General features: G+C 60.1%; 103 protein-coding genes, 3 tRNA genes and 2 pseudogenes (2 of these 108 only partly in view). 54 read left to right on the forward strand and 54 right to left on the reverse strand.

Annotated elements, in window-relative coordinates; genetic code table 11:
* On the reverse strand, positions 1-530 hold the 5' portion of the coding sequence (gene arcD / locus BMZ57_RS22620; protein ID WP_010208134.1) for an arginine-ornithine antiporter. Its footprint begins 898 nt before the window's first position; 530 of the gene's 1,428 nt are visible here — the first part of the coding sequence; its start codon is at positions 528-530; its stop codon lies beyond the left edge, outside the window.
* 449 nt (positions 531-979) lie between these two features.
* Here arcD (BMZ57_RS22620) and arcD (BMZ57_RS22625) point away from each other — a divergent pair, with 449 nt between their 5' ends.
* From arcD (BMZ57_RS22625) to BMZ57_RS22685, 12 genes are all read left to right on the forward strand, one after another.
* On the forward strand, positions 980-2,407 hold the full coding sequence (arcD, locus tag BMZ57_RS22625) for an arginine-ornithine antiporter (RefSeq protein ID WP_010208133.1): 1,428 nt from the start codon (positions 980-982) through the stop codon (positions 2,405-2,407).
* 25 nt (positions 2,408-2,432) lie between these two features.
* Complete coding sequence (gene arcA / locus BMZ57_RS22630; RefSeq protein ID WP_010208132.1) at positions 2,433-3,689, forward strand: arginine deiminase; 1,257 nt, start codon at positions 2,433-2,435, stop codon at positions 3,687-3,689.
* A gap of 69 nt (positions 3,690-3,758) precedes the next feature.
* Positions 3,759-4,769, forward strand: a complete 1,011-nt coding sequence (locus tag BMZ57_RS22635; protein ID WP_010208131.1) for an ornithine carbamoyltransferase — start codon at positions 3,759-3,761, stop codon at positions 4,767-4,769.
* 174 nt (positions 4,770-4,943) lie between these two features.
* Positions 4,944-5,873 (forward strand): carbamate kinase, encoded by a 930-nt coding sequence (gene arcC, locus BMZ57_RS22645; RefSeq protein WP_010208130.1) that lies wholly within the window; start codon positions 4,944-4,946, stop codon positions 5,871-5,873.
* A gap of 18 nt (positions 5,874-5,891) precedes the next feature.
* Positions 5,892-6,254, forward strand: a complete 363-nt coding sequence (locus tag BMZ57_RS22650) for a DUF5064 family protein (RefSeq protein WP_010208129.1) — start codon at positions 5,892-5,894, stop codon at positions 6,252-6,254.
* Between the two features lie 173 nt (positions 6,255-6,427).
* Positions 6,428-7,936, forward strand: coding sequence for a transcriptional regulator GcsR (gene gcsR / locus BMZ57_RS22655; RefSeq protein WP_042571241.1), 1,509 nt, complete (start codon positions 6,428-6,430; stop codon positions 7,934-7,936).
* 405 nt (positions 7,937-8,341) lie between these two features.
* Positions 8,342-8,725 (forward strand): glycine cleavage system protein GcvH, encoded by a 384-nt coding sequence (gene gcvH / locus BMZ57_RS22660; RefSeq protein ID WP_010208126.1) that lies wholly within the window; start codon positions 8,342-8,344, stop codon positions 8,723-8,725.
* 10 nt (positions 8,726-8,735) lie between these two features.
* Positions 8,736-11,576, forward strand: coding sequence for an aminomethyl-transferring glycine dehydrogenase (gene gcvP, locus BMZ57_RS22665; RefSeq protein WP_069672750.1), 2,841 nt, complete (start codon positions 8,736-8,738; stop codon positions 11,574-11,576).
* A gap of 160 nt (positions 11,577-11,736) precedes the next feature.
* Positions 11,737-13,113, forward strand: coding sequence for an L-serine ammonia-lyase (locus tag BMZ57_RS22670; protein WP_021491241.1), 1,377 nt, complete (start codon positions 11,737-11,739; stop codon positions 13,111-13,113).
* Between the two features lie 39 nt (positions 13,114-13,152).
* On the forward strand, positions 13,153-14,277 hold the full coding sequence (gene gcvT / locus BMZ57_RS22675; protein WP_021491240.1) for a glycine cleavage system aminomethyltransferase GcvT: 1,125 nt from the start codon (positions 13,153-13,155) through the stop codon (positions 14,275-14,277).
* A 393-nt stretch (positions 14,278-14,670) separates the two neighbouring features.
* Positions 14,671-14,883, forward strand: a complete 213-nt coding sequence (locus tag BMZ57_RS22680; RefSeq protein ID WP_003365337.1) for a cold-shock protein — start codon at positions 14,671-14,673, stop codon at positions 14,881-14,883.
* 95 nt (positions 14,884-14,978) lie between these two features.
* Positions 14,979-15,467, forward strand: a complete 489-nt coding sequence (locus BMZ57_RS22685; protein WP_010208122.1) for an RDD family protein — start codon at positions 14,979-14,981, stop codon at positions 15,465-15,467.
* A gap of 72 nt (positions 15,468-15,539) precedes the next feature.
* On the opposite strand, the gene nadA is transcribed toward BMZ57_RS22685, so the two are convergent.
* The 20 genes from nadA to BMZ57_RS22785 all read right to left on the reverse strand — a co-directional run bounded on the left by nadA (position 15,540) and on the right by BMZ57_RS22785 (position 32,483).
* Positions 15,540-16,598 (reverse strand): quinolinate synthase NadA, encoded by a 1,059-nt coding sequence (gene nadA, locus BMZ57_RS22690; protein ID WP_010208121.1) that lies wholly within the window; start codon positions 16,596-16,598, stop codon positions 15,540-15,542.
* Between the two features lie 236 nt (positions 16,599-16,834).
* Entirely contained in the window at positions 16,835-18,409 is a 1,575-nt protein-coding gene (locus tag BMZ57_RS22695; RefSeq protein WP_226994528.1) for a lactate dehydrogenase, read from the reverse strand.
* 350 nt (positions 18,410-18,759) lie between these two features.
* A tRNA-Lys gene (locus BMZ57_RS22700) sits at positions 18,760-18,835 on the reverse strand.
* Between the two features lie 63 nt (positions 18,836-18,898).
* Entirely contained in the window at positions 18,899-19,573 is a 675-nt protein-coding gene (gene queC, locus BMZ57_RS22705) for a 7-cyano-7-deazaguanine synthase QueC (RefSeq protein ID WP_029529046.1), read from the reverse strand.
* A 16-nt stretch (positions 19,574-19,589) separates the two neighbouring features.
* Entirely contained in the window at positions 19,590-20,237 is a 648-nt protein-coding gene (gene queE, locus BMZ57_RS22710) for a 7-carboxy-7-deazaguanine synthase QueE (RefSeq protein WP_010208116.1), read from the reverse strand.
* A gap of 164 nt (positions 20,238-20,401) precedes the next feature.
* Positions 20,402-21,235 carry a tol-pal system protein YbgF gene (gene ybgF / locus BMZ57_RS22715; protein ID WP_021491236.1) on the reverse strand — a complete coding sequence of 278 codons (834 nt, stop codon included), beginning with the start codon at positions 21,233-21,235 and terminating at the stop codon, positions 20,402-20,404.
* Between the two features lie 6 nt (positions 21,236-21,241).
* Positions 21,242-21,742, reverse strand: coding sequence for a peptidoglycan-associated lipoprotein Pal (gene pal / locus BMZ57_RS22720; RefSeq protein WP_003209827.1), 501 nt, complete (start codon positions 21,740-21,742; stop codon positions 21,242-21,244).
* Between the two features lie 55 nt (positions 21,743-21,797).
* Positions 21,798-23,078, reverse strand: a complete 1,281-nt coding sequence (gene tolB, locus BMZ57_RS22725) for a Tol-Pal system beta propeller repeat protein TolB (RefSeq protein WP_032864323.1) — start codon at positions 23,076-23,078, stop codon at positions 21,798-21,800.
* 17 nt (positions 23,079-23,095) lie between these two features.
* The gene (tolA, locus tag BMZ57_RS22730; RefSeq protein ID WP_010208113.1) at positions 23,096-24,169 is read right to left on the reverse strand and encodes a cell envelope integrity protein TolA; all 1,074 of its coding nucleotides are present in this window, start codon (positions 24,167-24,169) and stop codon (positions 23,096-23,098) included.
* The gene (gene tolR, locus BMZ57_RS22735; protein WP_161634127.1) at positions 24,169-24,621 is read right to left on the reverse strand and encodes a protein TolR; all 453 of its coding nucleotides are present in this window, start codon (positions 24,619-24,621) and stop codon (positions 24,169-24,171) included. Before tolR ends, tolA begins: the two co-directional genes overlap by 1 nt.
* Positions 24,622-24,644: 23 nt before the next feature.
* Positions 24,645-25,340 carry a protein TolQ gene (tolQ, locus tag BMZ57_RS22740; RefSeq protein ID WP_010208111.1) on the reverse strand — a complete coding sequence of 232 codons (696 nt, stop codon included), beginning with the start codon at positions 25,338-25,340 and terminating at the stop codon, positions 24,645-24,647.
* A 1-nt stretch (position 25,341) separates the two neighbouring features.
* Entirely contained in the window at positions 25,342-25,797 is a 456-nt protein-coding gene (gene ybgC / locus BMZ57_RS22745; protein ID WP_010208110.1) for a tol-pal system-associated acyl-CoA thioesterase, read from the reverse strand.
* Between the two features lie 139 nt (positions 25,798-25,936).
* Positions 25,937-26,995: a Holliday junction branch migration DNA helicase RuvB gene (gene ruvB, locus BMZ57_RS22750; RefSeq protein ID WP_003193867.1), complete on the reverse strand. Its 1,059-nt coding sequence runs from the start codon at positions 26,993-26,995 to the stop codon at positions 25,937-25,939.
* Positions 26,996-27,607 carry a Holliday junction branch migration protein RuvA gene (gene ruvA / locus BMZ57_RS22755; RefSeq protein WP_003193868.1) on the reverse strand — a complete coding sequence of 204 codons (612 nt, stop codon included), beginning with the start codon at positions 27,605-27,607 and terminating at the stop codon, positions 26,996-26,998.
* Between the two features lie 67 nt (positions 27,608-27,674).
* Positions 27,675-28,199 carry a crossover junction endodeoxyribonuclease RuvC gene (gene ruvC, locus BMZ57_RS22760; protein ID WP_010208108.1) on the reverse strand — a complete coding sequence of 175 codons (525 nt, stop codon included), beginning with the start codon at positions 28,197-28,199 and terminating at the stop codon, positions 27,675-27,677.
* Positions 28,200-28,341: 142 nt separating this feature from the next.
* A complete protein-coding gene (locus tag BMZ57_RS22765; RefSeq protein WP_010208107.1) occupies positions 28,342-29,088 on the reverse strand; it encodes a YebC/PmpR family DNA-binding transcriptional regulator in 747 nt (248 codons plus the stop codon).
* A gap of 135 nt (positions 29,089-29,223) precedes the next feature.
* Positions 29,224-30,999, reverse strand: a complete 1,776-nt coding sequence (aspS, locus tag BMZ57_RS22770; RefSeq protein ID WP_021491234.1) for an aspartate--tRNA ligase — start codon at positions 30,997-30,999, stop codon at positions 29,224-29,226.
* Positions 31,000-31,106: 107 nt separating this feature from the next.
* A complete protein-coding gene (locus tag BMZ57_RS22775) occupies positions 31,107-31,328 on the reverse strand; it encodes an FmdB family zinc ribbon protein (protein ID WP_010208103.1) in 222 nt (73 codons plus the stop codon).
* A 168-nt stretch (positions 31,329-31,496) separates the two neighbouring features.
* On the reverse strand, positions 31,497-31,829 hold the full coding sequence (locus tag BMZ57_RS22780; RefSeq protein ID WP_010208100.1) for a ribbon-helix-helix domain-containing protein: 333 nt from the start codon (positions 31,827-31,829) through the stop codon (positions 31,497-31,499).
* Positions 31,830-32,009: 180 nt separating this feature from the next.
* Positions 32,010-32,483, reverse strand: coding sequence for a Dps family protein (locus BMZ57_RS22785; protein ID WP_010208097.1), 474 nt, complete (start codon positions 32,481-32,483; stop codon positions 32,010-32,012).
* Between the two features lie 415 nt (positions 32,484-32,898).
* On the opposite strand from BMZ57_RS22785, the gene BMZ57_RS30020 reads away from it, so the two are divergent.
* Positions 32,899-33,501, forward strand: a complete 603-nt coding sequence (locus BMZ57_RS30020; protein ID WP_010208095.1) for a cold-shock protein — start codon at positions 32,899-32,901, stop codon at positions 33,499-33,501.
* A gap of 69 nt (positions 33,502-33,570) precedes the next feature.
* Here the strand turns inward: BMZ57_RS30020 and BMZ57_RS22795 are convergent, their stop codons facing one another.
* Positions 33,571-33,777, reverse strand: coding sequence for a SlyX family protein (locus tag BMZ57_RS22795; RefSeq protein ID WP_010208093.1), 207 nt, complete (start codon positions 33,775-33,777; stop codon positions 33,571-33,573).
* Between the two features lie 3 nt (positions 33,778-33,780).
* Positions 33,781-34,206, reverse strand: coding sequence for an HIT domain-containing protein (locus BMZ57_RS22800; protein WP_010208092.1), 426 nt, complete (start codon positions 34,204-34,206; stop codon positions 33,781-33,783).
* Positions 34,207-35,093: 887 nt separating this feature from the next.
* Here BMZ57_RS22800 and BMZ57_RS22805 point away from each other — a divergent pair.
* On the forward strand, positions 35,094-36,392 hold the full coding sequence (locus tag BMZ57_RS22805; RefSeq protein ID WP_021491232.1) for an OprD family porin: 1,299 nt from the start codon (positions 35,094-35,096) through the stop codon (positions 36,390-36,392).
* A gap of 191 nt (positions 36,393-36,583) precedes the next feature.
* Here BMZ57_RS22805 and BMZ57_RS22810 read toward each other — a convergent pair whose 3' ends face one another.
* Entirely contained in the window at positions 36,584-37,426 is an 843-nt protein-coding gene (locus tag BMZ57_RS22810) for a mechanosensitive ion channel family protein (protein ID WP_010208089.1), read from the reverse strand.
* Between the two features lie 135 nt (positions 37,427-37,561).
* On the reverse strand, positions 37,562-38,047 hold the full coding sequence (locus BMZ57_RS22815; RefSeq protein ID WP_010208088.1) for a YajQ family cyclic di-GMP-binding protein: 486 nt from the start codon (positions 38,045-38,047) through the stop codon (positions 37,562-37,564).
* Between the two features lie 123 nt (positions 38,048-38,170).
* Between BMZ57_RS22815 and BMZ57_RS22820 the strand changes: the two genes are divergently transcribed.
* Genes BMZ57_RS22820 through BMZ57_RS22830 form a run of 3 tightly spaced genes read left to right on the forward strand, consistent with a single transcriptional unit; the run spans position 38,171 to position 41,752 of the window.
* On the forward strand, positions 38,171-39,088 hold the full coding sequence (locus BMZ57_RS22820; RefSeq protein ID WP_042571237.1) for a putative 2-dehydropantoate 2-reductase: 918 nt from the start codon (positions 38,171-38,173) through the stop codon (positions 39,086-39,088).
* 46 nt (positions 39,089-39,134) lie between these two features.
* Entirely contained in the window at positions 39,135-41,171 is a 2,037-nt protein-coding gene (locus BMZ57_RS22825; protein ID WP_038453742.1) for a sensor histidine kinase, read from the forward strand.
* A 2-nt stretch (positions 41,172-41,173) separates the two neighbouring features.
* Positions 41,174-41,752, forward strand: coding sequence for a cob(I)yrinic acid a,c-diamide adenosyltransferase (locus BMZ57_RS22830; protein WP_010208082.1), 579 nt, complete (start codon positions 41,174-41,176; stop codon positions 41,750-41,752).
* A gap of 125 nt (positions 41,753-41,877) precedes the next feature.
* Here the strand turns inward: BMZ57_RS22830 and BMZ57_RS22835 are convergent, their stop codons facing one another.
* The 3 genes from BMZ57_RS22835 to secA form a co-directional block, all read right to left on the reverse strand.
* On the reverse strand, positions 41,878-42,822 hold the full coding sequence (locus BMZ57_RS22835; protein WP_069672751.1) for a Nudix family hydrolase: 945 nt from the start codon (positions 42,820-42,822) through the stop codon (positions 41,878-41,880).
* Positions 42,823-42,835: 13 nt separating this feature from the next.
* Positions 42,836-44,053, reverse strand: a complete 1,218-nt coding sequence (argJ, locus tag BMZ57_RS22840) for a bifunctional glutamate N-acetyltransferase/amino-acid acetyltransferase ArgJ (RefSeq protein WP_021491227.1) — start codon at positions 44,051-44,053, stop codon at positions 42,836-42,838.
* Between the two features lie 124 nt (positions 44,054-44,177).
* Positions 44,178-46,913 carry a preprotein translocase subunit SecA gene (secA, locus tag BMZ57_RS22845; protein WP_069672752.1) on the reverse strand — a complete coding sequence of 912 codons (2,736 nt, stop codon included), beginning with the start codon at positions 46,911-46,913 and terminating at the stop codon, positions 44,178-44,180.
* A gap of 305 nt (positions 46,914-47,218) precedes the next feature.
* On the opposite strand from secA, the gene BMZ57_RS22850 reads away from it, so the two are divergent.
* Entirely contained in the window at positions 47,219-47,674 is a 456-nt protein-coding gene (locus tag BMZ57_RS22850; RefSeq protein WP_010208073.1) for a DUF721 domain-containing protein, read from the forward strand.
* A gap of 4 nt (positions 47,675-47,678) precedes the next feature.
* Here BMZ57_RS22850 and BMZ57_RS22855 read toward each other — a convergent pair whose 3' ends face one another.
* Positions 47,679-49,157 carry a helicase HerA-like domain-containing protein gene (locus tag BMZ57_RS22855; RefSeq protein ID WP_031290541.1) on the reverse strand — a complete coding sequence of 493 codons (1,479 nt, stop codon included), beginning with the start codon at positions 49,155-49,157 and terminating at the stop codon, positions 47,679-47,681.
* Between the two features lie 204 nt (positions 49,158-49,361).
* Between BMZ57_RS22855 and BMZ57_RS30260 the strand changes: the two are divergent.
* Together BMZ57_RS30260 and BMZ57_RS30265 are read left to right on the forward strand one after the other, a co-directional pair.
* Positions 49,362-50,393, forward strand: a pseudogene (locus tag BMZ57_RS30260) (HAMP domain-containing protein); the annotation flags it as partial.
* 93 nt (positions 50,394-50,486) lie between these two features.
* Complete coding sequence (locus tag BMZ57_RS30265) at positions 50,487-51,251, forward strand: methyl-accepting chemotaxis protein (protein ID WP_370737428.1); 765 nt, start codon at positions 50,487-50,489, stop codon at positions 51,249-51,251.
* On the opposite strand, the gene BMZ57_RS29595 is transcribed toward BMZ57_RS30265, so the two are convergent.
* Both BMZ57_RS29595 and purU read right to left on the reverse strand, forming a co-directional pair.
* Complete coding sequence (locus tag BMZ57_RS29595; protein WP_010208068.1) at positions 51,252-51,422, reverse strand: hypothetical protein; 171 nt, start codon at positions 51,420-51,422, stop codon at positions 51,252-51,254.
* A gap of 85 nt (positions 51,423-51,507) precedes the next feature.
* Positions 51,508-52,356 (reverse strand): formyltetrahydrofolate deformylase, encoded by an 849-nt coding sequence (gene purU / locus BMZ57_RS22865; protein ID WP_010208067.1) that lies wholly within the window; start codon positions 52,354-52,356, stop codon positions 51,508-51,510.
* A gap of 350 nt (positions 52,357-52,706) precedes the next feature.
* Between purU and mvaT the strand changes: the two genes are divergently transcribed.
* Positions 52,707-53,081 (forward strand): histone-like nucleoid-structuring protein MvaT, encoded by a 375-nt coding sequence (mvaT, locus tag BMZ57_RS22870; protein WP_010208066.1) that lies wholly within the window; start codon positions 52,707-52,709, stop codon positions 53,079-53,081.
* A gap of 89 nt (positions 53,082-53,170) precedes the next feature.
* On the opposite strand, the gene sbcB is transcribed toward mvaT, so the two are convergent.
* The gene (sbcB, locus tag BMZ57_RS22875; protein ID WP_069672754.1) at positions 53,171-54,598 is read right to left on the reverse strand and encodes an exodeoxyribonuclease I; all 1,428 of its coding nucleotides are present in this window, start codon (positions 54,596-54,598) and stop codon (positions 53,171-53,173) included.
* 167 nt (positions 54,599-54,765) lie between these two features.
* Between sbcB and BMZ57_RS22880 the strand changes: the two genes are divergently transcribed.
* Genes BMZ57_RS22880 through BMZ57_RS22905 form a run of 6 tightly spaced genes read left to right on the forward strand, consistent with a single transcriptional unit; the run spans position 54,766 to position 61,448 of the window.
* Positions 54,766-55,458 carry an RDD family protein gene (locus BMZ57_RS22880; RefSeq protein ID WP_069672755.1) on the forward strand — a complete coding sequence of 231 codons (693 nt, stop codon included), beginning with the start codon at positions 54,766-54,768 and terminating at the stop codon, positions 55,456-55,458.
* On the forward strand, positions 55,455-56,435 hold the full coding sequence (locus BMZ57_RS22885; RefSeq protein ID WP_010208061.1) for a stage II sporulation protein M: 981 nt from the start codon (positions 55,455-55,457) through the stop codon (positions 56,433-56,435). Before BMZ57_RS22880 ends, BMZ57_RS22885 begins: the two co-directional genes overlap by 4 nt.
* Positions 56,422-57,951, forward strand: a complete 1,530-nt coding sequence (locus tag BMZ57_RS22890) for a DUF4129 domain-containing protein (protein WP_042571231.1) — start codon at positions 56,422-56,424, stop codon at positions 57,949-57,951. Before BMZ57_RS22885 ends, BMZ57_RS22890 begins: the two co-directional genes overlap by 14 nt.
* The gene (locus BMZ57_RS22895) at positions 57,948-59,117 is read left to right on the forward strand and encodes a DUF4350 domain-containing protein (protein ID WP_069672756.1); all 1,170 of its coding nucleotides are present in this window, start codon (positions 57,948-57,950) and stop codon (positions 59,115-59,117) included. Before BMZ57_RS22890 ends, BMZ57_RS22895 begins: the two co-directional genes overlap by 4 nt.
* Positions 59,114-60,109: an AAA family ATPase gene (locus BMZ57_RS22900; RefSeq protein WP_010208059.1), complete on the forward strand. Its 996-nt coding sequence runs from the start codon at positions 59,114-59,116 to the stop codon at positions 60,107-60,109. The genes BMZ57_RS22895 and BMZ57_RS22900 overlap by 4 nt, the downstream gene beginning before the upstream one ends.
* A gap of 7 nt (positions 60,110-60,116) precedes the next feature.
* Positions 60,117-61,448 (forward strand): DUF58 domain-containing protein, encoded by a 1,332-nt coding sequence (locus BMZ57_RS22905; protein ID WP_021491220.1) that lies wholly within the window; start codon positions 60,117-60,119, stop codon positions 61,446-61,448.
* 23 nt (positions 61,449-61,471) lie between these two features.
* On the opposite strand, the gene BMZ57_RS22910 is transcribed toward BMZ57_RS22905, so the two are convergent.
* Together BMZ57_RS22910 and BMZ57_RS22915 are read right to left on the reverse strand one after the other, a co-directional pair.
* Positions 61,472-61,831, reverse strand: a complete 360-nt coding sequence (locus BMZ57_RS22910; protein ID WP_010208057.1) for a PilZ domain-containing protein — start codon at positions 61,829-61,831, stop codon at positions 61,472-61,474.
* Positions 61,832-62,056: 225 nt separating this feature from the next.
* Positions 62,057-62,431 (reverse strand): tol-pal system YbgF family protein, encoded by a 375-nt coding sequence (locus tag BMZ57_RS22915; protein ID WP_010208056.1) that lies wholly within the window; start codon positions 62,429-62,431, stop codon positions 62,057-62,059.
* Between the two features lie 173 nt (positions 62,432-62,604).
* On the opposite strand from BMZ57_RS22915, the gene pyk reads away from it, so the two are divergent.
* Positions 62,605-64,056 (forward strand): pyruvate kinase, encoded by a 1,452-nt coding sequence (pyk, locus tag BMZ57_RS22920; protein ID WP_010208055.1) that lies wholly within the window; start codon positions 62,605-62,607, stop codon positions 64,054-64,056.
* 56 nt (positions 64,057-64,112) lie between these two features.
* Here pyk and BMZ57_RS22925 read toward each other — a convergent pair whose 3' ends face one another.
* Both BMZ57_RS22925 and BMZ57_RS22930 read right to left on the reverse strand, forming a co-directional pair.
* Complete coding sequence (locus BMZ57_RS22925) at positions 64,113-64,862, reverse strand: enoyl-CoA hydratase-related protein (RefSeq protein WP_010208054.1); 750 nt, start codon at positions 64,860-64,862, stop codon at positions 64,113-64,115.
* Between the two features lie 30 nt (positions 64,863-64,892).
* Positions 64,893-65,825, reverse strand: a complete 933-nt coding sequence (locus tag BMZ57_RS22930; RefSeq protein WP_021491219.1) for an iron-sulfur-binding ferredoxin reductase — start codon at positions 65,823-65,825, stop codon at positions 64,893-64,895.
* Between the two features lie 216 nt (positions 65,826-66,041).
* Between BMZ57_RS22930 and BMZ57_RS22935 the strand changes: the two genes are divergently transcribed.
* The 5 genes from BMZ57_RS22935 to BMZ57_RS22955 all read left to right on the forward strand — a co-directional run bounded on the left by BMZ57_RS22935 (position 66,042) and on the right by BMZ57_RS22955 (position 73,016).
* Positions 66,042-67,565: a fumarate hydratase gene (locus BMZ57_RS22935; protein ID WP_010208051.1), complete on the forward strand. Its 1,524-nt coding sequence runs from the start codon at positions 66,042-66,044 to the stop codon at positions 67,563-67,565.
* 91 nt (positions 67,566-67,656) lie between these two features.
* Complete coding sequence (locus tag BMZ57_RS22940; RefSeq protein WP_010208050.1) at positions 67,657-69,423, forward strand: sensor histidine kinase; 1,767 nt, start codon at positions 67,657-67,659, stop codon at positions 69,421-69,423.
* The gene (locus BMZ57_RS22945) at positions 69,417-70,742 is read left to right on the forward strand and encodes a sigma-54-dependent transcriptional regulator (RefSeq protein WP_069672757.1); all 1,326 of its coding nucleotides are present in this window, start codon (positions 69,417-69,419) and stop codon (positions 70,740-70,742) included. The genes BMZ57_RS22940 and BMZ57_RS22945 overlap by 7 nt, the downstream gene beginning before the upstream one ends.
* Before the next feature lie 220 nt (positions 70,743-70,962).
* The gene (locus BMZ57_RS22950) at positions 70,963-72,282 is read left to right on the forward strand and encodes an MFS transporter (protein ID WP_021491217.1); all 1,320 of its coding nucleotides are present in this window, start codon (positions 70,963-70,965) and stop codon (positions 72,280-72,282) included.
* 101 nt (positions 72,283-72,383) lie between these two features.
* Positions 72,384-73,016: a flavin reductase family protein gene (locus BMZ57_RS22955; RefSeq protein WP_021491216.1), complete on the forward strand. Its 633-nt coding sequence runs from the start codon at positions 72,384-72,386 to the stop codon at positions 73,014-73,016.
* A 124-nt stretch (positions 73,017-73,140) separates the two neighbouring features.
* On the opposite strand, the gene BMZ57_RS22960 is transcribed toward BMZ57_RS22955, so the two are convergent.
* Complete coding sequence (locus BMZ57_RS22960) at positions 73,141-73,386, reverse strand: hypothetical protein (RefSeq protein ID WP_010208043.1); 246 nt, start codon at positions 73,384-73,386, stop codon at positions 73,141-73,143.
* A gap of 45 nt (positions 73,387-73,431) precedes the next feature.
* Positions 73,432-73,773, reverse strand: a complete 342-nt coding sequence (locus BMZ57_RS22965) for an antibiotic biosynthesis monooxygenase family protein (RefSeq protein WP_010208042.1) — start codon at positions 73,771-73,773, stop codon at positions 73,432-73,434.
* Positions 73,774-74,100: 327 nt separating this feature from the next.
* Between BMZ57_RS22965 and BMZ57_RS22970 the strand changes: the two genes are divergently transcribed.
* Positions 74,101-75,030: an AraC family transcriptional regulator gene (locus tag BMZ57_RS22970; protein ID WP_010208041.1), complete on the forward strand. Its 930-nt coding sequence runs from the start codon at positions 74,101-74,103 to the stop codon at positions 75,028-75,030.
* Between the two features lie 122 nt (positions 75,031-75,152).
* Here BMZ57_RS22970 and BMZ57_RS22975 read toward each other — a convergent pair whose 3' ends face one another.
* The 4 genes from BMZ57_RS22975 to edd all read right to left on the reverse strand — a co-directional run bounded on the left by BMZ57_RS22975 (position 75,153) and on the right by edd (position 80,262).
* Positions 75,153-76,580 carry an ATP-binding protein gene (locus BMZ57_RS22975; RefSeq protein ID WP_010208040.1) on the reverse strand — a complete coding sequence of 476 codons (1,428 nt, stop codon included), beginning with the start codon at positions 76,578-76,580 and terminating at the stop codon, positions 75,153-75,155.
* Positions 76,581-76,611: 31 nt separating this feature from the next.
* Positions 76,612-77,346 carry a response regulator gene (locus BMZ57_RS22980; protein WP_010208039.1) on the reverse strand — a complete coding sequence of 245 codons (735 nt, stop codon included), beginning with the start codon at positions 77,344-77,346 and terminating at the stop codon, positions 76,612-76,614.
* A gap of 136 nt (positions 77,347-77,482) precedes the next feature.
* Complete coding sequence (locus BMZ57_RS22985; protein ID WP_010208037.1) at positions 77,483-78,439, reverse strand: glucokinase; 957 nt, start codon at positions 78,437-78,439, stop codon at positions 77,483-77,485.
* Positions 78,436-80,262, reverse strand: a complete 1,827-nt coding sequence (gene edd, locus BMZ57_RS22990; RefSeq protein WP_010208036.1) for a phosphogluconate dehydratase — start codon at positions 80,260-80,262, stop codon at positions 78,436-78,438. The genes BMZ57_RS22985 and edd overlap by 4 nt, the downstream gene beginning before the upstream one ends.
* Before the next feature lie 221 nt (positions 80,263-80,483).
* Between edd and gap the strand changes: the two genes are divergently transcribed.
* The 8 genes and pseudogenes from gap to BMZ57_RS30275 all read left to right on the forward strand — a co-directional run bounded on the left by gap (position 80,484) and on the right by BMZ57_RS30275 (position 89,522).
* Entirely contained in the window at positions 80,484-81,485 is a 1,002-nt protein-coding gene (gene gap, locus BMZ57_RS22995; RefSeq protein ID WP_010208035.1) for a type I glyceraldehyde-3-phosphate dehydrogenase, read from the forward strand.
* Between the two features lie 196 nt (positions 81,486-81,681).
* Entirely contained in the window at positions 81,682-82,200 is a 519-nt protein-coding gene (locus BMZ57_RS23000) for an RNA polymerase sigma factor (protein WP_021491213.1), read from the forward strand.
* A 74-nt stretch (positions 82,201-82,274) separates the two neighbouring features.
* A complete protein-coding gene (locus BMZ57_RS23005) occupies positions 82,275-83,243 on the forward strand; it encodes a FecR family protein (RefSeq protein WP_010208031.1) in 969 nt (322 codons plus the stop codon).
* A gap of 115 nt (positions 83,244-83,358) precedes the next feature.
* Positions 83,359-85,923, forward strand: a complete 2,565-nt coding sequence (locus tag BMZ57_RS23010; protein WP_069672758.1) for a TonB-dependent receptor — start codon at positions 83,359-83,361, stop codon at positions 85,921-85,923.
* 148 nt (positions 85,924-86,071) lie between these two features.
* On the forward strand, positions 86,072-86,680 hold the full coding sequence (locus BMZ57_RS23015) for a biliverdin-producing heme oxygenase (protein WP_042571223.1): 609 nt from the start codon (positions 86,072-86,074) through the stop codon (positions 86,678-86,680).
* A 162-nt stretch (positions 86,681-86,842) separates the two neighbouring features.
* Complete coding sequence (locus BMZ57_RS23020) at positions 86,843-87,244, forward strand: YbaN family protein (protein WP_044287804.1); 402 nt, start codon at positions 86,843-86,845, stop codon at positions 87,242-87,244.
* 280 nt (positions 87,245-87,524) lie between these two features.
* Positions 87,525-88,664: pseudogene (locus BMZ57_RS30270) on the forward strand (methyl-accepting chemotaxis protein); the annotation flags it as partial.
* A 102-nt stretch (positions 88,665-88,766) separates the two neighbouring features.
* Positions 88,767-89,522: a methyl-accepting chemotaxis protein gene (locus BMZ57_RS30275; RefSeq protein ID WP_370737427.1), complete on the forward strand. Its 756-nt coding sequence runs from the start codon at positions 88,767-88,769 to the stop codon at positions 89,520-89,522.
* 133 nt (positions 89,523-89,655) lie between these two features.
* Here the strand turns inward: BMZ57_RS30275 and BMZ57_RS23030 are convergent, their stop codons facing one another.
* Positions 89,656-90,219, reverse strand: coding sequence for an NAD(P)H nitroreductase (locus BMZ57_RS23030; RefSeq protein WP_010208025.1), 564 nt, complete (start codon positions 90,217-90,219; stop codon positions 89,656-89,658).
* Positions 90,220-90,358: 139 nt separating this feature from the next.
* Here BMZ57_RS23030 and BMZ57_RS23035 point away from each other — a divergent pair, with 139 nt between their 5' ends.
* The 5 genes from BMZ57_RS23035 to BMZ57_RS23055 all read left to right on the forward strand — a co-directional run bounded on the left by BMZ57_RS23035 (position 90,359) and on the right by BMZ57_RS23055 (position 98,359).
* Positions 90,359-91,786: a di-heme oxidoreductase family protein gene (locus BMZ57_RS23035; protein WP_021491210.1), complete on the forward strand. Its 1,428-nt coding sequence runs from the start codon at positions 90,359-90,361 to the stop codon at positions 91,784-91,786.
* A 31-nt stretch (positions 91,787-91,817) separates the two neighbouring features.
* Entirely contained in the window at positions 91,818-92,882 is a 1,065-nt protein-coding gene (locus tag BMZ57_RS23040; protein ID WP_069672759.1) for an imelysin family protein, read from the forward strand.
* Between the two features lie 2 nt (positions 92,883-92,884).
* On the forward strand, positions 92,885-93,982 hold the full coding sequence (locus BMZ57_RS23045) for a DUF1513 domain-containing protein (RefSeq protein ID WP_010208022.1): 1,098 nt from the start codon (positions 92,885-92,887) through the stop codon (positions 93,980-93,982).
* A gap of 216 nt (positions 93,983-94,198) precedes the next feature.
* Positions 94,199-95,329, forward strand: coding sequence for an efflux RND transporter periplasmic adaptor subunit (locus tag BMZ57_RS23050; RefSeq protein WP_010208021.1), 1,131 nt, complete (start codon positions 94,199-94,201; stop codon positions 95,327-95,329).
* A gap of 3 nt (positions 95,330-95,332) precedes the next feature.
* Entirely contained in the window at positions 95,333-98,359 is a 3,027-nt protein-coding gene (locus BMZ57_RS23055; protein ID WP_010208020.1) for a multidrug efflux RND transporter permease subunit, read from the forward strand.
* Between the two features lie 61 nt (positions 98,360-98,420).
* Here the strand turns inward: BMZ57_RS23055 and BMZ57_RS23060 are convergent, their stop codons facing one another.
* The 10 genes from BMZ57_RS23060 to BMZ57_RS23105 form a co-directional block, all read right to left on the reverse strand.
* Positions 98,421-98,648, reverse strand: coding sequence for a hypothetical protein (locus BMZ57_RS23060; RefSeq protein ID WP_010208018.1), 228 nt, complete (start codon positions 98,646-98,648; stop codon positions 98,421-98,423).
* Complete coding sequence (locus tag BMZ57_RS23065) at positions 98,645-99,364, reverse strand: lipopolysaccharide kinase InaA family protein (RefSeq protein ID WP_010208016.1); 720 nt, start codon at positions 99,362-99,364, stop codon at positions 98,645-98,647. The genes BMZ57_RS23060 and BMZ57_RS23065 overlap by 4 nt, the downstream gene beginning before the upstream one ends.
* Positions 99,365-99,368: 4 nt before the next feature.
* Complete coding sequence (locus tag BMZ57_RS23070; protein WP_010208014.1) at positions 99,369-100,049, reverse strand: class I SAM-dependent methyltransferase; 681 nt, start codon at positions 100,047-100,049, stop codon at positions 99,369-99,371.
* Between the two features lie 190 nt (positions 100,050-100,239).
* A complete protein-coding gene (locus BMZ57_RS23075) occupies positions 100,240-101,520 on the reverse strand; it encodes a sensor histidine kinase (RefSeq protein WP_010208012.1) in 1,281 nt (426 codons plus the stop codon).
* On the reverse strand, positions 101,510-102,193 hold the full coding sequence (gene colR, locus BMZ57_RS23080) for a two-component system response regulator ColR (RefSeq protein WP_003175870.1): 684 nt from the start codon (positions 102,191-102,193) through the stop codon (positions 101,510-101,512). Before colR ends, BMZ57_RS23075 begins: the two co-directional genes overlap by 11 nt.
* A gap of 361 nt (positions 102,194-102,554) precedes the next feature.
* Complete coding sequence (gene groL, locus BMZ57_RS23085) at positions 102,555-104,201, reverse strand: chaperonin GroEL (protein ID WP_010208010.1); 1,647 nt, start codon at positions 104,199-104,201, stop codon at positions 102,555-102,557.
* A 50-nt stretch (positions 104,202-104,251) separates the two neighbouring features.
* On the reverse strand, positions 104,252-104,548 hold the full coding sequence (locus BMZ57_RS23090; protein WP_003175874.1) for a co-chaperone GroES: 297 nt from the start codon (positions 104,546-104,548) through the stop codon (positions 104,252-104,254).
* 246 nt (positions 104,549-104,794) lie between these two features.
* Positions 104,795-105,271, reverse strand: a complete 477-nt coding sequence (locus BMZ57_RS23095) for an FxsA family protein (protein WP_016975517.1) — start codon at positions 105,269-105,271, stop codon at positions 104,795-104,797.
* Positions 105,272-105,337: 66 nt separating this feature from the next.
* Positions 105,338-106,069 (reverse strand): HugZ family pyridoxamine 5'-phosphate oxidase, encoded by a 732-nt coding sequence (locus tag BMZ57_RS23100; RefSeq protein ID WP_021491206.1) that lies wholly within the window; start codon positions 106,067-106,069, stop codon positions 105,338-105,340.
* Positions 106,070-106,175: 106 nt separating this feature from the next.
* Positions 106,176-107,183 carry a DUF481 domain-containing protein gene (locus tag BMZ57_RS23105; protein WP_010208003.1) on the reverse strand — a complete coding sequence of 336 codons (1,008 nt, stop codon included), beginning with the start codon at positions 107,181-107,183 and terminating at the stop codon, positions 106,176-106,178.
* A 201-nt stretch (positions 107,184-107,384) separates the two neighbouring features.
* Between BMZ57_RS23105 and BMZ57_RS23110 the strand changes: the two genes are divergently transcribed.
* The 4 genes from BMZ57_RS23110 (at position 107,385) to BMZ57_RS23125 (ending at position 112,149) form a co-directional block, all read left to right on the forward strand.
* Complete coding sequence (locus BMZ57_RS23110; protein WP_042571218.1) at positions 107,385-107,699, forward strand: MGMT family protein; 315 nt, start codon at positions 107,385-107,387, stop codon at positions 107,697-107,699.
* Between the two features lie 43 nt (positions 107,700-107,742).
* A complete protein-coding gene (locus BMZ57_RS23115; protein WP_010208001.1) occupies positions 107,743-109,275 on the forward strand; it encodes an AmpG family muropeptide MFS transporter in 1,533 nt (510 codons plus the stop codon).
* Between the two features lie 184 nt (positions 109,276-109,459).
* Complete coding sequence (locus BMZ57_RS23120) at positions 109,460-111,175, forward strand: proline--tRNA ligase (RefSeq protein ID WP_010208000.1); 1,716 nt, start codon at positions 109,460-109,462, stop codon at positions 111,173-111,175.
* A 20-nt stretch (positions 111,176-111,195) separates the two neighbouring features.
* Entirely contained in the window at positions 111,196-112,149 is a 954-nt protein-coding gene (locus BMZ57_RS23125; RefSeq protein WP_010207999.1) for a hypothetical protein, read from the forward strand.
* A 130-nt stretch (positions 112,150-112,279) separates the two neighbouring features.
* Here the strand turns inward: BMZ57_RS23125 and dinB are convergent, their stop codons facing one another.
* Positions 112,280-113,338 (reverse strand): DNA polymerase IV, encoded by a 1,059-nt coding sequence (gene dinB / locus BMZ57_RS23130; protein WP_010207998.1) that lies wholly within the window; start codon positions 113,336-113,338, stop codon positions 112,280-112,282.
* 279 nt (positions 113,339-113,617) lie between these two features.
* Between dinB and BMZ57_RS23135 the strand changes: the two genes are divergently transcribed.
* From BMZ57_RS23135 to mprF, 3 genes are all read left to right on the forward strand, one after another.
* Positions 113,618-113,694, forward strand: a tRNA-Met gene (locus tag BMZ57_RS23135).
* Between the two features lie 206 nt (positions 113,695-113,900).
* A tRNA-Met gene (locus tag BMZ57_RS23140) sits at positions 113,901-113,977 on the forward strand.
* A gap of 278 nt (positions 113,978-114,255) precedes the next feature.
* Positions 114,256-115,343, forward strand: partial view of a bifunctional lysylphosphatidylglycerol flippase/synthetase MprF gene (gene mprF, locus BMZ57_RS23145; protein WP_021492257.1) — the beginning only. Its footprint extends 1,555 nt past the window's final position; 1,088 of the gene's 2,643 nt are visible here — the first part of the coding sequence; it begins with the start codon at positions 114,256-114,258; the stop codon falls past the right edge of the window.

Below are 115,343 nucleotides of genomic sequence, written 5' to 3' on the forward strand. Positions count from 1 at the left end.
TTGAAGGCCACGCCGGCAATCACGATAAACATCAGCAGCGGCACGATCTTGGCCACGGTGGTGATCTGATTGATAAACGCGGCCTCCTTGATCCCACGCAGCACCAGGAAATGCACGGCCCACAGCAGCAAGGACGCGCAGCCGATGGCCACCGGCGTGTTGCCTTGACCGAATATCGGAAAAAAATAACCGAGGGTGCTGAACAGCAACACGAAGTAACCCACGTTGCCCATCCAGGCGCTGATCCAGTAACCCCAGGCCGAGGAGAAACCCATGTAATCGCCGAAGCCCGCCTTGGCATAGGCATACACGCCCGAGTCCAATTCGGGCTTGCGGTTGGCCAGGGTCTGGAACACAAAGGCCAGGGTCAACATGCCCACGGCGGTGATCGCCCAACCGATCAGCACCGCGCCCACCTCGGCTCGCGCGGCCATATTCTGCGGCAACGAGAAAATCCCCCCACCGATCATCGACCCCACTACCAGGGCGATCAGGGCACTGAGCCGAAGTTTCTGGGCGGGTTGGGACATGAACACTCCTGAATGAATAAAAAGTTTTAGCCGACAACTGTGCACTCAACTAATTAACCCAGCGAGTGTAGCGTTTATTAGAGACCGCGATAAAAACACTGCGCTAATACCCCAAGGGCATGACAGTTTATCGGATTTAGGCTTATTTAGAATTTAAATACGACGACCACTCTGTCGCTTCTTAGTTCCTTATCGTCGCCTTTATGAAAAGTTTGCACATTCGGGAAAACGGGCTAGTTTAAAACGTCCACACGTAGCACTAAATGATTAACCAATACCGTAGAGATGGCTCTGGAAAGCACCTTTGCGCGGAAAACTATTGCCCACGGCTTTGCACCCTAAGTCATTAATTCACAATGGAATGTGCCAATGAAGTGATCTGAGTCAGCTGTTTGATTAGCGCACGGATTTATTCTGTGGTCTCTCTTCTCCTGCATTGGAGTTATGCGATGTCTGAATCTCCCGGAAAACTTCGATTAGGCGCACTGGTTGCACTGGTCGTCGGCTCAATGATTGGCGGCGGGATTTTCTCTCTGCCGCAAAATATGGCCGCCAGCGCTGACGTCGGCGCCGTATTGATCGGTTGGGTCATTACGGCCGTGGGCATGTTGACCCTCGCGTTCGTGTTCCAGACCCTCGCCAACCGCAAGCCCGACCTCGACGGTGGGGTGTACGCCTACGCCAAGGCCGGTTTTGGCGACTACATGGGTTTCTCGTCCGCCTGGGGTTACTGGATCAGTGCCTGGCTGGGCAACGTGGGTTACTTCGTGTTGCTGTTCAGCACCCTCGGTTACTTCTTCCCGATCTTTGGCGAAGGCAACACGCCGGCCGCCGTGATAGGCGCTTCAGTGCTGCTGTGGGCCGTGCATTTCCTGGTACTGCGCGGCATCAAGGAAGCGGCGTTCATCAACCTGGTAACCACCGTCGCCAAAGTGGTGCCATTGGTGCTGTTCGTTTTGATCGCGCTGTTCGCGTTCAAGCTGGACATCTTCACCGCTGACATCTGGGGCCTGAAAAACCCGGACCTGGGCAGCGTGATGAACCAGGTGCGCAACATGATGCTGGTCACCGTGTGGGTGTTTATCGGTATCGAAGGCGCGAGCATCTTCTCGGCCCGTGCCGAGAAACGCTCCGATGTGGGCAAGGCCACCGTGATCGGTTTTATCACCGTGCTGTTGTTCCTGATGCTGGTGAACGTGCTGTCCCTGGGGATCATGACCCAACCGGAGCTGGCCAAACTGCAAAACCCATCAATGGCTGCCGTGCTGGAGCATGTGGTGGGCCACTGGGGCGCGGTGCTGATCAGCGTCGGCTTGGTCATTTCGTTGCTCGGGGCGCTGCTGTCATGGGTGTTGCTGTGCGCGGAGATCATGTTCGCCGCTGCCAAGGACCACACCATGCCGGAATTCCTGCGCAAGGAGAACGCCAACCACGTGCCGGCCAACGCCCTGTGGCTGACCAACGCGATGGTGCAGATATTCCTGGTAATCACGCTGTTTTCAGCCAGCACCTACCTGTCGCTGATCTACCTCGCCACCTCAATGATCCTGGTGCCCTACCTGTGGTCGGCGGCGTATGCGCTGTTGCTGGCGGTGCGCGGGGAGACTTACGAAAACGCCCTCAAAGAGCGCCAGAAAGACCTGTTCATCGGCGCCATCGCCCTGATCTACGCGGTCTGGTTGCTCTACGCCGGCGGCACCAAATACCTGCTGCTCTCTGCCCTGCTCTACGCCCCCGGCGCGATCCTGTTCGCCAAGGCCAAGCGTGAACTGGGCAAACCGATATTCACCAACGTCGAGAAGTTGATTTTCGCCGCAGTGATCATTGGCGCCCTGGTGGCTGCCTATGGCCTCTACGACGGCTTCCTGACGCTTTAATTGTGTGTTCACTGGAGGATCTGAAATGACCACGGAAAAAGTGAAGTACGGCGTACATTCCGAAGCCGGCAAACTGCGCAAAGTCATGGTGTGCTCCCCAGGTTTGGCCCATCAGCGGCTGACCCCCAACAACTGCGATGAACTGCTGTTCGATGACGTGTTGTGGGTCGCCCAGGCCAAGCGCGACCATTTCGACTTCGTCACCAAGATGCGCGAGCGGGATATTGATGTGCTGGAAATGCACAACCTGCTGACCGACATCGTCGCCATCCCCGAAGCGCTCGACTGGATCCTGGAGCGCAAGATCACCGCCAACACAGTCGGCCTGGGCCTGGTCGATGAGGTCAGCTCCTGGCTGCGCAGCCTGGAGCCGCGCAAAATCAGTGAGTTCCTGATCGGTGGTGTGTCGGCCGATGACCTGCCGAGCAGCTTCGGGGGCAAGACCATCGAAATGTTCCGCGATTTCCTCGGGCATTCCAGCTTCATCCTGCCGCCGCTGCCCAACACTCAGTTCACCCGTGACACCACTTGCTGGATCTACGGCGGTGTGACACTGAACCCGATGTACTGGCCGGCGCGACGCCAGGAAACCCTGCTGGCCTCGGCCATCTACAAATTCCATCCCGAGTTCACCAACGCGGACTTCCAGATCTGGTACGGCGACCCGGATCAGGAACACGGCGCCTCCACCCTGGAAGGCGGTGACGTGATGCCGATCGGCAACGGCGTGGTACTGATCGGCATGGGCGAGCGTTCGTCCCACCAGGCGATCGGCCAATTGGCGCGCAACCTGTTCAAGAACAAGGCAGTGGAAAAAGTGATCGTTGCCGGCCTGCCAAAATCCCGCGCGGCGATGCACCTGGATACCGTGTTCAGCTTCTGCGACCGCGACCTGGTCACCGTCTTCCCCGAAGTGGTCAACCAGATCGTGCCGTTCACCCTGCGTCCGGATGAAAGCAAGCCGCACGGCATCGACATCCAGCGGGAAAAAACCAACTTCCTCGAAACCGTCGCCGCGGCCCTCAACCTCAAGGCGCTGCGTGTGGTCGAGACCGGCGGCAACAGCTTCGCCGCCGAACGCGAGCAGTGGGACGACGGCAACAACGTGGTCGCGGTGGAGCCTGGCGTAGTGATCGGTTACGACCGCAACACCTACACCAACACCTTGCTGCGCAAGGCCGGCGTGGAAGTCATCACCATCAGTGCCGGCGAACTCGGCCGCGGCCGTGGCGGTGGCCACTGCATGACCTGCCCGATCATCCGCGACCCTATCGACTATTAATTTCCAGGCCTTGGCCGTCGCCCATAAGGCGCCGGCCAAGGGGATAACCTAAACAGAAGGAGATCCATCATGGCTTTCAACATGCGCAACCGCAGCCTGCTGTCGCTGATGCACCACACCACCCGCGAACTGAACTACCTGCTGGACCTGTCCCGCGACCTCAAGCGCGCCAAATACACTGGCACCGAGCGTCCGCACCTGAAGGGCAAGAACATCGCGCTGATCTTCGAAAAAACCTCGACCCGCACCCGTTGCGCCTTCGAAGTCGCGGCCCATGACCAGGGCGCGCACGTCACCTACATCGATCCGGTGTCGTCACAGATCGGCCATAAAGAAAGCATGAAAGACACCGCCCGCGTACTGGGCCGGATGTTCGACGCCATCGAATACCGTGGCTTCGAACAGGAAATCGTCGAAGAACTGGCCAAGTTCGCCGGCGTGCCAGTGTTCAACGGCCTTACCGCCGAATTCCACCCGACGCAAATGATCGCCGACACCCTGACCATGCGCGAACACAGCGACAAACCGCTGCATGACATCAGCTACGCCTACCTCGGCGACGCCCGCTACAACATGGGTAACTCGCTGCTGATGATTGGCGCCAAGCTGGGCATGGACGTGCGCATCGGCGCGCCGAAAGCGCTGTGGCCGCACGAAGATTTCATCAAGCAGTGCCAGGCGTTTGCCGAAGAAAGCGGCGCACGCATCACCATCACCGAAGACCCTAAGGAAGCGGTGAAAGGCGTGGACTTCATCCACACCGATATCTGGGTGTCCATGGGCGAGCCGGTGGAAGCGTGGGACGAGCGCATCGAGCAACTGCTGCCGTACCAGGTCAACGCCAAGATGATGAAAGCTTCGGGCAACCCGCGCGTGAAATTCATGCACTGCCTGCCCGCGTTCCACAACAGCGAAACCAAGGTGGGCAAGGACATCGCTGCGCGTTATCCGAACCTGGCCAATGGCGTGGAAGTGACCGAGGACGTGTTCGAATCGCCGGCCAACATCGCGTTTGAGCAGGCGGAGAACCGCATGCATACCATCAAGGCGATTCTGGTGTCGGCGCTCGCGGATATCTAACCCTCAACACCGCTCCCACCGTCGAAACGCGGTCAACACGGTGGGAGCGGGCTTGCTCGCGAAAGCGGTGGATCAGTTGATACATACGTTGACTGACACTCCGCTTTCGCGAGCAAGCCCGCTCCCACAGTTGGCCCTGTGTTCGCAACATGGAACTCTAGAAGGACACTCTGTATGCGCATCGTCGTAGCCTTGGGCGGTAACGCCCTGCTCCGCCGTGGTGAACCCATGACGGCGGACAACCAACGCGCCAATATTCGCATCGCCACCGAACAGATCGCCAAGATTCACGCCGGCAACGAGTTGGTGATCGCCCACGGCAATGGCCCGCAGGTCGGCCTGTTGTCGTTGCAGGCAGCGGCCTACACCCAGGTCTCACCGTACCCGCTGGACGTGCTTGGCGCCGAAACCGAGGGCATGATCGGTTACATCATCGAACAGGAACTGGGCAACCTGCTGGACTTTGAAGTGCCCTTCGCCACCCTGCTCACCCAGGTCGAAGTGGACGCCAAGGACCCCGCCTTCCAGAACCCGACCAAACCCATCGGTCCGGTGTATTCCAAGGCCGAAGCGGAGAAACTCGCCGCTGAAAAGGGCTGGGCCATTGCGCCGGATGGCGACAAGTACCGCCGCGTGGTCGCCAGCCCACGGCCAAAACGCATCTTTGAAATCCGCCCGATCACCTGGCTGCTGGACAAAGGCAGTATCGTGATTTGTGCCGGCGGCGGCGGCATTCCGACAATGTACGGCGAGGACGGCAAGCTGCGCGGCATTGAAGCCGTGATCGACAAAGACCTGTGCTCGTCGCTGCTGGCATCGCAATTGAAAGCCGATTTGCTGGTGATCGCCACCGACGTCAACGCCGCTTTTATCGACTTCGGCAAACCCACCCAGAAGGCCATCGGCCAGGCCCACCCCGACGAAATGGAAAAACTCGGCTTCGCGGCCGGTTCCATGGGGCCCAAGGTCCAAGCCGCCTGCGAGTTCGCCCGTCAGACTGGCAAAACCGCCGTCATCGGTTCACTCTCGGACATCGAAGCCATCGTCCAGGGCAGCGCCGGTACACGCATCAGCACGGCAAAACCTGGCATCACCTATCTGTGAAGTAGAGGAGAGACGCCTATGGCCACCTTTGAACCGGGTCACCTGCACGTTGAACGTCACGCGTTGAACAAGGATGACTACAGCTACAACCTGTGTATCGACTACGAAGTCAGCCAGGATCCCAAGGAAGGCAAGGGGATGCTGTTCAAGCTGCATGGCTCGGTGCAGGGCAAGGACCTGAAGGAGGAGTTTTTCCTGCCCAAGGACCAGGCGTTCGACTTTGCCCGGCATGCCATGAACATCGCGCAGAAGTATGGAATGCCCAAGGTGGCGGTGTTGAATGGCTCGATGCACAAGCAGTACGACATGATGTTTGAGGATGTACGGAATCAGTTGGATGTAAAGTCAGGCGATCCGGTCAAGCCGGAGCACCTGGCGTAATCACAGCGCAAATCCCCTGTGGGAGCGGGCTTGCTCGCGAATGTGGTGCATCAGTCACTGAATATAGGGACTGACACAGCGCATTCGCGAGCAAGCCCGCTCCCACATTTTGATCTCCATCATCTCCAAGGCATACTGGCCACCCTCCGCACTCCAGAATCAAGATCCGCCCCATGCGTATCCACGTCAGCTTCATCGACCGCGTCGGCATTACCCAGGAAGTCCTGGCCCTGCTCGGTGGGCGCAATCTCAATCTGGATGCGGTGGAAATGGTGCCGCCCAACGTCTACATCGACGCGCCGACCCTGAGCGCCGACGTGCTCGAAGAACTGCGCGACGCACTGTTCAGCGTGCAGGGCGTGCAAGCGGTGAAGGTGGTGGACATCCTTCCCGGCCAACGTCGTCACCTGCAACTCGACGCCCTATTGGCGGCCATGACCGACCCGGTACTGGCGCTGGACAGCGCGGGCAAGATCCTGCTGGCCAATCCGGCGCTGATCGCCCTGTACGGCCGCGAACCGGCTGGGGAAAGCATCAGCGAGCTGTTCAATGACCCGGCGCTGCTCGACACCTTGCTGGAGCAAGGCTTCCGCTTGCCGCTGCGTGAAATCAGCGTCAACGGCCAGACCCTGCTGCTGGACGCCACACCGATCACCGACGCCGGCGGCCTGCTGACCCTCTACCAACCCAACCGCATCGGCGAACAACTGTCGGCACTGCACCATGACCATGCCGAAGGCTTTGATGCGCTGCTCGGCGAATCCCCGGTCATCCGCACGCTCAAGGCCCGCGCCCAACGGGTGGCGGCGCTGGACGCACCGCTGTTGATCCAGGGCGAAACCGGCACCGGCAAGGAACTGGTGGCGCGCGCCTGCCATGCGATCAGTGCGCGCCACAGCGCGCCATTCCTCGCGTTGAACTGTGCGGCGCTGCCGGAAAACCTCGCGGAAAGCGAGTTGTTTGGTTATGCACCGGGCGCCTTTACCGGCGCGCAACGCGGTGGCAAACCGGGGCTGATGGAGTTGGCCAACCAGGGCACGGTGTTTCTGGATGAAATCGGTGAGATGTCGCCGTACTTGCAGGCCAAGCTGCTGCGTTTTCTCAATGATGGCAGCTTCCGTCGCGTGGGCGGCGACCGCGAAGTGAAGGTCAATGTGCGCATCCTCAGCGCCACCCACCGCGACCTGGAAAAAATGGTCAGCGAAGGCACTTTTCGCGAAGATCTTTTCTATCGCCTCAACGTACTCAACGTCGAAGTGCCGCCGTTGCGCGAACGTGGCCAGGACATCCTGTTGCTGGCCCGCTACTTCATGCAGCAGGCCTGCGCGCAGATCCAGCGCCCAGTCTGCCGCTTGGCGCCCGGGACTTACCCGGCACTGCTGGGCAACCGCTGGCCGGGCAACGTGCGCCAACTGCAGAACGTGATCTTCCGCGCCGCTGCCATCTGCGAAAGCAGCCTGGTGGACATTGGCGACCTGGACATCGCCGGCACTTCGGTGGCACGCCAGAGCGACGGCGAAATCGACAGCCTGGAACAGGCGGTGGAAGACTTTGAGCGCAACCTGCTGGAAACGCTCTACACCAGCTACCCTTCGACCCGACAACTGGCCAGTCGCCTGCAGACCTCCCACACTGCGATCGCTCATCGCCTGCGCAAGTACGGCATTCCCAACAAACCCTGAACCCGAACGCGGATCAAAATGTGGGAGCGGGCTTGCTCGCGAATGCGCAGTGTCAACTCGCCCCCCATCACTGACCCACCGCATTCGCGAGCAAGCACGCTCCCACCTTGATCGTATTCCAGATTTTGGTCTGAGAACGACATCCGCTGTACTGAAAGCGCTACAGTGGAACGATATCGCTACAACCCTGTTTTTTGCGCGCCATGCAAGGCTTTGATCCACATAGGCTTTTTTTCGCAGGCCCGGTTGTAGCGAAATCGCTACAGCTGACGGGCATAGGGTTATAGCCAATTTTATTAACCTATTGATTTATAACGAATTAATAAGGTTGGCCGCGATATTGCTAAACAACTCCCCATTATTCCAATCCCGTCCACCAGACGAATCTGGCCTTGAGGAGTTTCCATGAGCGAGTTGCGTTTCACTGAAGATCACGAATGGCTGCGCGCCGAAGCTGACGGCAGCGTCACCGTGGGTATCACCGCTTTCGCGCAAAACGCGCTGGGTGACGTGGTTTTCGTGCAACTGCCGGAGTTGCAGGCCTATGACAAGGGCGCTGAAGCGTCCACCGTTGAGTCCGTAAAAGCAGCCAGCGGCGTGTACATGCCGCTGGACGGTGAAGTCCTCGAAGTGAACGACAAATTGGATGGCAGCCCGGAGCTGGTCAACGAAGACCCGATGGGCGAAGGTTGGTTCTTCCGCTTTAAACCGGCCGATGCCGGTGCGGTCGCTAAACTGTTGGATCAGGATGCGTATGACCGCCTGATCAAAGCCAACGCTGAAGCTTGAGGAGCGCGCAATGACCGTTCAATTGACCACCGCCAACGAATTCATCGCCCGCCATATCGGCCCACGCCAGGAAGACGAGCAGCAGATGCTCGCCAGCCTGGGCTTTGATTCCCTGGAAGCCCTGAGCGCCAGCGTGATCCCGGAAAGCATCAAGGGCACCAGCGTGCTCGGCCTGGAAGACGGCCTGAGCGAAGCCGAGGCCCTGGCCAAGATCAAGGCCATCGCCGGCAAGAACCAACTGTTCAAGACCTACATCGGCCAGGGCTACTACAACTGCCACACGCCGTCGCCGATCCTGCGCAACTTGCTGGAAAACCCGGCCTGGTACACCGCCTACACCCCCTACCAGCCAGAGATTTCCCAGGGCCGCCTGGAAGCGCTGCTGAACTTCCAGACCCTGATCAGCGACCTCACCGGCCTGCCGATCGCCAACGCCTCGCTGCTTGACGAAGCCACCGCCGCCGCCGAAGCCATGACCTTCTGCAAGCGCCTGAGCAAGAACAAGGGCAGCAACGCCTTCTTCGCCTCGATCCACAGCCACCCGCAAACCCTCGACGTGCTGCGCACCCGTGCCGAGCCACTGGGTATTGATGTGGTGGTGGGCGATGAGCGCGAACTGACCGACGTCAGCCCGTTCTTCGGCGCCCTGCTGCAGTACCCTGCCAGCAACGGCGACGTGTTCGACTACCGCGAGCTGACCGAGCGTTTCCACGCTGCCCATGCATTGGTAGCCGTGGCCGCCGACCTGCTGGCCCTGACGCTGCTGACCCCACCGGGTGAGTTCGGCGCCGACGTGGCCATCGGCAGTGCGCAACGCTTCGGCGTGCCGCTGGGCTTTGGTGGCCCGCACGCGGCGTACTTCTCCACCAAGGATGCGTTCAAGCGCGACATGCCGGGCCGTCTGGTCGGTGTGTCCGTCGACCGTTTCGGCAAACCGGCCCTGCGCCTGGCCATGCAGACCCGCGAGCAACATATCCGCCGCGAAAAGGCCACGTCGAACATCTGCACCGCCCAGGTGCTGCTGGCCAACATCGCCAGCATGTACGCCGTGTACCACGGCCCCAAAGGCCTGACCCAGATTGCCCGGCGAGTGCACCAGCTGACCGCGATCCTGGCCAAGGGCCTGACCGCCCTGGGCCAGAACGTCGAGCAAGCCCACTTCTTCGACACCCTCACGCTCAACACTGGCGCCAACACTGCCGCCGTGCACGATAAGGCCCGCGCTCAGCGCATCAATCTGCGAGGGGTGGACGCTGAGCGTGTGGGTGTATCGGTGGACGAAACCACCACCCAGGCCGACATTGAAACCCTGTGGGCGATCTTCGCCGACGGTAAGGCCCTGCCGGACTTCGCCGCCCAGGTTGAAAGCACCCTGCCGGCCGCGCTGCTGCGCCAGTCGCCGGTCCTCAGCCACCCGGTATTCAACCGTTATCACTCGGAAACCGAGCTGATGCGCTACCTGCGCAAGCTGGCCGACAAGGACCTCGCGCTGGACCGCACCATGATCCCGCTGGGCTCGTGCACCATGAAGCTCAACGCCGCCAGCGAAATGATCCCAGTGACCTGGGCCGAGTTCGGCGCCTTGCACCCGTTCGCCCCGGCCGAGCAGAGCGCCGGCTACCTGGAGCTGACGTCCGACCTCGAAGCCATGCTCTGCGCCGCCACCGGTTACGACGCGATTTCCCTGCAGCCGAACGCCGGTTCCCAGGGCGAGTACGCCGGCCTGCTGGCCATCCGTGCCTATCACCAGAGCCGTGGCGATGAGCGCCGCGACATCTGCCTGATCCCATCGTCGGCCCACGGTACCAACCCGGCCACCGCCAACATGGCGGGCATGCGTGTGGTCGTCACCGCTTGCGACGCCCGTGGCAACGTGGATATCGAAGACCTGCGGGCCAAGGCCATCGAGCACCGCGACCACCTCGCCGCGCTGATGATCACCTACCCTTCCACCCACGGCGTGTTCGAAGAAGGTATCCGCGAAATCTGCGGCATCATTCACGACAACGGCGGCCAGGTGTACATCGACGGCGCCAACATGAACGCCATGGTCGGCCTGTGCGCCCCCGGCAAGTTCGGCGGCGACGTGTCCCACCTGAACCTGCACAAGACCTTCTGCATCCCGCACGGCGGTGGCGGCCCAGGCGTTGGCCCGATTGGCGTCAAGTCGCACCTTACGCCGTTCCTGCCAGGCCACGCGGCCATGGAGCGCAAGGAAGGCGCGGTGTGCGCGGCGCCATTCGGCAGCGCAAGCATCCTGCCGATCACCTGGATGTACATCAGCATGATGGGTGGCGCAGGCCTCAAGCGCGCATCGCAGTTGGCGATCCTGAATGCCAACTACATTTCCCGTCGCCTTGAAGAGCACTACCCCGTCCTCTACACCGGCAGCAACGGCCTGGTCGCGCATGAGTGCATCCTCGACCTGCGCCCCTTGAAAGACAGCAGCGGCATCAGCGTGGACGACGTGGCCAAGCGCCTGATCGACTTCGGTTTCCATGCGCCGACCATGTCGTTCCCGGTGGCAGGCACCTTGATGATCGAGCCGACCGAAAGCGAATCCAAGGAAGAACTGGACCGCTTCTGCAATGCGATGATCGCCATCCGCGAAGAAATCCGCGCGGTGGAAAACGGCACACTGGACAAGGACGACAACCCACTGAAGAACGCGCCGCACACCGCTGCCGAACTGGTGAGCGAGTGGACGCACCCCTACACCCGCGAACAAGCGGTGTACCCGGTGCCTTCATTGATCGAAGGCAAGTACTGGCCGCCGGTGGGGCGTGTCGACAACGTGTTTGGCGATCGCAATCTGGTGTGTGCGTGCCCGTCGATCGAGAGCTACGCGTAACCTGAGGATGTACTCGGTGTAAATGTGGGAGCGGGCTTGCCCGCGAATGCGGTGGATCAGTCAGCAGGTGTATCAACTGAGAGACCGCTTTCGCGAGCAAGCCCGCTCCCACATTTGGCCGAGTACACCTGATAAATAATAAGAAACCGGAGAACAACTCATGTCTTTAAGCGTGTTCGACCTGTTCAAGATTGGCATCGGCCCCTCCAGCTCCCATACCGTCGGCCCGATGCGCGCCGCCGCTCGATTCGTCGAGGGCCTCAAGCGTGACAACCTGTTGGGCACCACCCTCAGCCTCAAGGTGGAGCTCTACGGATCGCTGGGCGCCACCGGCAAAGGCCACGGCAGCGACAAAGCCGTGTTGCTGGGCCTGGAAGGTGAACACCCGGACACCGTAAATACCGAAACCGTGGCTACCCGCCTGGCGCAGATGCGCAAGGATGGCCGCTTGAACCTGCTCGGCGAACACAGCATTGCGTTCAACGAGAAAGAACACTTGGCGATGATTCGCAAACCCCTCGCCTACCACCCCAATGGCATGATTTTCCGTGCCTTCGACGCCGCCAATATCCAGATCCGCAGCCGCGAGTACTACTCGGTGGGGGGTGGATTTGTGGTGGATGAAGACGCCGCCGGCGCCGACCGGATTGTCGAGGACGCCACACCGCTGACCTTCCCCTTCAAACATGCCAAAGACCTTCTCGGCCATTGCAGCACCTACGGGCTGTCCATCAGCCAGGTGATGATGACCAATGAGAGTGCCTGGCGCCCTGAAGCGGAAACCCGCGCCGGGCTGCTGAGAATCTGGCAGGTGATGCAGGACTGTGTGGACGCGGGCTGCCGCAACGAAGGGATTCTGCCTGGAGGTTTGAAGGTCAAGCGTCGCGCCGCCGCCCTGCATCGCCAGCTGTGCAAACACCCGGAGTCGGCGTTGCGCGACCCGCTGTCGGTACTCGATTGGGTCAACCTTTACGCCTTGGCGGTCAATGAAGAAAACGCCAACGGCGGCCGCGTGGTCACGGCGCCTACCAACGGAGCGGCGGGAATCGTGCCGGCGGTACTGCATTACTACATGCGCTTTATCCCCGGCGCTAACGAAGACGGTGTGGTGCGCTTTCTGCTCACCGCCGCCGCCATCGGCATTCTGTACAAGGAGAACGCATCGATCTCCGGCGCCGAAGTCGGCTGCCAAGGCGAAGTCGGCGTGGCCTGCTCCATGGCCGCCGGCGCACTGTGCGAAGTCTTGGGCGGCAGTGTTTCCCAGGTGGAAAACGCTGCCGAGATCGGTATGGAACACAACCTCGGCCTGACCTGCGACCCGATTGGCGGATTGGTCCAGGTGCCCTGCATCGAGCGCAACGCGATGGGCTCGGTCAAGGCGATCAACGCGGTGCGCATGGCCTTGCGCGGCGATGGGCAGCACTTCGTCTCGCTGGATAAAGTCATCCGCACCATGCGCCAGACCGGCGCCGACATGAAAAGCAAATACAAGGAAACCGCCCGTGGCGGTTTGGCGGTCAACATTATCGAGTGCTGACGCCTAACGGCGCGCCAGCACGTTTTTCAGGAGCTGAATATGTCCACCGAAACCCTGTTGAAAACCCCTCTGCATGCCCTGCACATCGAGCTGGGCGCGCGCATGGTGCCCTTCGCCGGCTACGACATGCCGGTGCAATACCCACTGGGCGTGATGAAGGAACACCTGCACACCCGTGATCAAGCCGGGCTGTTCGACGTGTCCCACATGGGCCAGATCCGCCTCACCGGCGCCAATGCCGCCAAGGCCCTGGAAACCCTGGTACCGGTCGACATCCTCGACCTGCCAGTCGGCATGCAGCGCTACGCGATGTTCACCAACGACCAGGGCGGCATCCTCGATGACCTGATGGTGGCCAACCTGGGTAACGAAGAACTGTTCCTGGTGGTCAACGCCGCCTGCAAGGACCAGGACCTGGCGCACCTGCGCCAGCATATCGGCGACCAGTGCACCATCGAGCCGTTGTTCGAGGAGCGTGCATTGCTGGCCCTGCAGGGCCCGGCGGCGGTGAAAGTACTGGCGCGCCTGGCTCCTGAAGTCACCAAGATGACCTTCATGCAGTTCGCCACGCTGCGCCTGCTGGGCGTGGACTGCTATGTCAGCCGTTCGGGCTACACCGGTGAAGACGGCTTTGAAATTTCCGTACCCGCCGCCAATGCCGAAAGCCTCGCGCGAAGCCTGCTGGCCGAGACCGAAGTGCAGGCCATCGGCCTGGGCGCCCGCGATTCGTTGCGCCTGGAAGCCGGCCTGTGCCTGTACGGCCACGACATGAACACCGATACCACCCCGATCGAAGCCAGCCTGCTGTGGGCGATCTCCAAGGCGCGCCGTGCCGACGGTGCTCGTGCCGGTGGTTTCCCGGGTGCCGACACGATCTTCACCCAACAGCAAGCCGGTGTGAGCCGCAAACGTGTAGGCCTGTTGCCACAAGAGCGCACGCCGGTGCGCGAAGGTGCACAAATCGTCGACGCAGACGGCACCGTGATCGGCAGCGTGTGCAGCGGCGGCTTCGGCCCGACCCTGGGCGGCCCGCTGGCCATGGGTTACCTGGACAGCGCCTTTATCGCACTGGATACCGAAGTCTCTGCGCTGGTGCGTGGGAAAAAGGTGCCACTTCGTGTAAGTAAAATGCCATTTGTGCCGCAGCGTTACTACCGGGGCTGACTGACTGTTTCCATAAGTAACGCGATTGCGTTAACACGCACTAATTTGTAACGCAATCGCCATAAAACAGTGCACTCCCGATAGTCTTTTTTATAGGGGTCAACCTATAACAAGTGATCAACTCTATCGAATAAGTGGAATTCACAATATTCAACCAAGTGTCATAAGCCCAAGCAAAACCTGGGCTTTTGGCAGGGCTTGTTTTTTCTCCATTAGTTGGCGTAGAGTTTGCCCACTGTGTTTGCATGGGTCGCTTGGAACCTGGACCTGGGCAGTAGCTGAAGTAGTTGTGCTACAACCCGTTCGACGTCTCTTACTTTCCTGCAACCCAGCCCAGTACTCTTTCATGCGAAAGGGGCTGTCATTAATTTTTAGCGTCAAGGAAATAAGAAAATGGCTGAACGTCAGAGCGGTACCGTCAAGTGGTTTAACGACGAGAAAGGGTTTGGTTTTATCACTCCAGAAAGCGGTCCGGATCTGTTCGTGCATTTCCGCGCTATTCAGGGCAACGGCTTCAAGAGCCTGAAAGAAGGCCAGAAAGTGACATTCGTTGCTGTGCAAGGCCAAAAAGGCATGCAGGCTGACGAAGTACAAGCAGAAGGCTGATCCCTGCTGCGACAAAAAGCCCCTGATGGTGACATCAGGGGCTTTTTTATGTGCGTTTGCTCGTAAAATGGCTTTTTTCAGAAGAGAGCCCTGCCATGTCGAAACCCCTGCTGAGCCCCCAAGGCGAGTTCCCCGCCGTTGGCCTGGGCCGTCGTCTGGCAGCGATGTTCTATGACTTCCTGTTGTGCACCGCCCTGCTGATCGTCACGGCGTTCATCTACAAGCTGATCTGGATCGCGTTTGTTGGCGAGGCGAAGATGCGCACGCTCACAGAATCCGGCGCGCTGGACGGCGACCCGCTGCTGTCGACGATTCTGTTGTTTGTGCTGTTTGGCTTCTTCGCCAAGTTCTGGACCCATTCCGGGCAGACCCTGGGCATGCAGGTGTGGGGCGTGCGCGTACAGAATGCCGATGGCTCAAGGATCAGCCTGTGGCAGGCGCTGTTGCGCTTTGTGGTGTCGATTGCGTCGTGGTTGTGCGTGGGGCTGGGGTTTATCTGGTCGCTGGTTGATAAGCGCAAACGCAGCTGGCATGACATCTATTCGGATACGCAACTGGTGCGGATCCCCAAGCAGAAAAAGTAATTGCCGACGACACAGATCAACTGTGGGCGCTGGCTTGCCAACTCCCACAGTTTGACCGTGTTCACAACGGGGTCAGGCGTTGCCGCCGAGCTTGAGACGTGCGGCCTGGGTGAAATCGAGCATTCGTTTGAGCGGGCGCACTGCATGCGGGATTACCGACGGCTCGACGAAGATCTCATTACTACCCTCGCGCAGGCACTGCAGCGTGCGTTCCAGCGTGTTCATCGCCATCCATGGGCAATGCGCGCAACTGCGGCACGCCGCGCCATTGCCAGCGGTAGGCGCTTCGATAAAGACCTTGTCCGGGCACAGCTGCTGCATCTTGTAGAAAATGCCGCGGTCGGTGGCGACGATGAAAGTCTTGTTCGGCAGGCGCTGAGCGGCGGCAATCAATTGGCTGGTCGAACCTACAGCGTCTGCCAATTCGATCACCGATGTCGGCGACTCGGGGTGCACCAGGATCGCGGCATCCGGGTACAGCGCCTTCATGTCTTCAAGCTGCTTGGACTTGAACTCTTCGTGGACGATGCAGGCACCGTCCCACAGCAGCATATCGGCACCGGTCTGACGCTGGATGTAGGTCCCCAGGTGCTTGTCAGGGCCCCAGATAATCGTCTCGCCGTTGTCCATCAGGCTTTCGACGATTTCCAGCGCGCAACTCGACGTCACCACCCAATCCGCCCGGGCTTTGACCGCCGCCGAGGTGTTGGCATACACCACCACGGTGCGCTCGGGATGCTGGTCGCAGAACGCCGAAAACTCCTCCACCGGGCAACCCAGGTCCAGGGAACACGTGGCTTCCAGGGTGGGCATGAGGATGCGTTTTTCGGGGGTGAGGATCTTGGCGGTCTCGCCCATGAAACGCACGCCAGCGACCAGGACGGTCTTGGCCGGGTGAGCGGCGCCGAAACGGGCCATTTCCAGGGAGTCGGAAACGCAGCCGCCGGTTTCTTCGGCCAGGGCCTGAATCACCGGATCACAGTAGAAGTGGGCAACCAGCACCGCGTCTTGAGCCTTGAGCTCGGCGGCGATGGCGGTACGCAGGCTCGCCTCTTCCTCGGCGCTGAGGGCCTTGGGCTGCTTGGCGTCGAGATGGGCTTGAACCAGAAGGCGTTCGGAAATTTGCGTCATGTTCGCAAGACCTGCAGGCGCAGTTGCGCGAAAGTCGAGTGTACCACCGGCTCTGGAGCCCTTCGGGCGCCGCCGGACGAAGTGATGGTGTTCATCAAGCACGGGTTAAGGTGAAGCTGCGCAAGGCTACAGAATATCCAAGGGTTTCAAAAGCCTAATCTGGTATTCGCCCGCCTGTTTGCCGGGCAAAAAAAGGGAGACCCCGGGGCTGGGGTCTCCCTTTTTCGCTCCCGGTATCAGCGCACCAATGCGGACGGCTCTTGCTGAAGCATCACCGAATCATGCATGTTCGCCAACGCATCCTTCAACGTGGACTCTTCCAACGCGTCCTTGGACTTCTTGCTGGCGTTGGCCGCGTATTCAAGCAGCACCAGGTAGTCGCGCTTGACCGCAGCCTGCGTCGGCACGTAGGTCTCGTCCACCAGCTTGCCCATCACATACTTTTGCGTACGGGTGTTCTGGCTGGCCTCTTGCGATACCGAGGCATGGGTCAGCAGGCCATCCTTGTACGACAGATTGGCAGAACTGCTGGCCTTGTCCTGCACCTGCACGTAGAGATAGTTCTGTGACTCGGCGGTGCCGTCCAAAGCAGGCGCCTTACCGCCCTTGAGGCTCTTGTGGAAGCTCGCGGAGAGGCTCGACTGCTGGTCCTGGCTGACACTGCGGTCCAGCGCGGTACTTCCACCAACACGGGTCTTTTGCGACACCTCATAGGCAAAGCTGTCGACCTCGGAGGGGCGCATCGGGTTGGGCGAATCAGACGCCTGCTTGATCGACGCCTTGAAGTCAGCCAGGCCAGTGAGCAACCCCTGGTCGGTCGGGTTGCGCGTCAGCGCCTCTGGCAAAGAAACGCCCTGTGGATAATGACTGTTCATGGCGCTGAAGGCGTCCTTGAACATCGCCATCAACTCCGGCTTGGCGCTGCCGCGCGTCTGTGCCCGATCGAACTGGGTGAGGTAGCTTTGCAGGGCCTTGGCCTGCTGCTTGGCGTTGCCGAGGATAGCGGTGTTTTTCAGATCGACCGCCAGGTTCAACTCACCGAGCGGACCACTCATGCGGGTGGTGCGGCTTTGACTGTCGGCGTGAAAGGCCAGGCTCAGGTCCTGACCGTCCAGGGATTTGAGCTTGGCGCTGAGGTCGACCGAGGCCAGCAACGTGGAATCAAACTGCGTCAGCTGACTCAGGTCGAGCTTCGGCGGCGTTGCGGTCAACCCATCCACGGCGGCCTGGAAAGCGCTGCCCAGCTTGCCAACAGCCGTGAGCTCCTCATCGCTCAAGGTGCCCCCCTCCACTGTCGCCTTCACCCCCAGGCCGTCGGTCTGGCTAGAGAGGCTGAAGGTCACGGTCTTGCCGCTGGCGGTCTTGATGCTGAGGCTGATCAGGTTGTCGGCCTTGGAGTGCAGCAGGCTCTGATCAACCCTGATTTCACCCGCGTTCGCCGCGCGGTCGGCACTCGCGAACATCACCGACTGGGAAATCCCTCCACCGCCCTTGGCGAACTGCGCAACCAGACCGGCGCCCAGGCCACTGAAACGATTGGCCGTCGATTGCGAATTGAAGTTGGCATTGAGGGACTTGCTGAGCGCATCCTGACGGTCGCTTTCCCAGGCGCGGACGGTCTCTTGACCCGGCAACTGCCCGCGACGGGAATAGGTGTCGGAAAGCGTATCGGAGACGACGTTGCCCAGGCTGACGACTGAAGATGGCCTCTTCAGGCTGACTTCAACGTTGTGCGTCAGGGTTGCCGCCGGCGTTTCCGTTGGCCGGGCGATAAGCGTGTTGGCGGTGCTGATAGGCGAAAGCGTAGTCATGACGATCCCTGTCTTGAACTGGATAATGTTCAATTTAACCAAGACTTCGATCGATTGACAGCACGCTGACAACAAAGAGCCATGCCAGAAGTTGCGTGGTGAGCCGATACCCCGCGCCGATGGCGGGGGGACCAGGTGTCATGCGAGTGCTGTTGCTCGGTGATCGAGCCCAGTCCACCACGTTGAGCGGTGAGATCGGACACGCCATCGTGGCGCCTGGCTATGGATCGGCTACAAAAAAGCCCCAGGCACTAGGTATGCCTGGGGCTTTCTCTGTATTCAAACAGGCAAAAAAAAACCCGGAAATCCTCACTTGCGTGGGCCTTCCGGATTTTCTAAACCGCCAAAAATGGTGGGTCGTGTGGGATTCGAACCTACGACCAATTGGTTAAAAGCCAACTGCTCTACCAACTGAGCTAACGACCCGCTGTGTGGTGGCGCGTATAATACTGATTTCTAAGGATTATTCAACACCTTATTTTAAATAAATCAGAAATAACGCGTTGGGTCAGTAATTCCGGCGGCTTGGAAGCCTTCTGCACGCAGTCGGCAGCTGTCGCATTTCCCACAAGCACGGCCGTCATCGTCTGCCTGATAGCAGGAAACAGTCAGCGAATAATCGACGCCAAGTCCTACACCAGCCTTCACGATATCGGCCTTGCTCAGGTTTTGCAGCGGCGCCAGGATGCGGAAGCCCTGCCCTTCTACACCGGCCTTGGTCGCCAGGTTGGCCATGCGTTCGAACGACTCGACGAACTCGGGGCGGCAGTCTGGGTAACCGGAGTAGTCCACCGCGTTGACGCCGATAAAGATGTCGCGAGCATTGAGCACTTCCGCCCAGCCCAGGGCCAGGGACAGGAACACCGTGTTACGGGCCGGCACGTAAGTCACCGGAATGCCTTCGCCGGGCGTTTCCGGTACATCGATGCTGCTGTCGGTCAGCGCGGAGCCGCCGATGCCGTTGAGGTTAAGGCCAATCACTTTATGCTCGACCACGCCCATCTCACGGGCGACACGGGCAGCGGCGTTCAGCTCGGCGCGGTGACGCTGGCCGTAGTCGAAGCTCATGGTGTAGCAGCTGTAGCCTTGCGCCTGGGCCATAGCCACCACGGTGGCGGAGTCGAGGCCGCCGGACAGCAGGATTACCGCGCGTTTTTGATCCAGTGTTTGTTCAGTCATGTCAGCGTCCTGGCTCGTCGTTCCAAAGGTATTTATGCAACTGCAATTGCAGGCGCACCGGTAGATTGTCCGCAACCACCCAATCGGCGAGGTCACGTGCGTTCAAGTCATGGTGACTTGGCGAGAACAGTACTTCGCCTGCGCGGCGGTCCAGCCCGTATTGAATCAGCTTGGAGTTCGCCCAGTCGTAGTCGTCGCGGGAACAGATGACGAACTTGACCTGGTCGTTGGCCGTGAGCAGCTCGATGTTCTCGTAGCGGTTACGATGCGCTTCCTTGGAGTCGGGGGTCTTGAGGTCGACCACGCGGCTTACGCGGGGGTCAACGGCAGAGATGTCCAGGGCGCCACTGGTCTCCAGGGAAACCTCGTAGCCGGCATCACACAGCTGCTTGAGCAACGGGATGGCATTGGGCTGGGCCAGCGGTTCGCCGCCGGTCACGCAGACGTAACGCGGCTTGTAGCCGGCAACCTGCTCCAGGATGTCATCGAGAGTACGCACCGTGCCGCCACTGAAGGCGTAGGCGCTGTCGCAGTATTGGCAACGCAGGGGGCAACCGGTCAGGCGCACAAAGACTGTGGGCAGGCCGGCCGTTCGCGTTTCACCCTGCAACGAGTAAAAGACTTCGGTAATACGTAATGTGTCTTGCATAGTCGCCACGGGCGTAACAGCTAAACAGGCTGTCCGCCTCCGTCAGGCACTTTAAGGGACCCCGCCAACGCGTAGACCCCGAAAAGCGTGTTTCATAAAAGGGCGTGGATTCTAACGAAAAAACCCGCGCCAGGCGCGGGTTTCTTCTCAACGGGCTGCATCGCTTACAAGCGCTGCAAATCCCGTTGGGCCAACTGGGCAGCGGAAGTCCCCGGATACTGGGCCACAACCTGCTGCAGAATGCCTTTGACCTTGTCGGTATGACCCAGGCGGCGTTCTACGTCAGCGAGTTTGTACAGCGAGTCCGGCACCTTGGCGTGCTTGGGATACAGCTGGCTGACCTTGGCAAATGCCTGGCCCGCGCCCTGCAGATCACCCTTGGCCAGGTTCACTTCGCCCAACCAGTATTGGGCGTTGCCCGCGTACTGGCTGTTTGGGTATTTGCGCAGGAAAGCGGTAAATGCCTGGCTGGCCTTATCGAAATCCTTGGCTTTGATCAGGTCGAAGGCTGCATCGTAATACAGCTTTTCTTTCGCCGGATCACCCGGTTCGCTGCTCGCGGCAGGGGCTTGGCTGGCAGCCGCCCCTGCTGCTGCACCACCGGCAGCAGCGCTTGGCGCGCCACCGGCAGAAGAATTATCAGGAGTTGCGGCAGGTTGAACGCCGGCTCCAATGCGTCGATCAAGATCCTGGTAACGCTCCAGGCCTTCTTGCTTCAGCTGGTTCACTTGGTTCTGCAGTACTTCAATGGCGCCTTGTTGCTGCGCGATTTGATCCTGCATGCGTTGCAGCTGGTTGAACAGTTCGCCCTGTGCCGAGGGAGCGGACGTAGCCGCTCCCCCCGCATAGGCGCCGTTCGTGCCATAACCCGCTGGCGGATAACTGCTCCCGCTATTGTTATAGCCAGAGTTGCTATCTTCCACAGGAACCGCAGCCCACACCGCAAGCGGCGCGAGGCTGAGAGCCAATACAGTTAGAGCACGACGGCACGTTCGCATGACGAATTACTTACGCAGTTCGACGCGACGGTTTTGAGCCCAGGACTGCTCGTCGTGGCCAGTAGCAACTGGACGCTCTTTACCGTAGGAAACCAGTTCCAGTTGGCCTGGAGCAACACCTTGCAGTACCAGGTAGCGCTGAACGGCTTTCGCACGACGCTCGCCCAGTGCCATGTTGTACTCACGAGTACCACGTTCGTCAGTGTTACCTTCCAGAACAACGCGAGCGCCGTTAGCTTTCAGGTCCTTCGCGTGAACGTCCAGAGCGCGCATGGCTTCTGGCTTCAGGTCCGAACTGTCGTATTCGAAGTAGAAAGTGGTGATAGCGCGCAGAGCAGCTTCTTCGCTCAGGGAGCCGTCAACCGCACCAGTGTTAGCGCCGTAACCAGCGTTTGGATCAACAGCTGCGCCTTCACCGGCATTGTCGCCGCCTTTAGACGAGCAACCAACGGCTACGGACAGAGCCAGAGCCAGAGCAGCAAACTTACCAAACTTCAGCATTTCCATCGTGAAACTCCTAATGAACCCCAGTGTGTTAAGCAAATCTTTTTGTAGCGCCGCGTCAGTTCAGGTAAGGGGACCAGGATGGTTCTCTGACTTCGCCTTGTGCGGTAGGAAGTGGGAGCCTTACGCGTCCATTAATGGACACGAGCATCAAGACTCCCCGGCCCTGCTGGCGGGTGGCGTAGATTACCATGGTGCCGTTGGGCGCAACAGTGGCTGACTCATCAAGGTTGGTATCTGTGAGGATTTTTACGGTGCCACGCTGCAAATCCTGGGCCGCAACCCGGAAATTAGTGAAACCATCCTGACGGTGAATCATCACCAACGTCTTTTCATCTGCCGACAGTTTAGGGTTGGCGTTGTAGTTACCGATGAAAGTAACGCGCTCTGCACCACCACCATTCACATTCGCCTTGTAGACCTGAGGCTTGCCGCCCCGATCAGAGGTGAAGTAGATGGTCGAACCATCCTTGCCCCAGAACGGCTCGGTGTTGATGCCAGGGCCACTGGTTACGCGGGAGATCTGGCGCGAAGCCATGTTCATCACGTAGATGTCCGGGTTGCCATCCTTGGACAGCACGAATGCCAGGCGCGAGCCATCCGGCGACCAGGCCGGTGCACCGTTGAGGCCTTCGAAGTTGGTGATCTGCTCACGACGGCCAGTATCGATGTGCTGGACGAAGATACGCGGACGCTTCTGTTCGAAGGACACATAGGCAATACGCTTGCCGTCCGGCGCGAAGCGCGGCGACAGGATGGGCTCACGGGATTGCAGCAAGGTCACAGCCCGTGCACCGTCGTAGTCCGAACGCTGCAAAGTGTAACGAGTGTTGTCTACGGAGAAACGTTCAGCCGTTACGTACAGCAGACGCGTCGAGAAAGCACCCTTGATACCGGTGAGCTTCTCAAACGACTGGTCCGAAATGTAGTGGGCCATGTCGCGGATCTGCTCGGCAGTACCCGACACGCTACCGGTCAGCACTTGCTGCTCGGTCGCCACGTTGAACAAGGTGTAGGTGATTTGCAGACGACCACCGGCCGGCGTGATGTTGCCGACCATCAGGTACTGTGCGCCCACCGCTTTCCAGTCACGGAACACGACTTCGCTGGCCTGGTTCGGCTGGCTGATCATGTTGCCTTTTGGAATCGGTGCGTAGTAGCCGGAGTTGCGCAGGTCGTCGCTGACGATCTGGGCCATGTCGTCCGGCAGCACGCTGCCGCCCTGCCAGCCGAACGGTACTACCGCGATCGGGGTGGCCCGATCGCTACCGCTGGTAACCAGAATGTTCTTTTCATCCGCCGCCGCTATCCCTGCCATACAGCAAATAACGACAAGCATTCCTCGAAGAAGGTTTCTCACAAGGCTAGATCCTCAGGTGTGAATGTCATCTTGAATGAACGATAGGGAGCGAAGTCGCTTGGTTTCATTCCCTGCATCTCGGTCAACCGGCCAATGTTCTTGACCGCGGCAACCGCCGAACTGTCGAACGAACCGTCACCACTGGACTTGGACACGCTGACCGAAGTCACCGTACCGTCCGGCAACATGCCGATCTGCAGCACTACTGTCATGCCTTTGCGTGCCGAAGGTGGACGTGTCCAACCCTCTGCTGCGCGCGCCCGAATCAGGTCGTCGAAACTGCCCGCGACTTCATCGCCACGTTCATCGGCCAAGGCTTGCTGACGCTGCGGCGTATCGGAGAGCAAGTCTGCCAAGGCCTGGGCCTTTTTCTCTTCGGCGGATTTGCGCGCTGCTTCCTGGGCCTTTTTCTTGCTGGCATCGGCGGCAGCTTTCTTCTTCGCGTCGTCGGCGACTTTTTTCTTCGCCTCGTCTGCTTCAGCTTTTTTCTTGGCGTCTTCGGCGGCTTTCTTCTTCGCGTCTTCGACTATTTTCTTCTTGGCGTCTTCAGCGGCCTTTTTCTTGGCCTCTTCTTCAGCCGCTTTTTTGGCTTCTTCTTCAGACTTCTTCTTGGCTATATCAGCCAATTGTTTCTCTTCGGCCTTTTTGGCTTCGGCAGCTTTCTCGGCTTTCTTGGCTTCATCGGCCTTTTTCGCCTCGTCCGCTTTCTTAGCTTCATCAGCCTTTTTCGATTCCTCGGCCTTTTGAGCCGCCTCTTCTTTCTTTTGTTCCGCAGCAGCCTTCACCGCTTCCTGCTCGACCTTCTTCTGTTCCATCTGTTCGACTTCAGTCTGGCGCGCGGCCGACTTCTGGGCCTCACCCGCAATCTTCTGATTGGTCTGGGTGGTGGCCTGACTTTTCGATTTCAGCTGATACAGGGTCGCCTGCACGATCGGCTTGGCTGGCGGCAGGTCCGGGGTCATGGCAAAGCTGACGAACAGCATGCCAAACACCAGGACGTGCAGGGCAATTGCCCAGACGCTAGGCCAGAAGTAGCTTTCCGAGGCGGACGGCTCTCGCTGTTGCTGCATCAGGGCGCCTCGGTAATCAAGCCAACGTTGCCCACGCCGGCCTTTTGCAGCCCGCCCATGGCGCCCATGACGGAGCCGTAGTCGACCGCCTTGTCACCGCGGATGAAGACCTGGGTGTGCTTGCCGCCTTCATTGCCGGAGCGAATGATCTTGGTCACCGCGTCGGTCATCGCCGGCAAGGTCAAGGCCTTGTCCTGTTGCTTCTGCGTGTCGACTTCGCTGCCAAGGTTCCAGTAATAGGTCTTGTCGGACTTGATCGAAATGGTCAGCACCTGGGTGTTGTTGTCCTGGGGCAAGGCTTCGCTGGAAACCTTGGGCAGGTCAACCTTCACACCCTGGTTGAGCATCGGCGCGGTCACCATGAAGATAACCAGCAGCACCAGCATCACGTCGATGTAAGGCACTACGTTCATCTCGGCGACCGGCTTGCGCTTGGTTCGAGCTCGAGTGATTAAAGCCATCGTGAGATACCTGCTTATTCTTCGCTGGTGTGCACTTTACGGTGCAGGATCGCCTGGAATTCATCGGCGAAGGTGTAGTAACGGCCAATCAGGTTCTCGCCGCGAGCAGCAAAACGGTTGTAGGCGATGACGGCCGGGATCGCAGCGAACAGGCCGATCGCGGTGGCGATCAGGGCTTCGGCGATACCCGGGGCCACGGTGGCCAGCGTCGCTTGCTGGGCCTGGGCCAGGCCGCGGAAGGAGTTCATGATGCCCCATACGGTACCGAACAGGCCGATGTACGGGCTGACTGAACCCACGGTGGCGAGGAACGGCAAGCTTTGCTCAAGCTTCTCTTCTTCACGGGAAATGGCGACGCGCATGGCACGGGCCACGCCTTCCATCACAGCTTCCGGGTCAACGCCTGGCTGCTGGCGCAGACGGGAGAATTCCTTGAAGCCGGCGCGGAAGATCTGCTCGACGCCCGAATCCGGGTCCGGGTTGCTGCCCGCCTGACGGTACAGCTTGGACAGGTCGATACCCGACCAGAAGCGCTCTTCAAAGCTCTCCAGGGCACGTCGACCAGCACGCAGCAGGTTGCTGCGCTGAAAAATCATGACCCAAGAGGTAACCGATGCGGCTACCAGGGTCAGCATGACCAGTTGAACCACGACACTGGCATTGCTGACCAGGCTCCACATGGAGGAATGGTCGACGACGGTAGGTTCCACGCTAAATCTCCTGCTTTGATTGTTTACCCGCGCCGCTTACGTCGGCAAAGGCCGAACGTAGAGCTTCGGGAATGGCCCGGGGTTTCAAACTATTGGTGCGCACACAAGCCACCAGGAACTGCCCCTCACAGAGCAGCGTTGCATCCGTTGCCCGCCTGACCTGCTGCTTGAAACGCAGGCTGACACGGTTCAATTCGATTACTTCAGCGCTGACCAACAACTCGTCGTCCAGCCGCGCCGGCGCGTGATACCGCGCCTCGCTGGAATGCACGACGAATAACAGGTCCTCCCCTGCCAGCTGGGATTGGGCAAAGCCCAGCTCCCGTAGCCGCTCGGTTCGAGCCCGCTCCATGAACTTGAGGTAGTTGACGTAATACACGATGCCGCCGGCATCGGTGTCCTCGTAATAAACGCGACAGCGATGTGCGAACGACTGATCCCCGTTTTGCGCGCGCATACTCTAGTGCTTACTCCTCAGGTTGCCAATCCGGCTGGGCAACTGTTTTTTCGTTGTCTGAAACTTTTCTACTGACTGAATGACGACACCAGCCACTAGGACAGCACAAACCTAGGATAAATCGTCTGGCGTGAAGCTTTTAATCGTCCACTGCATCGAGGAATTCGTCTACTACAGGCATTTCGCCCAATCGTGACGGAATGTTTAACCCGAAGTGCAGATAGGCGTGGCGCGTGACGACTCGCCCCCTCGGGGTACGCATGATGTAACCCTGCTGGATCAGATACGGTTCCAGCACATCCTCGATGGTATGGCGCTCCTCACTGATGGCCGCCGCCAGGCTATCGACCCCCACCGGCCCTCCGTCGAACTTCTCGATCATGGTCAAGAGTAGACGCCGATCCTGGTGATCGAAGCCATGCTCATCCACATCCAAAAGGTTCAAGGCCAGGTCGGCCACGGCCTTGGTGATATGTCCCTTGGCCCGCACCTCGGCAAAGTCGCGCACGCGACGCAGCAAACGGTTGGCAATACGTGGCGTACCGCGGGCCCGGCGGGCGATTTCAAACGCGCCCTCAGGGTCCAGCGGCAAACCGAGAATACTGGCCGAACGGCTGACGATGGTCGCAAGGTCCGCAGTGCTATAGAACTCTAGACGTTGAACAATGCCGAAACGGTCTCGCAGCGGGTTGGTCAACATGCCCGCGCGGGTGGTGGCGCCCACCAGCGTGAACGGTGGCAGGTCGAGCTTGATAGACCGGGCCGCAGGCCCTTCACCGATCATGATGTCGAGCTGGAAGTCCTCCATTGCCGGGTACAACACTTCCTCGACGATCGGCGAGAGTCGGTGGATCTCGTCAATAAACAGCACATCGTGGGGTTCAAGGTTGGTCAGCAACGCCGCCAGATCACCCGGACGCTCCAGCACCGGGCCGGAGGTGGACTTGATCGACACGCCCATTTCCTGGGCGATGATATTGGCCAGCGTCGTTTTACCCAACCCCGGCGGACCGAAGATCAGCGTGTGGTCCAGGGACTCACTGCGCCCGCGCGCAGCCTGGATGAACAACTCCATCTGCTCGCGCACGGTGGGCTGGCCGATGTATTCGGCCAGGCTCAGGGGGCGGATAGCGCGGTCCTGGACCTCTTCACGGTCGCGCGGGCCAGTGGCTGCAATCAGACGATCAGCTTCAATCACTTAAATCATTCCCTTCAGGGCGCGGCGGATCATGTCTTCGGCACTCAGGTTCTTGTCCTTGATAGCCGACACCGCCTTGCTGGCTTCCTGCGGCTTGTAGCCCAAGGAAATCAGCGCGTTGACGGCATCGCTTTCGGCGCTGGCGACCTGCGCCGCCGGCATATCCGGCTGGTTTGGCACCAGGGCAAACATGCTCGGCACCACTTCCCAAGCCTTGAAGCGGTCCTTGAGCTCCACCAGCAGGCGCTCAGCGGTCTTCTTGCCGACGCCCGGCACCTTGGTCAGCGCGGAGGTGTCCTGGGCCGAAACGGCGCGCACCAGTTCATCCACTTCCAGGCTCGACATCAAGGCCAGGGCCAGTTTCGGGCCCACCCCGTTGAGGCGGATCAGTTCACGGAAGAAGTCGCGGTCGCGCTTGCCGATGAAACCATAGAGTAGTTGTGCGTCTTCGCGCACCACCAGGTGGGTGTGCAGGGTAATCGGCTCACCGACCGACGGTAGGCGATACAGGGTGGTCATGGGCACTTCCAGCTCATACCCCAGCCCATTCACATCCAGAATCAGGTGCGGCGGCTGTTTCTCAGCCAGGGTGCCGCGCAAGCGTCCAATCACGGTTCAGATCCTTAAAGCTTGGGGTCAGATCAAGGCCTGACCGGAAATTACGATTGCGCTGATGCTATCAGAGACGCAGGCGCCCGCCACGACTGCGTGCCGTACCCAGGCCATGGGGCAGCAGACTGGAGCGGGTGTGGGCATGGCAAATGGCGATGGCCAGGGCGTCGGAGGCGTCGATCTGCGGTTTTGAGGTGAGCTTGAGCATGTGCATGACCATCATCTGCACCTGCTCTTTATTGGCTGCGCCGGTACCGACAACCGCCTGTTTGACCTGGGTCGCGGTGTATTCGGCGATCTCCATGCCCTCCTCGGCACCCGCCACGATCGCAGCACCACGGGCCTGGCCAAGCTTCAATGCCGAGTCGGCATTCTTGGCCATGAACACCTTTTCGATGCCCATGGTAACCGGGCCATAGGTCTGGATGACTTCGCGTACGCCGCGATAGACGATCTGCAAGCGGTCGGCCAATTCACCCGCGCCGGTGCGGATGCAGCCCGAGGCGACGTAGACACAGCCGCGCGGGGTCTGTTGCACCACGCCAAAACCGGTAATGCGCGAACCGGGGTCGATACCTAGGATTAAAGTCATAACGCCTGCAGTTCTGTGGATACACATAGATCCAATGTGGGAGCGGGCTTGCTCGCGAATACGGTGTGTCAGTCACCTGATGCATCGACTGAAAGTCCGCTTTCGCGAGCAAGCCCGCTCCCACACTGGATTTTCATCGTTCTTAGGTGAGCTGTTCGGCCACTTCTTCCGGGATGTCGGCGTTGGAATACACGTTTTGCACATCATCCAGGTCTTCAAGCATATCCAGCATCTTCAGCACTTTCTGCGCACCGTCCAGGTCCAGTTCGGCACTGGTGGTCGGCAGCATCACGATTTCCGCGTCGGTGCCTTTGAAACCCGCCGCTTCCAGCGCGTTGCGCACGGCATAGAAACCAGCAAACGAAGTGAACACGTCAATGGAGCCATCTTCGTTAGTCACTACGTCGTCGGCATCCGCCTCCATGGCGGCTTCCATCAGCGCGTCTTCATCGGTGCCTGGGGCGAAGGTGATCTGCCCTTTGCGCTCGAACAGGTAAGCCACCGAACCGTCGGTGCCGAGGTTGCCACCGCACTTGCTGAACGCATGGCGCACGGCTGCCGCGGTGCGGTTGCGGTTGTCGGTCATGCACTCGACCATCACCGCCACGCCGCCCGGGCCGTAGCCTTCGTAGCTCAGCTCGACCATGTCGTCGGTATCGGCAGCACCGGCGCCACGGGCCACGGCGCGATCGATGATGTCGCGGCTCATGTTGGCGCCAAGGGCCTTGTCCAGCGCCAGACGCAGACGCGGGTTGGAGCCTGGATCACCCCCGCCCTGCCGGGCGGCGACGGTCAGCTCGCGGATCCACTTGGTGAAGATCTTGCCTTTCTTGGCATCCTGACGCTCTTTGCGGTGCTTGATGTTCGCCCACTTGGAATGGCCAGCCATAACACAACTCCGAAATTCTGTAGAAACCTTGATCAACCCCGCCCTGGGCGGGAGGTAGTCCTTTAACGCAAAGGCGCATCCGAAGATGCGCCTTTTTAGACTGCGTAAACCTCAGTGCGCTTTCGCGCAGCAGCCTTACTCAGCCTTCGGCGTCTCGCGCAGGCGGATGTGCAGCTCGCGCAGTGCCTTGGCATCCACCACACCTGGAGCCTGGGTCATGACGTCCGCAGCGCTCTGGGTTTTCGGGAAGGCGATCACTTCACGGATCGACTGGGCGCCGGTCATCAGCATCACCAGACGGTCCAGGCCGAACGCCAGGCCACCGTGCGGCGGCGCGCCGTATTTCAGGGCGTCGAGCAGGAAGCCGAACTTCTCTTCCTGTTCCGCTTCGTTGATGCCCAACAGGCGGAATACCGCTTGTTGCATCTCCTTGCGGTGGATACGGATCGAACCGCCACCCAACTCGGTGCCGTTGAGCACCATGTCGTAGGCGCGGGACAGAGCGCCAGCCGGGTTGGCTTCCAGCTCAGCCGGGGAGCACTTCGGCGCGGTGAACGGGTGGTGCAAGGCGCTGAAGCTGCCGTCGTCGTTCTCTTCGAACATCGGGAAGTCAACGACCCACATCGGGGCCCACTCACAGGTCAGCAGGTTCAGGTCGTGACCCAGCTTGATCCGCAGCGCGCCCAGGGCCTCGCTGACGATCTTGGCCTTGTCGGCGCCGAAGAACACGATGTCGCCGTCGACTGCACCGACGCGGTCGAGGATCGCGTTCAGGTTGTCGAGTGGAATGTTTTTAACGATCGGTGATTGCAGGCCATCAACACCGTTGGCGCGCTCGTTGACCTTGATGTACGCCAGGCCTTTGGCACCGTAGATGCCGACGAACTTGGTGTAGTCGTCGATCTGCTTGCGCGGCATGCTCGCGCCGCCAGGCACGCGCAGGGCGGCGATGCGGCATTTCGGATCGTTGGCCGGGCCGCTGAATACCTTGAAGTCGACTTCTTTGAGCTGGTCGGCCACGTCCACCAGTTCCAGCGGGTTACGCAGGTCGGGTTTGTCGGAACCGTAGCGGCGCATGGCTTCTTCGAAGGTCATGTGCGGGAAGTCGCCGAACTCCAGGTCCAGCACTTCCTTGAACAGGTTGCGGATCATCTGCTCGGTCAGGCCCATGATCTCTTTTTCATCGAGGAAGCTGGTCTCGATGTCGATCTGGGTGAATTCCGGCTGGCGGTCGGCGCGCAGGTCTTCGTCACGGAAGCATTTGGCGATCTGGTAGTAACGGTCGAAGCCGGCCACCATCAGCAGTTGCTTGAACAACTGCGGCGATTGCGGCAGGGCGAAGAACGAACCGGCGTGGGTACGGCTCGGCACCAGGTAGTCACGCGCGCCTTCAGGGGTGGCCCGGGTCAGGATCGGCGTTTCAACGTCCAGGAAGCCGTTTTCGTCGAGGAAGCGGCGGATGCTGGTGGTCATGCGCGAGCGCAGGCGCAGCTTTTCGGCCATTTCCGGACGACGCAGGTCCAGGAAGCGGTAGCGCAGGCGGGTTTCTTCGCCCACGTCGGAGTATTCGTTGAGTGGGAACGGCGGGGTTTCCGATTCGTTCAGCACTTCCAACTCATAGCCCAGCACTTCGATGCCGCCGGACGCCATGTTCTTGTTCACGGCACCGGCCGGACGCAGGCGTACCTTGCCGGTGATCTTCACGACGTATTCGCTGCGCACGCGGTCGGCAGCGGCGAAGCTTTCGGCACGATCCGGGTCGAACACCACCTGGGCCAGACCATCACGATCACGGATGTCGAGGAAGATCACCCCGCCGTGGTCGCGGCGACGGTGAACCCATCCGCAAAGGGTGATTTCCTGACCTTCCAGGGTCTCGTTCAGTTGGCCGCAATAGTGGCTGCGCATCATGGTAGTGGTTTCACTTCTCGTAATTCGAAATTCGGTGGAGGCTTGCCTCGTCACCGTACATTAAAGCAGGGGACGGATAATGCAGGAGCCTGCGCGTAGAGTTCAACTCAGTCTGCTTTGTCGCCGCCCGCCAGGTTCTTCTTCGAGCCGGTCTTGAAATCGGTCTCGTACCAGCCGCTGCCGCTCAGGCGGAAGCCTGGCATGGACAACATTTTCTTGAGCTCCGGCGCTTGGCAGGCCGGGCAATCGACCAGCGGCGCGGCGCTGATCTTCTGAATGGCTTCCAACTGATGACCACAGGAAGCACATTGATAGTCGTACATGGGCATGGCGATGTCTCGGCGATCAGAACGTTACTGCGCCACGCCTGCTACGAGATAACCCCGGCACGCGCAGCAAAGCGCGGGATTATATCTGGTAAATCGAGGCAGCGCAGCCGGCTTTCTGCCCAGGGGCCACCCCCACCTTGAAGAAGGGCCGACCCCGAAGCCGGGTGATTACGACGCTTCAACACGCTCTTTCAGGGCGTGAACCACACACACCACCCTGACCAACCCACTGAAGTTCTTCACGCCGCCATGACGCAAGTGCACTTCCCGATCCACATAAGACAACAACGCACTGACTGAGCAGGCGTTGATCCTGGCGATTTCCGTGAGGATATTCCAATAGATCTGCTCCAGCCGCAGGCACGTGGAAAACCCATTGAGCCTCACCGACCGGGACAATGGCTTGGCCAATCCCATGTCGAACCCTTTTACAAAGGGGTCGACCTTTACCTTATGAAAACCACCGTTTTCCATGACTCCATTACCCACTCCGCGTGACATACACCTGACACTCCATTGCCAAACAGCCGCCCATGGGTTGTCCCATTGGGCAATGGCCTTATCAAACAGCAGGCAGAGTGCAGCAGCCAGAAGACGCGACGTTGATAGGCGTAGGACAACGCCAGGAAATGCGTGGAAACAAGCGAGCGGCGCCGGGAAGGCGCCGCCCAGGGCAGTGGTTTACTGACTTTCGAGGAGGGAACGCAGCATCCACGCCGTTTTCTCGTGAACCTGCATGCGCTGGGTCAACAGGTCGGCCGTCGGCTCATCGCTGACCTTGTCGAGCAGCGGGAAGATGCCGCGCGCAGTCCGAGTGACCGCCTCCTGGCCTTCTACCAGTTGCTTGATCATGTCTTCAGCACTCGGCACGCCTTCTTCTTCCTTGATGGAAGAAAGACGGGCGTAGATGGAGTAGGCACCTGGTGCCGGGAAACCCAACGCACGGATACGCTCGGCAATGGAGTCCACAGCCAACGCCAGCTCGTTGTACTGCTCTTCGAACATCAAGTGCAGCGTGCGGAACATCGGCCCCGTGACGTTCCAATGGAAGTTATGGGTCTTCAGGTACAGTACATAGGTATCGGAAAGCAGTCGCGAAAGCCCATCGACGATGGATTTACGATCTTCTTCACTGATACCGATATCGATTGCCATGTTTATCCCCTTCAATTGACAAGCATTCATTGATCAGGTGCAGGACCACTCTAGCAAGTGTGCCGTGGATCCGCAGCCCGGCGCGGCAATTCGCCCCGCCTTGGCCTGCCAACACGACACAATCCAAGCCTTCGGTCCACGCGGAAAATGTCCGAACAGGCCGTTTGAAAAGCCCCCACGTGTCTAGGACAAGCGTTTGACGCAGAAATGCCGTCGTCCTTGCAACAGCCCGAAATGCTTGATTTGAGTAGGCACAGCCTTTGCTGTTAAATAGGCTGCGTGTCGTCGCCGTTACTTTCTGCGGCAGCGACATAGGCTGATACCCCGCGCACGTGCCCAACGCCTCCCATTGTTCAGAAGCGAACCGTGCCAGTCAGCTCTTCCTTGTGATCCGTCTTAACGTGAGTTAATCAAAATGTTGAAAATCGTCCACCTGCTAACGGGCGTTGCAGCTTTGCTGCTGTCCTTTATCCCGAGCCTGCAGCCTGAAAGCCTGCCGTATCTGGAACAAAACGACGCTCTGTACCTGGCCTTGTTCGGCCTTCTTAACCTGACGCTGGCACCGGTGATCCCTTACTGGAACAAAGGCACGCGTCATCAACTGCAAAACCTGGTCAGCGCGCTGCTGGTGCTGACTGTTGTCGTACAAACCCTCACCCTCCTGGCACCTATGCCTGAAGTCGGTGGCCACCCGGCCATCCTGCTCAGCCTGGTGATTGCTGTGGTCGCCATTGTTCTTCACCTGGCCATCAGCTTCTACCGTTCGTCCCCTGCGGCCTCGTCGCAAACCTACGACATGACCAATCGGGATACCGGTACCGTCAAGTGGTTCAACACGTCCAAAGGCTTCGGCTTTATTTCCCGCGATTCGGGCGACGATATCTTCGTCCACTTCCGGGCTATTCGCGGCGAAGGCCATCGTGTCCTGGTGGAAGGCCAGCGCGTGGAGTTTTCCGTCATGAATCGCGACAAAGGCCTGCAGGCTGAAGACGTGATCGCTGCACTGCCGCGTCGCTGATACCCGCCTTCGCAGCAAAAAAAACCGCGATCCAGCTCAGCTGGGTCGCGGTTTTTTTATGCATGCCTATTAATAGTGAGGCGGCGGCGCTTCTTCTTCGGACGTTTCGAACTGACCGCCCATTTCTTCCTGGCGCTTGAGCAGCGCGGTCATCTGCAGTTGCAGGCGCTCGACGGCCCGCTGCTGGGTGACAAGGATGTCATTGAGGGTCTCGATGGTGTCGTCCTGGAAAGCCAGGCGGCTTTCCAGATCGTTGACGCGGTCTTGCAGATCCATGATTCAACCCTGGGTAAAGACGAAGTCGGCGGGCAACAGCGCGCGCAGGCGAGCACGGACAGTTGCCACTTGCTCATCGGTATACGGCAGCGCCGGATGTTTGCCCCATACCGGCGCCGGCCAGGCGGCATCATCACGTTTGCGCACGATCACGTGCACGTGCAACTGGCTGACTACATTGCCCAGGGCACCGATGTTCATTTTGTCGGCGCAAAAGCCTTCATTCAGCATCTGGGCCAAGGTAGTGGTTTCTTGCCACAAGCGCTGCTGGTCCGCGACATCCAGTTGAAACACTTCACTGATACCGTTGATTCGCGGCACCAGAATGAACCAGGGGTAGTTCGAGTCATTGGACAGCAGCAGGCGGCACAGGGGGAAATCCCCGATAACCAATGTGTCTTGTTGAAGGCGTTGATCTAAAGCGAACACTGCAGGCACTCCGTTCGGCAGGTCAGGTTCAAGGTCCCCAGCATACCCGCGAATCGCTATCGCTTCACGCCGACCAATGCGCTCCCAGCCAAGGCGTGGAGAAAAAAAGCGCACCATTTCGAGCCAAACGGATTTTTCGACTACGCTCAATTACCAATCCTGAGGCGATTGACCCACCGTTGATCACCGCATTGGGACGAGAGCCCCCGATGCAGAGGCCTCACAAAACAAGGCATTGAGCCATCATCCATCGCCTGAGGCATCAGAGGGCATGCACCAAAATGACCCAACCACGCCTCAAAGAGATCCGCCAACTACCCACTGATTGGGGTGAACGGGTAACGTTTTTCGCAGATACGGAATTTAGGCTCCCCTTGAGCAAGGCATAGCACGCGCGTCAAGGCCAAACCATTCGGCGTAAAAACCCCGTGTTTATGCGGTTTTCACGAAGCGGTAACGTTTTTCACGAAAAAATGACATTCGATTTACGGTTTGGGCACGCTTGCTGCATTCATCCGCCTATCGTCGGCAACGGCACCGGAACGGAAGCAGGTGTTTCGCGATGAAAACAGCAGCGGTTCAATGCGCACCAAGGAAGATTCCAAACCCTGGAAAAAATCCTGGAAAGTAACGTTTTTTGCGTTCTTTTTAACGGCTTGGAAACAGTATTGAAGTTGTCAGCCTCGTTACAGTGAGGCTGTGAATTTGCGACATGGATCTAGCAATCTACGACAAGCTCGTAAAGAAGCTGAAAGGAAAGTTGGGCAAGTATCGCCAATATTGTCAGCGTGATATAACTTTGCGCCGACACAAAAAGAAAGAGCCGCCCAGACAAAAATATAGGTGGGACGGCAGTACTCTTCCTAAAACCAAAGGAGCAAATCACGATGCGCGTGATGAAGTGGAGCATGATCGCCCTGGCTGTTTCAGCAGGCACTACGCAGTTCGCAATGGCGTCCGCCCAAAGCGATTCCAAAGGCTTTGTTGAAGACAGCACTTTCAGCATTAATACTCGCGCTCTGTACTTCAGCCGCGACTTCCGTAACAACCCGTCGGGCCCAGGCTCCCAGAGCCGTGCCGAAGAAACCGGCCTGGGCTTCAACGCCCTCTACCAATCGGGCTTCACCCAAGGCACCATCGGTGTCGGTGTTGACGTGATCGGCCTGCTGGGCGTCAAGCTCGACAGTGGCAAGGGTCGTGCCGGTACCGGTCTGTTCCCAACCGGTTCCGACGGTCGTTCGCAAGATGACTACTCCAAAGGCGGCGGCGCGGTTAAATTCCGTATCTCCGATACTGTGCTGAAAGTGGGTGACCAATACACCACAGCCCCAGTATTCGCCTCCGACGACAGCCGTTTGCTGCCAGAGCTGCCGCAGGGTATCTCGATCACCAGCAACGAGATCAAGGGCCTGAAGCTCGAAGGCGGTCACTTCACTTCCAGCGTCGCGCAGAACCAGACCTACCATGACAGCCTGGGCCTGACCAAAACCGACTTCGTCGGCGGTGTCTACTCCTTCACCCCCGAGTTCACCGGTAGCCTGTACTACGCAAAAACTGAAGATTATTTCCGTAAGTACTACAGCAACCTGAACTGGACCCACGCGCTGAGTGACGACCAGTCGTTTGCCTTGGACTTCAACATCTACGACACCAAGAGCGACGGCGAAGGCCTGCAACGTGCTTACAAAGACAACGGTCTGCCGTTCGCAGAACGCACCAAGCTCGACAACCGTGCGTTCAGCTTGCAGGGTGCCTACACCATCGGTGCTCACACCTTCACCCTGGCAGCCCAGAAAGTTACCGGTGACGGCGACTACGGCTACGGCGTAGACGGCGGCGGCACAGTGTTCCTGGCCAACTCCATCGCCCGTTCCGACTTCAACGCCGAAGGCGAGAAGTCTTACCAGGCGCGTTATGACATCAACATGGCTACCTTCGGCATTCCTGGTCTGAGCTTCATGACTCGTTACGTGACCGGTAGCGGCGCCAACACCGCCACCACCTCGAACGGTAAAGAGTGGGAACGCGACATCGAAGCCAAGTACGTGATCCAGAGCGGACCGGCTAAAGACCTGAGCTTGCGTCTGCGTCAAGCCACTTATCGCTCCGGCGATGGCGTGTACTACGGTTCGCCTTCGATCGACGAACTGCGTCTGATCGCGAACTACCCGCTGAACATCCTGTAATTGACAGTTTTATTACAGCGATGACTTAAGGCTACGGCCTTAAACAAAAAGCCGCTCCCTTGTTTAACAACGGAGCGGCTTTTTAATGGCTGTAATGTTTCAGCAGGAAATAACTAGCAAGCTAACTAACGAGATTAACGCTTGCGTCCTGAACCTGACCTAACGGCCAAGTTCACGACCAATACTTCACATTACTTGGCAACTGTTTCCTGCATCACACGAATAACCCGCTGCGGAAACGGAATATCAATCCCCGCCGCTTTCAAACGGTCACGTGCCAGTTCGTTCAGCATGAACACTACATCCCAATAATCCGCGGTCTTTGTCCAGCAACGCAGGGAAACAGTGATCGAACTGTCACCCAAGGTCGAAACCACCGCCACTGCGGCCGGGTCTGCCAACACACGTGGGTCTTTGGCCAGCTCCAACAGCACTTCACGGGCTTTCTGCAGGTCGGCTTCATAGTCGACACCCACATCAAACACCACCTTGCGGGTCGGCTGACGATTGGTGTTGGTGATGAGCCCGTTGGACAGGCTGCCGTTAGGGATGATCACGGTCTTGTTGTCACCGGTGCGCAGCACGGTGTGGAAGATCTGGATGCTGTCGACAGTGCCGGATGTGCCCTGGGCTTCGATCCAGTCACCAATACGGAACGGGCGGAACAACAGAATCAGCACGCCGCCGGCGAAGTTCGCCAGGCTGCCTTGCAGTGCCAAGCCGATGGCCAGGGTGGCGGCACCGATCGCGGCCACGAACGAGGTGGTGGCTACGCCGATCATGGAGGCCACGTTGACCACCAGCATGACCTTGAGCGCAATGTTCGCCAGGCTGGTAATGAAGTGTTGCAGCGCCAGGTCGGCGTTACGCAGGGCCAGCAAACGTCCCACTCGGTGGGTCAATACGTTGATCAGCCACCAACCGATGGCCAGGGTGACCACTGCCAGCAAAAACCGGCTGCCGTATTCCATGATCATCGGCAACCACGATTCTGAGGTCTTGATCAGGTGATCCACTTCAGCGTTCAAATCCATCTACATTCTCCTGTTTACCGGATGCTCGGCGTATTGAATGGCCATAAATGCAATTGAGCCCCGTAGGGCTCAATAGTCGGCACTGGTTCTGGGGCGTGGGACGTCAAAAACGCCCACAGGTTCCCCAATGTGCCATCAGTCGCGGAAGTTATTGAACTGCAGCGGCATGTCGAAGGTCTTGGCGCGCAGGGCCGCGATGGCCTCTTGCAGGTCGTCACGCTTCTTGCCGGTCACGCGAACCTGCTCACCCTGGATGGCAGCCTGGACTTTCAGCTTGGCGTCCTTGATGTGAGCAACGATCTTCTTTGCCAGCTCCTTGTCGATGCCTTCCTTGAGGATGGCTTCTTGCTTCATCAGCTTGCCGGAGGCGTAGGCGTCCTTGATTTCAAGGCATTGCGCGTCGATCTTGCGCTTGACCAGGGACAGCTTGAGGATCTCGATCATCGCTTCCAGCTGGAAATCGGCTTCAGCGGTCAGGTTGACGGTCAGCTCTTTTTCCTTGAATTCGAAGCTGCCCTTGCCTTTCAAGTCATAGCGACGGTCCAGCTCCTTGACGGCGTTCTCGACGGCGTTGGTGACTTCGTGTTTGTCCAGTTCGGATACCACGTCGAACGAAGGCATGTCATTTCTCCAATATAAGGGGCGGGCTCAGTAGAGATGGAGCGCGCCCAAGCTAAAATGCCGGGGCATTATAGCGGTTCTTTCGTCCCGTTCGCTGCGGGCGACCCTACGGAGCAAAAACTGATGTCGACCACCTGGCATATTCTCGGCGCCGGCAGCCTGGGTACACTCTGGGCCACACGTCTGGCGCGCGCGGGCGTGCCCGTCAGGTTGATCCTGCGTGATGAGGCGCGCCTGGCCAGCTATCAGGCAGCCCAGGGGCTGACCTTGGTGGAACATGGCGTAGAACACAGCTACCCAGTGATAGGCGAAACACCCGACAGCCCTGGGCCGATTCATCGCCTGCTGGTGGCATGCAAAGCCTATGACGCCCAAAGCGCAGTCGCCCAGCTGCACCATCGACTGGCGCCCGACGCCGAACTGATCCTGCTGCAAAACGGCCTGGGCAGCCAGGATGCTGTCGCCGCGCAGTTGCCCCAGGCGCGTTGCATCTTTGCCTCCAGTACCGAAGGCGCCTTTCGCGATGGCGACTGGCGCGTGGTGTTTGCCGGCCATGGATACACCTGGCTGGGCGACGCGAGCCACCCTACCCCGCCCGTGTGGCTGGACGACTTGCACGCCGCCGGTATCCCCCACGACTGGAGCACCGATATCCTCACCCGGCTATGGCGCAAGCTGGGGCTCAATTGCGCCATCAATCCGCTGACCGTGCTGTATCAGTGCCGCAATGGAGAACTGCAGGCCCATCAATGCGAAGTCGCCACCTTGTGCGCTGAACTCGTCGAACTGCTGGAATGCTGTGGCCAACCCGCTGCCGCGCTGGATCTGCAACACGAAGTGGAACGGGTGATCCAGGCCACCGCCGCGAATTACTCCTCCATGTACCAGGACGTGGCCGCCGGCCGTCGCACCGAAATCAGCTACCTATTGGGCTATGCTTGCCAGGCGGCCGCCCGTCACCAACTGAACCTGCCGCACCTTCAACAGTTGCATGTGCGCCTGGTCGAGCAGTTGCTTGCACGCGGATTGCCCCGCGACTGAGCCACGCGCTACCCTGCCCGCCTGTCTATCTCCTGGGAAAACCCTGATGCCGCTGCGCCAGCGTCTTGAAAACCTACCGGTCGGGCAGAAACTGCTGGCCGCCTTGCTGGTGCTGTTGACCACGGTATTGCTGGTGGCCAACCTGACCTTTATCAGCGCCGCCTACTGGATCTCCCAGGAAAGCATGGCGCCCCAGGCCTTGCAGGCCATTGGCCGCCTGGTGTCCAACCCGGCGCTCGCCGCCGAAGCCCTCGAATCGCCTGCCAAGGCTGACGCGCTGCTCAACGAGCTGACCAGTTATTCGCCGTTGCGCGCCGCGGCCCTGTACGACGGCGACGGCAACCGCCTGGCTCAGATGCAACACGGCGACCGCCTGCACCTGCCAGACAACTATCGGCATATCGAAGCCTGGCGCGTGACCGAGTTTCGCAGTAACCAGATCATCACCCTGCCCCGGGCCGGCCAGCCGTCCGGGCATCTACTGCTGGTCGCCAGTAGCGAGCTGCCGGTGGCGTTTTATACCGGCACGTTGACGGCCAGCCTGGGCATCCTGATTTTCAGCGTGCTGCTGTGGCTGGTCATCGCCCGTCAGATCAAACGCCTGATCACCCGGCCGATCCACGAGCTGGAAGAACTCTCGCGTCAGGTCACCCGCGAAGAGAACTACGCCCTGCGCGCCGGCCGTGGCAATCACGATGAGATCGGCAGCCTGGCCGAAGCCTTCAACACCATGCTGTCGCGCATTGAAGCCCGTGAGCAGCAGCTCAAACGCGCGCGGGACGACTCCCAGGCGGCGTATGACCAGGCGCAAGGCTTGGCGGAAGAAACGCGCCACACCAACCGCAAGCTGGAACTGGAAGTGCAGGTTCGCAGCAAGATCGAGAAGAAACTCACCGGTTTCCAGAATTACCTGAACAGCATCATCGACTCGATGCCCTCGGCGCTGATCGCCCTGGATGAGCAGCTTTACGTCACCCAATGGAACCAGGAAGCCAGCGCCCTCTCCGGCACACGCCTGGACGAAGCCTTGAACCAGCCGATCTACCTGGCGTTCCAACCGCTCAAGCCGTACCTGCCGCAGATTCGTGCAGCGGTAGAACAACACACCGTGGAACGCATCGAACGCGTCACCTGGTTCAAGGACGACGAAGCCAAGCATTACGCCCTGACCTTCTACCCGTTGATGGGTGGGGCCGGGCGCGGCGTGGTGATCCGTATCGATGACATCACTCAGCGTCTGTCTCTGGAAGAAATGATGGTGCAGTCGGAGAAGATGCTCTCCGTGGGTGGCCTGGCTGCCGGCATGGCCCATGAGATCAACAACCCGCTGGGAGCGATCCTGCACAACGTGCAGAACATCCGCCGCCGCCTGTCCCCCGACCTGCCCAAGAACCTGGAGCATGCGCAGCAGGCGGGCATCGAGCTGGAAACGGTCAACCGCTACCTGCAAAGCCGCGAAGTGCCGCAATTGCTTGATGGCATCCAGCAGGCTGGGGCGCGGGCGGCGAAGATCGTCACCCACATGCTCAGTTTCAGCCGTCGCAGCAATCGACAAATGGCGCCCTGCGACCTACCGGCGCTGATCGACCAGGCTGTGGAAATCGCCGGCAACGATTTCGACCTGGCCATCGGCTTCGACTTCAAGGGCCAGGCGATCATTCGCCAGTTCGACCCTCAACTCGGCCCGGTGCCCGGCACTGCCAACGAGTTGGAACAGGTGCTGCTCAACCTGCTTAAAAACGCGGCCCAGGCCATCCATCTGCGGGAAGACGACAGCGAACCGGGGCGCATCATCCTACGCACGCGCCTCAACCCGCCCTGGGCGGAAATCCAGGTGGAAGACAACGGCATCGGCATGAGCGAAAACGTGCGCAAGCGCACCTTCGAGCCGTTCTTCACCACCAAGGAAATCGGCCAGGGCACCGGGCTTGGGCTATCGGTGTCGTATTTCATCATCACCAACAACCATAAGGGCCAGATGGAAGTGCATTCAACCCTCGGCCAAGGTACGTGCTTCACGCTACGTCTGCCATTGGCTGGCAGCCAACTGCCACCTCACGAACTCACCCAACTGGAGCAATGACCATGGGCTTTCGCCTGTCGAAGATCTACACACGCACCGGCGACAAGGGCGAAACCGGCCTGGGCGATGGCCGCCGTGTGCCCAAGGACCACCCACGGGTGGAAGCGATTGGTGAAGTTGATACGCTGAACAGCCAGCTGGGTTTATTGCTGGCCAGCCTGGAGGAACAGAGTGGCAAACATCCGGAACTTAAGGATGTGATCGAGGTGCTTACGCCATGCCAGCATCGTTTGTTCGACCTGGGGGGTGAATTGGCAATGCCGGTGTACAAAGCCTTGAACGCTGCGGAGGTCGACCGACTGGAAGCAGCGATTGACCGCTGGAATGAGGACGTGGGACCGCTGGAGAACTTCATCCTGCCGGGTGGCTCGGCGTTGATCGCCCAGGCCCATGTATGCCGCAGCCTCGCGCGCAGTGCGGAGCGGCGGTGTCAGCAGTTGAATGCGGTTGAGCCGTTGGAAGGCGTGGGGTTGGCGTACATCAATCGGTTGTCGGATTTGCTGTTCGTGGCGGCCAGGGTCATCGCCAAGCGCCAGGGTGTGGCCGAGGTGTTGTGGCAGGCGGCGGCCAAGCCACATTAATGATGAGGCGTCTGGCCTGACGCCTTCGCGAGCAAGCCCGCTCCCATATTTGACTGCATTCCAAAGGTGGAACTCCGTCAAATGTGGGAGCGGGCCTGCTCGCGAAGAGGCCTGTCAAAACAGCATCAAACTTCCGGCCAAAACGCCCTAATCCCAGCCACACCCTGAGCCCCAGCCTCCCAAGCTTTTTCCCGCTCGGCAGGCCCAACCCCACCCAACAGAAACACCGGCTTGCTGAACCCTCGGATCAACGCCACCGCCTGCTCCCAACCCAACGGCTGCGCATCAGGATGCGTCTGGGTCGGCTGCACCGGCGACAGCGTGACAAAATCCACGTCCATCATTTCCGCCAATGCCAGCTCTTCTGCGTTGTGGCACGACGCCGCCAGCCAGCGATCCTTCGGCAGCGGGCGACCCTTGCTGGCGTATTTACGCAGTTGCGCCGCCGTCATGTGCCAGCCGGCTGCAGGAAAATCGCCCAACCATTCAAACGGCCCCTTGAGCATCAGTTGAGCCTTACCCGCGCACAAGCCCACCGCATCCACCGCAAGGTCGCGGTATTTTGGGTCGTAGCCGTTGGGCGCACGCAGTTGCACCAGTTTGATACCGCCCGCAATGGCTTTCTGGATACCCCGCAGTAACGTCGGGGTTTCCAGTTCGCCTGGGGTGATCAGGTACTCGGCAGGCAAGCGCGCCGCCGCAACGATCGGCGCATTGGCGGCCGGAAACGCATAGTTGAGCAGGTCTCGGGGGGCCACCCACTCCAGCGGCTGCCCTTCAACACCATGAGGCTCGCCGGTAAAGGCCGAGACTTCCCAGACATCCAGCAACACCTGCTTGTCCGGGTAGTCGTGCTGCACCTTGATCAGCGGCCGCGCGGTAGTGACCTGAATGCCCAGCTCTTCCTGCAATTCGCGGGACAGCGCGTTGGCGACCGATTCATCGGCTTCCACCTTGCCGCCGGGGAATTCCCAGAGGCCGCCCTGGTGCTGGGTATCGGCGCGGCGCGCCAGCAGGATTTTGCCGTCGACACCGCGGATCACCGCTGCTGCTACATGCACTCGTTTCACCGCGCTTATCCTCTTAGGTCCGGTATTCCGCGTTGATCTTCACGTACTCGTGGGACAGGTCGGTGGTCCAGATGGTTTCGCTGCACTCGCCGCGACCCAGTTCGATGCGGATGGTGATTTCTTCCTGCTGCATCACCGCCGAGCCCTGGGCCTCGGTGTAGGTTTCGGCACGGGCGCCACGGCTGGCGATGCACACGTCGCCGAGGAACACGTCGATCTTGCTCACGTCCAGGTCCGGCACGCCGGCACGGCCCACAGCCGCCAGGATACGGCCCCAGTTCGGGTCAGAGGCGAACAGCGCCGTCTTGATCAGCGGCGAATGCGCGACGGTGTAGCCTACATCCAGGCATTCCTGGTGATTGCCGCCGCCATTCACTTCAACGGTGACGAACTTGGTCGCACCCTCGCCGTCACGCACGATGGCCTGTGCCACTTCCATGCACACTTCGAACACAGCCTGCTTCAACGCCGCGAACAACGGGCCGCTGGCCTCGGTGATTTCCGGCAGGTTGGCCTGGCCGGTGGCGATCAGCATGCAGCAGTCGTTGGTCGAGGTGTCGCCATCGATGGTGATGCGGTTGAATGACTTGTTGGCGCCATCGAGGATCAGCCTGTGCAACACCTCGCGGGAGACCTTGGCGTCGGTGGCGATGTAGCCGAGCATGGTGGCCATGTTCGGGCGGATCATGCCCGCGCCCTTGCTGATGCCGGTCACGGTGACGGTCACGCCGTCGTGCACGAACTGGCGGCTCGCGCCCTTCGGCAGGGTGTCGGTGGTCATGATGCCGGTCGCGGCGGCGGCCCAGTTATCCACAGACAGGTCGTCCAGCGCGGCTTGCAATGCACCTTCGATTTTCTCGACAGGCAGCGGTTCACCGATCACACCAGTGGAGTAAGGCAGCACTTGGCTGGCGTCCACGCCGGTCAACTGGGCCAGCTTGGCGCAGGTGCGCGCAGCTGCCACCAGGCCTGGCTCGCCGGTGCCGGCGTTGGCGTTGCCGGTGTTGGTCAGCAGGTAACGGATCGTGCCGGCAACGCGTTGCTTGGCCAGGATCACCGGCGCGGCGCAGAACGCGTTGAGGGTGAACACACCGGCGACGGTCGAGCCTTCGGCACAGCGCATCACCACCACATCCTTGCGCCCCGGGCGCTTGATGCCGGCCGAAGCGATACCGAGTTCAAAACCGGCAACCGGGTGCAATGTGGGCAAAGGACCAAGACCAACAGCCATGAATGCGCTCCTTAAAAATCAGATGATGTCTGTACCGTCGTGAGCAACGGCAAAATTAATGGCAAAACGCCGCGACGGCAGAGGCCGGTCGCGGCGCAGGATGTAGCAGCGTCAGGCAGAAAGCTTATTCGATCTGGCCGTGGCAGTGTTTGAACTTCTTGCCCGAACCGCAGTAGCACAGCTCGTTGCGGCCCAGCTTCTGGTCATTGCGAACCGGGGTTTGAGCCAGGGCCACGTCGACCTCTTCGCCCAATACCTCAGGCGCTTCCAGGCCCGGTGCTTCGTCATGCTGGAACTGCATGCGCGCAGCCAGCGCCTCGGCTTCCTGACGCAGGCGCGCTTCTTCCTCGATCGGGTCTTCACGACGCACCTGAACGTGGGAGAGCACACGAATCGAATCGCGCTTGATCGAATCCAGCAGTTCGGAGAACAGCGTGAACGACTCGCGCTTGTACTCCTGCTTCGGGTTCTTCTGGGCGTAACCACGCAGGTGGATGCCGTGACGCAGGTGGTCCATGGTCGACAGGTGGTCTTTCCACAGATCGTCAAGCACGCGCAGTACGATTTGTTTCTCGAAGGTGCGCAGTGCTTCGGCACTCGCCTGCTCTTCTTTCTCGTTGTACGCGGCCAACAGCTCGGCCATCAGTTTTTCGCGCAGGGTTTCTTCGTACAGGTGATCGTCTTCATCCAGCCACTGCTGAACCGGCAGGTCGACACCGAAATCGCTCTTCAACGCGGCTTCCAGACCGGCAACATCCCACTGCTCCGGCAGGGACTGTGGCGGGATGTGGGCGCTGACGGTGGCGTTGAGCACGTCCTGACGGAAGTCAGCGATGGTCTCGCCAATATTGTCGGCGGCCAGCAACGTGTTACGCATGTGATAAATCACTTTACGTTGTTCGTTGTTGACGTCATCGAACTCAAGCAGTTGCTTACGAATATCGAAGTTGCGACCTTCGACCTTGCGCTGGGCCTTCTCGATGGCATTGGTCACCATGCGGTGCTCAATCGCTTCGCCGGACTGCATACCCAGGGCCTTCATGAAGTTCTTCACGCGGTCCGAGGCGAAGATGCGCATCAGACTGTCTTCCAAGGACAGGTAGAAACGGCTGGAACCGGCGTCACCTTGGCGACCGGCACGACCACGCAGCTGGTTGTCGATACGGCGCGATTCATGACGCTCGGACGCGATCACCTGCAAGCCACCGGATTCCAGAACAGCCTGGTGGCGTTTCTGCCAGTCGGCCTTGATCTGGGCGATCTGCTCGGGACTCGGGTTTTCGAGCGCCGCAACTTCCACTTCCCAGTTACCGCCCAACAGGATGTCGGTACCACGACCGGCCATGTTGGTCGCGATGGTCAGTGCGCCTGGGCGACCGGCCTGGGCAATGATCTCGGCTTCTTTTTCGTGGAACTTGGCGTTCAGGACCTTGTGCTCGATGCCTTCCTTATTGAGCAGGTTCGATACGTGCTCGGAAGTCTCGATGGTGGCGGTACCCACCAGGATCGGGCGACCCTGGGCCATGCCGTCCTTGATGTCGTTGATGATTGCCGCATATTTCTCTTCGGCAGTCAGGAACACCAGGTCGTTGAAGTCTTTACGCGCCAACGGCTTGTTCGGCGGAATGACCACCACGGCCAGGTTGTAGATCTGGTGGAATTCGAACGCTTCGGTGTCTGCGGTACCGGTCATGCCGGACAGCTTGTTGTACAGACGGAAGTAGTTCTGGAAAGTGGTGGACGCCAACGTCTGGCTTTCAGCCTGGATGTTGAGGTTTTCCTTGGCTTCGATGGCCTGGTGCAGGCCTTCGGACAGACGGCGACCCGGCATGGTGCGGCCGGTATGTTCGTCAACCAGCACGACCTGGCCGTCCTGCACGATGTATTCGACGTTGCGATGGAACAGCTTGTGGGCGCGCAGGCCGGCATACACGTGGGTCAACAGGCCCAGGTTATGTGCCGAGTACAGGCTTTCACCCTCGGCCAGCTCTCCGATCTGGGTCAGCATCTCTTCGACGAACTGGTGACCGGCTTCGTTGAGTTCGACCTGGCGGGTCTTCTCGTCGATGCTGAAGTGACCTTCTTTGGTCACCACGCCTTCCACTTCCTCGATGTGCTGCTCCAGACGCGGAATCAACTTGTTGATTTCGGTGTACAGGCGCGAGCTGTCTTCGGCCTGGCCGGAGATGATCAGAGGGGTACGGGCTTCGTCGATGAGGATGGAGTCGACTTCGTCGATGACGGCAAAATTGAGTTCGCGCTGGAATTTTTCTTCCATGCTGAACGCCATGTTGTCGCGCAGGTAGTCGAAACCGAATTCGTTGTTGGTGCCGTAGGTGATGTCGGCAGCGTAGGCGGCACGCTTCTCTTCCGGCGGCTGGAACGGCGTTACCACGCCGACGGTCAGGCCGAGGAATTCATACAGCGGGCGCATCCAGTTGGCGTCCCGGCGCGCCAGGTAGTCGTTCACCGTCACAACGTGCACGCCCTTGCCGGACAGCGCGTTGAGGTAAACGCCCAGGGTTGCTACCAGGGTCTTGCCTTCACCGGTACGCATTTCGGCAATCATGCCTTCATGCAAGGTCATGCCGCCGATCAACTGGACGTCGAAGTGGCGCATGCCCATGACACGCTTACCGGCTTCACGGGCGACCGCAAAGGCTTCGGGAAGCAGCTTGTCGAGGGTTTCACCTTTGGCTATGCGGGCCTTGAACTCTTGGGTCTTGGCGCGCAATTGCTCGTCCGAAAGGGCAACCATCTGCTCTTCGAAGGCATTGACCAGCTGCACCGTCTTGAGCATGCGTTTGACTTCGCGCTCATTCTTGCTTCCAAAAAGTTTCTTTAACAAAGGCGCAAACATATCGGCAGGTTCTTCCACACATAGGGATGGAGGGCGCACCGTGAGTGGCCCGAGCAGCCCTCACGGCCGCATGCGAACGCGCATTCTACCCGGATTCGTGGGTGAGGAAAGTGGCGTTGTTCCCCGAGGCTGGCATGGTGCTGTGAGAGGGCTTGTTTAAAATAAGGGCTTTTGCTGGAACTTCAACCCATGGAGCGCATAAGTTACCAATTGATTTCATGAATAAAACCTCGGAGATGCATTGCCTGGGGGCACACAGGCGGGTTCTGCTAAGATGGCGGCTCTGTTACTTAAGGTGTCCAATAATGGCATTTCGCCCCTTATCAGCCCGTGCTCCCGCCGTGTTGCTTCGCGATGCCAAGCCGCTGAAAGCCATCTTTGGCCATGCCCAACGCTTGGGCCGTCTGCAACGCCTGCTCGAAACCCAGCTGCAACCGGCCGCACGCGAACATTGCCGCGTGGCGTCCTGGCGTGAAGGCAACCTGCTGCTTATTGTCACAGATGGCCACTGGGCGACCCGTTTGCGCTATCAGCAAAAACGCCTGCAGCGTCAATTGATGGCCTTTGAGGAATTCGCTGGCCTGACGCGCATCCAGTTCAAGGTGCAACCCCCCACCACCCAACCTGGCGTGGTGGAGCATATTCATGATCTGTCGCCCAATGCCGCCGAAACCATCCAGGCAACGGCAGAAGGGATCAGCAACCCAGGCTTGCGCGCGGCGCTTGAGCGGCTGGCGGCCCACGCCAAGCGCAAGCCCTGAATCGCTACTTGCGCTTGCTGCCGCCCAACAACGACCCCAACAAGCCACGCACCAGTTGCCGCCCCATCTGATTGGCAGCTTGCTGCATCGCGGACTTCAGCGCCTTGCCTGCGGTTGTGCCGAGAAACGCCCCGGCCTTATCGGTGAAGCTGGGTTCCTCGGCAGCCGGCTTGGCCTCCTCGTTTGGCCCAAGCTCTTTGCGTGCCATCAACACTTCATAAGCCGATTCCCGATCAATCGGCTTGTCATACCGGCCTAGCAACGGCGAACTGGCGACCATTGCAGCACGCTCGGCTTCGCTGAGCGGCCCGATCCGTGACTGCGGCGGTGCGACCAGGACGCGCTGGACGACTTCCGGCGTACCCTTTTCCTGCAGTGTCCCCACCAAAGCCTCACCCGTGCCCAGCTCGGTCAATACCGAAAGCGCATCAAAGGCCGGGTTCGGCCGAAAACCGTCGGCGACGGCGCGCAAGGACTTCTGTTCCTTGGTAGTAAACGCACGCAGGCCGTGCTGAATGCGCAGGCCGAGCTGGGCCAGCACACTGTCCGGCAAGTCGCCCGGGGATTGGGTGACGAAATACACGCCCACCCCTTTGGAGCGGATCAACCGCACCACCTGCTCCAGACGTTCCTGCAACGCCTTCGGCGTGTCGGCGAACAGTAAATGCGCCTCATCGAAAAACAGTGCGAGCAGCGGTTTGTCGGCGTCTCCGCGCTCGGGCAGTTGCTCGAACAACTCCGCCAACAGCCACAGCAGGAAGGTCGCGTACACCTTTGGCGCCTCGTGCACCAACCGGCTGGCATCCAGCAGGTGGATGCGCCCACGACCGTCGCTGGTGGGTTGCAGGATATCTTCCAACTGCAGGGCCGGCTCGCCAAACAAGGCTTCGGCGCCCTGCTGCTCCAGCACCGCCAGACGTCGCAACAGTGCCTGGCTGGAACCGGTGGTCATCAGCGCCGCGTCTTCGCCCAGGAGTTCGGGGTGATAGCGCAGGTGGTTAAGCAGCGCCTTGAGATCCTTGAGGTCCAGCAACAACAGGCCTTCGCGGTCCGCAACCTTGAACGCGGCGTAAAGCGCCGACTGCTGGCTGTCGGTGAGTTCCAACAGGCTACCGAGCAGCAAGGGACCCATTTCGCTGATAGTGGTACGCAATGGATGACCGGACAGCCCGTGGATATCCCACAGCGTGACCGGATAAGCCTTGGCCGCGTAATTGAGGAACGGCATGCCGGCGATGCGCTCGGCGACCTTGCCCTGCGGGTTCGCCGCGGCGCCCAGGCCGCACAGGTCACCCTTGATATCCGCGGCAAACACCGCCACGCCGGCATCACTGAAGGCTTCGGCCAGGCGTTGCAGCGTGACGGTTTTGCCCGTGCCGGTAGCACCGGCGATCAACCCGTGACGGTTGGCCAGGCGCATGGCCTGGGCGATAGGCTGACCGTCGAGGCCGGCGCCGATTAGGAGTTGCGTGGAGTCAGGCATTTCGTCACCCATGGTTAATCTTTAGTGTCGCCAGGTCGATACAGATCAGTGTGAGACCCACAAAGTCTAAAAATAGGACAGATAGTTCCCACAGGGACCACCGGAACCATCACAAGAAGTATCACACCTTTTTTGACACTGCCATTTTGCGCCTCCCACGAGGACGCGCTTCGGATATTAAGACCTTAGCGGACCCTACAAGCCATGAATAAAAATCTGCGCTTCAGCCACAAAATCCTGCTTGCAGCCTCCCTTATCGTCATAGCCGCATTTGCGCTGTTTACCCTCTACAACGACTACCTGCAACGCAACGCAATTCGCGACGATCTCAACAATTACCTGCAGGAAATGGGCGATGTTACCGCCAGCAACATTCAAACCTGGCTTGGCGGGCGTATAGCCCTGGTGGAAAACGCCGCGCAAAACATCGCCATCAACCCCGAGCCGTCCGCGGTTGCCAGCCTGCTGGAACAGAAAACCCTGACGTCCTCATTCATGGCGACCTACGTCGGTGACAGCAAGGGCGCCTTCACCATCCGCCCCGACACCAAGATGCCGGACGGTTTCGACCCACGCGTCCGCCCGTGGTACAAGGGCGCCCAGAGCAGTAACGGCTCAACCCTGACCGAGCCTTATATCGATGCGGCCACTGGCAAGCTGATCATTTCCGTTGCCACGCCCAGCACTCAAGGCACCCAGAGCATCGGTGTAGTCGGTGGCGACCTGAACCTGCAAACCCTGGTGGACAACATCGGCGCGCTGAACTTCGGCGGCATGGGCTACGCGTTTCTGGTCAGCGCCGACGGCAAAGTACTGGTACACCCGGACAAAAACCTGGTGATGAAGACCTTGGCCGACGTATATCCGAAAAATACGCCGAAGATCAGTGCGGACTTCAGCGAAGTCGAGGCCAACGGCAAAGACAATATCGTGACCTTTATACCGATCAAGGGCCTGCCCTCGGTGAACTGGTACCTCGGTATTTCAGTCGATAAAGACAAATCCTTCGCAATGCTCAGCGAATTTCGCACCTCGGCAGTCATCGCCACATTCATCGCCGTGGTGATTATCATCGCCCTGCTCGGCATGCTGATCCGTATCCTGTTGCAACCGCTGCATCTGATGACGCGCGCCATGCAGGACATCGCCGATGGCGAGGGAGATCTGACTCGACGCCTTACCATCCAGAATCACGATGAGTTCGGCATGCTGGGTAACGCCTTCAACCGCTTCGTGGAACGCATTCATACGTCGATTCGCGAAGTGTCCTCGGCCACCGAGCACGTCAATGAGGTGGCACTTCGGGTCGTCAGCGCCTCCAACTCATCGATGGTCAACTCCGATGAGCAAGCCAACCGCACCAACAGCGTCGCCGCTGCCATCAATCAGTTGGGCGCTGCCGCCCAGGAAATTGCACGCAATGCGGCGCAAGCCTCCCACCAAGCCAGCGATGCACGGCATTTGGCTGAGGATGGCCAACAGGTGGTGGAGCGCAACATCAAGGCGATGAATCAGTTGTCGTCGATGATCAGCGCTTCCAGCAGCAACATCGAAGCGCTCAATAGCAAGACGGTGAATATCGGGCAGATCCTCGAAGTGATCACCAGCATTTCCCAGCAAACCAACCTATTGGCATTGAACGCTGCCATCGAAGCGGCCCGTGCCGGGGAAGCCGGGCGTGGGTTTGCGGTGGTCGCGGACGAGGTGCGCAACCTGGCGCATCGCACTCAGGAGTCTGCGCAACAGGTGCAGAAGATGATCGAAGAACTGCAAGTCGGCGCCCGGGAATCGGTCAGCACCATGGGTGAAAGCCAGCGCCATAGCCTTGAAAGTGTCGACATCGCCAACCTGGCTGGCGAACGCCTGAACAGTGTGACCCAGCGCATCGGCGAAATTGATGGCATGAACCAGTCAGTCGCCACCGCCACTGAAGAACAGACCTCGGTGGTGGAGTCGATCAACATGGATATTACCGAGATCAACACCCTCAATCAGGAAGGTGTGGAAAACCTGCAATCCACGCTGCGAGCGTGTGCCGACCTTGAGCAACAAGCCGCTCGATTGAAGCAATTGGTGGGCAGTTTCCGGATCTGACTAATCGTCCTTGGGGTCGGACGTGTTTTGTTCCTGCTTCCACAACTCGGCGGCACCGGGAAATTCGGTGCCGTCCTCACTGCTCAGGTCATCCGGGTCATATCGACTCAAACACCCCTCCCCCAATGTGGCGGGGGCTTTTGACGTGGCTTTGTCCAGCGGATCACTCATTACTCAATCCTCGGCAGCGTACACAAAAAAGGGCCTGGAACGATTTAACGCCCAGGCCCTTCATTCTTCAATCACAACAGATCGATCAGAACACTACGGTCTTGTTGCCATGCACCAGCACGCGATCTTCCAGGTGGTAACGCAGGCCACGGGCCAGCACCATCTTCTCGACGTCACGGCCGAAACGCACCATGTCTTCAATGCTGTCGCTGTGGCTGACACGCACCACGTCCTGCTCGATGATCGGGCCGGCGTCCAGTTCCTCGGTGACGTAGTGGCAAGTCGCACCGATCAACTTCACGCCACGCAGGGACGCCTGGTGGTACGGCTTGGCACCGACGAACGAAGGCAGGAAGCTGTGGTGAATATTGATCACCTTGCCGGCATATTCGCGGCACAGTTCCGGCGGCAGGATCTGCATGTAGCGCGCCAGCACGACCACGTCGGCTTCGTGCTGCTTGACCAGGCGCGAGACCTCGGCAAACGCCGGCTCCTTGTCCTGCGGGTTGACCGGCACGTGGTAATACGGAATGCCATGCCACTCGACCATGCTGCGCAGGTCATCATGGTTGGAAATCACGCAGGCGATCTCGCAGTCCAATTCATCGCTGTGCCAGCGATGCAGCAAATCGGCCAGGCAGTGGGATTCACGGCTGGCCATCAACACCACGCGCTTTTTCTGCTCGGTGTCGGTGATATGCCAGGTCATCGAAAACTCTTCGGCGATCGGCGCAAACGCGTCGCGGAAGGCATCAAGACCAAAGGGCAGCGAATCGGCACGAATCTCGTGACGCATGAAGAACCAACCGCTGAGATTGTCCGAGTGATGACTCGCCTCGGTGATCCAACCGTTGTGGGAGGCCAGAAAGTTACTGACTTTGGCAACGATGCCGACCCGGTCCGGGCAAGCAATCACCAGCCGAAAAGTGCGCATTAGGGGGAAACTCCAGAACTTCGCAAAGGCCGCCATTCTAGCGATTGCGCAGGAAAACTGCAGTATTCGTTGACGCTTATTCTGATCGCCTGCCGACGCTTTGCCCCTTAATAGCCTATGGTTTTACCACCTTTATATGAGTCTAGTACGTGACCCTACGGCTGTTCCGCGTATTTCAAGGAGATTACTTTAAGGCCTACGCCCTAGTAATTAACTCAAATGCATAGCAAGGCTACAAACATTCAAAGTAATTCACATAAATACGAGCTTAAATGTTTACTTGGGCAAACTGCCTGACTATTATTGGGCCACTCGCCCTGTCAATCAGCGCTCTACATAAGGTAGTCCACATGTCTCTGATCAACGAATACCGTGCCACCGAAGAAGCTATCAAAGAGCTGCAAGCCCGTTTGAAGAATCTGTCTCAAGACGACAAACTGCAAACCGAGCTGGAATTCGAAGGCAAACTGCGCGCCCTGATGGGTGAATACTCAAAATCCCTGCGTGACATCATCGCGCTGCTGGATCCAGAGTCGAAAATTAAAGCACCGCGTGGCGCTGTGAAAACTACCGGCACCAAGCGTGCCCGCAAAGTCAAACAGTACAAAAACCCACACAACGGCGAAGTGATTGAAACCAAAGGTGGCAACCACAAAACCCTGAAAGAGTGGAAAGCCAAGTGGGGCGGTGACGTGGTTGAAGGCTGGGCTACCCTGCTGGGCTAAGCCTCGCCGGGCTTGCGCCTGATACGCGACACATTAAAAACGCCAGCCTGCTGGCGTTTTTTATTGCCTGTCTGTTGAGTGAAGACCGACTACAGATTTACCTTATGGGCCAGCGAGTCTGCATATTCCTGCCACCGCTCAAGCACCTCGGTCTGAAAAGGTGTCGCACTAACTGCAAATTCTTGTTTAGCCTGCTTAAATGCCGCAAGGGTATTCGGCGCGCCCCACTCCGGGTCCGACAAACGTTGCTGACAGAAAAGCTGCCAGCGTTGTTGCTCCTCACTGTTCAAGGTATCGGGGAAGTTGCGCGCGCGATAACGAAACAATAATTCAGGCAAGCGATGATCATCAAAAGGCCATTGCTGGCGAGCTAATTGCGCTGGCTCGGCCGTCCGGACTTGTTCACATAAACGTCGATCACGATCGCCGATAAAGCCATCGTAAAGCTGTTGCTCCGGGTCTGAACTCGACGCGAAACCTTCTTCGGCATAAATGGCCGCCAACTTGTCGCGCCAAACTTCCTGTGCGTCAGTTAGCCGCAGGGCGCGCTCCTGATAAATATTCATGTCCAAGTGCAGACGCTCACGATCTTCGGTCCGAAGCACGTTCAAGGGAGCAACCACAGGGCAACGATTGATGTACACCAGCTTGAGCGGGACCGGCAACTCGCCCTCGGCAAGATCTTCACGACGGGTGTAGAGGCGCTGGCGCAAGGTATCTGCATCCAGGTCCAGCAACCCTTGGGGATCGAGCCCGAGATCGCAGACGATCAGCGCATTGCGATTGCGGGGGTGCCACGCCAGCGGTAGCACGACCCCCAGGTAATGACGCTCGGCGGAAAAACGCCCAGAGATATGCACCATGGGTTGCAGTAAACGCACCAGGTCCATCACCCGCTGCTTGCTGCGTAGCTGAAACAGCCATTCGTACAGCTTGGGCTGTTTCTCACGTACCCGTCGCGCCAGGGCAATCGTGGCACGCACATCGGACAACGCATCGTGTGCCTGGCCATGGTCGATACCGTTGGCTTCGGTCAGGCGCTCCAACTTGAGCGTGACGCGCCCATCCTGTTGCGGCCACTCAATGCCTTCCGGGCGCAGCGCGTAGGCGGTGCGAATCACGTCGATCAGATCCCAACGACTGTTACCACCCTGCCACTCACGCGCGTAAGGGTCGAAAAAATTGCGATACAGGCTGTAGCGCGTCATCTCATCGTCAAATCGCAAGGTGTTGTAACCTGCGCCACACGTACCCGGAGCAGCCAGTTGAGCATGCACCCGGGTCATGAAGTCGGCCTCGGCCAGGCCTTTTTCCGCGAGGATTGCGGGAGTGATACCGGTAATCGCGCACGCAACGGGATGGGGCAGGATATCGTCGCTGGGCTGACAATAAAGATTGACCGGCTCGCCGATCTCATTGAGCTCTAAGTCCGTCCGAATTCCAGCTACCTGGAGCGGGCGATCGCTGCGCGGATTAATGCCGGTGGTTTCATAGTCGTACCAGAAAATGGAGGTCACGGGCTATTCCTGTACTGAAGAGCGACAAAGTCTAGGCGCTGGACGGCGTCCACGGCCAGCACCAAATCAACTGTACAAACATCCAGTAAAACCTTGAATGGTTGCTTCCACCGCCGACACTGCTAGCATCCGTGTCTTCCAGCCACTCTGCACTGCCAAGGATCGCGATGCCGTCAGCCCCGTTGGACACCCGCTACCAGATCGAGACCCCGGAGGGCATTGACCTGCCGCTGCGCCCCGCCGGCCTGGTACCGCGCGTGCTGGCCTTTGCCTTCGACCTGGGGTTGCGCGCGGTGGTCATGGGCATTCTGCTGGTGCCATTGGCCTTGCTTGGCAACGTTGGCATCGGCCTGGGCTCACTGCTGCTGTTCCTGATCAGTTGGTGGTACATGGTGCTGTTCGAGGTACTCAACCAGGGGTGCTCGCCTGGCAAACAGGTCATGGGGCTGCGGGTGATACACGATGACGGCACGCCGATTGGCTGGTCCGCGTCACTGATCCGCAATTTACTGCGGTTTGTCGACATGCTGCCATTCGGTTACTTCCTCGGCGCAATCAGCTGCCTGCACCATCCTCATTTCAAGCGCCTGGGCGACCTGGCCGCCGGCACTCTGGTGATCTACCGGGAACAGCCGCTGGTGCGCCCCCGTATTCCTCAAGCTGCGGCCTTGCGCCTGCCCTTCGCCCTGAACCTGAACGAGCAACGGGCCACCCTCGGCTTCGCAGAGCGCCAAGGTGAGCTGTCCGCCGAACGCGTTCACGAGTTGGCCTCGATACTCGCCACCCCCTTGCAAGTATCCCCGGCTCGCGCCGTGGAACAACTCAACGGCGTGGCCCGTGGCCTGTTGGGGCCGACATGAAGCAGAGTCTTTTCGAAAGCCGTCACCAGCTTCAATGGCAAGCCTTCGCCAACCACCTGCAACAGTTGGAGCAAGGCAAGGCGACGGCCAGTGAGTTGGCCGACTTCCCCCAGCAGTATCGACGTCTGTGCCAGCACCTGGCCCTGGCCCAGGAACGCGGCTACAGCAGCTATTTGGTAGACCCGTTGCAACAACTGGCCCTGCGCGGTCATCAACAGCTCTACCGTCATCGCAGCCAACTGACGGCAAATGTGCTGGGGTTCGTACTTGCCGATTTCCCTCGGTTGGTACGGGAACAGTGGCGTTTCGTACTGATCGCCAGCCTGCTGTTCTTTGGCAGCCTGGTGGGTATCGCGTTGTTGGTGTACCTGTTTCCCGACCTGATCTACAGCATCGTCAGTCCCCAGCAGGTTGCCGAGATGCAAGGCATGTATGACCCGGATGCCAGCCGCCTGGGCCGCACCGCCGAGCGTGCATCGAGCGAAAACTGGATGATGTTCGGCTACTACGTGATGCACAACATCGGTATCGCGTTCCAGACGTTTGCCGCCGGTTTGCTGTTCGGCCTGGGCAGCGTGTTCTTTCTGATATTCAACGGCCTGGTCATCGGTGCGGTCTCCGGCCACCTGACCGAAATCGGCTACGGCCAGACCTTCTGGTCATTCGTCATCGGGCATGGCGCGTTCGAACTGACCGCAATCGCCCTCGCTGGCGCCGCCGGCTTGCAACTGGGCTGGGCGCTGATCGCTCCCGGGCAGTTGACCCGAGGCGAATCATTGCGGCTGGCGGCACGCAAGAGCGTGCAGATGTTGTGTGGTGTGATGATATTCCTGTTGATCGCGGCCTTCATCGAGGCGTATTGGTCATCCACCACCCTGATAGCGCCCTGGGTCAAATACCTGGTTGGCGCGGCGCTGTGGATGCTGGTAACTGCTTACCTGGGCCTTGCCGGAAGGAATCGCCATGCGCCTGAGTGATGCCAGCGTGGTAATCCGCCCGCGTACTGCCTGGGAAGCGATGGATCTCGGCGTGTTGATGGCCCGTGAGCATTGCCTGCTCTTGATGGGCAGTTGGGCGTTGGTGACTCTGCCAGTGTTCGCCGTGCTCACGGCACTGCTGTGGAAGTACCCGACCACCGCGATACTCGTGTTCTGGTGGCTCAAACCAGCCTTTGATCGCTTGCCACTGTATATCCTGTCCAAGGCGTTATTTGGCGAAACGCCCAGCATCAAGCAGGCCGTTCGCCAGTGGCCACGGCTGCTAAAAGGCCAACTGTTGGCCAGCCTGACCTGGCGGCGACTCAGCCTGAGCCGCAGCTTTGTGATGCCGGTGAGCCAACTCGAAGGCCTGGATGGCCCCACCCGTCAAAAACGCCTGGGTGTGCTGCAGCAACGCAGTGCTGGCGCCGCACGCTGGTTGACCACCATCGGGGTGCATCTGGAGATCGGTTTGTGGTTCGGCTGCATGACTCTTTTCTATCTATTTATTCCCCAGAACATCGAGTTGGATTGGGATTGGCAGCGCCTGATACTGGCGACAAGTTCGGAAGGCTTGTGGCTGGAGCACTTGAGCAACGTCTTCTACGCCTTGATCCTGGTGTTTTGGGAACCTATCTATGTGGCCTGCGGTTTCAGCCTCTACCTGAATCGCCGCACTGTATTAGAGGCCTGGGACCTGGAGTTGGTCTTTCGCCGTCTTCGTCAGCGCCTGAGCAACGTGGCGCCGTTGCTAGTGCTGATGATCGGGCTGACGCTGCTCCCCTTCAGCCCGCCCGTCATGGCAGCGTCATCCCCCCCCAAAAAACCACTCACCACCCAGGGCGCGAGCCAATCCATCAAGTCGCTGCTGGAAAAGCCGCCCTTCAAAAATCCGGAAACCGTCACGCGCTATCGCTTTGGCGAAGACAAGCCGTCGGTTAAAAACAAGACTCACCGTGACGGTAAGCTTCCGGACTGGCTGAAGGCGTTGCTGGACAACCTCAACAGCAATACCTTCAAACACATCGCACAAGGGCTGGAGGTGCTGTTGTGGGGACTTATAGTCGGTGCATTGATCATGCTGGTGTGGCGTTATCGTGAGTGGTTGCGCACCTTTGTCAGCCGACGCGGGCCACGCAAGCCCCAAAACGTCAAACCGGCACCCACGCAATTGTTCGGCCTTGAACTGGGTTCCGAGACTTTGCCCGACGATATTGCCAGCGCCGCCGAGCGCCTGTGGCCCACCCAGCCAAGGGAAGCCCTTGGCCTGTTGTATCGCGGTCTGCTCAGCCGGCTGTTGCATGACTTCAATGTGCCGCTGAAAAGTGCTGACACCGAAGGGCAGATCCTGGAACGGGTCAACCAGTTGCAACAACCACGACTGCTGGCGTTCAGCAACGAATTGACCCACCACTGGCAGAACCTCGCCTACGGCCATTGCCTGCCTCCCCCTTCAGCACAGCAACAACTGTGCAGTGATTGGCGCACCCTGTTCAACGTGGGGAGCAACCCATGAACCGGCCTTTACTGTGGGTGGGATTATTGCTGGCGTGCCTGCTTGGAGCCGCTGGTTACTATGCATGGAGCAAGGCAATTCCCTACGACGAGGTAGTGGATCGTGGTCCGTCTCCAGAAGCCCTGGCCAACCCGTACTTGGCGGCGGAACACTTTCTACGCGAACAAGGCCTGGCCGTGGAGCAGGCCAATAGCCTGGAGCGGCTGACGACCTTGCCGGGCAAGGGCAACAGCCTGCTGCTGCTCGGCGAACGCAGCAACATGTCACCACGCCAGGTAGAGCAACTGCTGGACTGGACCCAATCCGGCGGCCATCTGTTGCTGGTGGCCGAGGCGTTATGGGATGAAGAGACCGGCAGAAGTGGCGACCTGCTGCTCGATCGCTTGCAGATCCACCAGGCATTGAGCGACGAGCCTGAGGAGCCTGCGCCTTCCAGCAAAAAGTCTCTGAAAAAGAAGGCGCCCGACCTCACCAAACTCTACGTCGACAATGAAAACCCATCGGCTTACTTCAGTTTCGACACAGACTTCAATCTTACCGACCCGAAGCACCTCGCCCAATTTTCTGCCAATAGCTCAAGGTCGAGCCACCTGATGCAACTCGACCTCGGGAAAGGCCACGTCACGGTGATCACCGACAGCGACCTGTGGAAAACGCCGAACATCGGCAAGCACGACAATGCCTGGCTGCTGTGGTACCTGAACCAGGGCACGGCCGTAACCTTGTTGTTCAACAGTGACTTCGACGACCTGCTCAGCTTGCTGATGCGGTACTTCCCCCAGGCCCTGGTCGCACTCATTTCGCTGATCGCCCTGGCATTGTGGCGGGCAGGCATGCGTCAAGGCCCAACCCGACCTCCAGCCTCCAACGCTCGCCGCCAATTGCAGGAACACCTGAAGGCCAGCGCCGATTTCCTGCTCCGCCGCAGTGGCCAGGGCACGCTGCTGCATGCCTTGCAGCGCGATATCCTGCGCGCGGTCCGGCATCGTCACCCCGGCTTTGAGCACCTCGACAACGCAGAACAGTGGCGGGTGCTCGAGCATCTGACGCGCCAACCCTCTCACGTCATCAGCCAGGCCCTTGGCCCACTCCCGGCAAAACGGCTTTCCAGCGCCGATTTCAGCCGGCAGGTGGCATGCCTGCAAACCCTCAGGAATGCCCTATGAGTGAACTTCCAAGCGCCACTGCCTTGAACCGCGATACCTTGCAACGTGCCAGCGAACAGGCCCAAGCCCTGCGCACGGAATTGCGCAAAGCGGTGATTGGCCAGGACGCGGTGATCGACGATGTCCTGACCGCCCTGATCGCCGGTGGGCATGTGTTGCTCGAAGGTGTGCCGGGGCTGGGCAAGACCTTGCTGGTGCGTGCGCTGGCACGCTGCTTCGAGGGCGACTTCGCGCGCATCCAGTTCACCCCGGACCTGATGCCCAGCGATGTCACCGGCCACGCCGTATACGATCGGCACACCGAACAGTTCAAGCTGCGCAAGGGGCCTGTATTCACCCACTTGTTGCTGGCCGACGAAATCAACCGTGCTCCGGCCAAGACCCAGGCCGCGTTGCTCGAAGCCATGCAGGAACGGCAAGTCACCCTCGAAGGCGAGGCGCTGCCCATCGGCCAACCGTTCATGGTGCTGGCAACCCAGAACCCTATCGAACAGGAAGGTACTTACCCCCTGCCGGAAGCGGAGTTGGATCGCTTCATGCTCAAGGTGCGTATGGATTACCCCGATGCGCAGCAGGAAGTGGACATGGTGCGTGAGGTCACGCGCTCGTCTCGGGCCGACATGCTGGATGTACATCCCTTACACACGGTGCTGCAAGCCGAAGGTGTGCTGCAGCTTCAACAGATCGCCAGTGAACTGGCACTCGACGAACACGTGCTCGACTATGCCGTACGCCTGGCACGCGCTACGCGCAGTTGGCCGGGATTAGCCATCGGCGCCGGCCCACGGGCGTCCATTGACCTGGTACGCGGGGCGCGTGCCCGCGCCTTGTTGCGCGGGGGTGAGTTCGTCACCCCGGACGACATCAAGGGTTGCGCCCTGGCAGTACTGCGCCATCGGGTACGTATCGCGCCAGAGTTGGATATCGATGGGCTGGAGGTCGACCAGGTGCTCAAGCAATTGCTCGATCAGATCCCGGCACCTCGGCAATGAGTTACCCATGAAACCGACCCGTCTGTTGTTGAACTGGCTTGGCGTATTGCTGGGTGTGGGCATCCTGCTGGGTACTGCGTCAGCGTTGCAGTTCAAGGTGCCCGACACCTTGCACTCAATCGCGTGGGGGCTGCTACTGGCACTGTTACTGCTCGCCTTGCTGGATGCGATGCGCCTGCGTAGCCGCCCTTCCCCCCGCGTGCAACGGCAGATGCCTGGGAGCCTGGCACTGGGCCGCTGGGGAGACATACGCCTGGCTATCGAACATGATTTCCGACAGCCGCTGAGCGTACAGGTATTCGATCATGTCCCTGACGGGTTGTCCGTAGAACACATGCCCCAATCCATAGCGCTGCGGCCCGGTGAACGCAGTGAACTGGGTTATCGCCTTCGCCCCATGCGGCGTGGGCATTTCAGTTTCAGCCGCTGCGAACTTCACCTGCCCAGCCCCATGGGCCTATGGTCAGCACGACGACTGATCGAGGTGAGCGATACCACCCGCGTCTACCCGGATTTCGCCCGCCTATACGGCGCCCAACTACTGGGGGTGGACAATTGGCTGAACCAACTGGGTGTGCGCCAACACCAGCGGCGCGGCTTGGGACTGGAATTTCATCAGTTGCGAGAGTTTCGCGAGGGAGACAGCCTGCGACAGATCGACTGGAAGGCCACCGCCCGACAACGCACACCCATCGCTCGTGAATATCAGGATGAGCGTGACCAGCAGATCGTGTTCATGCTCGATTGCGGCCGCCGCATGCGCAGCCAGGACGATGAGCTGTCCCACTTTGACCATGCCCTGAATGCCTGCCTGTTGCTCAGCTATGTCGCTTTGCGCCAGGGTGATGCGGTTGGGCTGTGCACCTTTGCCGCTGACCTTCCACGCTATCTGGCGCCCGTCAAAGGCAGTAGCCAGCTGAACCTGTTGCTCAACGCGGTATATGACCTCGATACCACCCGACGGACTGCCGATTATCAGGCTGCGGCTAGCCAACTGCTGGCCCGGCAGAAACGGCGCGCATTGGTGATCGTGGTAACCAACCTGCGAGATGAGGATGATGAAACACTGCTGGCTGCCGTCAAGCGTATCAGTCGTCAACACAGGGTGCTCGTGGTCAGCCTGCGCGAGGAAGCCCTCGACCGACTGCGCCAAGCCCCCGTACAAACCTTGCCCGAAGCCTTGGCCTACAGCGGCACCATCGACTACCTGAATGCCCGCAACGAACTGCATGACCGCCTCAGCGCCCAAGGCCTGTCCCTATTGGACAGCTTGCCGTCTGAGCTCGGACCGGCGTTGGTCACCCGCTACCTGGGATGGAAGAAAGCCGGGGTGCTCTGAAAATGCCTGCCAACGCGCATTACCTAAGCTGAAGCCTGCAAGGGATCAAAGCTGAAGTAATGCAACAAGACGTTGATCAACTGCCCATATTCCTCGGGTGCCTGGAGCACCCTGAACCCGGAGTCATACTGTTGCGGGTTGATATCCTCATGACTCCATAGGCAGCTCGCCGTGAGATCAATGGGATGGAAGGTGCCGTCAGCCGCCGGAATCTTCAAACGCAGCTCAAAGTCCACGTCGACCATCATGGGCAGTTGGCTGATTAACATCAGCCCATCTTCCGAGACATTGCCCAAAAACCCGATGGGCTTGTCGGTAAGACGATTAAACACTTGCAGAAAATAAGGTAACTGATGCCGCTCGATCCGCCGGTCAGTAAACATGGTGAGATCGCCATCCAATGGCCATGAGTGCGGCCGTGCCAGTGATTCGGAACGGGCAAGATCACCCGCTCTCCCTGAAACTCGGTGCGACAACAGGCAATCGCTTGCTGCTGGACAACCACCAAATCCGGGCCCCGCATGCGTTTGCACAGAAAGTTGTACAAACGAACACTCAAAGGATAGCCCATGACTGGCGATAGGCCAGTTATTAAATGACGAATACCATCACAATGAAGCCGGGCGCGGTTGCGCGATGCTTGCACCTGGGTAATGCCCCAGTTGTTGCAGGGTGTCGAGCCTCGCGCGGGCGCGGTAGGCGTACTCGCTCGACGGATACTGATTGATGATGAATTGATAGGTCTGTACCGCGTCGACGAAGAGTTTCTGCCGTTCCAGGCACTGCCCGCGCAACATCGAGACTTCCGGCTGCACATAACGTCGGCTGCGACTTTCACGGTCGACCTGGGACAACTCCAGGGTAACGCGCTCGCAGTCACCGACCTTGTAGGCGCGGTAGGCATTGTTCAGATGGTGGTCCATCGACCAACGAGTGCAGCCGACAACACTGACGGCCAGGGCAGCAATGAGCAAAATTCGCATGAGGGTTCTCCTGTCTTGTGCAGTGTATCGACCCCTCGTCGAAAATCTTCAAGGATGTTCGTATTCAGCCGCAACGAAAACAAGTCAATCATCGATAAGTAGTGCAAACGAACAATGACTACAACGAAAGAGCATAGTAGCCTTCCTCAGCGCTTGAACTCAGGAGTCTGTGCATGTCCGTCCGTCGTACCAAAATCGTCGCCACCCTTGGCCCGGCCAGCAACTCGCCGGAAGTCCTCGAACAGCTGATTCTGGCTGGTTTGGACGTTGCCCGTCTGAACTTCTCCCACGGCACCCCGGACGAGCACAAGGCTCGCGCCAAGTTGGTGCGTGATCTGGCCGCCAAGCACGGCCGCTTCGTCGCACTGCTGGGTGACCTGCAAGGCCCGAAGATCCGTATCGCCAAATTCGCCAACAAGCGGATCGAGCTGAAGATCGGTGACCAATTCACCTTCTCCACCAGCCACCCGTTGACCGAAGGCAACCAGCAAGTCGTGGGTATCGACTACCCGGACCTGGTCAAGGACTGCGGCGTCGGTGACGAACTGTTGTTGGATGACGGTCGCGTGGTGATGCGCGTCGAAACCGCGACCCCGACTGAACTGCATTGCGTCGTACTGATCGGTGGTCCGCTGTCCGACCACAAAGGCATCAACCGTCGTGGTGGAGGCTTGACCGCACCGGCCCTGACGGAAAAAGACAAGGCCGACATCAAGCTCGCCGCCGAAATGGAAGTGGACTACCTCGCCGTGTCCTTCCCACGCGACGCCGCCGACATGGAATATGCCCGTAAACTGCGCGACGAAGCCGGCGGTACCGCCTGGCTGGTGGCGAAGATCGAACGCGCCGAAGCCGTGGCCGATGACGAAACCCTCGACGGCCTGATCAAGGCTTCCGACGCCGTGATGGTTGCCCGTGGCGACCTGGGCGTGGAAATCGGTGACGCCGAGCTGATCGGTATTCAGAAGAAGATCATCCTGCACGCACGCCGTCACAACAAAGCGGTGATCGTGGCGACCCAGATGATGGAGTCGATGATCCAGAACCCGATGCCGACTCGTGCCGAAGTGTCCGACGTGGCCAACGCCGTGCTCGACTACACCGATGCCGTGATGCTCTCGGCTGAAAGTGCCGCCGGCCCGTACCCGCTGGAAGCCGTGCAAGCCATGGCGCGTATCTGCCTCGGCGCTGAAAAGCACCCGACCAGCAAGACCTCCAGTCACCGCATCGGCAAAGAGTTCGAAAGCTGCGACCAGAGCATCGCCCTGGCGGCCATGTACACTGCGAACCACTTCCCCGGTGTGAAGGCGATCATCGCGCTGACCGAGAGTGGCTACACGCCGTTGATCATGTCGCGCATCCGTTCCTCGGTGCCGATCTACGCGTTCACCCCGCACCGTGAAGCCCAGGCGCGCACCGCGCTGTTCCGTGGCGTGTACACCGTTCCGTTCGATCCGGCTTCGCTGGCACCGAACGAAGTCAGCCAGAAAGCTATCGACGAGCTGGTCAAACGTGGCGTCGTAGAGAAAGGCGACTGGGTCATCCTGACCAAGGGCGACAGCTACCACACCACCGGTGGCACCAATGGCATGAAGATCCTGCACGTGGGCGACCCGCAGGTCTGAGTGACAGGCTGAAAAATCAAAGCCCCGCCCTTTAAATGGCGGGGCTTTTTGCTTTCTCAGGACCGGTTGATAAACCCCGACAACGCCGCAATCGCCTCCGGCGACCTCAACCGCTGGGTAAATAAAGCGCCCTCTTCCTCGATCACCTGGCGCAATTGCTCGCGGTCCACACTCTTCATAAGTTGCTTAGTCACTTGCACCGCGCCCGGCGCCAGGGTCTCAAAGCGCTCGGCCATTTCCCGCGCCATGGCCAGTGCCGCCTCGCCGCTGCCCAACGCCTCGGTAGCAATCCCCCACGCCGCCGCCTGTTCGCCGCTGAAGCCCTCGCCCAGCAGCAATAACTCAGCCGCCTTGGCGTGCCCCAACAGCCTCGGCAGGATCAGGCTCGAACCAAACTCCGGACACAGCCCCAGGTTGACGAACGGCATGCGCAGCCGCGCATCCCGACTGATGTACACCAGATCGCAGTGCAGCAACAGCGTTGTACCAATACCCACCGCAACGCCGGCCACGGCGGCAATCACCGGTTTGCGACAGTTGAGCAGGCTTTTCATGAAATAAAACGGTGGGCTGTCGAGCGTGCTGGGCGGTTGTTCGAGAAAATCGCCAATGTCGTTGCCGGCGGTAAAGCAGTCACTGCTGCCCTGGATCAGCACGCAGCGGATATCCACATCCGCATCGGCCTGCTCGAGCGCCTCGGCCAATTGGGTATACATGGCCCGAGTCAGCGCATTTTTCTTCTCGGGACGATTGAGCTGCAGGATCAGCAGCCCGCGTTCACGGTGCTGCAGGATGGCGTCAGTCATGGCAGATCTCGCGGCTGTAGAGTTCAGCGCTCAACCACGGGGCAGGAACACATCGGCCAGCAGTTGATTGCGCGGCAATCCCGCCAGGAACAGACGCTTGGAAAACGCCTCGACACTGGCCGGGTGCCCGCAGAGTAAAGCCAGAGTTTGCCGCGAAACAAGCCGCAGTTGCGCCAATGCCTGGGTCGCCTGCGCCGCTGTCCACAGCTCCACCGTCACATTGGGATGCTGTGCAGCGAGCTGCGCCAGGGGTTCGGCCAAGTAATGCCCGTCAGCATCATGGGCCAGGTGAATCACGCGGATGTCGCCCTGATGATCCTGGCGCAAAGCCTCACGCAACACCCCCCAGAGCGGCCCCAGGCCCGTGCCGGACGCCAGCAGCCACAGCGGTCGACGTTGCCAGTCGGGGTCGTACTGCAGCGCGCCGCCGCGCAGCTCGCCCAGGCGCAGACGGTCGCCCACCTGCAATTGACGGGCAAGATCACTGAATTCGCCGGGCAGACGGCAATCGAGATGAAACTCCAGGAACGCATCCTCCTGGGGCAAGCTCGCCAAGGAGTAGGGCCGCGCCACCTGACCTGCCCATAGCACCAGATGCTGCCCGGCCCGGTAGCGCAGGCCACGCTCGGGTTGCAGGCGTAGGCGCAGCACGTTCGGGCTCAACCAATCCACACCCACCACCTGGGCCGGCAACCCGTCACGTGTCGGATCAAAGGTTTCGACGCGCAAATCCCCGCGAACCTGGCACTGACATGCCAAGCGCCAGCCGTCCTGGCGTTGCGCCGGGCTCAAAGCCTCGGGTTGCTTGTCCTCGACCTCCCCCTCGCATCGCACCAGGCACGCATGGCAACTGCCGGCGCGGCAACTGTAAGGCACGGCCGCACCGGCCTGGTTCAAGGCATCCAGCAAGTTGCTGCCGGAAGAGACCGACCAATGGCGTTCGCCGACGTAGAGTTCAGGCATATAAGGACTCAATCACAAGGGAGCGCGCACAGGGAATCATGCCTGCGACAGTTTGACCATAGTCGGGTGTATCGGCCACCGAGCCGGGTTATACTGCCGCGCCTTTTTAGCGTCGCGCCTGCACCAGTGGCGTGCCTTGGAAAGGTGGTTTCAGCCGACCGATGCACCCCACTGAAGCCACCTTATTGAATGTTCCCTTATAGAGGAGCGCGACTCATGACCGTGATCAAGCAAGACGACCTGATTCAGAGCGTTGCCGACGCCCTGCAATTCATTTCCTACTACCACCCCGTTGATTTCATCCAGGCCATGCACGAAGCCTACCTGCGCGAAGAATCGCCAGCGGCCCGTGACTCCATTGCCCAGATCCTGATCAACTCGCGCATGTGCGCCACCGGCCATCGCCCGATCTGCCAGGACACCGGTATCGTCACCGTGTTCGTGCGCGTGGGCATGGACGTACGTTGGGATGGCGCCACCATGGGCCTGGACGACATGATCAACGAAGGCGTGCGTCGCGCCTACAACCTGCCGGAAAACGTCCTGCGTGCCTCTATCCTGGCCGACCCGGCCGGTGCGCGTAAGAACACCAAGGACAACACCCCTGCGGTCATCCACTACTCCATCGTCCCGGGCAACACCGTGGAAGTGGACGTGGCGGCCAAGGGCGGCGGTTCCGAGAACAAATCGAAAATGGCCATGCTCAACCCGTCCGACTCGATCGTCGACTGGGTGCTGAAGACCGTTCCGACCATGGGCGCCGGCTGGTGCCCACCGGGCATGCTCGGCATCGGCATCGGCGGCACCGCCGAGAAAGCCGCGGTGATGGCCAAGGAAGTGTTGATGGAATCCATCGACATCCACGAGCTGAAAAAACGCGGCCCGCAAAACCGTATCGAAGAGATGCGCCTGGAGCTGTTCGAGAAGGTCAACCAACTGGGCATCGGCGCCCAGGGCCTGGGTGGCCTGACCACCGTGCTCGACGTGAAGATCATGGACTACCCGACCCACGCCGCGTCGCTGCCGGTGTGCATGATCCCCAACTGCGCCGCCACCCGTCACGCCCATTTCGTGCTCGACGGTTCGGGCCCAGCGTCGCTGGAAGCGCCACCGCTGGACGCCTACCCGGAAATCGTCTGGGAAGCCGGCCCGTCGGCCCGCCGCGTCAACCTCGACACCCTGACCCCGGAAGAAGTGCAGAGCTGGAAGCCGGGAGAAACCGTGTTGCTCAACGGCAAGATGCTCACCGGCCGCGACGCCGCGCACAAGCGCATGGTCGAGATGCTGAACAAGGGCGAAACCCTGCCGGTGGACCTCAAGGGTCGCTTCATCTACTACGTCGGTCCGGTTGATCCGGTGCGCGAAGAAGTGGTTGGCCCGGCGGGCCCGACCACCGCGACGCGGATGGACAAGTTCACCCGTCAGATCCTCGAACAAACGGGCCTGTTGGGCATGATCGGCAAATCCGAGCGCGGCCCGACCGCCATCGAAGCGATCAAGGACCACAAGGCCGTGTACCTGATGGCCGTGGGCGGCGCCGCTTACCTGGTGGCGCAAGCCATCAAGAAGTCGCGCGTTGTCGCGTTCGCCGAACTGGGTATGGAAGCGATCTACGAGTTCGACGTGAAAGACATGCCGGTGACCGTTGCTGTCGACAGCAAGGGCGAATCCGTGCACATCACCGGTCCTGCCATCTGGCAGAAAAAGATCAGTGAAAGCCTGGCGGTAGAAGTGCAGTAAGTGCTTCTGTGGTGAGGGGCCAGCCCCCTCACCACAACTGCTTGCCCCTCATGGTATGGTGCACTCCCTTACCGTGCCTGCCCATCACCGTATGATCGTAATCCCTCGCCCCCTGCGCCTGACTTTCTACTCCCTGCTGATCATCGCCGGTGCGCTGCTGGCCGCGGCCTTGGCGACACGCCATGCCGAACGCCAAGCCCTGGTAGACGATGCCGCTCGTGCCAATCAGCAACTTGCGCTGTATGCCAATTCGTTGCACACCCTGATTGAACGCTACCGAGCCCTGCCCGCCGTGCTGGCGCTGGACTCGGAGATGATCAATGCCTTGAAGGGCCCGCTGGATACCGCCACCCAGGACCTGCTCAACCGCAAACTGGAACGCATCAACGGCGCGGCGCAGTCGTCCACCCTGGAATTGATGGACCGCACTGGCCTGGCCGTGGCCGCCAGTAACTGGAACCTGCCCAGCAGTTATGTGGGACACAACTACGCGTTCCGCCCCTATTTCAGCCAAACCCTGAGCCAAGGCACCGGGCGTTTTTACGCGGTGGGCGTGACCACTGGCATTCCCGGTTACTTCCTCTCCAGCGCGGTGGTCGATGAACACGAACAGTTCCTCGGCGCCATGGTGGTCAAGCTGGAGTTCCCCGAACTTGAACGCGAATGGGCCCAAGGCAATGACCTGCTGCTGGTCAGCGACGCCCGTGGCATCGTGTTCATCGCCAACCAGCCCGGCTGGCGCTATCGCAACCTGCGGCCGTTAACGGCCAGCGACCTTGCCGAACTCAAGGCCACTCGCCAATACGACAAGAAACACCTGCAGGCGCTGGAAACCAGCACCCTGCAACGCTTCGACGAAAACAGCCATCTGATGCGCGTCAACGGTCCGGATGGCAGTGCCAATTACATTTGGGAATCGCTGCCGCTGAAGGCCGAAGGCTGGACCCTGCACTTGCTGCGCAAGCCGCAATTCGCGTTTGAAGATCAGCGCAACGCCGGGTTGGCCGCCGCCGGCTCCTGGCTGGCGCTGGTGTTCCTGGTGCTGTTCCTGACCCAACGCTGGCGCCTGGCCCGCTTGCGCCAGCGCAGCCGCGAGGAACTTGAGCAACTGGTGGAAGAACGCACCCAGGCGCTGCGCACCGCTCAGGATGGCCTGGTGCAGTCGGCCAAACTGGCGGCATTGGGGCAGATGTCCGCCGCCCTCGCCCATGAAATCAATCAGCCGCTGACCGCCCAACGCATGCAATTGGCCACCTTGCGCCTGCTGCTGGACCATGGCCGTGTCGACGACGCCTACCAGGCGCTCACCCCACTGGACGACATGCTCACGCGCATGGCCGCGCTCACCGGCCATCTCAAGACCTTCGCGCGCAAAAGCCCCAGTGGCCTGCGTGAACGCCTGGACTTGGCCACCGTGGTCGACCAATCCCTGCACTTGCTCGATGCGCGCCTGCGCGACGAATCCATCGGCGTGGTGCTGGACCTGACCCGCCCCGCCTGGGTGCGTGGCGATGCGATCCGCCTGGAACAGGTATTGATCAACCTGCTGCGCAACGCCCTTGACGCCATGGTCGACAAGCCACGCAAACGCCTGGAAATCCGCCTGCATGCCGATGAGCAGTTGTGGCAACTCACCGTCAGCGACAGCGGCGGCGGGATTGCCGAAGAACACCTGAACAGCGTGTTCGACCCGTTCTTCACCACCAAACCTGTGGGTGATGGCCTCGGCTTGGGGCTGGCGGTGTCCTACGCTATCGTGCACGAATTGGGTGGCCGCCTGATCGCCAGCAACCGTGGCGACGGCGCGGTTTTCACCCTGACCCTGCCTATCGCGCTGGAGACGCCCGACCTATGTTGAACGCGGTGATTGTGGTCGACGACGAAGCCAGCATCCGCACGGCCGTCGAGCAGTGGTTGAGCCTGTCGGGCTTTGAGGTACAGCTATTCAGCCGCGCCGAAGAATGCCTGACGCAATTGCCCAAGGATTTTCCCGGAGTGATCCTGAGCGACGTGCGCATGCCAGGTCTCAGCGGCCTGGAACTGTTGGCTGAAGTGCAGCGCCGTGATGGGGATTTGCCGGTGATATTGCTGACGGGCCACGGCGATGTGCCAATGGCCGTTGAAGCCATGCGCGACGGCGCCTACGACTTCCTGGAAAAACCCTTCAGCCCCGACGCCCTGCTCAACAGCCTGCGCCGCGCCTTGGACAAGCGTGGATTGATTCTGGAAAACCGTCGCCTGCATCAACAGGCCGATCATCGCGCACAGTTGGAGTCGACCCTTTTAGGCGTGTCTCGAGGTTTGCAGACCCTACGCCGCCAGGTGCTGGATTTGGCAAGCCTGCCGGTCAATGTGCTGATCCGTGGCGAGACCGGCAGTGGCAAGGAACTGGTTGCCCGTTGCCTGCATGACTTCGGCCCACGGGCGAAAAAAACCTTTGTGGCCCTCAACTGCGCGGCGATCCCCGAGCAGTTGTTCGAGGCCGAGCTGTTCGGCCACGAAAGCGGCGCCTTTACCGGCGCCCAGGGCAAGCGCATCGGCAAACTGGAATATGCCCACGGCGGTACGCTGTTCCTCGACGAAATCGAAAGCATGCCCCTGGCCCAACAAGTGAAACTGCTGCGCGTGTTGCAGGAACAGAAACTGGAACGCCTGGGCTCCAACCAAAGTATCCACGTGGACCTGCGCATCATCGCCGCCACCAAACCAGACCTGTTGGAAGAGGCCCGCGCCGGACGCTTTCGCGAAGACCTGGCTTATCGTTTGAACGTCGCGCAATTGCGCCTGCCGCCTTTGCGTGAACGCCGCGAAGATATTCCGCTGCTGTTCGACCACTTTGCACAGAGCGCCGCCGAGCGCCTGGGCCGTAGCGTCGAGCCGCTGAGCGGTGCGCAACTGGGGCGTCTGCTCAGCCATGACTGGCCAGGTAACGTGCGCGAATTGGCCAACGTCGCCGAACGCCAGGTATTGGGCCTTGGCGAGCCGGAGCCGGAAGGCGTCGAGGCCGGGCAATCGTTGGCGGCGCAGCAGGAGGCGTTTGAAGCGCATTGCCTCAAAGCTGCACTGAAGCGGCAAAAGGGCGATATCAAGGCGGTGCTGGCCGAGCTGCAACTGCCTCGGCGAACCTTGAATGAAAAGATGCAGCGCCATGGGTTGGTGCGGGAGATGTTTCTCTAGCGACCTTCAGACCGCCATCGCAGGCAAGCCAGCGAAGAGGCTGGTGGCCATAAGCGGATTTCCGCTCATTACCTAAAAATCATCAGCGACTTTCCGCTCAAAAAAATCCTCTGACCCTTCTATTCCGGGCCTTCATCTACCTGGCACAGCTCCTGCTATAGCCCAAACCAGGCAGTGCTCAAGCACGCTCCACAAAAACAATTAGATGAAGGATCCTTCAATGGATAACTCCAACTCCCTGCCTCTGGGGTCGGCGGCTGCGCCGGCAAAAGCACGCACCACTTCCAGCCGGATCAAATCGATCTTCAGCGGATCGGTCGGCAACATGGTCGAGTGGTACGACTGGTACGTCTACGCCGCCTTCTCGCTGTACTTCGCCAAAGCCTTTTTCCCGAAAGGCGACACCACCGCCCAACTGCTCAACACCGCCGCGATCTTCGCTGTGGGTTTCCTGATGCGCCCGATCGGTGGCTGGTTGATGGGCCTGTACGCCGACAAAGTCGGGCGTAAAAAAGCCCTGATGGCCTCGGTCTACCTGATGTGCTTCGGCTCGCTGCTGATTGCCCTGAGCCCAGGCTATGAAATAATCGGTATCGGTGCACCGATCCTGCTGGTGTTCGCCCGTTTGCTGCAGGGACTGTCGGTCGGCGGCGAATATGGTACCTCCGCCACTTATCTCAGCGAGATGGCGACCAAGGAACGTCGTGGTTTCTACTCCAGCTTCCAGTATGTGACCCTGATCTCGGGCCAGCTCATCGCCCTGGCCGTACTGATCGTGCTGCAACAAGTGCTGACCACCGAGCAGCTGTATGCGTGGGGCTGGCGTATCCCGTTCGCCATCGGCGCGCTGTGCGCAGTCGTCGCGCTGTACCTGCGTCGCGGCATGGAAGAAACCGAGTCGTTCACCAAGAAAGAAAAAGCCAAGGAAAGCGCGATGCGCACCTTGATGCGTCACCCCAAGGAACTGCTGACCGTGGTCGGCCTGACCATGGGCGGCACGCTGGCTTTCTACACCTACACCACCTACATGCAGAAATACCTGGTGAATACGGTCGGCATGAGCATTTCCGACTCCACCACCATTTCGGCGGCGACGCTGTTCCTGTTCATGTGCCTGCAACCCATCGTCGGCGGGCTGTCGGATAAAGTCGGCCGTCGGCCAATCCTGATTGCCTTCGGCATCCTCGGCACCCTGTTCACCGTGCCGATCCTCACCACCCTGCACACCATCCAAAGCTGGTGGGGCGCGTTCTTCCTGATCATGGCGGCGCTGATCATCGTCAGTGGCTACACCTCGATCAACGCGGTAGTGAAGGCCGAGCTGTTCCCCACCGAAATCCGCGCCCTCGGCGTGGGCCTGCCGTACGCCCTGACCGTATCGATCTTCGGCGGCACCGCTGAATACATCGCGCTGTGGTTCAAGAGCATCGGCATGGAGACCGGCTACTACTGGTACGTGACCGCGTGCATCGCGGTGTCGCTGGTGGTCTACGTGACCATGAAGGACACCCGTAAACACTCGCGCATTACCACGGACTAAAGGTCTGTCTCGGTAAAACATGTGGGAGCGGCGAAGCGACGATTCGACTTGCTCCCACATTGGGTATGATGCATGCCCCAGAACCGAGTAGGGAACAGGCCATGTCCGACGCTATCCATTTCTACGAACCCGCCAACGGCCACGGCCTGCCCCATGACCCGTTCAATGCCATCGTTGGTCCACGGCCGATCGGCTGGATTTCGTCACACGACCGTGAAGGTCGCCTGAACCTGGCGCCCTACAGCTTCTTCAATGCGTTCAACTACATTCCGCCGATCATTGGGTTTTCCAGTGTCGGGCGCAAAGACAGCCTGAACAACATCGAACAAACCGGCGAGTTTGTCTGGAACCTGGCGACCCGCCCGCTGGCCGAGCAGATGAACCAGAGTTGCGCCGCCGTTTCCCCCGAGGTCAACGAGTTCGAGTTGTCCGGCCTGACGCCGGTGGCGTCGAAGATTGTTGGCGTACCACGGGTGGGCGAGAGCCCGGTGTCGTTCGAATGCAAGGTGACGCAAATCATCCAGCTGCAACGTGCGGACAAGGCGTTGGTGCCGAGCTGGCTGGTGCTGGGCGAGGTGGTCGCGGTGCACATTGCCAAGTGGCTGCTCAAGGACGGGGTCTACGACACCGCCGCCGCCGAGCCGATCTTGCGCGGTGGTGGCCCGGCGGATTACTTCCAGTTGGGGCCGGAGGCGCTGTTCAAGATGTACCGGCCAGGCACCACCAAACCCTGACTGAAATACAATAAAAAGTGGGAGGGGGCTTGCCCCCGATAGCAATGGCACATTCAACATCTTTGTTGACTGACGCACGGCTATCGGGGGCAAGCCCCCTCCCACATTGGATTGTCGGCGTTGCTCAGTTGGCGGCGCTGGCCCAGGCCAGTTGACCTTCTTCATCCACTCCGATCAACCGCTCAAGCTGCACAGTGGCGGCATCATCCGCATCAGAAGCCGTCTTGAACGTCTGTCCATCAAGGATCTTGTGAAACTGCGGTGCGCCCATGCCATCCAGTGCCTTGACGGCGACGGCGGCGCTGTAGCCACCCTCCCCCGGTACTACGGCGGAAACGGCTTCGTGGTGGGCAAATTGTTTACGTGCCATGTTGCAGGTCCTGGCCAATGGAAAAGTTGGCCATTCTAAACCTGATCAGCCGGCGAGTTGCAGGTACTCGCCGTAGGCGTGTGCAGCGGATGCATCGGTAAAGGTTTGGAAGTCCATGCTGCGCACGACCATGTCGTTCAACAGTTCGGTGAAGATCATCAGGGCCGGAGAGTTGAAGTAGGCGCTCATCGCCTGCTCGCTGCTCCAGAAACCGGAGATCAACCAGACATCGGGATCGACTTGGGAATGCTGCAACGAGAATTGCAGGCAACCCTGAGCCTGACGACCCGGTTCGATCAAACTGCTCAAGCGTGCACCGAGTTCGGTGCTGCACCCGGTGCGGGCGCGGATAAAGGCCATATGGCTCGCGGGAATGGGGGTGGACATGTTCGACTCTCCCGTTGAGAAGTGATGCTCGGCAAGCACTGTGAGGGCGTGTTGCCACAGGATCAAAGATAATGGCGCGGGTGCGGGCGCGGTTAGTCGATTCCTGCTGGCTTATTGCACAATCCTGCGAGAAGCGCAGATAGGACGTTTGGCCCCGGCAATTATTCCAAGGGCAACCGCCTTGTTTCAGGGAGATGACAGCCCCTACGATTGCCTGATTCACGATGCGTCGCAGGATCAGGCAAGGATTGTGCAGAATCGACGTAACACTTTTTAGAAAGCCGCCGCTAAGCTGAGCCCATCGAAGTAGCCAGTAGAGGACGCTCCATGTCGTCGCCCGAACATACAGCCATCCCCCTCGATGCCGAGATGGAAAAGCAGCGCGCCGAGCTGGCCAGCATCGTGCATCGGCACACCTGGGAGGACGGCTCCTACGGTACAGCCATCACAACCTTGTTCCTGAACCGCCACAACACGCCGCGCGACTTCATGCCGGTGCTGGTGGAGCCTGCCCTGTGCATCCTGGCCAGCGGCAGCAAGGAAGTGCGCCTGGCCGACGAGATCTTTGCCTACGACCCGCTCAACTACCTGGTGTTCTCGGTGGCGATGCCGGTGGCCGGACGGATCATCGATGCCACCCCGGAAGACCCGAACCTGTCGGTGCGCATCAATATCGACCCGGCGCAACTGACGGCCTTGATCGCAGAAGCAGGCCCGATGGGCGTGCCGTCGCGCCCGACGTCCCGCGGCATGTACGTCGACCGCATCGACAACCAGTTGCTCGACGCTGTGCTGCGCCTGGCGCGGTTGCTGGATACGCCCAAAGACATCGCCATGCTTGCGCCATTGATCAACCGGGAAATCCTCTACCGTCTGTTGCGGGGGCCGCAGGGTTATCGGCTGTATGAAATCGCCGTGGCCAACAGTCAGAGCCATCGGGTCAGCCAGGCGATCACGTGGTTGAACGGCAACTACGAGCAACCGCTGCGCATCGATGACCTGGCCAAGGCAGTGAACCTCAGCGTCTCGACCCTGCACCACCGCTTCAAGGCGATCACCGCCATGAGCCCGTTGCAGTATCAGAAGCAGTTGCGCTTGCAGGAAGCGCGACGGTTGATGATTGCCGAAGGGTTGGAAGCGTCGGCAGCGGGGTATCGCGTGGGGTATGAAAGCCCGTCGCAGTTCAGTCGGGAGTACAGCCGGCTGTTTGGGGCGCCGCCCCTTAGAGACTTGGCCCGACTGCGCCAAAGCATCTGACCAAATGAAGATCAACATGTGGGAGCTGGCTTGCCTGCGATAGCGGTCTGTCTGTGCCAGATGAGTTGGCTGATACACCGCTATCGCAGGCAAGCCAGCTCCCACATTGGGGCCGCATACATTCAGTCTAATCCGCGAGGGAGTTGCAAGGTCACGCGCAAGCCACCCTCGCGCAGATTCTGCAGACTCACTTCGCCGCCATGGCTGTGCGCAATGTTGCGCGCAATTCCCAGGCCCAGGCCGTAGCCCTGTTGCTGCCCAGCCAGGCGGAAGTGCGGTTCAAACACCTGCTCCAACCGCTGCTCCGGCACGCCGGGGCCTTCGTCATCCACGTGCAGAACGAACTCCGCGCCGTCGTCCTCGATGTACAGGTGGGCGTTCTGGCCATACTTCAACGCGTTGTCGATCAAGTTGCCGATGCAGCGCTTGAGCGCCAGCGGTTTGCCCGGATAAGTCGTCAACGCCCGGCCATGCTGGGTAACGCGGCCATTGCCGTTCGGCGCCAGGTACGGTTCCACCAGGCAGTCGAGCACGTGGTTCAGGTCGACCGGTTCGATGTTTTCGTGGATATCGGTGTCTTTCACGCATTGCAGCGCGCCTTTCACCAGCAACTCCAACTCATCCAGGTCGCGGCCGAACTTGGTTTGCAGGTTCTCGTCTTCAAGCAATTCCACGCGCAGGCGCAGGCGAGTAATCGGGGTGCGCAAGTCGTGGGAAATCGCGCTGAACAACTGGCTGCGCTCGGTCAGGTAACGGCTGATGCGCTCACGCATGGCGTTGAACGCACGGCCCACTTCCACCACTTCACTGCCGCCGCCTTCGGCCACCGGCTCTACGTCGGCCCCCAGGGACATGTCCCGCGCCGCCCGCGCCAGGCGCTTGAGAGGCCGGCTCTGCCAGTGCACCAGCAAGCCGATGAACAGCAGCAGGAAACCACTGGTCAGCACGATAAACCACACCTGCTGGGACGGCAGGCCCTGTTCTTCCAGGCTGGTGTAGGGCTCGGGCAACAGCGAGGCGATGTACAGCCATTCGCCGGGCGCGAGCTGGATCTGGGTAACCAGTACCGGTGGGTTAACCGGTTCCAGGGTCAACGCGTAATGGGCCCAGGAGCGTGGCAGTTCGTCGAGTTTCAGGCCGGCATTGAAGATACGCAGGTCTTCGGCGCTGACGAACTCCACGGAGATATGCACATCGGCGCCGAGGGTTTGTTTCAACACTTCGTTGACCGCTTCAAGCACTGCCTGCTTGCGCGGTGTCTGCGGCAGGATGGCCATGTCCAACGGGCGATCATTGAGGGTCACGACGAAACGGGTGCCGCCCATGCTGCGCAATTGGTCCAGCACCAACGGTCGATATGCCACCGGCAACGAACGGAAATAACTCACGCTGGCGGTCATCGAATGCGCCAGGCTGCGGGCGCTGGTGACCAGGCCTTCGAGCTGAGTGGCGCGTAATTGCGAGACCCAGATCACACTGGACAGCGCCTGGGCAAACAGCACCGCCAGCAGTGTCAGCAGCAGCATGCGCCCCAGCAACGAGCGTGGCACCGGGAAGCGGCGACGGCGCTCGGTCAAATGGTCAGTGGGCATTGCCGGCAACCACGCTGGCTGCCAGTTGATAACCGCTGCCGCGCACCGTGCGGATCAGCCTCGGGGGTTTTTCGGTATCGCGCAGGCGTTGGCGCAGACGGCTGACAGCCATGTCGACGATACGGTCCAGCGGCATCAGGTCGCGGCCACGGGTGGCGTTGCCAATGGTGTCACGGTCGAGGATCTGCTGCGGGTGGTCGAGAAACAATTTGAGCAGGGCAAAGTCGGCACCGGAGAGGATCACTTCTTCGCCGTCCACATGGAACAGGCGGTGGCTGATCATATCCAGGCGCCATTCATCAAACACCAACACCTCGCCACCACTGCTGCGTTCCTGGCCAAACTGGCAGCGACGCAACAGGGCTTTGATCCGCGCCTGCAACTCGCGGGGGCTGAAGGGTTTGCCGATGTAATCGTCGGCGCCCAGCTCCAGGCCGATCACGCGGTCGGCCTCGTCGGAGCTGGCGGTGAGCATGATGATCGGCACCTGCGCTTGGCGCGGGTGCTGGCGGATCCAGCGGCAAAGGCTGAAACCGTCTTCGTCTGGCAACATCACATCAAGGATGACCAGATCGCACGGCGCCTCGTTCATCGCTTGGCGGAACCCCGTGCCATCCGGCACGCCACGCACCTGAAAACCGGCGCGACTGAGGTAGGTCTGCAGCAATTCGCGGATTTCCTGGTCATCGTCGACGAGGAGAATCGATTTACTGATTACGCTCACGGGGTCCTCCTTGTTGTTATGGCCAAGCTTACGTCATTTGTTGCTCTTGATGCCCTCATCGCAGGCACGCCAGCTCCCACAGGAGAATGCATTGCAAATGTGGGAGCTGGCGTGCCTGCGATGAGGCTATCACGACCTACGCAAACGCCTGCTCCAAAGCCACGCCAGCCCCGGTCAATCCAGAATACGGGGCGGTCACCAACCACACCGGAATGCCTTTGAAGTAGTCGCTCATGCAGCCTTTGTCAGCGAAGCTCTTGGCAAAACCACTGTTGATAAAGAAGTCGGCAAACCTCGGTATCACCCCACCCACGATGTACACACCACCGCGTCCACCGGTGGTCAACACATTGTTGCCTGCTACCCGGCCCAGCCAGATGCTGAACTGGTCCAATACTTCCATGGCCACCGGGTCGCCGGCCAGGCCTGCGGCCGTGATCGCCTCAGGGGTTTCCAGCACCGGCGTGTGGCCGTCGACCGCGCAAATGGCACGGTAAAGACGCGGCAAGCCACCACCGCTCAAGGCGGTTTCGGCGCTGACATGGCCGATCTCAGTATAAATGTGCTGCCACAGCTGGGTTTCACGCGGGCTGCTCAGGGGCAAGTCGACATGCCCGCCCTCCCCCGGCAACGCCGCAAAGCGGCCAGCGCCCAGATCCAGCAGCGTCCCGACACCCAGGCCAGTGCCCGGACCAATCACGACCGCCGGGCGCAACGGCTCCGGCGTGCCCTCGCAGACCACACGGAATTCGTCGGGCTTGAGCCGGGTCATGCCCAGGGCCATGGCCGAAAAATCATTGACCAGCAACAGTTCATCCACCTGCAAGGTTTTGCAGAAGGCAGTCTTGCTCAGGCGCCAGTGATTGTTGGTGAATTTAAATTCATCCCCGCTCACAGGCCCGGCGACCGACAGGCACACCGCACCGATGTCCCCGATTTCCAGGCCTTCCTCTTTGAGGTAAACCTTGATCGCGTCTTCAGGGCTGGAGTGATCCGCCGTGGCATGCACGCGGATCGAATGCAACTCCTGATCGCGCCACAACGCGAAACGGGCGTTGGTGCCCCCGATATCACCGACCAGCGCAAGTTTCACTTAAGCGTCTCCAAGGCAGAGGTAAAGGCACTGGCGCCCTGCTCTGCGGAGCTTGCGGCCAAGCGCATAAATGCAAACAGCTCGCGACCGGCCCCCACGTTATTGCCCAACAGGCCCGTGGCAGGCGCGCGCGCTGCAAATTCTTCGGCGTCCACCTTAAGCTCCAGGGTGCCCTTCACGCCATCCACGCGAATGATATCGCCATCGCGCACCCGCGCCAGTGGCCCGCCGCTCTGGGCTTCGGGGTTGACGTGAATCGCGGCGGGGATCTTACCCGACGCGCCGGACATACGCCCGTCTGTTACCAGTGCGACCTTGAAGCCACGGTCCTGCAACACACCGAGGAACGGCGTCATCTTGTGCAATTCGGGCATGCCATTGGAGCGCGGGCCCTGGAAACGCATGACGGCGACGAAGTCTTTTTCCAGCTGGCCGGCCTTGAACGCATCGGCCAGATCTTGCTGGTCCTGGAACACCACCGCCGGAGCTTCAACAATCTGATGTTCAGGTGCTACGGCAGACACTTTCATCACACCACGACCGAGGTTGCCTTCCATCACGCGCAAGCCGCCTTCCGGCGAGAACGCGCGGGCCACGGGGCGCAGGATGGTTTCGTCGAGGCTTTCGATAGGGCCTTCGCGCCAGATCAGCTCGCCGTCGACCAGGAAGGGTTCCTGGGTGTAGCGGCTCAGGCCCTTGCCGGCCACGGTGTTGACGTCTTCGTGGAGCAGGCCGGCTTCCAGCAGTTCGCGGATCAGGAACGACATCCCGCCCGCCGCCTGGAAGTGGTTGATGTCGGCCTTGCCGTTTGGATACACGTGGGACAGGGTCGGCACCACCTCGGAGAGGTCGGCCATGTCGTCCCAGGTGAGGATGATGCCCGCCGACATGGCGATGGCGGGCATGTGCAGGGTGTGGTTGGTGGACCCGCCGGTGGCATTGAGGGCAATGATCGAGTTGACGATGGATTTCTCGTCGACGATCTCGCCGATCGGCATGAAGCTGCCGTTGGCCTTGGTCAGACGGGTGACCTGGTGTGCGGCTTCGCGGGTCAACGCATCGCGCAGCGGGGTGTAGGGGTTGACGAACGAGGCGCCCGGCAAGTGCAGGCCCATCACTTCCATCAGCAACTGGTTGGTGTTGGCGGTGCCGTAGAAGGTGCAGGTGCCGGGGCTGTGATAGGACTTCATCTCCGATTCCAGCAGCTCTTCGCGCGTGGCCTTGCCTTCGGCGTAGCGCTGGCGCACGTCGGCTTTCTGCTTGTTGGAGATGCCCGACGGCATCGGGCCGCCCGGCACGAAGATCATCGGCAGGTGGCCATAGCGCAGCGCGCCCATCATCAGGCCCGGGACGATTTTGTCGCAGATGCCCAACATCAGCGCGGCATCGAACATGTTGTGGGACAGCGCTACCGCCGTGGACATGGCAATGACTTCACGACTGAGCAGGCTCAGTTCCATGCCCGGCTCGCCCTGGGTCACGCCGTCGCACATCGCAGGGGTGCCGCCAGCGAACTGCCCGACCGAGCCGACTTCGCGCAGGGCCTTCTTGATCTGTTCAGGGAAATGTTCGTACGGCTGGTGTGCCGAGAGCATGTCGTTATATGACGAAACAATTGCCACGTTGGCGGCATTCATCATGCGCAGACTATTTTTATCTTCAGTGCCGCAACCGGCCACGCCGTGGGCGAAGTTGGCGCATTGCAGCTTGCCGCGCATCGGACCGTCGATGGCTGCACCGCGAATGAGCGCAAGGTAGGCCTCGCGGGTGGCGCGGCTGCGGGCGATAAGCCGTTCGGTGACCTCAAGAACGCGGGGATGCATGTGTAGAACTCCAGGCTAACGGATGTGGCGACCTGAGTGTCTATGCTGATCAAACGCCCACAGCTCATGGGATGGCAGGGAGTCGTTTGGATCATCGGACCAGTTGATTCAGGTCACTCGTTGTAGATTGAACAAAATATTGCCACTAAAAAGGCTTGTTTTCTATTTTTATGCGAATAATCTTGTAATTCTTACAACAAATCGACGACAGGCACTTTCCAATGACTCTTCGTATCGCAATCAATGGTTTTGGCCGTATCGGCCGTAATGTCCTGCGCGCACTGTATACCCAAGGCTACCGCCAGGATTTGCAGATCGTCGCCATCAACGATCTGGGCGACAGTTCGATCAATGCCCACCTGCTCAAATACGACACCGTACATGGCACTTTCGAAGCAGAGGTCGCCCACGATCAGGAAAGCCTGACCGTCAATGGCGACCGGATTGCCGTCAGCGCCATTCGCAACCCGGCCGACCTGCCGTGGGCCGCGCACAAGATCGACGTCGTGTTCGAATGCACCGGCCTGTTCACCGACCGTGACAAGGCTGCCGCCCATATTACCGCCGGCGCGCGCAAGGTGATCATCTCGGCACCGGCCAAAGGGGCGGACGCTACCGTGGTCTACGGTGTAAACCATGACATTCTGCGTCAATCCCACCAGATCATCTCCAACGCGTCGTGCACCACCAACTGCCTGGCGCCGGTCGCCCAGGTGCTGCATCGCGAACTGGGTATCGAAAGCGGCCTGATGACCACGATTCACGCCTACACCAACGACCAGAACCTGACCGACGTCTACCACACCGACCCGTACCGCGCGCGTTCGGCTACCCAGAACATGATCCCGAGCAAGACTGGTGCCGCTGAAGCCGTCGGCCTGGTGCTGCCGGAACTGGCGGGCAAGCTGACCGGCATGGCGGTGCGTGTGCCGGTGATCAACGTGTCGCTGGTGGACCTCACCGTGCAGTTGAAAAAAGACGCCACGGCGGAGGAAGTCAACGCACTCCTCAAGGAAGCCAGCCAGCACTCGAAGATCCTCGGCTATAACACCCTGCCGCTGGTTTCCAGCGACTTCAACCACAACCCGCTGTCGTCGATCTTCGATGCCAATCACACCAAGGTCAGCGGTAAGTTGCTGAAAGTTTTGGCTTGGTATGACAACGAGTGGGGCTTCTCCAACCGTATGCTGGATAACTGCCTGGCGCTCTGCAACGCCGAGTAATCCACATAGAGTGGGCTTGTGTGGGAGCGGGCTTGCTCGCGAATGCAAGCACCTCGGTTCGTCTGAATAACGAGGTGATGCGTTCGCGAGCAAGCCCGCTCCCACATTTGGCCTGCGCAAACCCGCAGAAAGTGTTCCTTGCCATTTGAGTTGATGATAAGCATTATCATTAACTGCAAATCGGTCTGGTATCACTGTGAGCCAATCTCGCTTCAACCACGTCTTTCTCACCCAACGGGTAATGCTGCTTCGCACCTTGCAGCGGATGGTGAATAACCACAGCACCGCCGAGGACCTGTTGCAGGAAACCTACCTGCGCGTCACCCGGGCCCTGAGCGAGCGGCCGATCGATCACCTTGAACCTTTCGTCTATCAGACGGCGCGCAACCTGGCGTTGGATCACCTGCGTGCGCGCAGGATCCAGGCCCGCACACTGCAGGAAAATGTCCCGCTGGATGTCCTGCAAAGCGTCGCCGCCCCCATCAGCACACCCGAAGATGCCACCCAGGCCGAGCAAATGCTTGAAGCCCTGAGCGTCAGCCTGGGCCAGTTGAGCGCCCGCCAACAGCGGATTTTCATCCTCAGCCGCTTGCATGGTTGCAGTTACCAGGAGATCGCCGATCAGTTGGGCGTGTCCTTGAGCACCGTGCAAAAGGAACTCAAATTGATCATGGCTATCTGCGTAGGTGTGGCCGAACGATTGGATCGGCCTTAAGCTCCATCCGACAGAAGCGTCGACCCAAGCTGTAGGAAAGTTGAATAGAACGTGGCGAAGACCCGAGGAACACCGTGACGGACCCGAATAAACTGCGCCCCCATGAGCTGGCTCATGAGGTGTTGCAAGACACGGCTATGGATCAAGCCCTCGACTGGCTGATCGCCTTGCAGTGCCCGCAAGCCGGACAGCAGGCCGAATTCGAAACCTGGTTGGCCAGCGATCCCGCCCACGTCCACGCCTTCGCCAAGGCCCAGGCCGCGTGGGGCGGCGCGCCGGTACACAGTGCTGCCGTCGCACTGGCCGCGCCGCGCAAGCCGAGCGCCTGGCGCCGGCTCAAGCCACATTGGAAACCGCTGGCCACCGCCGCCGTGCTGCTGATCGGCCTGTTCAGTTTCAGCAACCTGCCGGTACGCCTGCAGGCCGACCACCTCACCGTGGTAGGCGAACGCCAGCGCCTGCAACTGGACGACGGCTCCAAGGTATTGCTGAACACCAACTCGGCGTTTTCCAGCAACATCAAGGACCACCAGCGCATCGCTCGCCTGTATCAGGGCGAGGCGTTTTTCGACATCGTGCCCAGTCACGGCTTGCCCTTGGAAATCGACGCCGGCCCCGTACGCGCCAGCGTGCGCGACACCGCCTTCGCCGTGCGTTACCTCAATGGCGAAGCCCAGGTGCAGGTGCAGCGTGGCGATGTCGACCTGAGCAACACCTTCGACGATGCCCGCGTGCGCCTGAGTGCCGGTGAAAGTATCCGCATCGGGCCCAAGGGGTTCGGCCAACCGGCCAAGCTGGATGCCAACAAGGACCTGGCCTGGGTGCAAGGTCGGCTGATCTTCGAAAACTGCCCGATGAGCGAAGTGCTCGCCGAGCTGCGCCGCTATTACCCGGGCTGGATCGTCAACACCAACGACCAACTGGCCAGCGTCGCCGTCACCGGCAATTACCGCCTCGACCAGCCCTTGGACGTGGTGCGCTCCCTGGCTCACATCACCTCGGCCAAGCTGTCGGAATACCCATCGCTGGTGATTTTGAACTAAATGAGAATTATTTTTACTCGATAGCCGAGGGTGGTACGTCTCGTCTTAGCCAATGCAACTGATTCCTATTTGTCTCAGTTCGCAACTATAAGATTCGTACTCCGGAGCGCTCTCGATGTCCTCTCGTTTCAACCGCCGGTCCTCTTCGCCCACCCTGTCCTTGCTGACCGCGGCCATCCTGCTGGCCGCTGCGCCGGTGATGACCGCCACCGCCGCCGAACCTGCTGCGCGTAGCCACGGCAACTACAGCTTCAGCATTGAGCAGCAACCGCTGGTCTCGGCACTCAACGCTTTTACCGCCGTGACCGGCTGGCAAGTCGGCCTGCCGGCCGAACTGGGCCAGGGCGTGTCGTCCCCAGGCGTACGCGGCCCGTTGTCGCCGGAAAAAGCCCTGGACCGGCTGTTGGTGGGGACCAACCTGAGCTACCGCAAACTGGGCAATAACAACATCGTGCTGGAAAAGCGCGCGCCGGGCGGCGCCCTCAACCTGCAACAGGTGACCATCAGCGCCACGCGTAACGAGCAGAACATCAACAGCGTACCGAGCACCGTGACCGTGCAGGAACGCGAGGCGCTGGACCGCCAGAACGTGAATACCATTCGTGAACTGGTACGTTACGAACCCAACGTCTCGGTCGGCGGTGCCGGTGGCCGCTCAAGCAATTCGGGCTACAACATTCGCGGCATCGACGGCGACCGCATCCTCACCCAGGTCGACGGCGTCGAAGTGCCGGACAACTTCTTCAACGGTCCCTACGCCAAGACCCGCCGCAACTATGTCGACCCGGAAATCGTCAAGCGCGTGGAGATCCTGCGCGGCCCGGCCTCGGCCCTGTACGGCAGCAGCGCGATTGGCGGCGCCGTGAGCTACTTCACCCTCGACCCGGATGACATCATCAAGCCCGGCCAGGACGTCGGCGCTCGCCTGAAGACCGGCTACAGCTCCGCCGACGAAAGCTGGCTGACCTCCGGCACCGTTGCCGGCCGTGTGCAGGATGTCGACGGCCTGTTGCACCTGAGCCAGCGCAACGGCCATGAAATGGAGTCCTACGATGGCAACAACGCCACGGGCCTGGCGCGCACCGGCGCCAACCCCGAGGATGCACGCACCACCAACGTGCTGGCCAAGCTGGGCTGGAACTATGGCGATGACAATCGACTGGGCCTGACCTACGAGAAATACAAGGATGATCGCGACGTCAACTTGAAAAACGCCGTGGGCGGACCGTTCACCGGCGGGCGCGGCTTCAACTTCTACCGTGCACGGTCGGGCAACGACACCATCACCCGTGAGCGTTTCGCTATCGAAAACCGCTTCGCCCTGGACTCGCCGATTGCCGATCAGATCAAGACCAGCCTCAACTATCAGATCGCCAAGACCGACCAGTCCACCGCCGAAATCTACCAGCCGTCCCGCCGCGTATTGCGCACCCGCGAAACCCTCTACGAAGAAAAGCAGTGGGTGTTCGACGCACAGCTGGACAAGGCTTTCAGCTGGGGCGACACCGATCACCAGGTCACCTACGGCACCACCCTCAAACAACAGAAAGTCACCGGCTCCCGCGAAGGCGCCGCCACCTGCCTGGCGGTCGGCGGCGGTTGCACAGCCATCGGCGCACCCAGCCCGACAGCCAGCGACAGCGTGAAGAAGGCCAGTGATTTCCCGGACCCGACCATCAACACCTACTCGCTGTTCGCGCAGGACCAAATCACCTGGGACAAGTGGACCTTCCTGCCCGCCGTTCGCTACGACTACACCCAACTCAAACCCAAGTTGACTGAAGAGTTCCTCAACACCGTCGACCCGACACGGATCTATGCCCACAGTGACAAGGAAAAAACCTGGCACCGCGTCACGCCGAAATTCGGTCTGACCTATGCGCTGACCGACCAGTACACTTGGTTCGGCCAATACGCCGAAGGCTTCCGCACACCATCGGCCAAAGCCTTGTACGGCCGCTTTGAAAACCTGCAGCAGGGCTACACCGTCGAACCCAACCCGGACCTCAAGCCGGAAAGCAGCAAGGGCGTGGAAACCGGGATTCGCGGCCACTTCGACTCCGGTTCGTTTGATATCGCCGTGTTCTACAACAAATACCGCAACTTCATCGACGAGGACGCTTCCGTCGCCGGCGGTACCGCACAGCAATTCGAAGCCAACAACATCAAGCACGCCACCATCAAGGGGATCGAAGCCAAAGGGCGCCTGAACCTCGACGCGTTCGGCGCCCCCCAAGGGCTGTACACCCAGAGTTCGGTTGGCTACACCTACGGTCGCAACGACGACAATGGCGAGCCGCTCAACAGTGTCAACCCGCTCAAGGGCGTATTCGGCCTGGGCTACGACCAGGACAACTACGGTGGCCTGCTGAGCTGGACCCTGGTGAAAAAGCAGGATCGCGTCGACAGCACCACCTTCCACGCACCTGACGGCAGCACCACGGCCCCCTTCAAGACCCCAGGCTTCGGCGTCCTCGACCTGACCGCCTTCTACAAGGTCACCAACGACGTGACCGTCAACGGCGGCCTCTACAACCTCACCGACAAGAAGTACTGGAACTGGGATGACGTGCGCAGCTACGACGGCGTCGGCGAAGCCGGTGTGACCTCCCCGGCCAACCTCGACCGCCTGACCCAGCCGGGTCGCAACGTTGCGATCAACGTGATCTGGGACATCTGATCACGACCTTTAACCGAGGCCCCACTCACCTCGTCGAAATTTTACCGACGAGGTGAGGATTTTTTACTGTGCCGCGTCTTCTTGTTCGTCTAGTTGATAACGGCTCTCTTTAGAGCACCCAGGCGCTCTTCTTCTCAAGGACTTTTTCATGACCGCTTCTCCTACCGCTGAACGCCCAAGCCTACGCTCCCAGCGCCTGAACCAGATTACCCACTCGCCGCACGCCAAGCTCGACGCCCTGGTCAAAGCCCACGCGCCGTTTGAAACCCAGGCCAACTTCGCGCGCTTCGTGGTGGCGCAGTACCTGTTCCAGTCGGAACTGGTGGCGCTGTACAACGATGCCGAGCTGATCAAGATCGTGCCGGACCTGGCCGAACGCTGCCGCGCCGAAGCGGCCAAGCTGGACCTGGGTGACCTGGACACCGAAGTGCCAGCCCCGGTTGCCGGCGCGGTGAACAACCCGAGCAAGGCTGAAGCGCTGGGCTGGCTGTTCGTTTCCGAAGGCTCCAAGCTGGGCGCCGCGTTCCTGATCAAGCGCGCCGTAGGCCTGGGCCTGAGCGAAACCTTCGGTGCCCGTCACCTGGGTGAGCCAGCCGGTGGCCGTGCCGAGGGTTGGAAGCGCTTCACCCGCACCCTGGACGCGCTGGAATTCAGCGCCGAAGAAGAAGCCGCGGTGGAAAAAGGTGCGATTGACGCCTTCGTACGCTTCACCGTATTGCTGGAACAGGCGTACGCTAGCGCCCCTGAACTGGCCTGATACCCACGATTGGAATGCGGTAGCACTGTGGGAGCGGGCTTGCTCGCGAATGCTGAGTATCAGTCACCTGATACTGGACTGACGCATCGCATTCGCGAGCAAGCCCGCTCCCACATTTAAACCCCACTCCAAGCTGATTTTTTATCGACTCTGCATGCTCCCATGACCGGCAAAACCCAATCCACCTCGAAAATCGTCCGGATCCTCTTCGGCTTGCTGGCCTACGTCAGCCTGGGCATCGGGCTGGTGGCGATTGTCGTGCCGGGCTTGCCTACCACCGAATTCATTCTGCTCGCCGCCTGGGCCGCCACCAAAAGCTCACCGCGCCTCAGCGCCTGGCTGGAAAACCACCGGCTGTTCGGGCCGATCCTGTTCAACTGGCGCAACGGCAAGATCATCGCCCGCCGGGCCAAAGTCAGTGCCACCGCGAGCATGCTGCTCTGCGCGATCCTGATGCTGGTGATGCTCGACCACGGCTGGCCGATCTACCTGGCCATTGCCGGGATGAGCCTGGGCAACCTGTGGATCTGGTCTCGACCGGAACGGCTTGCGGCGCCCGTATAACGCTGCGTGTAGGGTTTATCCTACCGCTCATCGCCTGTTTCTCATGAATTGATGTGTGACGCCGATGTTTCAGACATAGCGCTGAATGGACTTGGCCTGCACTACGTGCCTTCCAGCCCGTCCATTCGCGAGTGAACCTATGTTCGACACCCTCTCCATCCGCTTGAAAATAGTGCTGCTGTCGGGCCTTTGCCTCTTGGGGGTGATCGCGCTGATCATCAGCATCAACCTCTACGAAACCAATCAGAACGATCAGTTGATCAGCGATTCGAGCTCGCGAATGCTCACCAGCAGTGTGCAGAGCCTGCTGCAATCCAAAGCCGGCGAACAGGCCGTACTGTTGCAGAAAACCTTTGGCGAAAACCTGTTGGTAGTGACCGCCCTTGCCGATCAGGTCAAGGACCTGCGCGCCCTCGCGGCCAAGCGCGCGCTGGAACCCGGCGCCTTGCGTGAAGAACTCAACCAGAGCCTCAAGACCACGTTCGAGCGCAACAGCAAAGTGCTGGGTATCTGGCTCTCGTTCGAACCCAACGGACTGGATGGCAAGGACAGCGAGTTCGTCGACGACAAGGCTCGCGTGTCCAACGAGAAAGGCCGTTTCTCCAGCTACTGGAGCCGCGCCGGCGGCGAAGGCCTGAACACCATCATGGTCGAAGATGACCTGACCAAGACCACCCCCAACCTCAGCGGCACGCCCTACAACATTTGGTACACCTGCCCACGGGACACGCGCAAAGTGTGCCTGCTAGACCCCTACGCCGATGAAGTGGCTGGCAAGCAGATGCTGATGACCACCATCTCCCTGCCGCTGATGGTGGACGGCAACGTCATCGGCGTGGTCGGTATCGACATCGCCCTCAACACCCTGCAAGCAGTGACGGACGCGGCGCAAAAAGAACTGTTCAATGGCGCGGCGCACCTGGACATTCTTTCCAGCACCGGTCTGATTGCCGCCTCCAGCGGTCAGCCGGAGATAGTCGGCAAAACCCTCATGGATACCGTCGGCGCCGAAGGCAAGGAAATCGTGCAACTACTGGCCAGCGACTCGCCCATGATCCGCGAGCAGGACCACACCATCCGCGCCGTCTACCCGGTCAAGCCGATTGCAGACGCAAAATCCTGGGGCGTCGTGGTCACACTGCCCAGGAACGTGATGCTGGCTGACACCTTGAAGCTGCAGGACGTGCTCGACAAAGCCCAGGCCGCCGGTACGCTCAAGGCTTTGCTGGTCGGCGCCGCCGCCGCGTTGCTGGGCCTGCTGCTGATCTGGCTGACCGCCACCGGCGTGACCCGCCCGATCAACAACGTGGCCGCCATGCTCAAGGACATCGCCAGCGGCGACGGCGACCTGACTCAACGCCTGGCCTACGCCAAGAAGGACGAATTGGGCGAACTGGCCAACTGGTTCAACCGCTTCCTCGACAAGCTGCAACCGACCATCGCCCAGATCAAGCAAAGCATTACCGAAGCCCGTGGCACGGCCGATCAGTCATCGGCCATCGCGCGCCAGACCAGCGAAGGCATGCAGGTGCAGTTCCGCGAAATCGACCAGGTGGCCACCGCCTCCAATGAAATGAGCGCCACCGCCCACGATGTCGCCAACAGCGCGTCCAACGCCGCCAGCGCGGCGCGTGGGGCCGATCAGTCGGCGCGCGAAGGCATGTCGATCATCGAGCAGAGCACCCGAGATATCACCTCATTGGCCGAAGAAGTCAGCAAGGCCGTAGGCGAAGTCGAAGCCTTGGCGGTCAACAGCGAACAGATCGGTTCGGTGCTGGAAGTGATCCGCAGCATTGCTGAGCAGACCAACCTGCTGGCGCTGAACGCGGCAATCGAAGCGGCACGCGCCGGCGAAAGTGGCCGTGGCTTTGCGGTGGTGGCCGACGAAGTGCGCAATCTGGCCAAGCGCACCCAGGACTCCGTGGAGGAAATCCGCCTGGTGATCGAACGCATCCAGAGCGGCACCCGTGGCGTGGTGGCGACCATGCATTCGAGCCAGAGCCAGGCTCAAAGCAATGCCGGGCAGATCCATCAGGCGGCGCAGGCCTTGGGCAAGATCAGTGATGCCGTCACCGTGATCAGCGACATGAACCTGCAGATCGCCAGCGCCGCCGAACAACAGAGCGCCGTGGCCGAAGAGGTCAACCGCAACGTCTCGGCGATCCGCACTGTGACCGAAACCCTCACCGGCCAGGCCACCGAGTCGGCGGCCATCAGCAGCCAACTCAATGCATTGGCCAGCCAGCAGATGAAGTTGATGGATCAGTTCAGGGTCTGACTCGGTTCCGCAACCCCTGAGATCCATGTGGGAGCCGGGCTTGCCCGCGATGCAGGCAACTCGGTGTCCCTAAGAACCGAGTCGATGCTATCGCAGGCAAGCCAGCTCCCACATAGAGCAGATCGGCGGTGGTTCAGAGACCGGTCCAGGCGCTGACAAACTGCGTCAGGTCTTCTTTAGCTGCGGTACGCGGCGGGTTCTGCGGTGTGCCCAGGTAGAGGAAGCCAATCACTTCCTCGTCTGCCGTGAGCCCCAGGCCTTTGGCGACGTGGGCCGAGTAGGACAATTCACCAGTGCGCCACACGGCACCAATCCCCTGGGCATACGCTGCCAGCAGGATGCCGTGGGCTGCACAGGCCGCCGCCAGCAATTGCTCGGATTTCGGCACCTTGAAGTGCTCCTGCAGACGGGCAATCACCACCACTACCAAGGGGGCGCGCAATGGGCCGTTCTGGGCCTTGTCGATGGCAGCTTGTGGTGCATCGGCGTCTTGCAGGCGGGCAGCTTCGGCCAGCAGCGTGCCCATCTGTTCGCGGGCGGCCCCTTCGACAGTGAGGAAACGCCACGGACGCAGTTGGCCGTGGTCGGGCGCGCGCATGGCGGCGGCGAACAGCACGTCGCGCTGCTCCTGGGTCGGTGCCGGTTCCAGCAAACGCGGCACGGAAACACGGTTGAGCAAAGCGTCGAGAGCCTGCATTGGCCACCTCCAGAGAAAAATGTGCGGCCATTCTAGCGGGAATGAATCGAATTCGACCAAACGATAATTGCTCTTATTCATTGCGCCCCGCCCTGTTAGACTTTGCGACCTTATTTTCTGCCTTGGTTCAGGAAACTCGATGCTCCGCTCGCTTTTTCGCCTGTCCGCAGCCTTGCTGGCCTTGAGCCTGACCGCCTGCGATGACGCGCCCAGGTTTACCAAGGCCGAGCCGGGTGAAGCACGGGCGGGCGGTGCGGCGACCGTGAACAAGCGCGACCAGAACGCGTTTTCGCTGCCATCGGCCAACCTGTCGCCCACTCGTCGGCTGGATTTCAGCGTCGGCAATAGCTTCTTTCGCAGCCCCTGGGTGATCGCGCCGTCCACCACCACCGCGCGTGATGGCCTGGGCCCGCTGTTCAACACCAATGCCTGCCAGAATTGCCATATCAAAGACGGTCGCGGGCATCCGCCGTTACCCGACTCACCTAATGCCGTGTCGATGCTGGTGCGCCTGTCCATTCCGGATGCAGCGCCGTATGCCAAGCTCATCGAACAGGTCGGTGTGGTGCCCGAGCCGGTCTACGGCGGACAACTGCAGGACATGGCCGTGCCGGGGGTAACGCCGGAAGGCAAGGTGCGCGTCGACTACACACCGGTCAACGTGACATTCAAAGACGGCACAGTGGTCGAGTTGCGCAAGCCGGACCTGCAAATCACCCAGCTTGGCTACGGCCCGATGCATCCGGACACTCGTTTCTCCGCACGCATCGCCCCGCCGATGATTGGCCTGGGCCTGCTCGAAGCCATCAGCGACGCTGATATCTTGCGCAACACCGACCCGAAAACCGCCGACAAAGCAGCCATCATCGGCCGCGCCAACTGGGTCTGGGACGATGCCCAGCAAAAAACCGTGCTCGGGCGTTTTGGCTGGAAGGCCGGGCAACCCAACCTCAATCAACAAAATGTTCACGCGTTCTCTGGTGATATGGGCCTTACCACCACCCTGAGACCGTTCGATGACTGCACCGACGCCCAAGTCGCCTGCAAACAGGCCCCCAACGGCAATGGCCCCGATGGCGAGCCGGAAGTCAGTGACAATATCCTGCGCCTGGTGCTGTTCTACACCCGCAACCTCGCCGTGCCGGCACGCCGTGGCGTCAACACGCCGCAGGTGCTGGCCGGTAAAACCCTGTTCTATCAAGCGGGCTGCCAGGGTTGCCACACGCCAGCCTTCACCACGGCCGCGAATGCCGCCGAACCCGAGCTGGCCAACCAGGTGATCCGCCCCTACAGCGACCTGCTGTTGCACGACATGGGCGACGGCCTGGCCGACAATCGCAGCGAATTCAAGGCCGGTGGCCGCGACTGGCGCACGCCGCCGTTGTGGGGCATCGGCCTGACGCAGACCGTGAGTGGCCACACCCAGTTCTTGCATGACGGCCGCGCCCGCAACCTGCTGGAAGCCGTGCTGTGGCACGGCGGTGAAGCACAAGCGGCGCAGCAGCAGGTGTTGTCCTTTAATGCCGAGCAGCGCGCTGCGTTGCTGGCGTTCCTGAATTCTTTATAAGCTTCGCCCCAATTACAGAAGGGAGCTCGACATGTTCCGTCCCAAGTTGTTGTTCACCAGCCTGGCCGCCCTCGCACTCGGCGCCTGCTCGCCGCAAGACCCGCAAGCAGTGACCTCGGCGGCCATCGCCAAGCAAGTGATCCTGCCGACCTACAGCCGCTGGGTCGAAGCCGACCGCCAACTGGCCGTCAGCGCCCTGGCCTATTGCCAGGGCAAAGAGAGCCTGGACACCGCCCGTGCCGACTTCCTGCACGCGCAAAAGGCCTGGGCCGAGCTGCAACCGCTGTTGATCGGCCCGCTGGCGGAAGGCAACCGTTCGTGGCAGGTACAGTTCTGGCCAGACAAGAAGAACCTGGTCGGCCGGCAGGTCGAGCAACTGGTCGCCAGCCAGCCGCAGATCGACGGCGCCGCCCTCGCCAAGTCCAGTGTGGTGGTGCAAGGCCTGTCGGCCTACGAATACATCCTCTACGACGCCAAGACCGACATCGCTGACGAAGCGCAAAAGGCCCGTTACTGCCCGCTGCTGGTGGCGATCGGCGACCGTCAGAAGGCGCTGGCCGAAGAGATCCTGGCCAGCTGGAACAGCACCGACGGCATGCTGGCGCAGATGACCACGTTTCCGAACCAGCGCTACGCCGATTCCCACGAAGCCATCGCCGATCTACTGCGCGTCCAGGTGACCGCGCTGGACACCCTGAAAAAGAAACTCGGTACGCCGATGGGTCGCCAGACCAAAGGCATCCCGCAGCCCTTCCAGGCGAATGCCTGGCGCAGCCAGTCGTCCCTGCAAAGCCTCGAAGCCAGCCTCGCGGCGGCCCAGACCGTGTGGGTCGGCGTCGACAACAAGGGCCTGCGTGGCCTGCTGCCGTCCGAGCAGAAGCCGTTGGCCGACAAGATCGACGCCGCCTATGCTGCGTCGCTGAAACTGTTTGCCAGCAACCAGCGCACCCTCAATGAACTGCTGGCCGACGACGCCGGACGCCAGCAGCTTAACGATATCTACGACAGCCTCAACGTCGTCCACCGCCTGCACGAAGGCGAGTTGGCCAAGGCGCTGGGCATTCAACTGGGCTTTAACGCCAACGACGGTGACTGATGATGCTCAGGCGACAGGCTTTGGCGGTTGGCAGCGTATTGCTCAGTGCTCTCACGCTGGGTGGCTGGACGCTGTTCAAGGGGAAAGACAAGGGCCCGCTGCTGCTCTCGGCGCGGGATGATGCAGACGGCAAGCACTACGCCGTGGGCTATCGCCTGGACGGCAAGCCGGTGTTTACCACCCAGGTCGGCCAGCGTTGCCACGACATCATCAACCACCCGACGCTGCCGATTGCTCTGTTTGTCGCCCGTCGCCCGGGCACCGAGAGTTACCTGATTGACCTGCGTAATGGCGCGCTGCTGCAAACCATCACCTCGAAAGCCAATCGCCACTTCTACGGCCACGCGGTCATCCATCAGAGCGGCGACTGGCTGTACGCCACCGAAAACGACACAAGCGACCCCGGCCGTGGCCTGCTCGGTGTGTATAAGTTCGAAGGCGAACGGCTGGTGCATACCGGCGAGATCTCCACCCATGGCATCGGCCCGCATCAGGTGTCGTGGATGCCCGACGGTGAGACGCTGGTGGTGGCCAACGGCGGCATTCGTACCGAAGCCGAAAGTCGCGTGGAAATGAACCTCAACGCCATGGAGCCGAGCCTGGTGCTGATGCACCGCGACGGCCGCCTGATCAGCAAGGAAACCCTGGGCCAGCAGATGAACAGCGTGCGCCATATGGGGATCGCCAGCGATGGCACCATCCTCACCGGGCAGCAATTCATGGGACCGTCCCAGGAGCGTTCCGAGCTGTTGGCAATCAAACGTCCGGGCCAGCCGTTCGTGGCGTTTCCGGTGGCCGATGAGCAGTTGCAGGCCATGGGGCACTACACCGCCAGCGTCGCCGTGCACAGCGAATTACGCCTGGTGGCGTTGACCGCGCCACGGGGCAATCGCTTCTTTATCTGGGACATGGACAGCGGCGAGCTGCGCCTGGATGGGCCGCTGCCCGACTGTGCCGGTGTGGGTGCAGTCGAGGATGGCTTTGTCGTGACCTCGGGCCAAGGCCGCTGCCGGTTCTACGATTGCCGCCAGAAACAGTTGGTAGCAAAACCGTTGGAATTACCGGCAGGGCTCTGGGATAACCATCTGCATCTGATCTGACCCCGCCGCGCTTAACAGGGCCCATCCTGGCCCTGTTACCTGTCAAAAATACCGTCTGAAATCCCCACTACACTTTGTAGGCGCGAGCTTGCTCGCGAAAAACCTCAACGATAATGCGTGAAGCCTGGATGAACGCGGTGCGTACACGTTCATTGCGAGCAAGCTCGCGCCTACAAAACGCTTACCTGCCTTCAAGGTTCTCCAAGGAATCGGAATATGCTGCGTCGTCGCATGCTGATCATGTTGGGTGTGGTCCTGTTAATCGTCCTGCTGCTGGCGGGCTATAAAGCCTTTTCCATCTATCAGCAGATCCAGGTCTTCTCCAAGCCCAAGCCGGCAGTGAGTGTGGCCGTGGCGACGGCGACCGAGCAGCCCTGGCAGCTGCGCGTATCCTCGGTGGGCACGCTCAAGGCGTTGCAAGGAGTCAACCTGAGCCTGGAGATTGCCGGCACCGTCAAGGACGTGCAGTTCGAGTCCGGACAGAAGGTCAAGACCGGGCAACCCTTGGTGCAACTCGACAGCGCGGTGGAAAGCGCGCTGCTGGAAACTGCCCAGGCCGACTTAGGCCTGGCGCAGCTGGATTACGGTCGCGGCAGCCAACTGGTGGGCAGCCAAGCCATCTCAAAAGGCGAGTTCGACCGCCTTTCCGCGCAACTGCAAAAGAACAAGGCCACCGTCAATCAGCTCAAGGCCTCCCTGGCGAAGAAGCACATCGTCGCGCCGTTCGGCGGCACCATCGGCATTCGCCAGGTGGACGTGGGCGACTACCTGGCCAGCGGCACGGTGATCGCTACCTTGCAAGACCTCAGCAGCCTCTACGTCGACTTCTATATCCCCGAACACGCCGTGCCCAAGGTCGCCCCCGGGCAGCCGGTGCAGGTGGAGGTCTCGGCTTATCCCGGCGAACAATTCCCCGGCAGCATCAGTGCGATCAACCCCAAGGTCGAGAACAGCACGCGCAACGTGCTGGTACGCGCCACCCTGGCCAACCCGGAGGGCAAGCTGCTGCCCGGTATGTTCACCCGCCTGGACGTGCTACTGCCCAATCCCGCCCCGCAGATTGTGGTGCCGGAAGGCGCGATCACCTACACCCTCTACGGCAATTCGGTGTACGCCGTGGCCGAGAAAAAAACCGAGGGTGGCGAGGTAGAAAAGGACGCCGATGGCAAGCCGCTGCTGATCGCCGAGCGACGCTTCGTCGAGACCGGTGAGCGACGCGGCGGCCTGGTGCTGGTGAGCAAGGGCCTCAAGGCCGGTGAACAGGTGGTCAGCGCCGGCCAGCTGAAACTGGACAACGGCACGCCCATTGCCATCAGCCCGGACAAAAACCTGCCGGCAGGGCATTGAGCCATGAAGTTCACAGACGTCTTTATCCGCCGTCCGGTGCTGGCCATGGTGGTCAGCCTGCTGATCGTGCTGCTGGGTTTCCAGGCCTACAGCACGTTGCCGCTGCGCCAATACCCGAGCATGGAAAACGCCCTGATCACAGTGACCACCGCCTACCCCGGCGCGAATGCCGAGACCATTCAGGGCTACATCACCCAGCCCTTGCAGCAAAGCCTGGCCAGTGCCGAAGGCATCGACTACATGACCTCGGTGAGCCGCCAGAACTTTTCGGTGATCTCGATCTACGCACGCATCGGCTCCAACAGCGACCGCCTGTTTACCGAACTGCTGGCCAAGGCCAACGAGGTCAAGAACAAGCTGCCGCAAGACGCCGAAGACCCGGTGCTGAGCAAAGAGGCTGCCGATGCCTCGGCGCTGATGTACATCAGCTTTTCAAGCGGGCAGTTGAGCAACCCACAGATCACCGATTACTTGTCGCGGGTCATCCAACCCAAGCTCGCCACCCTGCCGGGCATGGCCGAAGCGGAGATCCTCGGCAACCAGGTGTTCGCCATGCGCATCTGGCTCGACCCGGTGAAATTGGCCGGTTTCGGCCTCAGTGCCAGCGACATCACCGACGCCGTGCGCCGCTACAACTTCCTCTCCGCTGCCGGCGAGGTGAAGGGCGAGTTCGTGGTGACCAGCATCAACGCCAACACCGACCTCAAGTCCGCCGAAGCGTTCGGCGCCATCAGCGTGAAAACCGACGGCGACAGCCGCGTGCTGCTGCGGGACGTGGCCCGGGTGGAAATGGGCGCGGAAAACTACAACGCCATCAGCTCGTTTGGCGGCACGCCGTCGGTGTACATCGGCATCAAGGCCACGCCCAGCGCCAACCCGCTGGATGTGATCAAGGAAGTGCGCAAGATCCTGCCGGAGCTGGAGTCCCAGCTGCCGCCCAACCTCAAGGCGGAAATTGCCTACGACGCCACGCTGTTTATCCAGGCGTCCATCAACGAAGTGGTCAAGACGCTGTTTGAAGCCGTGCTGATCGTGATCGTGGTGGTGTTCCTGTTCCTTGGGGCCCTGCGTTCGGTGGTGATCCCGGTGATCACCATTCCGCTGTCGATGATCGGCGTGCTGTTTTTCATGCAGTTGATGGGCTACTCGATCAACCTGCTGACCTTGCTGGCGATGGTGCTGGCTATCGGCCTGGTGGTGGACGACGCCATCGTGGTGGTGGAAAACATCCACCGGCACATCGAGGAAGGCAAGACGCCGCTGGATGCGGCATTGGAAGGTGCACGGGAGATCGCCCTCCCGGTGGTGTCGATGACCATCACCTTGGCGGCGGTGTATGCGCCGATCGGCTTTCTCGAAGGACTTACCGGCGCCTTGTTCAAGGAGTTCGCCCTGACCCTGGCCGGGGCGGTGATCATTTCCGGCATTGTCGCCCTGACCCTGTCGCCGATGATGTGCGCGCTGCTGTTGCGCCATGATGAAAACCCGTCGGGTCTGGCCCACCGCCTCGACCGAATGTTCGATGGCCTCAAGCGCCGCTACCAACGCATGTTGCACGGCACCCTGAACACGCGGCCGGTGGTAATCGTGTTTGCCTTGATCGTGCTGTGCCTGATTCCGGTGTTCCTCAAGTTCACCCAGTCGCAACTGGCCCCCGACGAAGACCAAGGCATCATCTTCATGATTGCCAGCGCACCGCAGCCGACCAACCTGGAATACCTCAACACCTACACCGACGAGTTCATCAACATCTTCAAGGCGTTTCCGGAGTACTACTCGTCGTTCCAGATCAACGGTTTCAACGGCGTGCAATCAGGCATCGGCGGCTTCCTGCTCAAGCCGTGGAACGAGCGCGACCGCACCCAGATGCAGATCCTGCCCGAGGTGCAAAAACGCCTTGAGCAGATTCCCGGCCTGCAGGTGTTCGGCTTCAACCTGCCGTCCCTGCCGGGCACGGGCGAAGGGCTGCCGTTCGGCTTTGTGATCAACACGGCCAACGATTATGAGTCGTTGCTCGAAGTGGCCAATCGCGTGAAGAAGCGCGCGATGGAGTCGGGCAAGTTCGCCTTTGTCGATATCGACCTGGCGTTCGACAAACCCGAAGTGGTGGTGGACATCGACCGCGCCAAGGCGGCGCAGATGGGCGTATCGATGCAGGACCTCGGCGGTACCCTGGCGACCTTGCTGGCCGAGGCGGAAATCAACCGATTCACCCTGGACGGGCGCAGTTACAAGGTGATCGCCCAGGTCGAGCGCACCTACCGCGACAACCCCGAGTGGCTGAACAACTACTACGTGAAGAACGCCCAGGGTGAAGTGCTGCCACTCTCGACCCTGATCACCGTGACGGACCGCGCCCGCCCCCGGCAGTTGAACCAGTTCCAGCAACTCAACTCGGCGCTGATCTCAGGCTTCCCCATCGTCAGCATGGGCGAGGCCATCGACACCGTGCGCCAGATCGCTATTGAAGAGACTCCGCCCGGTTACGCGTTCGACTACAGCGGCGCGTCCCGGCAATTCATCCAGGAAGGCACGGCGCTGTGGGCGACCTTTGGCCTGGCCCTGGCGATCATCTTCCTGGTACTGGCGGCGCAGTTCGAGAGTTTCCGTGACCCCTTGGTGATCCTGGTAACGGTGCCGCTGTCGATCTGCGGGGCGCTGATTCCGCTGTTCCTTGGTTGGTCGAGCATGAACATCTACACCCAGGTTGGCCTGGTGACGCTGATCGGCCTGATCAGCAAACACGGGATCCTGATCGTCGAGTTCGCCAACCAATTGCGCAAAGACAAGGGCCTGACGCCCAGGCAGGCGGTGGAGGAAGCCGCGGCAATTCGCCTGCGACCGGTGTTGATGACCACCGCGGCAATGGTGTTCGGCATGGTGCCGCTGATCTTGGCGACGGGTGCCGGTGCGGTGAGCCGGTTTGATATCGGCATGGTGATTGCCACGGGGATGTCGATCGGTACGCTGTTTACCTTGTTTGTGCTGCCGTGCGTGTACACCTTGCTCGCCAAACCGGACAAGGCCTGACACACATCCCAAAAAAAAGGGCCTCGCATCGCAAGGCCCTTTTCTGGGGGTTTGAATCGTTTCAACTCTGTGGCCTCATCCCTTGAGACATGCCGAACATGAACAGCAACAACTCATGATCAGGCTTGGCCGCCGTGCTCGCCTTGGCGACGCGCGGCAACAGGCATTGCGCGCCACCCTGCGTTGCACTGAGCACCTGTGTGCGAGGCTGTTCCCAGGCCGCCAGCGCCAAGGCTGCAACGCCCAACGCCCCGACCAGGAAAAAACCTCGTGCTATTTCTAGCTTCATCTGGTTAAACCCTTGATAGCGCTGCCAAACGCCGTCTCGTAAAAGTAGCTGAGTTTCTTCCAGTCGGTATCGTTCCACGACGAATGGCGGCGCAGTTGCAGCATGTCATGGGAAGCGGCCCGATAAGCGGTCAAGCGCTGGCGGCATTTTTCGAAATCCAACAATGCCACTTCGACGTTGGCCGAATCGCCTGCGCCCGTCACCCGCACGAAAATATGCTTGATGTACAGGCAGCCATGCTGCCAACGGCCCTTGTGCATACGCGCAAGCGTGCCAGCCAGTTCCTTGAGCACACGCTCATGCACCACCTCGCCGTACTGCTCACGACCACCCGCGGCGTACCAGTTTTCAATTTCGTCGAAGCCTTCGAGGGCTGCGGTCACCAACAGGGCCTTCCAGCCGTGCTCGGGGTCGCGGCGCGCCTCACAAAAGACCATTTCCGGCACGCGTACATCCAACAGGCGCAGGCCCTTGATCGCATCCCGCTCACGCAACACGGTGGGACGGCCAAACGGGTGCAGCCAACTGCGGTAGATATGCCCGGTCTGGCGCTTGCTGTAGAGCAGGCGGCCATTGGTGCTCATCACGCGTTGTACGCCACTTTCACCGCCACGCCGACGGTTGGGCTCCTCGACCCACTCACCCTGCTGACGCCAGAAATAATCGAATCGTTCTTCGGGCGCTACATGACTGCCTGCTACGCACTCAACTGCCATCCTGTTACCTCTTGCGCAATACATACACTCGCCACATGGCGTACAGCGGTATGAAGTCCAGGGATTCCTGGACCCGAAAACCGGCCTCCTCAAATTCTGCTTCAACAGTAGCAGCCGGTAACACAAACCGGTTTTGGTAACCGTCCTGCTCACCCTTCTTGCGACGTTTCACTTCGGCGCGCTTGCGCTTCCAGGCCTTGAAATTGCCGTCTACCCACAGCGAAAGGATCACGCTGTCACGCGTAACACGCTGAAACTCCCGCAGTATCGCCAACCGATGCGCGGGATCACCAATGTGGTGCATCAGGCGCATACAGAAAATACTGTCGACAGCGTTATCTGGCAGATCAATATCAAAGGCAGATGTCTGCAAAGGCCGTACCCGTTTCACGACGTCAGCGGGCTGAGCGACCGTTGCGACCTTCAACATGGAGGCCGAATTGTCCGCGCCGATGATCACGCGATTGGGTTTTTCCGCCAACAGTGGCCAGAAACGCCCCGCACCGCACGGCAGGTCCAACACCAGCCCCGGCTCGCCAGCCATCGCCAACGCGCCACGGGCCAACTGCTCGTCGCGTTTGTGTGACAGCCGACGGGCCAGATTGTCCTGATGTTTGAGCAAATAATTCTGGGCGTGCTCGTCGTCGTACTTTTCGGAAAATTCGAGCTTGATCGGGTTAGACATCAACGGATCTCCAGTGACTGATGCCTACAACCTTAAGCACCGAACTGTGATCAACAGGTCAACCCGTTGTGAAAAACTTGTCCTGTCCAATCCCATACATTTCAAGACTTTACAGATACAAGCAATAGCATGGGGCCATCTTCGCCGATTTACCGGGATGTCTGGCAGGATAACGGCAGGGGGGGTGGAGTCAGGCGTTGACCTGACTCAATTGCACATGAAAGCGGCAACCGTTGGGCTCCATGGTGCTGAGGCTCACGGTCCAGCCCTGGTTTTCGCAGATGCGCTGCACCAGCGACAACCCCAGGCCCAGGCCTTCTCCGCGCTTCTCGCTGCCGCGTACAAACGGCTCGAACATCGCTTCACGCTTGTCTTCGGGAATGCCGACCCCGCTGTCTTCCACTACAAAGCCCGCGGGCTCCAGAGTCAGACGGATAAACCCTTTCTCGGTGTAATGCAGGGCGTTGCGCAGCAGGTTGCCCATGACGGCGTGCAGGAAGGTAGTGTTATAGCGCGTATCCAGGGGATGACCGGGTTGGTAGATCAGCTCCAGGCCTTTTTGCTCGATGGGCTCGCGCCAGATGCCGAGCAGATCCTCCGCCACCTGCCCAAGGCTCACCTGCAGCGACATGGCCGATTCATCGTGCTGGGCACGGGCCAGCATCAGGAAGGTCTGCACCAGTTCGCGCATTTCTTCGCAGGCCCTGGCGATACGCAGCACCTGGTTACGCCCACGCTGATCGATGGCCGGGTTTTCCAACAGCAGTTCGCAGGAGCTGGCCAGCACCATCAACGGCGTGCGCAATTCGTGGCTGACATCACTCGTGAACAACTGCTCGCGGGACAATGCCTGACGCAGACGCCCCAGGGTGGCATCGAAAGCTACCGCCAGCTCCCCCACTTCGTCGGCCGCGTAGTCCGGCGCCAGCGGCGGTGCCAGGCCCAGCAGTTGGTCACGGTGACGCACCTGGCGGGCCAGGCGCACGACCGGCGCCATCACTTTGCGCGCCAATACCCAACCCAGGAATACTGCCAGCGCCAGGCTGAGTACGAAGCCCACCAGCACCACGGCAAACAGCACGCGCTCGCGCTCTTCGAAATCGCTTTGGTCTTGCAGCAACACGTAGCGCCGGCCGTCGACCACTTCGACCATGGCGTGGTACGACAGCGCTTCGCGGAACACCTCATGGAACCCGGGTTCAAGGTGGCGTAAATCCTTAGGCAACTCGAAGTCGCCAGGGCCACCGCTGAAGTAGAACAGCTGATCCGGCTCGGGCCGGTGCCGCCAGTCTTCGACCGTGTCCATCAACAACAAGCGTTGCAGGTCACCGCCCAGGCCCGCCGAGATCAGCTTCTCTTCCACTAGGTGCACCGTCGCGACGATACCCATGGCGAAGGCCCCCGCCACCAACGCACTCATCAAGGCAAAGGCGATGATGATCCGTTGGGCAAGGCTTTGCTTAAACTCCATCACGACCCTCGGCCAGGCGATAACCCACGCCGTGCACCGTTTGCAGCAACGGCTTGGCGAACGGCTTATCGATCACTTGGCGCAATTGGTGAACGTGGCTGCGCAGGCTGTCACTGTCCGGGCAGTCATCGCCCCACAGGGCTTCTTCGAGGATTTCGCGGCGCAGCACGTGCGGGCTCTTCTGCATCAGCACCGCCAGCAGTTTCAGGCCGACCGGGTTGAGCTTGAGCAGGCGCCCTTCGCGGGTCACTTCCAGGGTATCGAGGTCGTAGCTCAAGTCGCCTACCTGCAAGGCGCGGCGCCCGCCCCCCTGGGCACGGCGCAATACGGCCTCGATACGCGCGGCCAGTTCCGACAGGGCAAACGGCTTGAGCAGGTAGTCATCGGCGCCGGACTTGAAGCCCTGCAACCGGTCATCCAGCTGGTCGCGGGCAGTGAGCATGATCACTGGCGTGTCGCGGCGCGCATCTTCACGCAGGCGTTTGCACAGGGTGTAGCCATCGATGCCGGGCAGCATGATGTCGAGCACAATCAGGTCGTAATGCTCGGTCGCGGCCAGGTGCAGCCCCGACAAACCGTCCTGCGCACAGTCCACGGTATAACCTTTTAGCCCCAGGTAATCAGCCAGGTTGGCCAGAATATCGCGGTTGTCTTCAACCAATAGAATTCGCATGGGCAGTGTCTCCGTACGCGGTAACGGCCGTGTTGGCTCGCGCAGCTTAAGGCCAAGTGTGGCTCAGGGATAGAGCTGAAAGGCACGCAGATATAGGTTTTCAACTGATTGTAGTGTTGAACGAGATTTTCACTATAGCTTCACAAGCTGACTACAGTGTCGGGGCGAAAATCGCCGCGAACAGGTCTGCCTGGGCCTGTATCGTCTGCTGCTCTATCGTCCCTCAAAAAGGTTGAGGCGCAGGCGATAAGCACCTAGGCAGGCAAACGTGCTCAGCCACCGGCGCTTTCCACGCACACATAAAAAAGCCCCGCTTGCATCACTGCAAGCGGGGCTTTTTCAGTACAGGGGTAAGGCTGGCTTACATCATGCCGCCCATGCCACCCATGCCGCCCATGTCTGGCATACCGCCGCCAGCCGAGCCTTCAGCCTTAGGCTTGTCAGCGATAGCCGCTTCGGTGGTCAGGATCAGGCCACCGATGGAGGCTGCGGCTTGCAGCGCGGAACGAGTCACCTTGGTAGGGTCCAGGATGCCCATTTCGATCATGTCGCCATACACGCCAGTCGCAGCGTTGTAACCGTAGTTACCTTTGCCGTTCTTGACTTCGTTGACCACAACGCTTGGCTCGTCGCCGGAGTTGGCAGCGATCTGGCGCAGCGGCGCTTCAACAGCACGACGCAGCACAGCGATACCGACGTTCTGGTCAGCGTTATCGCCGGCCAGGTTGGTCAGGGCTTCCAGCGCACGGATCAGCGCAACGCCACCGCCAGGTACCACGCCTTCTTCAACGGCTGCGCGGGTAGCGTGCAGGGCGTCTTCAACGCGGGCTTTCTTCTCTTTCATTTCTACTTCGGAACCAGCGCCAACCTTGATCACTGCTACGCCGCCGGACAGCTTGGCCAGACGCTCTTGCAGTTTTTCACGGTCGTAGTCGGACGAAGTTTCGGCAACCTGGGCACGGATCTGAGTGATGCGAGCCTGGATGTCCTGCTCAACGCCAGCACCGTCAACGATGATGGTGTTTTCTTTGGAGATGGTCACGCGCTTGGCACTGCCCAGGTTTTCCAGGGTAGCGCTTTCCAGGCTCAGGCCGATCTCTTCGGAGATAACGGTACCGCCGGTCAGGACGGCGATGTCCTGCAGCATGGCCTTGCGACGGTCGCCGAAGCCTGGAGCCTTGACGGCCGCGACTTTGACGATGCCACGCATGTTGTTCACAACCAGAGTGGCCAGGGCTTCGCCTTCAACGTCTTCGGAAACGATCAGCAGTGGGCGGCCGGCTTTGGCAACAGCTTCCAGCACTGGCAGCATTTCGCGGATGTTGGAGATCTTTTTGTCGACCAGCAGGATCAGCGGGTTGTCCAGCTCGGCAACCATGGTTTCTGGCTTGTTGACGAAGTACGGGGACAGGTAGCCACGGTCGAACTGCATGCCTTCTACAACCGACAGTTCGTTTTCCAGGCCAGTGCCTTCTTCAACGGTGATCACGCCTTCTTTACCGACTTTTTCCATGGCTTCAGCGATGATGTCGCCGATGGAGCTGTCGGAGTTGGCGGAGATGGTGCCTACCTGAGCGATAGCCTTGGTGTCAGCGCATGGCTTGGACAGGTTTTTCAGCTCGGCGACGATGGCGATGGTCGCCTTGTCGATGCCGCGCTTCAGATCCATCGGGTTCATGCCGGCAGCGACGGCTTTGTAGCCTTCGTTGACGATCGCCTGGGCCAGGACGGTAGCGGTGGTGGTGCCGTCGCCTGCGTCATCGTTGGCACGGGAGGCAACGTCTTTGACCAGCTGCGCGCCCATGTTTTCGAAACGGTCTTCCAGTTCGATTTCTTTTGCTACGGAAACGCCGTCCTTGGTGATGGTCGGAGCGCCGAAGCTTTTCTCGATGATCACGTTACGGCCTTTCGGGCCCAGGGTCGCTTTTACTGCGTCAGCCAGGATGTTGACACCAGTGAGCATTTTCTTGCGGGCGGAATCGCCGAATTTAACTTCTTTAGCAGCCATGATCGATATTCCTTAAATACTGTGTAGTAACGGGAAAATGAGCGGGAAAATCAGTCTTCCAGAACAGCGAGAATCTCGTTCTCAGCCATAACCAGCAGGTCTTCGCCGTCGACTTTCACCGTGTTGCTGCCGGAGTAAGGGCCGAATACAACCTTGTCACCGACTTTAACGGCCAGCGCACGCACATCACCGTTTTCCAGGGTCTTGCCTGGGCCCGCAGCGACGATCACACCGTGGTTGGCTTTTTCAGCAGCCGAACCTGGCAGAACGATACCGCCAGCGGTTTTCTTTTCTTCTTCGCTGCGACGGATTACGACGCGGTCGTGCAGAGGACGAAGCTTGCTCATTGTCGATCTCTCCTAATTGTGTTTTTCATCGGCCGGTGTCTGTACCGGCGGGTTGTATTCCGGCAGTGCCGGTCGCGCCTCGCCAAGCAAGACGCGGAAGTCTGTCTGGTGTCGCCACCAGAAACCTTGCGGTGACCGTTACATAAGGGCGCATAAGCTGATTACAAGGGGCCGGGGATGAAATTTTTTGCGCGTGCCGGCCCGTAAATGCAACACGGCACCCGAAGGTGCCGTGCCGTGAAACGGTTATTTGCTGTCGCGGTGTTCGAACTCGCCTTCGATCACATCACCTTCACGCCCCAACGGCTGGCGCGGGGCCGGGCCGCCACGGGGTTGCAGGTCGTCGGCGAACGCACGCTGGCGAATCGCGGCTTCTTCGGCGCGCTGGCGCATCTTGCCGGCCAGCAACTTGCGGGTGAACGGCAGCAACATCACCAGGCCGACTACGTCGCTGATGAAACCCGGCAGGATCAACAAGCCGCCAGCCAGGGCCATCATCAGGCCTTCCAGCATGGTCTGGGCGGGCAGTTCGCCACGGTTCAGGCTTTCACGGGCACGCAGCGCGGTGGCCAGGCCAGCGACGCGCAGCACCAGAACGCCGAGCATGGAGCCTAGAATGATCAGCAACAGGGCCGGAAAAAACCCGATCGCACTGCTGACTTGAACGAATACGAACAGCTCCAACACCGGGAACAGCAGAAAGAGCAATAAAAAAGGGCGCATCAAATGGTTCCTCAACGCAAGAATGCCTTGCCAGTCCACCTTAGATGACGTCGCCATTTCGTGAATTCAAGCGTCGGCTGTGGCTTTTTTCGGCCAGACCTCGGCGTGGGCCAATGAAACCAGGGCTTCGCGTACTTGTGTCGGCGTATTGCAAGACTCCGCAAACGGCAACCAATATAAGGATTGGCCTATACGCAAGTGCATGCCTTCGCTGTCGATACCGGCCAACTGTGCAGGCTCGGAGGTCGGCAAACCGACCAGGTCGACGTAATGGGCAATGGCCTTGGTGTGATCGCTGTTCATGTGTTCGATCATGCTGCGTTCGGCTTTGCCCGCAAACGGGTTGGCCAGGGTCAACTGGTCGACCCAGTGAATCGCGCCAAAACCGCCGATGTAACGGTGACGTACGGGCTTGAGCACCCAGAAATCGAAGTCGTGGGCCTTGTGATAGTTGGCTGACTCGGGGAAGTAGCGGTAATAACGCTCGGCCGCCGCCTCAATGGCAGCGCCCTCCTCTAGTTTTTCGGCTTCAGCCAGGTAGGTCAGGCGCCCGACGGCTTGCACGTCATCCGCTTCGCGCTCACCCACCAGCAGCGAGCACTTGGGATCTTTCTGCAGGTTGTGGGTGTGCTGGGCAATGCGGCTGATCAGGATCAGCGGGCGGCCCAGCTCATCCAGGCAATAGGGCACGACCGAGCCGAAAGGAAAGCCGGGCATGGCCTTGGACAGTGTGGAGAGAGCCCCACGGTATTCCTTGAGCAACAGCTCTCGGGCGTTCTTGGCAACCTGTGCGCTCAACGTATGACTCCTCGGATAATCAGCCGCCCATGGCATATGGGAATGGATCTCAACGCAAGGTAATCATTATCGGCAAAGGTTGCCAAGCAGGTTTTTTTCGCCCGTGTTACCAGGCCACGCCGAAGCCTGCGGTGTAGCGGGTTTTGCTCAGGCTGCTGTCGGAATCGCCACTGATGATGTCGCGCTCGGCCTTGAGGTTGAGCGACGCCCACTCGGTGACTTTGTAGCGCAGGCCCATTTCTGCATCCAGCGAGTATTCCGCCGGACCGCCGATGGGCTTGCCCACTTCGCCGTTGGTGAAGAATTCGACGGTCTTGCCCACCAGGTAGCGGTTGTAGTTCCACTTCATGGCCAGGGAATAGAAGTTGTCCTTGCCGCCGTCGGCGTATTCATAGTCGGTGCGGTTGACCAGCGAGCCCAGGGAGAAGGCACCCAGCTCATCGTCCCAGAACTGATAGCCCGGGCCCGTGCCGACGGTGCGCTGGCGGGACAGGTCTTCAACCTTGTCGCGCTTGTAGGTCAGGCGACCCTGCCAGAACCAATGCTCGGTCAGGAAGCGGTCGAGGTCGTATTCCAAAGCCCAATTGTCAGTGGTGGTGACATCGTCCTGGAATTCGCGGTTGTACTCGCCCTCTCCGGTATGGCGCCATTGGCCGTGGCGGGCGGTGGTCTTGAAGTCGATGTCGTAGTCGTTGGTGTCTTTGTCGGCGCGCTTGTAGTCCAGCGCCATGTCCACATTACCCTTCCACACCAGATCCTCGACCACCGGCTTGGGCTTGATGATTTGCTGGATGCTGGCCAGTTCGACGGTCTTGGGCGCTTCGCCGTTGGCCAGCACCACCTTGCCGTCATCCGCCGCTTTCAGGGACTTGGCTTTCTCGCCGGTGTAGGCGTCCTGTTTGACCAGCAACTCCTGGTCGCTTTCCAGGGTCTTGACCTGTTTCCAGTCCACAGGGATGGCGCCTGCGTAGTCGGTTTGGATCAGCAGCTTGCCACCGTCGAAAACCTTGATCTTGCCGGTCAGGCGGTCACCGTTCTTCAACCAGACAGTATCGGCCAGCAAGGGCGTGGAGGCGCTGAAAACAGCGAGGCACAGCAGAGTTCTGGACAACATAAGCAGATTCGAGGCTCGGGCTTGGCGAAAAAAGGGCATTATCGTGTTAGATAAGTTCTTAGCAAGGACTGACTCAAGTATCTGGGTTCAGTTCAATGCTCATCGTCATGGTTACAGACGTTTCTTACAAAAATGCCGACGATTTCAACGGACAGCCTCACAGTGAATCAATCTGCCGAATCCCCCCAAAGCCCCGTCGAAATGCGCCGTACCGCGCTGTACCTGACCCTGGCCCAAGTGCCCGCAGGCTGCGTGGTGAGTTACGGCGAGCTGGCCCACCTGGCCGGTCTCGGTCGTGCGGCACGCTGGGTCGGCCGCACCCTGAGCCAGCTTCCCGAAGACACCAAGCTGCCCTGGCACCGCGTGTTGGGTGCCGGTGGTCGGATAAGTCTGCCGGTGGGCAGTGTCTCGGGTGACGAGCAACGCGCGCGTTTACGCGATGAAGGCGTTACGGTCCGCAACAATCGCGTGGATATTCAGCGCCATGGCTGGCGCCCGGTAGAGCACAGCGGTTAGAGTGCGCGCTTTGTTTCCGCAAATCTGAGGCAGACTCCAGCCCATGCCCCGTAAAACCTGGCGCGCCGCGCTCGCTGCCTATGCCAGCCCCTCGACGTTGGTCCTGTTGTTGCTCGGCTTTGCCGCCGGCCTGCCTTACATGTTGGTGTTCTCGACGCTTTCAGTGTGGTTGCGTGAAGCCGGTGTGGCGCGCGAGACCATCGGCTATGCGAGTCTGATCGGTTTGGCGTATGCCTTTAAGTGGGTATGGTCACCGCTGCTCGACCAATGGCGCCTGCCGTTGCTCGGCAAGCTCGGGCGCCGCCGTTCCTGGCTGGTGCTGGCCCAGTCGCTGGTGATTCTCGGCTTGATCGGCATGGGTTTTTGCGACCCGCAGAAACATTTGTCTTGGCTGATCGCTATCGCTGTCATCGTCGCCTTTGCGTCCGCTACCCAGGACATCGCGGTCGACGCCTATCGCCTGGAAATCGCCGACGACAGCCGCCAGGCTGCGTTGGCCGCCAGCTACATGTCCGGTTATCGCATCGCCGCCCTGCTGGCCACGGCGGGCGCACTGTTTTTTGCCGAGGGTTTCGGTTCCACCGGTTTCAACTATAAACACTCGGCCTGGACCGGCACCTATGTGCTGTTCGGCGTGTTAATGGTCCCGGCGCTGCTGACCACCCTGTTCATGCGCGAACCCAATGTGCCACTGCGCACTCAACTGCAAGCCGGGCGCTACAGCTTCGCGCACCAACTGGTGTCCGTCTTTGTGCTGATCGTGTTGCTGGTGTCGGTACCGGCCATGTTCACCCAGCTGTTCAACACCGATTTCGAAAGTGTGCTGTTCCAGGGCGTGAGCCTGTGGGACTTGTTGATGGAAGACCGCGCGTTCCTGCGCGCCATCCTCTATATCACCCTCACCTCCTTGTGCCTCTCGGCCATGGGGCGCCGTGGCCTGGCGCCGGTGCTGACGCCGGTCAACGACTTCATCCTGCGCTACCGCTGGCAGGCGCTACTGCTGCTTGGGCTGATCGCCACGTATCGCATGTCGGACACGGTGATGGGCGTGATGGCCAACGTGTTTTACATCGACCAGGGCTTCACCAAGGACCAGATCGCCGGGGTCAGCAAGATCTTCGGCCTGATCATGACCTTGCTCGGCGCCGGCATGGGCGGCTTACTGATCGTGCGCTTCGGCATCCTGCCGATCCTGTTCATCGGCGGTGTGGCCTCGGCCGGTACCAACCTGCTGTTCGTGATGCTCGCCGACATGGGCCCGGACCTGCAGATGCTGATTTTCACCATTTCCCTGGACAACTTCAGCTCAGGGCTGGCGACCTCGGCATTCGTGGCCTACCTGTCGAGCCTGACCAACCTGAAGTTCTCCGCGACCCAATATGCCCTGCTCAGCTCAATCATGCTGTTGCTGCCGCGCCTGATCGGTGGCTATTCGGGGGTGATGGTGGAGAAGTTCGGCTATCACAATTTCTTCCTGATCACCTGCATGCTGGGTGTGCCGACGCTGGTGCTGATTGCGCTGCATTGGTTTCAGGAAAATCGGCGGGCGAAGTTGGCCCCCAAGACAGAAGACTGACCTGTGGGAGCGGGCTTGCCCGCGAATGCAGTGTGTCAGTCGCAGGATAGGTGGACTGATCCTGCGCATTCGCGAGCAAGCCCGCTCCCACAGACCCCTCTGCATTCTGATGCCTGTACTCCAGCAGCCGGCGCCCGTACAATCCAGAGTCATTTCAAGTCCAAGCAACCGACAACGGCCTACCATGCGTACCAGTCAATATTTGCTCGCCACACAGAAAGAAACGCCTTCCGACGCGGTCGTGATCAGCCACCAGCTGATGCTGCGTGCCGGCATGATCCGCAAACTGGCCTCCGGCCTGTACACCTGGCTGCCCATGGGCTTGAAGGTGATGCGCAAAGTCGAAGCCATCGTTCGTGAAGAAATGAACGCTGCCGGCTCTCTGGAAGTGTTGATGCCGAGCACCCAACCGGCTGAACTGTGGCAGGAATCCGGGCGCTGGGAAGAGTACGGCCCTGAGTTGCTGCGCTTCAAGGACCGTCATGGCCGCGATTTCTGCGCCGGCCCGACCCACGAAGAAGTGATCACCGACCTGATGCGCAACGAGCTGAGCAGCTACAAGCAGCTGCCGCTGAACCTGTATCAGATCCAGACCAAATTCCGTGACGAAATCCGCCCACGCTTCGGTTTGATGCGCGGCCGCGAATTCATCATGAAGGATGCGTATTCGTTCCACGCCGACCAGGCGTCGCTGCAGGCCACCTATGACCGCATGCACACTGCCTACTGCAACGTGTTCACGCGCCTGGGCCTGAAGTTCCGCCCGGTTGAAGCGGACAACGGTTCCATCGGCGGTGCCGGCTCCCATGAGTTCCATGTGCTGGCCGAGTCCGGCGAAGACGATATCGTCTTCAGCAACGGTTCCGACTACGCGGCGAACATCGAGAAAGCCGAAGCGGTGCCGCGGGAAACCTCCCGCCCTGCGCCGACTGAAGAACTGCGCCTGGTGGACACGCCAGAGACCAAGACCATCGCGGCCCTGGTGGAAAAATTCAATCTGCCGATTGAAAAGACCATCAAGACCCTGATCGTGCGCGCCGAGGAAGAAGGCAAGCTGATCGCCCTGGTGATCCGTGGCGACCACGAACTCAACGAAATCAAGGCTGCCCAGCAACCTGGCGTGGCCAGCCCGCTGGTCATGGCCACCGACGCCGAACTGCGCGACGCCATTGGCGCCGGTGCCGGTTCGCTCGGCCCACTGAACCTGCCGCTGCCGATCATCATCGACCGTTCGGTCGAGCTGATGAGCGACTTCGGTATCGGTGCCAACATCGACGACAAGCACTACTTCGGCGTGAACTGGGAGCGTGACCTGCCCGTTCCGACCGTGGCCGACCTGCGTAACGTGGTCGCCGGTGACCCAAGCCCGGATGGCAAGGGCACCCTGGAAATCAAGCGCGGCATCGAAGTCGGGCACATCTTCCAGCTGGGCAACAAGTACAGCAAGGCGATGAAGTGCGAAGTGCTGGGCGAGAACGGCAAGCCGATCACCCTGGAAATGGGTTGCTACGGCATTGGCGTATCGCGCGTGGTTGCGGCTGCCATCGAGCAGAACAACGACGACAAAGGCATCATCTGGAGTGACGCCCTGGCGCCGTTCCAGGTCGCCCTGGTACCGCTGCGCTATGAAACCGAGCAAGTACGCGAAGCCACCGACAAGCTGTACGCCGAACTGACGGCTGCTGGTTTTGAAGTGCTGCTGGATGACCGGGACAAGAAAACCAGCCCGGGCATCAAGTTCGCCGACATGGAACTGATTGGCATCCCGCACCGGATCGTGGTCAGTGACCGCGGCCTGGCCGATGGCAATCTGGAATACAAGAGCCGGACCGAAGCCGAAGCCCAACCGTTGCCGGTGGCTGACGTGCTGTCTTTCCTTCAGGCGCGTATTCGTCGCTGAAAACCAGATCAAGAGAAGTCATGTTCAAGCGAAACACCAGAGCCCTGGGGGGCGCCGCCTTGTGCGGCGCCCTGCTGGTCAGCGGCTGCGCCAACCAAATGTCGCAACGCAGTGAGCACGAGGAGCGGGTCGAGCGTAAGTTGCTCGATCACAGCCTGCAGATCGATGTAGGCGAGCCCAAAGTGCTGGAGCTGCCGCAACGCCGGGTACGGATTCACGAACAGAAGACCTTCGAGGTCACCGAGTTCGAAGTCACCCGTCGTTACGACCGCTACACCCCCTACCAACCCTGGCGCAAACTCTATGAGATGCCTTTGGGTGCCGTAGCCCTGGTGGCCGGCGCGGGCGCCAATGTGGTGAACGTATTCGCCCTTGGCAACCTGCCGACCAGCGTGACGCGCGACTGGCTGACCTATGGCGTGGACGGCCTCAATCCGTTCATGAACGTGCAGTCCCACGGCCGTGCGCAACAGAACCTGGCGGGTATCGATGAAGTCCAGCGCGACAAGCGTGTGGAGTATTCGAGCCTGCCCTGGAGCGAACGACCGGTGCAAGTCACTGCCGGCAAGCAAGTCCATGAGCTGACCACCGACCGTAACGGCGTCTTGCGCCTGAACCTGTTGGACAGCCCGTTTGCCGAGCAAGACCTGAACCGCATCACCACGCTGAAGATCAGCGTGGAAGACGGCCAGGACGACGTGCATTCGGATTCCACGCTGGCTGTCAGCAGCACCTTGCGCAACAAGCTGCTGGAAGCCCACGGCCTGATCTACGACGACTTGGAAGACGACGAAGTCAGCCAGTGGGTACATCGGGTCAAACGCTTGTCTGAACTGGGCCTGGAAGAAGAAGCCAGCGAACTGGAACAAAGCCTGATCGAACTGACCCGCAATGATCCCGAGTTGCAGCAGGAATTCCTGCAGGCGCTGACCAAGGATGCGGGGCGTCTCGTTGCCGATCCAGGCGCTCGCTAGGGCTTCAAGAACGTTGTAGATCTACATGTGGGAGCGGGCTTGCCCGCGAATGCGGTGGGTCAGTCACGACAACATTGACTGACACGCCGTATTCGCGAGCAAGCCCGCTCCCACATTTGGTTTTCGGTTTTTACCAGGAGAATTCGAGTTGCTCGTTGCCGTTGCTTAAATCCAGCAACCGCACGCCAATACCCAGCAACCGCACCGGCTTCCCACCCCGGTTGAACGCCTGCGTCAGCAACTGTTGATAACTCTCCAAGTCCCGCCCCGCCCCCGCCTGTTCCAGTGTCGTCTGGGTAAAGTCATGAAACTTCACCTTCACGAACGGCTTGCCCGCACGATAACTGCTGTCGATACGCGCCATACGTCCAGCCAGGGTTTCCATCAGCTCAGGTAGCTTGGCCAGACAGCTTGAAAGATCTGGCAGGTCCACGTCGTAGGTATTCTCCACACTTATCGATTGCCGGCGACTGTCGTTCTGCACCACACGATCATCGATCCCACGGGCCAGACTCCACAACCGCTCGCCAAAACTGCCGAACTCGCGCACCAGCGCCAGCTTGTTCCACTCGCGCAACTGCAGGCAGTCTTCGATCCCCAGGCGCGCCAGTTTGTCAGCCGTGACCTTGCCCACACCGTGCAACTTACTCACACGCAATTGCGAGACGAAGTCTTCGACCTGGTCCGGAGTGATCACGAAGAGTCCGTTGGGCTTCTTCCAATCGCTGGCAATCTTGGCCAGGAATTTGTTCGGCGCCACGCCGGCGGACACGGTGATGTGCAATTGGTTGGAAACACGGCGGCGAATATCCTGGGCAATGCGCGTGGCACTGCCGCCGAAATGCGAACTGTCGGACACGTCCAGATAGGCTTCATCCAGCGACAACGGTTCGATCAGGTCGGTGTAGTCGCGAAAGATCGTCTGGATTTCCTTCGACGCTTCCTTATAAGCCTCCATGCGCGGCTTGACGATGGTCAGGTCCGGGCACAGCTTCAAGGCATGGCGTGACGACATGGCCGAGCGCACGCCATAGGCACGTGCCTCGTAGTTGCAGGTCGCGATCACCCCGCGCCGGTCCGCCGAACCGCCCACCGCCAGTGGCTTTTGCGCCAGGCTCGGGTCATCGCGCATCTCGATGGCGGCGTAGAAGCAATCACAGTCGACGTGGATGATTTTGCGCTGTGTCATATAAACGGGGTGTGTACCTACGGGTAGCCAGTATCGCATTCGCACCTGTATATAGCACCAGTAGTTTGAATCTTCCGCTTGAGCGGTAGGAAAACTCCCAGATGAATTTATTTTCTCAATCGAGTTTGGCCCGCTGATAGAGCTGAAACCCTCGGCCAGCCTGGGCCCGAGAGGTATCGAGGGGCCACTGTGGAGAGCTAACCGATTGAACCACAAGCGCTTTTCTTCAATTCACAGGTTGACACATCGGCGTTCCTCTGTAGAATGCCGACACACAGACGCGGGATGGAGCAGTCTGGTAGCTCGTCGGGCTCATAACCCGAAGGTCGTCGGTTCAAATCCGGCTCCCGCAACCAAACATCAAAAAAGGCTACTCGAAAGAGTGGCCTTTTTTGTGCGCGCCTGTTTTGTACCTGTACAAAAATTGTAAGACAAAAAACCTTTACCCATCGCGCACTTACCCTTCGCAGTCGACCTTCACCGCTCATTTCACACTTATTTGACCCATCGACTCATTAACGGTTGACACCCCGCCGCTGGGCTGTAGAATGCCGCCCACAGACGCGGGATGGAGCAGTCTGGTAGCTCGTCGGGCTCATAACCCGAAGGTCGTCGGTTCAAATCCGGCTCCCGCAACCAAACATCAAAAAAGGCTACTCGAAAGAGTGGCCTTTTTTGTATCCGGTGAAAAAGTTCTTCTGAAACAATGGCATGGCATCTTTCATGAAACCGCACGCGGTTTGTAGAGTCCATCTCATCGCACGCTATGCTGAATGTTCAGCGCTACCCTCTACGACCAATGGCCGCTGTCGCCGCCCCCGGTGATACGCGTTAATATTTGTAATTATTTTGTCCATAGGGATTGGTAACTTGGCTGGATACCTCCATCCTGTCGCGCACAATCCACGAGGTGATTGATGCGCGCCAACTCGTCTGAACCAAAAGACACTGTCACAGCAGAACAACCGATCACACCCACCCGTCTGCGCTGGCTGGATCTGGTGAGCAAATACCGGCAACCCATCGGGCTGGCGGTCACCCTATTGTTGTTCGCCATCGCTCTGATCGCCTGTCGACACCTTCTGTTGGAGCTGGACCTCTACGCCCTCCACGACTCGATCCTGGAAGTGCCCAAACCGGCCTTGCTCGGCGCGTTTGCGGCGGCCGTCGCCGGTTTCGTCATTCTATTGGGCTACGAATTTTCCGGGGCGCGCTACGCGGGCGTGAACTTGCCCGCCAAGACCCTCGCCCTGGGCGGCTTTACGGCGTTTGCCATCGGCAATGCGATTGGCCTGTCGATGCTCTCCGGCGGTTCGGTGCGTTACCGTTTATATGCACGCCATGGCATCGGGGCTTCGGAAGTCGCCCGCATGACGGTGTTCGCCAGTCTGGCTCTCGGCACCGCACTGCCGCCACTGGCTGCATTGGCGACACTGAGCAACCTGCCCGCCGCATCGACTTACCTGCATTTGCCGCAGGCTGTGCTGGGCGGTATTGCTGGCGCGGTGCTGTTGTTATCGGCCGCGTTGTGCATCGGCATTTATCGCCGTCGCCTACCGGAACAACCCTACCCGGATAACCTGCTGGTCAAAGCCGGCCGGCGCACCTTGCGCCTGCCGGGTCGCCGCCTGACGTTCCTGCAACTGATCATTACCGCGCTGGACGTGGCCGCCGCAGCGACCGTTCTATATATGCTGTTGCCGGAAGCGCCGCCGTTCGGTCCCTTCCTGCTGGTGTACCTGCTGGCCCTGGCCGCCGGCGTGCTCAGCCATGTGCCCGGCGGTGTGGGGGTATTCGAAGCGATCCTGCTGGCCGCCTTCGCCGACAAATTGGGCGCCGCGCCATTGGCCGCCGCCCTGCTGCTGTATCGCATGATCTACGTGGTACTGCCGCTGCTGATCGCCTGCGTGTTCCTGTTGGTCAACGAAGCGCAGCGCCTGTTCCAGACCCAGCAAAGCCTGCGGGTCGCCTCGGGGCTGGCAGCGCCAGTACTGGCCGTCCTGGT

The organism is Pseudomonas simiae (genome assembly GCF_900111895.1).
In the GTDB taxonomy this organism is placed as follows: Bacteria; Pseudomonadota; Gammaproteobacteria; order Pseudomonadales; family Pseudomonadaceae; genus Aquipseudomonas; species Aquipseudomonas simiae.

What these genes read in the sequence shown, in the direction of transcription:
- BMZ57_RS22680 (WP_003365337.1), top strand. Translation starts at nt 14,671, where the DNA reads ATGGCTGAACGTCAGAGCGGTACCGTCAAGTGGTTTAACGACGAGAAA.
- BMZ57_RS23110 (WP_042571218.1), top strand. Translation starts at nt 107,385, where the DNA reads ATGCGCCGTACCGCGCTGTACCTGACCCTGGCCCAAGTGCCCGCAGGC.
- aspS (WP_021491234.1), bottom strand. Translation starts at nt 30,999, where the DNA reads ATGATGCGCAGCCACTATTGCGGCCAACTGAACGAGACCCTGGAAGGT.
- BMZ57_RS23125 (WP_010207999.1), top strand. Translation starts at nt 111,196, where the DNA reads ATGTTCAAGCGAAACACCAGAGCCCTGGGGGGCGCCGCCTTGTGCGGC.
- BMZ57_RS22855 (WP_031290541.1), bottom strand. Translation starts at nt 49,157, where the DNA reads ATGCCTGACTCCACGCAACTCCTAATCGGCGCCGGCCTCGACGGTCAG.
- gap (WP_010208035.1), top strand. Translation starts at nt 80,484, where the DNA reads ATGACTCTTCGTATCGCAATCAATGGTTTTGGCCGTATCGGCCGTAAT.
- BMZ57_RS23055 (WP_010208020.1), top strand. Translation starts at nt 95,333, where the DNA reads ATGAAGTTCACAGACGTCTTTATCCGCCGTCCGGTGCTGGCCATGGTG.
- BMZ57_RS22795 (WP_010208093.1), bottom strand. Translation starts at nt 33,777, where the DNA reads ATGGATCTGCAAGACCGCGTCAACGATCTGGAAAGCCGCCTGGCTTTC.
- BMZ57_RS22955 (WP_021491216.1), top strand. Translation starts at nt 72,384, where the DNA reads ATGTCCGACGCTATCCATTTCTACGAACCCGCCAACGGCCACGGCCTG.
- BMZ57_RS22650 (WP_010208129.1), top strand. Translation starts at nt 5,892, where the DNA reads ATGGCCACCTTTGAACCGGGTCACCTGCACGTTGAACGTCACGCGTTG.
- BMZ57_RS22635 (WP_010208131.1), top strand. Translation starts at nt 3,759, where the DNA reads ATGGCTTTCAACATGCGCAACCGCAGCCTGCTGTCGCTGATGCACCAC.
- BMZ57_RS22890 (WP_042571231.1), top strand. Translation starts at nt 56,422, where the DNA reads ATGCGCCTGAGTGATGCCAGCGTGGTAATCCGCCCGCGTACTGCCTGG.
- pal (WP_003209827.1), bottom strand. Translation starts at nt 21,742, where the DNA reads ATGGAAATGCTGAAGTTTGGTAAGTTTGCTGCTCTGGCTCTGGCTCTG.
- gcvT (WP_021491240.1), top strand. Translation starts at nt 13,153, where the DNA reads ATGTCCACCGAAACCCTGTTGAAAACCCCTCTGCATGCCCTGCACATC.
- colR (WP_003175870.1), bottom strand. Translation starts at nt 102,193, where the DNA reads ATGCGAATTCTATTGGTTGAAGACAACCGCGATATTCTGGCCAACCTG.
- BMZ57_RS23050 (WP_010208021.1), top strand. Translation starts at nt 94,199, where the DNA reads ATGCTGCGTCGTCGCATGCTGATCATGTTGGGTGTGGTCCTGTTAATC.
- BMZ57_RS22880 (WP_069672755.1), top strand. Translation starts at nt 54,766, where the DNA reads ATGCCGTCAGCCCCGTTGGACACCCGCTACCAGATCGAGACCCCGGAG.
- BMZ57_RS22960 (WP_010208043.1), bottom strand. Translation starts at nt 73,386, where the DNA reads ATGGCACGTAAACAATTTGCCCACCACGAAGCCGTTTCCGCCGTAGTA.
- BMZ57_RS23035 (WP_021491210.1), top strand. Translation starts at nt 90,359, where the DNA reads ATGCTCCGCTCGCTTTTTCGCCTGTCCGCAGCCTTGCTGGCCTTGAGC.
- arcC (WP_010208130.1), top strand. Translation starts at nt 4,944, where the DNA reads ATGCGCATCGTCGTAGCCTTGGGCGGTAACGCCCTGCTCCGCCGTGGT.
- BMZ57_RS23065 (WP_010208016.1), bottom strand. Translation starts at nt 99,364, where the DNA reads ATGGCAGTTGAGTGCGTAGCAGGCAGTCATGTAGCGCCCGAAGAACGA.
- BMZ57_RS22775 (WP_010208103.1), bottom strand. Translation starts at nt 31,328, where the DNA reads ATGCCCATGTACGACTATCAATGTGCTTCCTGTGGTCATCAGTTGGAA.
- gcvH (WP_010208126.1), top strand. Translation starts at nt 8,342, where the DNA reads ATGAGCGAGTTGCGTTTCACTGAAGATCACGAATGGCTGCGCGCCGAA.
- edd (WP_010208036.1), bottom strand. Translation starts at nt 80,262, where the DNA reads ATGCATCCCCGCGTTCTTGAGGTCACCGAACGGCTTATCGCCCGCAGC.
- ybgF (WP_021491236.1), bottom strand. Translation starts at nt 21,235, where the DNA reads ATGCGAACGTGCCGTCGTGCTCTAACTGTATTGGCTCTCAGCCTCGCG.
- BMZ57_RS23030 (WP_010208025.1), bottom strand. Translation starts at nt 90,219, where the DNA reads ATGCAGGCTCTCGACGCTTTGCTCAACCGTGTTTCCGTGCCGCGTTTG.
- BMZ57_RS23040 (WP_069672759.1), top strand. Translation starts at nt 91,818, where the DNA reads ATGTTCCGTCCCAAGTTGTTGTTCACCAGCCTGGCCGCCCTCGCACTC.
- BMZ57_RS22670 (WP_021491241.1), top strand. Translation starts at nt 11,737, where the DNA reads ATGTCTTTAAGCGTGTTCGACCTGTTCAAGATTGGCATCGGCCCCTCC.
- pyk (WP_010208055.1), top strand. Translation starts at nt 62,605, where the DNA reads ATGTCCGTCCGTCGTACCAAAATCGTCGCCACCCTTGGCCCGGCCAGC.
- BMZ57_RS22940 (WP_010208050.1), top strand. Translation starts at nt 67,657, where the DNA reads ATGATCGTAATCCCTCGCCCCCTGCGCCTGACTTTCTACTCCCTGCTG.
- argJ (WP_021491227.1), bottom strand. Translation starts at nt 44,053, where the DNA reads ATGGCTGTTGGTCTTGGTCCTTTGCCCACATTGCACCCGGTTGCCGGT.
- BMZ57_RS22805 (WP_021491232.1), top strand. Translation starts at nt 35,094, where the DNA reads ATGCGCGTGATGAAGTGGAGCATGATCGCCCTGGCTGTTTCAGCAGGC.
- ruvC (WP_010208108.1), bottom strand. Translation starts at nt 28,199, where the DNA reads ATGACTTTAATCCTAGGTATCGACCCCGGTTCGCGCATTACCGGTTTT.
- nadA (WP_010208121.1), bottom strand. Translation starts at nt 16,598, where the DNA reads ATGACGCAAATTTCCGAACGCCTTCTGGTTCAAGCCCATCTCGACGCC.
- BMZ57_RS22930 (WP_021491219.1), bottom strand. Translation starts at nt 65,825, where the DNA reads ATGCCTGAACTCTACGTCGGCGAACGCCATTGGTCGGTCTCTTCCGGC.
- BMZ57_RS23045 (WP_010208022.1), top strand. Translation starts at nt 92,885, where the DNA reads ATGCTCAGGCGACAGGCTTTGGCGGTTGGCAGCGTATTGCTCAGTGCT.
- BMZ57_RS22910 (WP_010208057.1), bottom strand. Translation starts at nt 61,831, where the DNA reads ATGTTTACTGACCGGCGGATCGAGCGGCATCAGTTACCTTATTTTCTG.
- BMZ57_RS30275 (WP_370737427.1), top strand. Translation starts at nt 88,767, where the DNA reads ATGCAGGTGCAGTTCCGCGAAATCGACCAGGTGGCCACCGCCTCCAAT.
- BMZ57_RS23090 (WP_003175874.1), bottom strand. Translation starts at nt 104,548, where the DNA reads ATGAGCAAGCTTCGTCCTCTGCACGACCGCGTCGTAATCCGTCGCAGC.
- BMZ57_RS23075 (WP_010208012.1), bottom strand. Translation starts at nt 101,520, where the DNA reads ATGGAGTTTAAGCAAAGCCTTGCCCAACGGATCATCATCGCCTTTGCC.
- BMZ57_RS23070 (WP_010208014.1), bottom strand. Translation starts at nt 100,049, where the DNA reads ATGTCTAACCCGATCAAGCTCGAATTTTCCGAAAAGTACGACGACGAG.
- BMZ57_RS23060 (WP_010208018.1), bottom strand. Translation starts at nt 98,648, where the DNA reads ATGAAGCTAGAAATAGCACGAGGTTTTTTCCTGGTCGGGGCGTTGGGC.
- BMZ57_RS22810 (WP_010208089.1), bottom strand. Translation starts at nt 37,426, where the DNA reads ATGGATTTGAACGCTGAAGTGGATCACCTGATCAAGACCTCAGAATCG.
- BMZ57_RS23020 (WP_044287804.1), top strand. Translation starts at nt 86,843, where the DNA reads ATGACCGGCAAAACCCAATCCACCTCGAAAATCGTCCGGATCCTCTTC.
- BMZ57_RS22685 (WP_010208122.1), top strand. Translation starts at nt 14,979, where the DNA reads ATGTCGAAACCCCTGCTGAGCCCCCAAGGCGAGTTCCCCGCCGTTGGC.
- BMZ57_RS22695 (WP_226994528.1), bottom strand. Translation starts at nt 18,409, where the DNA reads ATGACTACGCTTTCGCCTATCAGCACCGCCAACACGCTTATCGCCCGG.
- groL (WP_010208010.1), bottom strand. Translation starts at nt 104,201, where the DNA reads ATGGCTGCTAAAGAAGTTAAATTCGGCGATTCCGCCCGCAAGAAAATG.
- BMZ57_RS22820 (WP_042571237.1), top strand. Translation starts at nt 38,171, where the DNA reads ATGTCGACCACCTGGCATATTCTCGGCGCCGGCAGCCTGGGTACACTC.
- BMZ57_RS22965 (WP_010208042.1), bottom strand. Translation starts at nt 73,773, where the DNA reads ATGTCCACCCCCATTCCCGCGAGCCATATGGCCTTTATCCGCGCCCGC.
- queE (WP_010208116.1), bottom strand. Translation starts at nt 20,237, where the DNA reads ATGCAAGACACATTACGTATTACCGAAGTCTTTTACTCGTTGCAGGGT.
- BMZ57_RS23010 (WP_069672758.1), top strand. Translation starts at nt 83,359, where the DNA reads ATGTCCTCTCGTTTCAACCGCCGGTCCTCTTCGCCCACCCTGTCCTTG.
- tolA (WP_010208113.1), bottom strand. Translation starts at nt 24,169, where the DNA reads ATGCAGCAACAGCGAGAGCCGTCCGCCTCGGAAAGCTACTTCTGGCCT.
- BMZ57_RS22970 (WP_010208041.1), top strand. Translation starts at nt 74,101, where the DNA reads ATGTCGTCGCCCGAACATACAGCCATCCCCCTCGATGCCGAGATGGAA.
- BMZ57_RS22765 (WP_010208107.1), bottom strand. Translation starts at nt 29,088, where the DNA reads ATGGCTGGCCATTCCAAGTGGGCGAACATCAAGCACCGCAAAGAGCGT.
- BMZ57_RS22850 (WP_010208073.1), top strand. Translation starts at nt 47,219, where the DNA reads ATGGCATTTCGCCCCTTATCAGCCCGTGCTCCCGCCGTGTTGCTTCGC.
- BMZ57_RS22780 (WP_010208100.1), bottom strand. Translation starts at nt 31,829, where the DNA reads ATGTCACGCGGAGTGGGTAATGGAGTCATGGAAAACGGTGGTTTTCAT.
- BMZ57_RS22945 (WP_069672757.1), top strand. Translation starts at nt 69,417, where the DNA reads ATGTTGAACGCGGTGATTGTGGTCGACGACGAAGCCAGCATCCGCACG.
- BMZ57_RS23105 (WP_010208003.1), bottom strand. Translation starts at nt 107,183, where the DNA reads ATGTTGTCCAGAACTCTGCTGTGCCTCGCTGTTTTCAGCGCCTCCACG.
- BMZ57_RS22825 (WP_038453742.1), top strand. Translation starts at nt 39,135, where the DNA reads ATGCCGCTGCGCCAGCGTCTTGAAAACCTACCGGTCGGGCAGAAACTG.
- gcsR (WP_042571241.1), top strand. Translation starts at nt 6,428, where the DNA reads ATGCGTATCCACGTCAGCTTCATCGACCGCGTCGGCATTACCCAGGAA.
- BMZ57_RS22895 (WP_069672756.1), top strand. Translation starts at nt 57,948, where the DNA reads ATGAACCGGCCTTTACTGTGGGTGGGATTATTGCTGGCGTGCCTGCTT.
- BMZ57_RS23015 (WP_042571223.1), top strand. Translation starts at nt 86,072, where the DNA reads ATGACCGCTTCTCCTACCGCTGAACGCCCAAGCCTACGCTCCCAGCGC.
- gcvP (WP_069672750.1), top strand. Translation starts at nt 8,736, where the DNA reads ATGACCGTTCAATTGACCACCGCCAACGAATTCATCGCCCGCCATATC.
- BMZ57_RS22785 (WP_010208097.1), bottom strand. Translation starts at nt 32,483, where the DNA reads ATGGCAATCGATATCGGTATCAGTGAAGAAGATCGTAAATCCATCGTC.
- BMZ57_RS30265 (WP_370737428.1), top strand. Translation starts at nt 50,487, where the DNA reads ATGGTCAACTCCGATGAGCAAGCCAACCGCACCAACAGCGTCGCCGCT.
- arcD (WP_010208133.1), top strand. Translation starts at nt 980, where the DNA reads ATGTCTGAATCTCCCGGAAAACTTCGATTAGGCGCACTGGTTGCACTG.
- BMZ57_RS23115 (WP_010208001.1), top strand. Translation starts at nt 107,743, where the DNA reads ATGCCCCGTAAAACCTGGCGCGCCGCGCTCGCTGCCTATGCCAGCCCC.
- dinB (WP_010207998.1), bottom strand. Translation starts at nt 113,338, where the DNA reads ATGACACAGCGCAAAATCATCCACGTCGACTGTGATTGCTTCTACGCC.
- BMZ57_RS22830 (WP_010208082.1), top strand. Translation starts at nt 41,174, where the DNA reads ATGGGCTTTCGCCTGTCGAAGATCTACACACGCACCGGCGACAAGGGC.
- BMZ57_RS23095 (WP_016975517.1), bottom strand. Translation starts at nt 105,271, where the DNA reads ATGCGCCCTTTTTTATTGCTCTTTCTGCTGTTCCCGGTGTTGGAGCTG.
- secA (WP_069672752.1), bottom strand. Translation starts at nt 46,913, where the DNA reads ATGTTTGCGCCTTTGTTAAAGAAACTTTTTGGAAGCAAGAATGAGCGC.
- BMZ57_RS29595 (WP_010208068.1), bottom strand. Translation starts at nt 51,422, where the DNA reads ATGAGTGATCCGCTGGACAAAGCCACGTCAAAAGCCCCCGCCACATTG.
- BMZ57_RS30020 (WP_010208095.1), top strand. Translation starts at nt 32,899, where the DNA reads ATGTTGAAAATCGTCCACCTGCTAACGGGCGTTGCAGCTTTGCTGCTG.
- BMZ57_RS22905 (WP_021491220.1), top strand. Translation starts at nt 60,117, where the DNA reads ATGAAACCGACCCGTCTGTTGTTGAACTGGCTTGGCGTATTGCTGGGT.
- mvaT (WP_010208066.1), top strand. Translation starts at nt 52,707, where the DNA reads ATGTCTCTGATCAACGAATACCGTGCCACCGAAGAAGCTATCAAAGAG.
- BMZ57_RS22925 (WP_010208054.1), bottom strand. Translation starts at nt 64,862, where the DNA reads ATGACTGACGCCATCCTGCAGCACCGTGAACGCGGGCTGCTGATCCTG.
- tolB (WP_032864323.1), bottom strand. Translation starts at nt 23,078, where the DNA reads ATGCTTGTCGTTATTTGCTGTATGGCAGGGATAGCGGCGGCGGATGAA.
- BMZ57_RS23120 (WP_010208000.1), top strand. Translation starts at nt 109,460, where the DNA reads ATGCGTACCAGTCAATATTTGCTCGCCACACAGAAAGAAACGCCTTCC.
- BMZ57_RS22915 (WP_010208056.1), bottom strand. Translation starts at nt 62,431, where the DNA reads ATGCGAATTTTGCTCATTGCTGCCCTGGCCGTCAGTGTTGTCGGCTGC.
- BMZ57_RS22900 (WP_010208059.1), top strand. Translation starts at nt 59,114, where the DNA reads ATGAGTGAACTTCCAAGCGCCACTGCCTTGAACCGCGATACCTTGCAA.
- BMZ57_RS22885 (WP_010208061.1), top strand. Translation starts at nt 55,455, where the DNA reads ATGAAGCAGAGTCTTTTCGAAAGCCGTCACCAGCTTCAATGGCAAGCC.
- purU (WP_010208067.1), bottom strand. Translation starts at nt 52,356, where the DNA reads ATGCGCACTTTTCGGCTGGTGATTGCTTGCCCGGACCGGGTCGGCATC.
- BMZ57_RS22950 (WP_021491217.1), top strand. Translation starts at nt 70,963, where the DNA reads ATGGATAACTCCAACTCCCTGCCTCTGGGGTCGGCGGCTGCGCCGGCA.
- BMZ57_RS22935 (WP_010208051.1), top strand. Translation starts at nt 66,042, where the DNA reads ATGACCGTGATCAAGCAAGACGACCTGATTCAGAGCGTTGCCGACGCC.
- ybgC (WP_010208110.1), bottom strand. Translation starts at nt 25,797, where the DNA reads ATGCGCGCGCAAAACGGGGATCAGTCGTTCGCACATCGCTGTCGCGTT.
- arcA (WP_010208132.1), top strand. Translation starts at nt 2,433, where the DNA reads ATGACCACGGAAAAAGTGAAGTACGGCGTACATTCCGAAGCCGGCAAA.
- BMZ57_RS22815 (WP_010208088.1), bottom strand. Translation starts at nt 38,047, where the DNA reads ATGCCTTCGTTCGACGTGGTATCCGAACTGGACAAACACGAAGTCACC.